Origin of the sequence: Acinetobacter sp. YH12023, assembly GCF_013420135.1 — a bacterium.
Taxonomy (GTDB): Bacteria; Pseudomonadota; Gammaproteobacteria; order Pseudomonadales; family Moraxellaceae; genus Acinetobacter; species Acinetobacter amyesii.
On record NZ_VOYU01000006.1, the window covers coordinates 1 to 115343 of the forward strand.

The 115343-nt window shown below is 40.1% G+C and carries 81 protein-coding genes, 6 tRNA genes, 1 other RNA gene and 2 pseudogenes (1 of these 90 running past the window's edge); 39 read left to right on the plus strand and 51 right to left on the minus strand.

Annotation, left to right across the window (positions count from 1 at the left end):
* Positions 1 to 750: 750 nt before the first annotated feature.
* The 10 genes and pseudogenes from FTT92_RS08025 to FTT92_RS08070 form a co-directional block, all read right to left on the minus strand.
* A pseudogene (locus FTT92_RS08025) lies at positions 751 to 945 on the minus strand (YqaJ-like viral recombinase); the annotation flags it as partial.
* A 43-nt stretch (positions 946 to 988) separates the two neighbouring features.
* A complete protein-coding gene (locus tag FTT92_RS08030; protein WP_180171822.1) occupies positions 989 to 1492 on the minus strand; it encodes a hypothetical protein in 504 nt (167 codons plus the stop codon).
* Positions 1493 to 1495: 3 nt separating this feature from the next.
* Positions 1496 to 7645, minus strand: coding sequence for a DUF637 domain-containing protein (locus FTT92_RS08035; protein ID WP_180171823.1), 6150 nt, complete (start codon positions 7643 to 7645; stop codon positions 1496 to 1498).
* A 45-nt stretch (positions 7646 to 7690) separates the two neighbouring features.
* Complete coding sequence (locus FTT92_RS08040; protein ID WP_180171824.1) at positions 7691 to 9448, minus strand: ShlB/FhaC/HecB family hemolysin secretion/activation protein; 1758 nt, start codon at positions 9446 to 9448, stop codon at positions 7691 to 7693.
* 154 nt (positions 9449 to 9602) lie between these two features.
* Complete coding sequence (locus tag FTT92_RS08045; RefSeq protein WP_180171825.1) at positions 9603 to 10544, minus strand: hydrolase or metal-binding protein; 942 nt, start codon at positions 10542 to 10544, stop codon at positions 9603 to 9605.
* 112 nt (positions 10545 to 10656) lie between these two features.
* Positions 10657 to 11701 (minus strand): annotated as a pseudogene (locus FTT92_RS08050) (YqaJ viral recombinase family protein).
* Positions 11702 to 11853: 152 nt separating this feature from the next.
* Positions 11854 to 12900 (minus strand): DUF932 domain-containing protein, encoded by a 1047-nt coding sequence (locus FTT92_RS08055; RefSeq protein ID WP_180171826.1) that lies wholly within the window; start codon positions 12898 to 12900, stop codon positions 11854 to 11856.
* 79 nt (positions 12901 to 12979) lie between these two features.
* On the minus strand, positions 12980 to 13327 hold the full coding sequence (locus tag FTT92_RS08060; RefSeq protein ID WP_180171827.1) for a hypothetical protein: 348 nt from the start codon (positions 13325 to 13327) through the stop codon (positions 12980 to 12982).
* Positions 13328 to 13424: 97 nt separating this feature from the next.
* Positions 13425 to 13793, minus strand: a complete 369-nt coding sequence (locus tag FTT92_RS08065; protein ID WP_180171828.1) for a hypothetical protein — start codon at positions 13791 to 13793, stop codon at positions 13425 to 13427.
* A gap of 145 nt (positions 13794 to 13938) precedes the next feature.
* Positions 13939 to 15090, minus strand: coding sequence for a hypothetical protein (locus tag FTT92_RS08070; RefSeq protein WP_180171829.1), 1152 nt, complete (start codon positions 15088 to 15090; stop codon positions 13939 to 13941).
* 975 nt (positions 15091 to 16065) lie between these two features.
* Between FTT92_RS08070 and FTT92_RS08075 the strand changes: the two genes are divergently transcribed.
* The 4 genes from FTT92_RS08075 to FTT92_RS08090 all read left to right on the plus strand — a co-directional run bounded on the left by FTT92_RS08075 (position 16066) and on the right by FTT92_RS08090 (position 20213).
* Positions 16066 to 17139, plus strand: coding sequence for a hypothetical protein (locus tag FTT92_RS08075; protein ID WP_180171830.1), 1074 nt, complete (start codon positions 16066 to 16068; stop codon positions 17137 to 17139).
* A 172-nt stretch (positions 17140 to 17311) separates the two neighbouring features.
* Positions 17312 to 17545: an AlpA family transcriptional regulator gene (locus FTT92_RS08080; protein ID WP_180171831.1), complete on the plus strand. Its 234-nt coding sequence runs from the start codon at positions 17312 to 17314 to the stop codon at positions 17543 to 17545.
* Between the two features lie 418 nt (positions 17546 to 17963).
* Positions 17964 to 19139 (plus strand): inovirus-type Gp2 protein, encoded by a 1176-nt coding sequence (locus FTT92_RS08085; RefSeq protein ID WP_180171832.1) that lies wholly within the window; start codon positions 17964 to 17966, stop codon positions 19137 to 19139.
* Positions 19140 to 19154: 15 nt separating this feature from the next.
* Positions 19155 to 20213, plus strand: coding sequence for a hypothetical protein (locus FTT92_RS08090; RefSeq protein ID WP_218951568.1), 1059 nt, complete (start codon positions 19155 to 19157; stop codon positions 20211 to 20213).
* 265 nt (positions 20214 to 20478) lie between these two features.
* On the opposite strand, the gene FTT92_RS08095 is transcribed toward FTT92_RS08090, so the two are convergent.
* The 6 genes from FTT92_RS08095 to lldP form a co-directional block, all read right to left on the minus strand.
* Positions 20479 to 20568 (minus strand) — tRNA-Ser (locus tag FTT92_RS08095).
* Between the two features lie 87 nt (positions 20569 to 20655).
* Positions 20656 to 22692 (minus strand): NADPH-dependent 2,4-dienoyl-CoA reductase, encoded by a 2037-nt coding sequence (locus tag FTT92_RS08100; protein ID WP_078192908.1) that lies wholly within the window; start codon positions 22690 to 22692, stop codon positions 20656 to 20658.
* Between the two features lie 181 nt (positions 22693 to 22873).
* Complete coding sequence (gene dld / locus FTT92_RS08105) at positions 22874 to 24565, minus strand: D-lactate dehydrogenase (RefSeq protein WP_180171899.1); 1692 nt, start codon at positions 24563 to 24565, stop codon at positions 22874 to 22876.
* Positions 24566 to 24883: 318 nt separating this feature from the next.
* Entirely contained in the window at positions 24884 to 26038 is a 1155-nt protein-coding gene (lldD, locus tag FTT92_RS08110; protein ID WP_078192909.1) for an FMN-dependent L-lactate dehydrogenase LldD, read from the minus strand.
* A 2-nt stretch (positions 26039 to 26040) separates the two neighbouring features.
* Positions 26041 to 26784, minus strand: a complete 744-nt coding sequence (gene lldR, locus FTT92_RS08115; protein ID WP_078189144.1) for a transcriptional regulator LldR — start codon at positions 26782 to 26784, stop codon at positions 26041 to 26043.
* A 32-nt stretch (positions 26785 to 26816) separates the two neighbouring features.
* Positions 26817 to 28484 carry an L-lactate permease gene (lldP, locus tag FTT92_RS08120; RefSeq protein WP_180171833.1) on the minus strand — a complete coding sequence of 556 codons (1668 nt, stop codon included), beginning with the start codon at positions 28482 to 28484 and terminating at the stop codon, positions 26817 to 26819.
* Between the two features lie 620 nt (positions 28485 to 29104).
* On the opposite strand from lldP, the gene argG reads away from it, so the two are divergent.
* Complete coding sequence (gene argG / locus FTT92_RS08125) at positions 29105 to 30448, plus strand: argininosuccinate synthase (RefSeq protein WP_078192912.1); 1344 nt, start codon at positions 29105 to 29107, stop codon at positions 30446 to 30448.
* Positions 30449 to 30530: 82 nt separating this feature from the next.
* Here argG and FTT92_RS08130 read toward each other — a convergent pair whose 3' ends face one another.
* Positions 30531 to 31787, minus strand: a complete 1257-nt coding sequence (locus tag FTT92_RS08130) for a diguanylate cyclase (RefSeq protein ID WP_180055963.1) — start codon at positions 31785 to 31787, stop codon at positions 30531 to 30533.
* A 151-nt stretch (positions 31788 to 31938) separates the two neighbouring features.
* On the opposite strand from FTT92_RS08130, the gene pyrC reads away from it, so the two are divergent.
* From pyrC to FTT92_RS08160, 6 genes are all read left to right on the plus strand, one after another.
* The gene (pyrC, locus tag FTT92_RS08135; protein ID WP_111885770.1) at positions 31939 to 32973 is read left to right on the plus strand and encodes a dihydroorotase; all 1035 of its coding nucleotides are present in this window, start codon (positions 31939 to 31941) and stop codon (positions 32971 to 32973) included.
* On the plus strand, positions 32958 to 33617 hold the full coding sequence (rnt, locus tag FTT92_RS08140; protein WP_078192915.1) for a ribonuclease T: 660 nt from the start codon (positions 32958 to 32960) through the stop codon (positions 33615 to 33617). Before pyrC ends, rnt begins: the two co-directional genes overlap by 16 nt.
* A 20-nt stretch (positions 33618 to 33637) precedes the next feature.
* Positions 33638 to 33713, plus strand: a tRNA-Glu gene (locus FTT92_RS08145).
* Between the two features lie 201 nt (positions 33714 to 33914).
* Positions 33915 to 36434 carry a TonB-dependent siderophore receptor gene (locus FTT92_RS08150; RefSeq protein WP_180171834.1) on the plus strand — a complete coding sequence of 840 codons (2520 nt, stop codon included), beginning with the start codon at positions 33915 to 33917 and terminating at the stop codon, positions 36432 to 36434.
* Positions 36435 to 36838: 404 nt separating this feature from the next.
* Positions 36839 to 36991: a hypothetical protein gene (locus tag FTT92_RS08155; protein WP_180036011.1), complete on the plus strand. Its 153-nt coding sequence runs from the start codon at positions 36839 to 36841 to the stop codon at positions 36989 to 36991.
* A 128-nt stretch (positions 36992 to 37119) separates the two neighbouring features.
* Positions 37120 to 38547, plus strand: a complete 1428-nt coding sequence (locus FTT92_RS08160; protein WP_180171835.1) for an amino acid permease — start codon at positions 37120 to 37122, stop codon at positions 38545 to 38547.
* Between the two features lie 156 nt (positions 38548 to 38703).
* Here the strand turns inward: FTT92_RS08160 and FTT92_RS08165 are convergent, their stop codons facing one another.
* Positions 38704 to 39396 (minus strand): hypothetical protein, encoded by a 693-nt coding sequence (locus FTT92_RS08165; protein WP_180171836.1) that lies wholly within the window; start codon positions 39394 to 39396, stop codon positions 38704 to 38706.
* A gap of 106 nt (positions 39397 to 39502) precedes the next feature.
* On the opposite strand from FTT92_RS08165, the gene FTT92_RS08170 reads away from it, so the two are divergent.
* The 6 genes from FTT92_RS08170 to FTT92_RS08195 all read left to right on the plus strand — a co-directional run bounded on the left by FTT92_RS08170 (position 39503) and on the right by FTT92_RS08195 (position 42577).
* Positions 39503 to 39578 (plus strand) — tRNA-Glu (locus FTT92_RS08170).
* Positions 39579 to 39701: 123 nt separating this feature from the next.
* Positions 39702 to 41120 carry an amino acid permease gene (locus tag FTT92_RS08175; protein WP_180171837.1) on the plus strand — a complete coding sequence of 473 codons (1419 nt, stop codon included), beginning with the start codon at positions 39702 to 39704 and terminating at the stop codon, positions 41118 to 41120.
* A 109-nt stretch (positions 41121 to 41229) separates the two neighbouring features.
* Entirely contained in the window at positions 41230 to 42135 is a 906-nt protein-coding gene (locus tag FTT92_RS08180) for an alpha/beta fold hydrolase (RefSeq protein WP_180171838.1), read from the plus strand.
* A 132-nt stretch (positions 42136 to 42267) separates the two neighbouring features.
* Positions 42268 to 42343: transfer RNA gene (locus FTT92_RS08185), tRNA-Glu, on the plus strand.
* Between the two features lie 25 nt (positions 42344 to 42368).
* Positions 42369 to 42444, plus strand: a tRNA-Glu gene (locus tag FTT92_RS08190).
* A 57-nt stretch (positions 42445 to 42501) separates the two neighbouring features.
* Positions 42502 to 42577 (plus strand) — tRNA-Glu (locus tag FTT92_RS08195).
* Positions 42578 to 42643: 66 nt separating this feature from the next.
* On the opposite strand, the gene FTT92_RS08200 is transcribed toward FTT92_RS08195, so the two are convergent.
* The 7 genes from FTT92_RS08200 to FTT92_RS08230 all read right to left on the minus strand — a co-directional run bounded on the left by FTT92_RS08200 (position 42644) and on the right by FTT92_RS08230 (position 53570).
* Positions 42644 to 43243 carry a YiiX family permuted papain-like enzyme gene (locus FTT92_RS08200; RefSeq protein ID WP_180171839.1) on the minus strand — a complete coding sequence of 200 codons (600 nt, stop codon included), beginning with the start codon at positions 43241 to 43243 and terminating at the stop codon, positions 42644 to 42646.
* 88 nt (positions 43244 to 43331) lie between these two features.
* The gene (locus FTT92_RS08205; RefSeq protein ID WP_180171840.1) at positions 43332 to 44576 is read right to left on the minus strand and encodes an NADH:flavin oxidoreductase/NADH oxidase family protein; all 1245 of its coding nucleotides are present in this window, start codon (positions 44574 to 44576) and stop codon (positions 43332 to 43334) included.
* Between the two features lie 112 nt (positions 44577 to 44688).
* The gene (locus FTT92_RS08210) at positions 44689 to 46290 is read right to left on the minus strand and encodes an ABC transporter ATP-binding protein (RefSeq protein WP_180171900.1); all 1602 of its coding nucleotides are present in this window, start codon (positions 46288 to 46290) and stop codon (positions 44689 to 44691) included.
* Positions 46265 to 47278 (minus strand): ABC transporter permease, encoded by a 1014-nt coding sequence (locus FTT92_RS08215; protein ID WP_180171841.1) that lies wholly within the window; start codon positions 47276 to 47278, stop codon positions 46265 to 46267. The genes FTT92_RS08210 and FTT92_RS08215 overlap by 26 nt, the downstream gene beginning before the upstream one ends.
* The gene (locus FTT92_RS08220; RefSeq protein ID WP_180171842.1) at positions 47278 to 48345 is read right to left on the minus strand and encodes a microcin C ABC transporter permease YejB; all 1068 of its coding nucleotides are present in this window, start codon (positions 48343 to 48345) and stop codon (positions 47278 to 47280) included. The genes FTT92_RS08215 and FTT92_RS08220 overlap by 1 nt, the downstream gene beginning before the upstream one ends.
* Before the next feature lie 33 nt (positions 48346 to 48378).
* Positions 48379 to 50217, minus strand: coding sequence for an extracellular solute-binding protein (locus FTT92_RS08225; protein WP_180171843.1), 1839 nt, complete (start codon positions 50215 to 50217; stop codon positions 48379 to 48381).
* 26 nt (positions 50218 to 50243) lie between these two features.
* Entirely contained in the window at positions 50244 to 53570 is a 3327-nt protein-coding gene (locus FTT92_RS08230) for a LysM peptidoglycan-binding domain-containing protein (RefSeq protein WP_180171844.1), read from the minus strand.
* A 206-nt stretch (positions 53571 to 53776) separates the two neighbouring features.
* Between FTT92_RS08230 and dnaQ the strand changes: the two genes are divergently transcribed.
* From dnaQ to nudC, 3 genes are all read left to right on the plus strand, one after another.
* Positions 53777 to 55180, plus strand: coding sequence for a DNA polymerase III subunit epsilon (dnaQ, locus tag FTT92_RS08235; protein WP_180171845.1), 1404 nt, complete (start codon positions 53777 to 53779; stop codon positions 55178 to 55180).
* A gap of 128 nt (positions 55181 to 55308) precedes the next feature.
* Positions 55309 to 56955 (plus strand): chemotaxis protein, encoded by a 1647-nt coding sequence (locus FTT92_RS08240; protein WP_078192930.1) that lies wholly within the window; start codon positions 55309 to 55311, stop codon positions 56953 to 56955.
* Complete coding sequence (nudC, locus tag FTT92_RS08245; protein ID WP_180011997.1) at positions 56955 to 57728, plus strand: NAD(+) diphosphatase; 774 nt, start codon at positions 56955 to 56957, stop codon at positions 57726 to 57728. Before FTT92_RS08240 ends, nudC begins: the two co-directional genes overlap by 1 nt.
* An 85-nt stretch (positions 57729 to 57813) precedes the next feature.
* Here nudC and FTT92_RS08250 read toward each other — a convergent pair whose 3' ends face one another.
* From FTT92_RS08250 to FTT92_RS08265, 4 genes are read right to left on the minus strand one after another with little or no spacing between them, the layout of a single operon-like run.
* Complete coding sequence (locus FTT92_RS08250) at positions 57814 to 58686, minus strand: alpha/beta hydrolase (protein ID WP_180171846.1); 873 nt, start codon at positions 58684 to 58686, stop codon at positions 57814 to 57816.
* A 25-nt stretch (positions 58687 to 58711) separates the two neighbouring features.
* Positions 58712 to 59410, minus strand: coding sequence for a BON domain-containing protein (locus FTT92_RS08255; RefSeq protein WP_078192932.1), 699 nt, complete (start codon positions 59408 to 59410; stop codon positions 58712 to 58714).
* Between the two features lie 60 nt (positions 59411 to 59470).
* Positions 59471 to 59878 (minus strand): YraN family protein, encoded by a 408-nt coding sequence (locus FTT92_RS08260; RefSeq protein WP_180171901.1) that lies wholly within the window; start codon positions 59876 to 59878, stop codon positions 59471 to 59473.
* Between the two features lie 46 nt (positions 59879 to 59924).
* On the minus strand, positions 59925 to 60869 hold the full coding sequence (locus FTT92_RS08265) for a penicillin-binding protein activator (RefSeq protein ID WP_180171847.1): 945 nt from the start codon (positions 60867 to 60869) through the stop codon (positions 59925 to 59927).
* Between the two features lie 10 nt (positions 60870 to 60879).
* Here FTT92_RS08265 and rsmI point away from each other — a divergent pair, with 10 nt between their 5' ends.
* Together rsmI and FTT92_RS08275 are read left to right on the plus strand one after the other, a co-directional pair.
* The gene (gene rsmI / locus FTT92_RS08270; protein ID WP_078189168.1) at positions 60880 to 61722 is read left to right on the plus strand and encodes a 16S rRNA (cytidine(1402)-2'-O)-methyltransferase; all 843 of its coding nucleotides are present in this window, start codon (positions 60880 to 60882) and stop codon (positions 61720 to 61722) included.
* Between the two features lie 104 nt (positions 61723 to 61826).
* Positions 61827 to 62249 carry a hypothetical protein gene (locus FTT92_RS08275; RefSeq protein WP_257231642.1) on the plus strand — a complete coding sequence of 141 codons (423 nt, stop codon included), beginning with the start codon at positions 61827 to 61829 and terminating at the stop codon, positions 62247 to 62249.
* A gap of 133 nt (positions 62250 to 62382) precedes the next feature.
* On the opposite strand, the gene FTT92_RS08280 is transcribed toward FTT92_RS08275, so the two are convergent.
* The 6 genes from FTT92_RS08280 to FTT92_RS08305 all read right to left on the minus strand — a co-directional run bounded on the left by FTT92_RS08280 (position 62383) and on the right by FTT92_RS08305 (position 69777).
* Entirely contained in the window at positions 62383 to 62631 is a 249-nt protein-coding gene (locus FTT92_RS08280; RefSeq protein WP_078189169.1) for a hypothetical protein, read from the minus strand.
* Positions 62632 to 62805: 174 nt separating this feature from the next.
* Positions 62806 to 64050, minus strand: a complete 1245-nt coding sequence (locus FTT92_RS08285; RefSeq protein ID WP_180171848.1) for an FAD-dependent monooxygenase — start codon at positions 64048 to 64050, stop codon at positions 62806 to 62808.
* The gene (gene ubiH, locus FTT92_RS08290) at positions 64047 to 65255 is read right to left on the minus strand and encodes a 2-octaprenyl-6-methoxyphenyl hydroxylase (RefSeq protein ID WP_180171849.1); all 1209 of its coding nucleotides are present in this window, start codon (positions 65253 to 65255) and stop codon (positions 64047 to 64049) included. Before ubiH ends, FTT92_RS08285 begins: the two co-directional genes overlap by 4 nt.
* 1073 nt (positions 65256 to 66328) lie before the next feature.
* Positions 66329 to 67504: a tetratricopeptide repeat protein gene (locus FTT92_RS08295; protein ID WP_180115365.1), complete on the minus strand. Its 1176-nt coding sequence runs from the start codon at positions 67502 to 67504 to the stop codon at positions 66329 to 66331.
* 189 nt (positions 67505 to 67693) lie between these two features.
* Complete coding sequence (gene pepP, locus FTT92_RS08300; protein ID WP_180171850.1) at positions 67694 to 69028, minus strand: Xaa-Pro aminopeptidase; 1335 nt, start codon at positions 69026 to 69028, stop codon at positions 67694 to 67696.
* A gap of 131 nt (positions 69029 to 69159) precedes the next feature.
* Positions 69160 to 69777 (minus strand): UPF0149 family protein, encoded by a 618-nt coding sequence (locus tag FTT92_RS08305; protein WP_111885849.1) that lies wholly within the window; start codon positions 69775 to 69777, stop codon positions 69160 to 69162.
* Between the two features lie 64 nt (positions 69778 to 69841).
* On the opposite strand from FTT92_RS08305, the gene FTT92_RS08310 reads away from it, so the two are divergent.
* The 3 genes from FTT92_RS08310 to ssrS all read left to right on the plus strand — a co-directional run bounded on the left by FTT92_RS08310 (position 69842) and on the right by ssrS (position 70965).
* Entirely contained in the window at positions 69842 to 70393 is a 552-nt protein-coding gene (locus tag FTT92_RS08310) for a hypothetical protein (RefSeq protein WP_078192940.1), read from the plus strand.
* A gap of 2 nt (positions 70394 to 70395) precedes the next feature.
* A complete protein-coding gene (locus tag FTT92_RS08315) occupies positions 70396 to 70683 on the plus strand; it encodes a cell division protein ZapA (RefSeq protein WP_168378082.1) in 288 nt (95 codons plus the stop codon).
* Between the two features lie 99 nt (positions 70684 to 70782).
* Positions 70783 to 70965, plus strand: a non-coding RNA gene (gene ssrS, locus FTT92_RS08320) — 6S RNA.
* 153 nt (positions 70966 to 71118) lie between these two features.
* Here ssrS and FTT92_RS08325 read toward each other — a convergent pair.
* From FTT92_RS08325 to FTT92_RS08335, 3 genes are all read right to left on the minus strand, one after another.
* On the minus strand, positions 71119 to 71583 hold the full coding sequence (locus FTT92_RS08325; RefSeq protein WP_180171851.1) for a hypothetical protein: 465 nt from the start codon (positions 71581 to 71583) through the stop codon (positions 71119 to 71121).
* Between the two features lie 85 nt (positions 71584 to 71668).
* Complete coding sequence (locus FTT92_RS08330) at positions 71669 to 72868, minus strand: YncE family protein (protein ID WP_257231649.1); 1200 nt, start codon at positions 72866 to 72868, stop codon at positions 71669 to 71671.
* Between the two features lie 261 nt (positions 72869 to 73129).
* Complete coding sequence (locus FTT92_RS08335; RefSeq protein WP_180171853.1) at positions 73130 to 86557, minus strand: Ig-like domain-containing protein; 13428 nt, start codon at positions 86555 to 86557, stop codon at positions 73130 to 73132.
* A 156-nt stretch (positions 86558 to 86713) separates the two neighbouring features.
* On the opposite strand from FTT92_RS08335, the gene FTT92_RS16735 reads away from it, so the two are divergent.
* The 3 genes from FTT92_RS16735 to lon all read left to right on the plus strand — a co-directional run bounded on the left by FTT92_RS16735 (position 86714) and on the right by lon (position 90891).
* Positions 86714 to 87592 (plus strand): OmpA family protein, encoded by an 879-nt coding sequence (locus tag FTT92_RS16735; RefSeq protein ID WP_257231644.1) that lies wholly within the window; start codon positions 86714 to 86716, stop codon positions 87590 to 87592.
* A gap of 137 nt (positions 87593 to 87729) precedes the next feature.
* Complete coding sequence (locus FTT92_RS08345; RefSeq protein ID WP_180171854.1) at positions 87730 to 88317, plus strand: 5-formyltetrahydrofolate cyclo-ligase; 588 nt, start codon at positions 87730 to 87732, stop codon at positions 88315 to 88317.
* Between the two features lie 147 nt (positions 88318 to 88464).
* Positions 88465 to 90891 (plus strand): endopeptidase La, encoded by a 2427-nt coding sequence (lon, locus tag FTT92_RS08350; protein ID WP_180171855.1) that lies wholly within the window; start codon positions 88465 to 88467, stop codon positions 90889 to 90891.
* 416 nt (positions 90892 to 91307) lie between these two features.
* On the opposite strand, the gene FTT92_RS08355 is transcribed toward lon, so the two are convergent.
* On the minus strand, positions 91308 to 92219 hold the full coding sequence (locus FTT92_RS08355; protein ID WP_257231650.1) for a M20/M25/M40 family metallo-hydrolase: 912 nt from the start codon (positions 92217 to 92219) through the stop codon (positions 91308 to 91310).
* A 203-nt stretch (positions 92220 to 92422) separates the two neighbouring features.
* Here FTT92_RS08355 and rlmH point away from each other — a divergent pair, with 203 nt between their 5' ends.
* The 3 genes from rlmH to FTT92_RS08370 all read left to right on the plus strand — a co-directional run bounded on the left by rlmH (position 92423) and on the right by FTT92_RS08370 (position 94764).
* The gene (gene rlmH / locus FTT92_RS08360; protein ID WP_180171857.1) at positions 92423 to 92905 is read left to right on the plus strand and encodes a 23S rRNA (pseudouridine(1915)-N(3))-methyltransferase RlmH; all 483 of its coding nucleotides are present in this window, start codon (positions 92423 to 92425) and stop codon (positions 92903 to 92905) included.
* Positions 92906 to 93042: 137 nt separating this feature from the next.
* A complete protein-coding gene (locus FTT92_RS08365; protein ID WP_180171858.1) occupies positions 93043 to 93819 on the plus strand; it encodes a dioxygenase in 777 nt (258 codons plus the stop codon).
* 168 nt (positions 93820 to 93987) lie between these two features.
* Positions 93988 to 94764, plus strand: a complete 777-nt coding sequence (locus tag FTT92_RS08370) for an META and DUF4377 domain-containing protein (protein WP_180035383.1) — start codon at positions 93988 to 93990, stop codon at positions 94762 to 94764.
* 591 nt (positions 94765 to 95355) lie between these two features.
* On the opposite strand, the gene gdhA is transcribed toward FTT92_RS08370, so the two are convergent.
* On the minus strand, positions 95356 to 96702 hold the full coding sequence (gene gdhA, locus FTT92_RS08375; protein ID WP_227591817.1) for an NADP-specific glutamate dehydrogenase: 1347 nt from the start codon (positions 96700 to 96702) through the stop codon (positions 95356 to 95358).
* 330 nt (positions 96703 to 97032) lie between these two features.
* Between gdhA and FTT92_RS08380 the strand changes: the two genes are divergently transcribed.
* Both FTT92_RS08380 and nth read left to right on the plus strand, forming a co-directional pair.
* Complete coding sequence (locus tag FTT92_RS08380; protein ID WP_180171859.1) at positions 97033 to 97827, plus strand: RnfABCDGE type electron transport complex subunit B; 795 nt, start codon at positions 97033 to 97035, stop codon at positions 97825 to 97827.
* 2 nt (positions 97828 to 97829) lie between these two features.
* Entirely contained in the window at positions 97830 to 98519 is a 690-nt protein-coding gene (gene nth / locus FTT92_RS08385) for an endonuclease III (protein ID WP_180121734.1), read from the plus strand.
* A 56-nt stretch (positions 98520 to 98575) separates the two neighbouring features.
* On the opposite strand, the gene FTT92_RS08390 is transcribed toward nth, so the two are convergent.
* From FTT92_RS08390 to FTT92_RS08405, 4 genes are all read right to left on the minus strand, one after another.
* Positions 98576 to 98773 carry a hypothetical protein gene (locus tag FTT92_RS08390; protein WP_180003963.1) on the minus strand — a complete coding sequence of 66 codons (198 nt, stop codon included), beginning with the start codon at positions 98771 to 98773 and terminating at the stop codon, positions 98576 to 98578.
* A gap of 86 nt (positions 98774 to 98859) precedes the next feature.
* Positions 98860 to 99519 carry an adenylate kinase gene (adk, locus tag FTT92_RS08395; RefSeq protein ID WP_078189866.1) on the minus strand — a complete coding sequence of 220 codons (660 nt, stop codon included), beginning with the start codon at positions 99517 to 99519 and terminating at the stop codon, positions 98860 to 98862.
* Positions 99520 to 99603: 84 nt separating this feature from the next.
* Positions 99604 to 100920: a hypothetical protein gene (locus FTT92_RS08400; RefSeq protein WP_218948322.1), complete on the minus strand. Its 1317-nt coding sequence runs from the start codon at positions 100918 to 100920 to the stop codon at positions 99604 to 99606.
* A gap of 64 nt (positions 100921 to 100984) precedes the next feature.
* Positions 100985 to 101503, minus strand: a complete 519-nt coding sequence (locus FTT92_RS08405) for a hypothetical protein (RefSeq protein ID WP_078192958.1) — start codon at positions 101501 to 101503, stop codon at positions 100985 to 100987.
* A gap of 234 nt (positions 101504 to 101737) precedes the next feature.
* On the opposite strand from FTT92_RS08405, the gene mrdA reads away from it, so the two are divergent.
* Complete coding sequence (gene mrdA / locus FTT92_RS08410) at positions 101738 to 103780, plus strand: penicillin-binding protein 2 (protein ID WP_180171860.1); 2043 nt, start codon at positions 101738 to 101740, stop codon at positions 103778 to 103780.
* 3 nt (positions 103781 to 103783) lie between these two features.
* On the plus strand, positions 103784 to 104335 hold the full coding sequence (gene rsmD, locus FTT92_RS08415; protein ID WP_078189870.1) for a 16S rRNA (guanine(966)-N(2))-methyltransferase RsmD: 552 nt from the start codon (positions 103784 to 103786) through the stop codon (positions 104333 to 104335).
* Positions 104336 to 104391: 56 nt separating this feature from the next.
* Here the strand turns inward: rsmD and FTT92_RS08420 are convergent, their stop codons facing one another.
* Entirely contained in the window at positions 104392 to 104856 is a 465-nt protein-coding gene (locus FTT92_RS08420) for a hypothetical protein (protein WP_180171861.1), read from the minus strand.
* 199 nt (positions 104857 to 105055) lie between these two features.
* Here FTT92_RS08420 and FTT92_RS08425 point away from each other — a divergent pair, with 199 nt between their 5' ends.
* Positions 105056 to 105793, plus strand: coding sequence for a sulfite exporter TauE/SafE family protein (locus tag FTT92_RS08425; RefSeq protein ID WP_180171862.1), 738 nt, complete (start codon positions 105056 to 105058; stop codon positions 105791 to 105793).
* A gap of 190 nt (positions 105794 to 105983) precedes the next feature.
* The gene (locus tag FTT92_RS08430) at positions 105984 to 106313 is read left to right on the plus strand and encodes a hypothetical protein (RefSeq protein ID WP_180024138.1); all 330 of its coding nucleotides are present in this window, start codon (positions 105984 to 105986) and stop codon (positions 106311 to 106313) included.
* A gap of 81 nt (positions 106314 to 106394) precedes the next feature.
* On the opposite strand, the gene FTT92_RS08435 is transcribed toward FTT92_RS08430, so the two are convergent.
* Positions 106395 to 106973 carry a 1-acyl-sn-glycerol-3-phosphate acyltransferase gene (locus FTT92_RS08435; RefSeq protein WP_171262613.1) on the minus strand — a complete coding sequence of 193 codons (579 nt, stop codon included), beginning with the start codon at positions 106971 to 106973 and terminating at the stop codon, positions 106395 to 106397.
* 281 nt (positions 106974 to 107254) lie between these two features.
* On the opposite strand from FTT92_RS08435, the gene FTT92_RS08440 reads away from it, so the two are divergent.
* A complete protein-coding gene (locus tag FTT92_RS08440; protein ID WP_180171863.1) occupies positions 107255 to 107737 on the plus strand; it encodes a copper resistance protein NlpE in 483 nt (160 codons plus the stop codon).
* A gap of 79 nt (positions 107738 to 107816) precedes the next feature.
* On the opposite strand, the gene groL is transcribed toward FTT92_RS08440, so the two are convergent.
* The 4 genes from groL to FTT92_RS08460 all read right to left on the minus strand — a co-directional run bounded on the left by groL (position 107817) and on the right by FTT92_RS08460 (position 111703).
* Complete coding sequence (groL, locus tag FTT92_RS08445; protein ID WP_078192965.1) at positions 107817 to 109451, minus strand: chaperonin GroEL; 1635 nt, start codon at positions 109449 to 109451, stop codon at positions 107817 to 107819.
* Positions 109452 to 109524: 73 nt separating this feature from the next.
* On the minus strand, positions 109525 to 109815 hold the full coding sequence (groES, locus tag FTT92_RS08450) for a co-chaperone GroES (protein ID WP_078192966.1): 291 nt from the start codon (positions 109813 to 109815) through the stop codon (positions 109525 to 109527).
* A 183-nt stretch (positions 109816 to 109998) separates the two neighbouring features.
* Positions 109999 to 110784, minus strand: a complete 786-nt coding sequence (locus tag FTT92_RS08455; RefSeq protein ID WP_180121720.1) for a metallophosphoesterase — start codon at positions 110782 to 110784, stop codon at positions 109999 to 110001.
* Positions 110765 to 111703, minus strand: a complete 939-nt coding sequence (locus FTT92_RS08460) for a diacylglycerol kinase family protein (RefSeq protein ID WP_180171864.1) — start codon at positions 111701 to 111703, stop codon at positions 110765 to 110767. The genes FTT92_RS08455 and FTT92_RS08460 overlap by 20 nt, the downstream gene beginning before the upstream one ends.
* A gap of 413 nt (positions 111704 to 112116) precedes the next feature.
* On the opposite strand from FTT92_RS08460, the gene FTT92_RS08465 reads away from it, so the two are divergent.
* Complete coding sequence (locus FTT92_RS08465; protein WP_180171865.1) at positions 112117 to 113949, plus strand: phosphoenolpyruvate carboxykinase (GTP); 1833 nt, start codon at positions 112117 to 112119, stop codon at positions 113947 to 113949.
* A gap of 80 nt (positions 113950 to 114029) precedes the next feature.
* Here FTT92_RS08465 and glpD read toward each other — a convergent pair whose 3' ends face one another.
* A protein-coding gene (glpD, locus tag FTT92_RS08470) for a glycerol-3-phosphate dehydrogenase (protein ID WP_180171866.1) crosses the window boundary here: on the minus strand, positions 114030 to 115343 show its 3' portion. 204 nt of this gene lie beyond the right edge of the window; 1314 of the gene's 1518 nt are visible here — the last part of the coding sequence; its start codon lies beyond the right edge, outside the window — the gene reads right to left on this strand; its stop codon occupies positions 114030 to 114032.

A 115343-nucleotide genomic window follows, 5' to 3' on the forward strand; every position in this document is an offset into this window, starting at 1 on the left:
TTATAATCAGCGAAGAATTCAAAAAGGCTTGGATTTTAAGACACCAAATCAAATGGCAGAAGACTTTTATCGGTTAGCTGCCTAGAATCTCCCAAGTGAAAGTCTCCTGCTAATTCAGCACACATCATGTTGACCTTTTCCTTTTAGATCATCCAGAACTTCGCAAAGTGCTCCCTTATATCGTTGTCTAGGGCCGTGCTTAAAGGCCATTGAGGGTCCACCATCAATCAATATATTGAAAGTGCTCAAGGGTCCCTCATGACTAACTAATATACAGTCCCCATGATTAGCTTTGAGGATACGAACAATAACACCCATAATACTCTCTGATAAACATTCTGCGCCATCGGCTAATTTTAGTTTACCGATAAAATTATCATCTAAACTTGATGTTCACTTTTATTAGATAGCAATACCAAGCTCATAGTTTCTTATTGTAATTAAGCAGCTTTCAACTTAATAACAAGATACTTCTTTCACAGAACAACATGTTAGTTGGCAGAGCTTTCACTAAGGTCCATTTAAGAAACTTATAAATCTCACCTTAATCCATATGTATAATCGTTACTCATTATTTATCTAATTTATATAAAAAAAATTCCAAAAGCAAACCCCTTCATTACTAAACCTTTGATCATGATATTTCTCTTTTTATCAATGAGGTCGGCATAAAAAATCCCATGCTGTTTGGCATGAGATCGTTATGGCCTTTAATTGATTTGCTTGCGTATCTCGAAGAATGAATTTATCTCATTCATCAGCTGGGTAAATATTGAAGCGTCTTGAACCAGATTTACTTTGCGGGAATTGGTTCAGATATTCAGGGTACTGTTTTAGTAGTGCTTTGCTATCTAAGCTGATTGAGTCTTTGGCCTTTTTCCACGTGACTGAACCAGCTTTAAAGATCGCACGCTCAGCCCCCTGCATCTTGGCCTGCAGCTGATGATTTGAGCAGACCAAAACAGCCATTATATTAGTCTTGATTAACTTAAACTGCCTGATATACCTTTATAGCCATTGGCTCAATAAAATCCTCTATTTTTTCAATATCATATATTTCACTACCTTCTCTTATTACGTGAAACCTAAACACACATCCTAAACCAAATTCATTATCAGTATCAAAAGAAATTAATGAAATACAATTTATCTCTGGAAAAGATTGCCCCCAAAGAATATTAAATTTTTCTAAAAAAATAAATGCAGAATTTACAATATCAACACTTTCAAAAACATAATCATCAATATGTATTTTATTTATGAAATTTTCAAATCCTGATTTATCTATGAAGGTCTCCAGAAATTTATCTATATTAGAATTCACATCTTCACAAGACGAAAATTGTTCACTAAATGTTCTATTAAAGACTATTATTCCCCGATCCAATTTTTTAAATCCTTCATTTAGTATAATTTGCAACTCATCAGGTAAACAAAAATCTTTCTGAAATACACCATTCATTAAATTTTTCATTGCATTATTAGTAAACATTTATCAAACCTCACCTAAATATTTCTTAGCTTTATCAATTCCAGCCTTAAAAGATGCATTATTAAGTAAGGCTTGTATAGACTTTGGAGCTTCTTGTGTTTTATCAAATCCTATATAAAACTTATTAGTTTTAGGGTCGAATAAATATTTTTTATTATCAATATCCTGATAATGAATCTGACCAGCTCGTTTACCTGGTGCAGGATTTTCAACATCAATACGGGCCTTAGTTCCAGTCATCTTCCACACAGTTTTACTATCCAAGCGGATACCCTTCGCACCAAGCATTTCACTGCTTTCAGCTCTAGTCGGGGCATTTTTCGCAATAACTTTTTGATCTACTTTTAATACTTCAACATTTTTACCAGCTTTAAGATCAATTCCAATTGCTAAATCTAAAATAGCTAATGACTTCTCAAATGCTGTTGTATCAGGATCAATTAATGTTTTTATACTATCTGCACCATTTTGAATTTCACCTTTCACAACATCCTTTAGTAATTCAGGCAAATCTTCAGCTGTTATTTTCTTACCAGCATCCAGTTCTTTTTTAATTACCTTCCCTACTTTCCATGCAATTTTTCCAGCTGAACTTAATGGTTTTAAAGCATTATTTTCAACAGCAATATCCGCACTATTCGCAGCTGTATTAACATCATAGCCTGCAAAAGCCGCTGTAGTCCCAGCAATAAGCTTAGTCGTATTTTTAATTCGAATTCTTTCGTCTTCAGTCAGGTCTAATGCAGTTTTCCCTGCTGGAATCATTAGTTCAGCTACGATTTCACCAACACCAGCACCAATTGCTCCGGCCTCACAGCTAGCCTTAGTCGCTGCCGATACCGCACACCCAACGGCAGCATGCGCAATTTTATGAATTGTATATTCAAAAACTTTTGCATCTACTTTATACAAATGTTCCCCGATCTGACTAGCCAACTCTCCTTGCACAACTCCCGCCAATCCTGCTAACAATGCAACCTTAAGATTGTCTTCTAAGTCACCACCTTTGATTGCAGTTTGAACTAAAGTTGAACCAACAGCAGTGGTAAAATTATTTATTAATCTGCTTGAAAATGCCGTACTATCTAAATCTACGTTCAACGCAGGGCTTACTTGACTGAGTAAACCTGCTGTCACAACACTTGTCGCTAAATTTTTAACGGCATCCTTACTCCCTAAATCTTTTAGGGTAGCTCGAATATCACCACCATTATTTACCAGCCCAATACTTGCTTGTGTTGCAAGAGATGTTACTGCTGCATTTGCCATCGTGCCTAATACAGATGGAACAATTGCACCTGCTGCAGTAGTTGTTACACCAGCAGCTCCGATCATACTAGCGCCAAGTCCGACTGTTGTTCCGCTAGCGGCAGCCCCCCCAGCAGCTCCAGCTGCAGCTGCCGTACCAGTTCCCATTGTTGCTATCGTAACAATAATCACTAGGAGTGCAGCTCCAGCACCAGTTAAGCCTTGTGACTTATAATCCCAATCTTTCTGTGCAAGAATAACCGTATTCCAGTCTACATCCTTTCTATTGACCAACTCTTTTAAGTACGCATTACCAGGTTGATTGGCTAATTTTAAAATTTCATCACGTATAACGACTTTATTTTGATCTTTTTCTGATATTGGGATTTGAACACTCAACCCACCTGCCGCTTTAAAGGTTGGTAAAACAGGTCCATTAAATTGTGGAAGCTGGGCAGTTTCAGTAATTGAACCTTTATCCTGCATAGATTGCCAAACAACTGAATTTTTCTCTTTTTTGAGTAATTCGGTAATAGTAGTTTTTGCAGCAATCAATTCTAGCTTTCCACCAGCCTCAATAGTTGCACCCTTTAAATATTCAAATTCTGTCCCTTCTAGCCGAGTATCAAAACCTGATTTAGTTCCAATATAATCTGCCTTTAATGTCGCTGGTAAATCCGAAACTTGTGTTCTCGTCGAATTTGTTTTTGAATTGTTATATTTTATTCCGGAAAATGAAGATGTTTTTTTGATATCTACATCACTAGTTGAGGATTCTTCCACAGTATAAAAGTTAAGATCCCCCCCTGCTTTAATAGAAATATTTCCACCATTTGCAGTAAACTTACCGGAATAGATATCTATACTGATATCTGGGTTCTGATCTTTACTTTCAATAGTAATATTTTTACCGTAAAAATCTACAGATGCTGCTTCAACATCATTATTTTCTGTTACTGTAGTTATAGTCTTTTTCTTTAATCCACCCCAAGACTTTTTCTTTTGAATCTTAGTTGTCTTGTCATAACTTTGTTCTATTGCGGAATCAAAGAGAATATTTTTATTTGATTCAATTGTAATATCACCATTAGATACAATTCCTGTTGCTTGCATAACTAAATTATCATTTTCTGTAATGCCAACAGTTTTAATATTTACTCCTTTATCACCATTAATTTTTGTAGGGTTAACTAAAGTCCTCATGCTATATTTATTAGCATCCTCACTACCAATATCATAAAAGTTTGTATGACCATCAATAATCATACTAGCAGCCATAGTTTTAGGGGTACTTGATGTTTCAGAGTTTGATGTTAAAGTATATAACCCATCTAAGGCACCGCGTGATTCCAAGTTAATTAAACCTGATTTTGCAATTAGATCACTTCCACTAATTGATAGCCCATTATTTGAAGTTATATTTAGATTACCTAATTCACTTACAATACCTGCTCCCGTATGTTCATAGCCATTTAGATTTAGATTAAAAAAATCAATGTCCTTTTGTTTTTCATCTATTAGAATTTGAAATGGCTTTTTAGCGTTTAAAGTAAAAGTATATTTATATTTATTTACAAGTTTATTAAACCACGTCTTAGTCGTCGTAAATGTATTACTAGTATTATACTTTTTATTAATTGCATCTACTTTTTCATTTATTTTCTTAACTGCTTTATCTTTTTCACTAGTACTCATTAAACCTAGTGAAGATTCAAAAATAAAAATTGAGAGCAGCCTTAATTCTTCCGTATAAGCAGGATTATCTTCATTCGAAACAACCTCTAATTCACCCTTTTCTATTTCTAATTGATTTACAATTTTTTCATTATTTTTATTTAAAAAAGTATTTTTCACACCATCAATTAATATATCACTACTACCAGAAATAATATTGATATCATTTTTTGCATTTAGCTGTGAGCCTTGCAGTTCTATTTTTGAACCTTCCAAGTTAATCCCACCACCTATTGTATTTAACTTAACTACTTGCTCAGAACCATTACCTTGCGTACCACCATATCCTGCAAGCTTTAAAACGCCATTTTTTGCAATCAGCTCAATATCCCCAACTGCAGATAAAGTCATAATTTTAGGGTCAATGGTTAAACCTGTTGTACCCGAAGTCTGAATACTTAAATCACCATTTAAACTATTGAGCTTGGCATCATTTTTAAGTAAATCGCTACCTATCGCATTAAAAACAAGTCCCGGCTTAACAAAAAGATTTGTTGTTTCAAGTAATACTGCGCCACCTGTCAGTGTTGCATTCTGCATCACTTGGTTGCCTGTAGCCGTCAAAGAAAGTATACCGTCAGCATTTAAAGATGTTTTTGCTCCTGTAGCCCATCTCGTTCCTGTTGGTGTATAGTCTGCATTTAAATACAGAGTTCTTTTTGAATTAATAGCTAAATGTCGATCAGAATTTGCCGTTACATTCTTAAGGCTTAATATATCCTTAGCATAAATCTCAGTATTGCCTTTCGATTGAAGAGTTGTATTCTTAACCTTCAGCATGCCTGTTTCACTGTTTAAATGCAGCTGATCAACTGTCGACTCTATGGCCGTATTTTGAATATCAAGATTACCTTTCTTCGTACTTATTGATACCGATTTTGCTTCAATCTGATTCGTCAGAAGCGTATCTCGCGCAGTATCTCCACTAACGACTACGTCTGTATTTGAGCTTATTACTACCCCATTTTGTCCCAGTATCTGCAAATCACCTCTGGCTGAAATGAGATCAGTCGAGTTCACATTAATACTGCCTTTCTCTACACTTGCAATGATAATTCCCTGATCTGCATTGATCACAGTTTTATCAGTAATCTGTTCATCTCGGTCTGCGTGAGGTGCTGAAACAATAGTTTGGCTTGAATTTAAATTTACATTTTCATTCGCGATGATTGAAGTACGACCTTGGGAAGAGTTGGCTTTCAGACTGTCTGCTTCGATACTTCCCTGCAAGGAAGCAAGATTTACATCCTTAGTTGCTGTTAAATTAGCTCCTCTTGCAAGGGTCATCGCTTTTTCAGTTGTTAAATCAATGCCCTGATCTGATTTGATTGCACTATTGAGGGTTAAAGTATCTGATTGTGTAACAATGCCATTTGCAGCATGGATTGCTGTGCCTGAGAGTTCTAAACCTTGTTTTGCTTCAAGCTGAACTTTTCCGGAAATTTTAGCTAAGGGCTTCGCTTGATTATCCCAAGTCAAATTATTTCCACTATAGACATTAATATTCTTTAAACGTGTCGCATCATTAACAAGGTTAAAACTTAGATTTTTAAGGCTAACATCACCTGTACCGTATACATTTAAGTCTTTACCCGCATAGAGTGATCCTCCCTCCACGTAGAGCACTTGAGCGTCTTCTGCAGCTGACTGGATATTGATGGAACCCGTCGTCGCCTGTAATGTGTTTCCAATTAGTTTTAAATTTTTATTACCTGATAAATTCAAATCTTGTGCAGCAATCAGTCTTGCAGTGCTATTACTAATCAAATTTTCATTGGCATTAATTGTGGCTGAACCGCGATTACTGCGTAACTCTGAATTCGCCGCCAGATTGATTCCTTTGGCATCTATATATAAATCACCTGCTGTACTTAAATTATTGATCTTAGTCCCTGTAGCAAGATTAATATTTTCTTTAGCACTAACAATTAAAGCTGCAGAGTTTTTCGTCGTTGCATCATAATTAACCGTTATATCCTTCGCAGTGAGATTTAAATCATTAGCTGAATCAACACTGATCAATCCATAGCTGTTGATCGAACCGCTCACTGCTATGTCTGCCGCGGTTCCCGCTCCTGTCGTTGCAACACTGACTAAACCGTTCTTTTTATCTGTGGTTGAGATTGTTCCACTATGGACAATTTTACCTGTGTTAGTCACCACTATATTATTTACAGCTTGAAGTATGCCAGCGTTAGAAACACCTAAACCCTTTTCATTCCCCATCAAGTAAATATTATTGGCATACATCCCACCCAAACTTTTAATATCCACGGCTAATACAGGTACTGCAGCTGTTGAAGTTTTACTCTCTATGCTTTCAAGGTTTGATGAGATGGCATTTGCACCGGTGATTACATTGATATCTTGATTGGCGTGTAACTGTGCATTTAACTCTAATGCACGTGCATAAATATCCACATAATCCGCATTATTGTTGTTACCGCCCAAACCTAGATTTGAACCTGCATTTGCACTAACTGTTACTGTGCCTTGGTCTACTACAAATTGTTGCAGACTTCCATCTGCGTTCAGCTGTGGTTTTCCAGTGGTAAAAATGGCTTTGTTGGCATTAATAAAACCACCACCTTTGATGTTAATACCCGCTGGGTTGGCAATAACCACATCTGCACGTTGACCGGCAACTTCTAGATTTCCTTCAAAACGCGTAGCAGCTGTTGAATTTATTTCGTTTAAGATAAGCCTTGCTTCACCAGTAGCTAAGAATGGATTCGCCCCCACACTCCCCACAATCACAGAACCTGCACCAGTACGACTATTATTTAATACCACTCCATTATTGAGTACATCCATTTGTTTATACTTATTGTGGGATACGCCATTCACTGGTGTTTGAATGTTTACCACAGGTACATTTTGCCCTTGGTTGTTTAACCCCACTCCAATCACTGGCCGGTTTGCAGCACTGGCAGATGTATCTGCTTGAATTTGTGCATAAACTGGAGCCAAAGGCATCCATAAACTGATGCTCGCAACAAGACTTTTAACCACCCAATGTTGATGTAAAGCTGTATTATCTTGAACCTCGATGGAAGTGCTTATTTTTGCACTTTCTCCAGCCGCTTTAGTTTGACTTTTACTGTTTTCACCCACAGCAATAAACATGTTACGGGATTTGCTAAAAATAATGCGATAAAGATTTTTGTTCATTAAAAGGACTTCTTTTTTAAATTAAGTTTTTAAAAGTTAAATTTTTTAGTAGGAATAACTGAGGCTAAAGCCTGTACTTATTTCTCTTTTCATATTGTTCGGTGCAACCAAACCATGTCCGGCAAAAGCATCTAGATAAAGGCCATGATAGTAAGTACGGATGCCCGCAACTCCACCTGCTAGGTAACGTTGACCTGCAATGCTGTGTTCCCCACCAACCCAACCTTGATCGACACCCACATAGAGCTGATTATTAAAGGGAAGGTTGACATTGATTTCTTGCTGTAAAAAATGACCATTGTCTCCAGACAACATAATTTCCCCATCAAAACCTCGAACACTATAGCGACCTCCAATATAAAACCTATCCTGTGGAACCAAGACTTTTGGGGCATACTGCCCTTTCCAATTAATACGGTATTGGGCCGCTTGATTGAGTAAAACAAAGGGATAATTGATGCGTAAATCAGCACTCCACAAAGGTGCTCGTGAGTAACCTTCTACTGGAAGTGGATTGCCATAGATATCGGTAATTTTTTCTTCTGGGGCTGCAAGTGCATTAAAAGCACCTATACCTCGACGATAATCAAGCGCTGCATCAAACAAAGTATTTCCAACATAATGCTTATGTTGAATACCAACATGCCATCCTGCAGTTCGTCTGCGCTGTACCCCAATTTCAATATCTTCGATATAGTTACGGTTTTGCTTTTGATAGACTTTGCCGTACACAGAGGTTTTATATTGCGTTCCTCTTAATAGCATTTTTGACAAGGTGACATTGGCCTGTTGACTTTCACCACTGTATAAAATCGGCTTCTCGTAGCCCGCAACATACTGATCGTATTCATACCAGTTATAAGCGGCACTCAAGTCAAAGGTCTGGAATGGTAATTGGTAGCTGGCAAAATAACTTTTATTACGATCTTGATGAATATTATCTAATGAATGGCTAAAATTCAGATTTAAACTGTCATTTAATCTTAAGGGGTTATTCAGTGACACGCCTATATTGCCTATATATCGTCCAGTGCTTTTATTCCCTGAATCATCCACAGACAAGCTTAGATTCGCTTTTTTATAAGGTTGTGTCGTCACCACAATATTACTCTGACCAGCTGTCGAGCTTTCCCCATTCGCTTCTATTTGTATATCAACATCTAGTCCAGAAACTTTTTTTAAGTTTTCTAAAGCTTGGTCTAGATCACGAATATTCAGAATGTCGCCATCTTTGAATGGAAATGCAGTATTCAATTGTATTTGAGAAATTTGTGGACCTTGATGAATAATCTGCGAAATGCGTCCAGGTACAACTTGAAAGCTTAAAATACCTTCTGTCATATCCTGTTCAGGCACCACAATTTGAGTCGTCACAAAACCTTTTTTAATCAACTCATTCTGAGCAAATCTGACTATATTCTGTAGACTTTGCGTGCCGATACATTGCCCAACGATTGCACTACTTTTTTTATTCAGGGTCTTCATCAAAAAACTAAAAGCATCCAACACTTTTACACCTGAATCACCAGTACTAATTTCTATTTTCTGGATATTAAAACATGGTTCTTCCTTAATAATGATCAGTTGATTGCTAAGTAGGTTTCGTTCGGTAGGCTGAATAATAGTTTGAGTATCCAAATATTGCTTTAAATCAGCTAAACGCTGATCTTGCCGAATCAACTCAGGTAAAGATAAATCTTGCGGATATACTGATTGAACATTAGAGGTGTCGACTCCCCCATTAGCAAAAGCATTACTCACAGCACTTAGACAACATATGGCTAAATATTTTATTTGACTCATTTTTGTTAATTTTTACTATGTTCTCAAAAAACTTACAAAAAATACATAATAAATACACAATTATCAATAGCTTTCTCAATCAAAAAATCACATGCATTTACATAAAAGAAAAAGCATAAATGCTTAACAAAGGCATCCTCAGATGCCTTTAATCTTAATTCACCACCCTCACACTCCCCTGCAACCCTTTCTGTATATCTTGCACAAAATCCTCACATTGATTCGGCTTAGGCTTTGCCTTAGTTTTCGGCGTTGTTACAAGCTGGAAATGTTCAGTGTCAGTATCTTGATTTTCATTCGTATAAAACTCCCCCATCAAATCCAAACCTTCCCCCACATTCACTTCAAACTGCGCATTAGCAAAGCCTTGTCTTGCAACTTGATCTAAAGCTTCCTGATTAAAACCACTATTCTGACTTTGCTGATCAATATCTTTTGCTATGTGAATGGCTTGCTGAAGATTAATCCCATCTCGTAGGGTTAAATCTACGTAGTACACAGGAGTACGATAACTCTGTATTGTTGATTTTCCTCTTAAGGTCAGTTGTAACGGTAAACACGACAATAGCCCACAGGATGCTGCATGGTAGTAACTCAGTCGTGCGGCCAAAGTTCGAATACTGTTAAAGCCTGTGGTTCTAAAGATGAATGTGCCCAGTTCATCCGATTCATCTAAATTGACATGCAGTCGACCATAAGGCTTACAGTGCCCACCTTGAGCCATTGAACATAAAGCGGGCGATGGACATGGGTGCTGCTCTACACCTTGACTAGTCAACCGCTGACAGGTTTCACCATTACCCACACAAACGGGTCGTCCGGTTTGACGGTCAAATAAGCTGTACTCTGCTCGTAGATTCAGTTCAGGATCATTAAAGATCATACGGACTGGTATGGTTCTGAGTTTTTGATTTTGCGCTTTAGCTCGAAGTTGTTCATCTAAAGGATGTTTGATCCAACCACTATCTTTATGGATTTGACTGGTAATGGTGAATTGATCATCCTTTTCAGGCAGACGCTTGCCGTTCTTTTCGACCATTCGGCCAATGCTGATTCGCCCTAAAATAGGCGGTGTGATTGCTAAACCTTTAATCATGGTATTTCTCTTTTGAACAATGAAATCGGCATAAAAAATCCCATGCTGTTTGGCATGGGATCGTTATGGCCTTAAATTGATTTGCTTGCGTATCTCGAAGAATGAATTCATCTCATTCATCATCTGGGTAAATATTGAAGCGTCTTGAACCAGATTTACTTTGCAGGAATTGGTTCAGATATTCAGGGTACTGTTTTAGTAGTGCTTTGCTATCTAAGCTGATTGAGTCTTTGGCCTTTTTCCACGTGACTGAACCTGCTTTGAAGGTTGCGCGCTCAGCCTCCTGCATCTTGGCCTGCAGCTGGTGTTTCAGCAGATCGAATTGCTCTTGGTGCTTTTCAATTTGATTGCGTGCTTGAATCAGCTGCTCAAACTGTTGGTTGGCTTGATCATCTAACGAGAGATCGGTCGTACTTAGCGGTACATGCTCTGGATACAGTAATTGCAAAGCTTTAGCGGCCGATTCACTAGCATCTGCATCAGGCGGTGTATCCTTTTCCACGCACTCCCAGAAGTAACGCTCTGCATTCACGATATGCTGAATCACCGATTCTGAACGGGTCACTTTAAATATTCGGGTTTCATGTCCGCAAATCAGTACACAGATATGTGCTGCCTTCTTCCCCGTCACAGCCAGTTGATGCTGGACCTGACACAGTACATATAGAGGCACACCATCCCGCCAAAGCTTAGCGCCATATTCCCCTGCGGTTTTACATTCTAGAACCTGCACATCTGCGTCACCCACTACTGAATAATCTAAGTTGGCTAACATGAAATACTTGTCTGGGTCAGGATGCTGCAGCACAGCATTAACCCGGCGGACTTTATAGTTGGTATGCATGCTGTAATACTCAGCGACCAAGGGTTCCAAACGCTTGCCCCAATACAGTGGTGCATGGCCCTCACTTTCATCTTCAATCGATTTGCTTGATCCGTCCAGTCTTGATCATCCAGAGTTCCAGCATCGACATATAAGGGTTGAGCCCACAGGCTGCTGCGCAGTCACTGCTGCCGATGCCTTGCCTTCGCACTTCCAGCCATTCGGCCTGAGTCATATTTTTAGTCGCCATAAAACGTTTTGCGGTAAAATTTTTAGGAGCACGGAATACTTTAGGCTGTACATATGCTGCAGGTAGATTTGATAAATGATTCATTGTTAATTCCTCTAATTTAAATTTTGGGCATAAAAAAGCCGTGCCCGAAGACACGGCTTTAAGAGCTTGGTATTTGATTCATAAGTGAAGAAAAATATTTGGCCTTGTTCTGTAATATTTAGGCTAATTTATAAAAAAGAGAACTATTGAACTTAAGCAAGCATACGCAGCGCTTGTTCGAGTCCACGTTGCTTCAACCCAGCACCTGCGCCAAACCATGCTGAATCGAGTCGGTGATCTTGACTCATAGCCCGGCGTTCATGATCGGCAAATTCTGTAATACTGCATAGCAAACCATAAGCGGTATCTTTAGCTGAACTGAGTTCTGCCCCACGGCCATGACCATTAAACATGGTCATGACTTTCGACATGGCACGTCCATTCGGCTCAGTCTTGTTTTCAGCTTTAGGGGCTGAATTAGCTTGGGTAGCGACATTGCGGTAGAACTGAATAATACCTTCGTCCTGCTCATTCGGACTCAAGCTGCTATTGTTAAACACGGCATCAAAATAAGCTGCTGCTTCGCTTTGAGTGACTTTACGCTGACTGAGCTGTTTCATTTCATACATATGTTCATCCCATGCCTGGACAGAAATTCCCAACTGCTGTTTAATCTTTTGGGCATCAAAGCGAGTGCTGTGCGGAACTTTGACCACACCTGCACTGCTGTTCTGTCCTTTGAGAGCAATCGCTAAGGTGTTATTGCACACCACACGGATTGAAGTGAACTGTGCAGTTGTCGCTAGTGTTCCATCACAGCCCGTAGCCAATAAGATATAGCCATTACTGACATCTTTACCTTTGAGTGCTGCTGTCTGCCCGGTTTTAGCCAAAGCCCAGAATTTTTTTCCGCCTTTCAATACACCCGCCGTTTCCAGCTCAAAACCTGATTGTTCAGTGAGATCTCGGTAGAACTCTAACACCTCTGCAGGCTGGACTTCCTGATAGCGCTGACTGACCACGGATAAAGGTGCATGGGTATCCGAGCGGTAAAGTACGCGCTGTTCCTCGAAAGGCATGATGATGCTTTGACCGCGTTCATTTTGTGCCATATAGCTGACGTTTGATGATTCAATACGCCAATCCATACCTGCCTGTTTCGCCCAGACTTCAATCGGCTGATTTTGCGACAGTTGATTGCCAAGACCATGCCAAGGGGTTTCGCCGACATAAGCCATTTTTTCAATTAAATGTGCCATATACTTATTTCCTTTTAATTTTTACTGACTATTCAAATTAGGGGGATTAAAAACAACTACCGTCTAAATTCCATCAAATCTAGTTAAAGTAGTGTCCGCACTCCAAACAATGGTGATGTACTTGCGGCTGAGATTCATCTTTCATCAGGGTTTCGGAATGCTGCTCATGGATGTGTTTCAAGATGCAGGCTGCACAGCCAACTGCCCCACCGATTAAAGCCCCAAATACATAAATCATCGTACGCTGCCCCTTAATCAGCCGAGCGCTAGATGCGCCCATCGCTGCATAATTCACAAAGTTCTGAATCAGATTTTGTATAGGCGGCTTTAAAGACCTTGGCTGCTGAAATTCAATGGATGTAGAAAGTTGAGGGCCGACCCTTTCAATTTGGTCACCGCCACATGCAGGACAAATAATTAAATTCATCTTTATTTCCTTAAAGTTTAGACATAAAAAAAGCCGAGTCCTTCATGGACTCGGCTTTTTGATTCGTTGATTTTGCTGTCTTAACCAATGAGATCGGCTAGTTAAAGCTATAACTTACAGTTCCTTCAGTGGTTTCAATATCCACCTGTACCACATTGGCAAAGCTGCATTTAGTGATTCTTAATCTAGCAAGTTGCCCCATCTGAAAATGCAATGGAAAGTTAAATCTTCGATCATGACCGATAAAGCTGCACTGTCCTTTATTGACTATGACATTCGTCACCTCTATCGGTTCAGCTGTATTAGAACGAATGGAAATCACTGGAGTACTCCACGAGTACAAACCCGCTTCATTTAACTCTACTGAAAACATATCAGGATCAAGACTTGAACTGCAGCCTTGTAAAGTCAGTACAGATATAAATGCCAATACAGCAAAGCTCAGATTTTTAAATAAATTATTCATTATAAATTTTTCCTAAATCGTGTATTCAAATGTAGACATATACTTTCCTCAATAGGCATTGAGAAGAGAAAGCCATTACATTTCGGTAATATGTATTTGAAATTTCTTTATTTTTAAAAAGCACTAAAATACAAATTTTTCATTTTCACCCATGACCCAAATACTGAAGCTCATCAGGTTCTTTAGGAATTTCTGGCTTAACGTATTTTTGTAATAATGATTCTGGAGATAAATAGTTTTCTAGACCAAACTTAAATTTCCATATCGGTGATGTCAGCACGTCTTTAAAAGGTAGTGTGTCAATTTCCTCAACAGCATCATTGTTTTTCCAGAATACATTGACCGCACTTTTTTGCTTAAATGTATTCGGCTTAATGATTGGTGAGAGATATAATCTAGAGGTATAGTTCTGCTGATCAGGATTGCCATAACGTACTAAATAAAAAAATATCCCATCCAAATTCAAGGTGTTATTTTGGCGTGTAAATACATAACCGATGTTAAGTTGGCCAAAGTTTTCTGCGAGAGTCTTTGCTAAATCAGGCGGAACCTTGATGATTAGTTCTGATTTAACCACAGAGGAAACATATCGGCTTTTCTGTTTAAAGTTAATTGTCATTAACTCTTTATCAGCATCATATTGGTAAGCGCTTTCGCTTCCGATTGAAGTAATATCAGGAGCAATATAATTCAACACCCTTTCCAATAATTCAGCATCATAGTCGATTGCATTATTTAGTGAATTTTGCTGAGCTTGTTTAACTCGTTCCTCATAATGCTGTGTTTTTTCAAATTCCTGTTTGGGTTTAACCTTTGGTACTTGTAAGGCGCGTATATAGTTTATGGCGAGATTGTTAGCATATTTGAAATATTCATCATTACTCAAATCGACTAACATATTGTTGTCTAAGTTATGCCCCGGCATTCCAATAACAATAAGCTGACTCTTATCTAAATGTAATTGTTTCTTGACAAATTCATGATTGTCGGGGAAGAATAAATCATTCTCAAGCTTGCTCGGTTCTTTGTAATGGAGCACATTCATTTTTTCAGGGTAAAAGTAAATCAAATTACTTCGCAGTACATCACTGTCTATTTTCTCCCAACTTTGATCAGGACTGATTTGAGCTTTCGGCACAATCACGACTGATGTTTCAGTTACACTCTGCAAAGCATCTTTGCTTTCTGTGGTTTGCTCTTCTACAGCGGGATCACTTTCAGGCTGATCTTTACTAGAGCAGGCGCCCAGTCCCATCAGTAAAATACATAAAGACAGACACTTTAATTTTGTTGTCATCTTGCATCATTCTCTTTTATTGTCCATAAGTTCCTCTCAGAAATCGTAAAGCTAGACTTATGGCGGTTTGATGTTCTTCTTGGAGTACTGCCTTTTCTTCTGATGTGACTGTTCCGTAGAATGAGTTGATCTACAGATCAGCGATAAAATGATTCAGATATACAGGCCAATAAAGGAACAAATGCCTTCATTGAGCGTTCCCCAATTGCTAAATTTTTATAATGCGGTTCTATCTTGCGAAGACAACGCCACAGAGAGTACTGGGGTAAAAAAGAGAATGAGGATTTAAGAATGTAGTACGCATGGCGGACTCCTTTGGGTATAAAGAAGTTTCACCACATTACTGTCAAATAATGGTGGCGAAACGAAAGAGGGTTGACAGACTGATACCCAAAAAGATCAGCACATCCGAAGATGTCCCCCTCCCGTTCCGCCGCAGAGGGGGCACGTAGGGATGCCCACAAAAAAGAGAGACTTTTTCGTGTGCTTTGGGTAAACGGTCTGTCAAAACCGACTGACCATGTGGGCCAGCAGGTCAAGGATAATCGGCAATTTTTTGAGTGTCAATGTTCAATAAAAAATGATATCGCTCAACCATGATAAGTAATAAAAACTGTACGCCTTTTATTTTTAAAACGATTAACATTCAATCAATACACTTTAAACAACAATAAATACAGATCAAAAATCAAATTACTCAGACTGAAAACCTTGTAAAAAAACAGGTCCCTTAAAAGGGTGCTACTAACCCCATAACAGATTTATATCCCTCATTTTATCAGCTAAATTTGTACATTATTTATGACCGATAGCTTTTACAAGATTTATGATAATATTTGCTCTTGTTTTAAAAATGATCTTTTTCGTTCCACTTCTAAAAAGGAACCCATTGAGTCTAAAATAATTGCAGTAAAATTAGGCTCATATTTACGCTAAAAATCAATGATATCAAATTCATATTCAAGAGATGTATAAATGTCAGATCAGTCGTTAATTGATAATCAAATTAGACTCATGAAAGTACTTGAGGATTTTGTTTTAAAGAATATTAAATATCTAGGTGTGGGTGACCAAACAGCATTACATGAGCGTTTAAAATTTTGTGGTGTTGATTTAGGTCCAAATCGACAAGAATACAGTTATGTGCTTACAGAGTTTGATAAACAAAGCATTTATGCTTTCCATACTGCAGGACACTACAAAGAAACTGAACAACAAAAAAAATATCGCACAAATGCTATACAAAGGATTTATCTTGCTGAAGATGAAAATGATACTGTCGAAATACCCTTGATTGATCGTTTACCTCGCTTCTACGACGATATTTTGACAGAGATAAAACAGTTTTTTAATTATGTGGAAGCAGAAGAATGTATCAGCTTAAAGCAAGTAGAGAAATTACGTAAAAAGGCTTTTCATACGTATGCCTTACATAATGATTGTAAAAGCTTAGAAGTTGTTCCTACCGAGATTTATAAAATTTTTGAAAAAATTCACAATGGACATCAACAACAAAAATCAACTGAACTCATTAAAGTAAGTTTTCTTAAATATGCTGAAAAAATACTACTCGACAAAAATGAAGTTTCAAAAATTAGTTCTATCATTAAAGACGTCATTATTAGTGACTTAACTAATGGCTCCATCTCTTCTGTAAAAGAAGCAATCATGCAGCAACATATATTAGAAACAGAAAGATTAAATCTTCAAGCCGCTCGTTTGAACCTCAAAAAAGACTGTCTCCTAATGTCTACTGACGCTGATGATCAAACAAAACCAGTTTATATATTCAATAGTATTGATCGCACATTTTTAAAAGACTCAAATCGAAGGTTAAAAAAAAGCGCTTCACTCCATCGAAGAAAATTCGAAGCATTGCAAGGCACTAGAAAAAGTATCACAGAGGATATCATTAGAAAAAAATATTCAGGAAATAGTGAAATTTGGCTAAAACAACATCAGGTTGGTAATCAATCGTTATATCACCGGATTAAAGAGATTGTTCAAAAGAATAAACAGCGCTCTCATCTTAAAGATAACAATTCATAATTTTTTAAAGCTGATCCAATCTTCATGATTAGATCAGCTCTTTGAACTGTTAAATATAAACTTTTCCTCAATTTCGCCATGAAATCCTAAATGTCCGTGCAAATCGGGTATTTTGGTGAGTTTTCTTTTTTTATTGTAGAAATCATCCAATCACTACCAAATAGGACAAATGATGGTTTCTGTATCACCTCAATTTAAGATGATCTCTCGTATAGATTTAGAAGAATTAACTGGTTTATCCAGATCTACCATTTATGATCGTCTTAATCCCAAGTCCAAACGCTTTGACCCAGACTTCCCAAAACCAGTGAAGTTTGGTCATTTAACCCGTTGGCAACTTATTGAGGTTCAAGCATGGATTCAGTCCAAAATTGATACCCGCGACCTACTTCGAAAGACGGCTTAACTGTGTACATCTAATTCATTTAGACATTCACGTAAACACAAGATGAATTTGTGCATAGGTAGTCTATTTGCCTTGAATTGCAATATAGGTATTAAATCATTTAAGTCTATCTACAATATATTCTTATTAGATATACTTAATATTTATTAGTAAGTTACATCATATATTCTATATTTATGATCTGACCTCGTTACCTTCCAGAGGTCAATATCAAATTAAATCTCATCAATAGTGAACCTGACTGCCTAGAGCAAGTCAGATCACGAGTTAATTACTCACTGATGGTCGGATATATTGATTTAACCTTGTTCACTACTAATCCCTAAACATGCCATTCACTCAGCATAGACGCTTCTTAATTTAGCGTCGATGGACAACTATTGCCCAAATTCTTGGAAATTAATTTTTTGAGAAATTTATGGAAGCACTTAAATTACTTGACCACTCAGCAGGCACCTTCACATTTGAAGAACAGCTTGCCCTAATGAACTCTGATTCTAGTTCTGCACTTATCGCAGGAGAAGATTGCATCGCTCACACTCTTCTTCGACACAATACTGATTATGAAGTAGAAATTTGTTCAAATATTTTGAATGTGATTGCTAAATGTGAAAAAGCTCAATTACCTATCGCAAAAATAACCAAAACGCATGTATTCCGTTCGACTCAACATTATCGGGTTGAGTTCGCTGCTGGCTGGGACAGTTTGGTAAAGAAGATTTTCCCAGCATTCTATTATCAACTCTCTGATCAATATTTCTATGGTGAAGAAATAAAAGCATGGATATCTGTACGTACTCAATTTTCAGAAAAGGATCTTGAGTTTCTTACACAACTATTTTCACTCGACCCTACTAATCAGGATAGTTTAAATAAATACACAGATTTGTTTAATCTGTTCATTGAACGTCTAATTCAACATATGCAGAGTTCATCTTTCCGCAAAAAAATCAGAGACCGCGATACAATCAAAAAAAATAATAAGAAAGCCTGTATTGAGCTTCTGAATCACTTAATTGCTAAGTTTGCAAAAGTATTAGTTATTAGAATGGATTTCGCATCTAAACGAGATTTAGCTACCATTCTAAAGCAAGCCTCTTCAATGACTACCCCTTACTCACGCCATGATTTAAGTGCGCTTAAAAATTTCATGACTAAGTTTAAAAACAATTGGCGTAACAATACCTTATTAAACGATATCGAAGGCTATATCTTCCAATATGAGTATTCTCAAGCAACAGGGTTCCATATTCATGCATATTTCTTTTTCGATGGTAGCAAGCATCAAGAAGATATCAGTATTGCTCAATACATTTCTGACTATTGGAAAAAAATAACCAATAATCAAGGAAGCTGCTTTATCTGCAATATGAAGAAAGATCAGTACAGATACTGTGGTATCGGCATGATTCATTATTCAGATCTTGAAAAACAATCTTTCTTAATTAAAACCTTCGATTACATCTGTAAAGCAGATCAATTTTTCATTTTTTCAGAACTTAAAAATTTTAAGCGATTTCAGCGTAGTCAGTTGCCCACCCCAAAGGCGAAGTCTGGACGCGCTCGCATCTTAAATTCAACGCAATCAAACTAATCTAAGGAATCAATTATGTCGTTTAATGCTATGGAAAAAATGGAAGCAACTAACCAATTAAACTTTATTACCAGTCTATATCCTAACCAAGGATATACACCGATTTCATTGTTTAATTATTTAGAACTTATCCAAAAAATTAAAAGAGGGAATCGATTCAGGATATTTACCAATAATTTGACTGCATTTCCACATCCAAACATTCCAAATCTATATAAGACTAATTTAGGGAATACTGTCTTCAACCATATTTTCGATAATATACGAAATCCTTATACACTTGGGCAGTTTCAAAATGTATGGATTCATCCCGAAATAGTGTTACTCAGCAAACTGATGCTGAAACATAATTTAGATCAATTCAATATAGATGCTTATCAGCAAATAGAACACGCATGTGAAACTTGTTTTGCTGATTTCAAAGTCCATATTCAAACTAGAGCTTTCATGTCACAACTTCAATCATGGAACACTCGTTACCGCTCTTGTAGTAATCGCTACGATCGTTTTTTTGAGTTTATCTATGGCGAGTCCAGTAAATTTGAACTGCATTCATTAATTGTACAACGTAAACGTCCTAATGGTTTGGAGCCCGCTTTTGGTGATCCTGACTTTCGTAGTATGACTGCTTACGAAATTGTTAAAGAAAAATGTAATGAAATTATTCAAGATATCTGGAAAAAGAGAAGTAAAAACAATGTCTTAGGCATTATCTCCCGTAAGGAAACAGATATAGCTCAAACATTCTCAATACGGCTTATTTTCATTGTGAAAAAAGAATATTCTGATCTTGTGCAATTCAAAGATACAGATCTGTACGAAATGCTTGAACCACATTTTATTGAACTTAACAACGATCGTATTGCTTTAGGTAATATCGGTACAATCAATTCTGGAATTGCACCCCTATTTCAAGGGCAAGAACAGAACTATTATGACTTAAAACAGATTCATGTTGGCAACCGTTTAAATGCACTAAAAGCTCAACTCGTGATTCCAAGTTATTTGTTTAGAATTGGTGATGATTCATGCAGTTTAAATATTGAACGAGGTCAAACCCAATATAATCGCTAGTTAACACCTTTTAAAACAGCATGACTTTGATCATGCTGTTTTATTTTCATAGCATTAAATAAATAAAATTAGCCGAATCATTTGTGATCTAGAGCATCAACAATTCAGTTTTAAATGCACTTCTAATTTTTTATAGGCTTCCTATCCGGTTCAAGATCCGCCATTTATGTTCAATTGAAGCCAAAATTTTATGTGGGTTATAATGTGGGACAAAAGCACAGGTAAGAAAAAAGCCCTTGAAAATACAAGGGCTTAATTCAAAATTTGGCGGAAGCGGTGAGATTCGAACTCACGGAGGACTCGCGCCCTCGTCGGTTTTCAAGACCGGTGCATTAAACCGCTCTGCCACGCTTCCATGTGCGCCATAATACGGAGGTTTTATTCATCTGACAAGTAAAAATTACAACTAAACCTTTCAAATGAATATTGTTTCGCCAAATCCTTAAAGTTTAGCCGCAAGCTCCGCACCTTCACGTATTGCGCGTTTTGCATCTAACTCTGCTGCTAGTTTTGCGCCACCAATAATATGGTAATTGGCAAGGGTTTTCTCACCCTGTTCTGGCATCAAATGCTTCACCGATTCCTGACCTGCACAAACGACGATTGTATCTACACGTAATAATTGATCATGCCCTGCATGTTCAACCCAAAGACCTTCATCAGTAATGGCTTTGTATTGAACACCACGCAGCATACGAACCGCATTTTTCTTTAATTGTGCACGATGTACCCAGCCTGATGTTTTACCTAACCCAGCACCAATTGCAGTTGTTTTACGTTGTAATAAGTAGATTTCACGAACAGGAGGTTCGAGCTCAGCAGCCTGCATACCACCTTCTGTTATGTAGTTTGGATTTGGATCAACACCCCACTCCCGCTGCCAATCCGCTAAAGGCATTGGTTGTGGCTGATGTGGTGGTTTGAGTAAAAATTCAGATACATCAAAGCCAATGCCGCCTGCACCAATCACAGCAACTTTATTGCCCACAGCTGCGCCTTTCAGCACTTCTGCATAAGACAAGACATTCGGTGCATCACTACCTTCAATTTTTAAGCTGCGAGGAACCACACCTGTTGCAATAACAACTTCCTCAAACCCTTCACGTTCAAGCTGTTCACGGTTTACACGCGTATTTAAACGCAAATCCACACCCGTTTTTTCGATTTGAACTTTAAAGTATCGAATCGTTTCATGAAATTCTTCTTTGCCAGGAATGACTTTTGCCAAATTAAATTGACCACCCACCTCTGCACCAGCTTCAAATAATGTCACCGCATGGCCTCGGCTTGCCGCAACCGTAGCTGCAGACATGCCTGCCACGCCACCACCGACGACTGCAATACGCTTCGGTTTTTTGGTCTTTAAATAAACCAATTCAGTTTCATATGCCGCTCGTGGGTTGACCAAACACGTCGCACGCTGATTTTTAAAAGTATGATCTAAGCAGGCTTGGTTACAGGCAATACAGGTATTAATTTCATCGACACGGTTGGTCGCCGTTTTATTTACCCAAAATGGATCTGCCAAGAATGGACGCGCCATTTGCACCATATCTGCCTTGCCTGAAGCTAAAATTTCTTCAGCTGTATCTGGCATATTGATACGGTTGGACGCAATGACAGGGATCGCAACATGTTTTTTGACTTCAGCGGTATAGTCCACAAACGCTGCGCGAGGCACTGAGGTCACAATTGTCGGAATACGTGCTTCATGCCAGCCAATCCCCGTGTTCAGCAACGTCACACCTGCTGCTTCCAATGCTTTAGCAACAGTAATGACTTCTGCCATGGTGTTCCCATCATGAACCAAATCGAGCAATGACAAACGGAAGCAGATAATAAATTTCTCACCCACTTCAGCACGTATCGATTTCACAATATCAACTGCAAGGCGCATACGATTTTCAATTTCACCGCCCCAACGGTCTGTCCGTTGGTTGACATGACGGCTTAAAAACTGATTCAGCAAGTAGCCTTCTGAACCCATGATTTCAACACCATCATAGCCGGCCTTATGTGCAAGGCTTGCCGTTTTGACATAATCATCAATGGTTGAAAGAATTTGTTTGTCCGTTAATTGACGTGGTTTAAAAGGTGAAATCGGAGATTTAATCGGACTTGCTGACACTGCAAAAGGCTGATAGCCATAACGCCCAGCATGCAAGATTTGCATTAAAATTTTGGCACCATGCTTATGTACTGCATGGGTTACCAAGCGATGCGGAGCAATATCACCTAACGTATTCATGGTACCGCCAGCGGGTAACAGCCAACCTTGACGGTTTGGCGAAATACCGCCTGTAATAATCAGGCCAACACCACCTTTCGCACGCTCACCAAAATAAGCTGCAAGCTTAGGATAATTATAAAAACGATCTTCCAGCCCACTATGCATGGACCCCATCACGACACGGTTTTTAATCGTGGTAAAACCCAAATGTAAAGGCTTTAAAATATTTGCATAGCTAGTCGTTGTCATGCTGAATCCTTATTTTGGCTTTGCAACTTGTTGCATAACACTTTAGCGGTTTTTTTATATTTTGGGATGACAATTTAGAAAATATTCTTCGCCTTTATGGTCAATACCTCCGGATATATCAATTCTCGAACCATAAAAAAGCCGTGAACTTTCACATCACGGCATGTTGTTTTTAAAAGCATTATTTCCAATGTTTCAGCTTGCTGGTTTGTCCAATCCCCACATTAAAGCTATTAGTCGGATCCAGCTTTTGATAATGATTTTTCAGCGCAGGCTTCGCCACATACAAATGCCCAACATTGTGTTCTGCAGGATATTCAGCGCCACGGTCATCGAGTAAATGCCACATTGCATGTTCCATTGCCAAAGGGTCTACACCTTTTTTCACAATATAATCTTGATGAAAAACATGACAGAGAAAATGTCCATAATAGAGTTTATGGATAATTTGCTCATCCATGGCTTTCGGTAAAGTTTCCACCCATTCTCGATCATTGCGACGTAATGCAATATCCAGTGCAACAATGTCTTCCACTTCTGAACGATGCGTATCACGATAACGAATGGCAGCTCCTGCCACCGCAAAACGATGTAAAAATGCCTTACGACCTTCTTCATCCGTACATTTAAAATAATTGCCTGAGGTTTTATCTAAAAAATACGTTTTCAAATACGCATCAACTTGATCAACATCCTGATTTTCAATACGAATCATCAAATGATGTTCATATAAATCACGAAATTCATTCATACGTTTTGGCAAATGATTCGGCAAAAATTTAGTCACCAGCTGCAAGACTTTATCCGACAAACCTCGCAAGCCCAGTTTTTCTAAATAGCCATCGACTTTATCTTTCATGGCAAAAGCAGCAGGAACTTTTGCGGTGCCGAATTTTTCAATAAATACAAAAGAATCTTTGCCATATTCAGCCCCAATATCGTATGCCATGCGATGAATGTACTCACCCGCAATCGGGAGGCGTGCAAGATCTTTTAATAGAAAACGACGAATTTCTGTTAAATCATCTTGTGAATTGGTCCCTACATAAAACACCTGACTAGGAATTTTTTCAAAGGTATCTAAACGTACTGCAAAGACGCAGACCTTACCTGCTGAACCTGATGCTTCAAATAGTCGACTCGGATCTGCATTAAAACGTGCAGGTGTATTTTCATCGACTTGTTTAACATCATGTGAGTAGCGTTGATCTGATGCACAGCAACTTGAATTATTCACAATATCATTGATTTGATAATTTTTATTTTCCAGCGCTGTGAGGATTTCTTCAGGCGTATTGCCAAGATTGACACCTAGATGATTGACCAACTCTAACTCACCTGACTCATTCACTTGTGCATACAATGCAAGCTCTGTATAGGCAGGACCGCGGCGTACCAAAGCACCCCCTGAGTTATTGCATACGCCGCCCAAAACCGATGCCCCAATACAAGAAGAACCAATCACCGAATGAGGTTCACGATTAAATGGCAGCAAATCTTTTTCAAGCTTGTCTAATGTCGCCCCCGGTAGGCAAATCACTTGCTTGCCTTCATTAATCACTTGGATGCCAACCAAACGACGTGTACTTATCAGCACCACAGGACGGTCATAGTCATCACCAAAAGGCGTTGAACCACCTGTCAAACCAGTATTGGCGGCTTGCATAATCACAATACAATTTGCATCCACAGCAGCTTGCAACACATGCCATTGCTCAAGTAAAGAGCCCGGTGTAACCACAGCCAATACTTTTCCTGCACCGTAACGGCGACCTTGGCGGTATAAACGTGTGTCTTTATCTTCAGTTAAAACGTGTTGCTTACCGACGATGTTGATGAGGTTTTGAATGGTTTGTAATGATTGAGTTTGCATGCTCGTAGAATTTTCCATTTTCATTATTTTCTCTCCTCGCTAAAGAGGAATTGTATTGTTATACAATGAAAAAATATTGATTTAAATAATTTAAACAACGTAGGTTTATTTGCACATATCAAAAGTTTTTAGTCATTGTTATTAAAATCTATAATGAATATCCCTTCTCCCTTTGGGATGAGTAGCAATGCTACACAAGAGGGTTAGGAGAATTAATCAATAAATACCTCTCCCTAACCCTCTCCTACAAGGAGAGGGAACTTTCATTGTTAATTTTTTTGATGACGAATAACTTTCCCAAGAGATCTATTCAAAAAATCACCCAGCCAACTCTTTCTCTAACTTCACCAAACAATCAGATGTAATATCCGCAATGGTTTTTGCACCTGTTAAGGTCATCGCAACACGCATTTCTTTATCAATCAATTCTAGAAGATTGGAAACACCCTCACCACCTGCTGCACCGAGTGCATAAACAAATGCGCGACCGAGCATACAGGTATCTGCACCCAAAGCCAGCATACGCACCACATCTAAACCATTTCGAATACCTGAGTCAGCAAGAATTTTAATATCGCCTTTTACTGCATCTGCAATTGGCGGCAATGCACGCGCTGATGATAAAACCCCATCGAGCTGACGGCCACCATGGTTTGACACCACAATGCCATCTGCACCAAAACGCACTGCATCTTTGGCATCTTCAGGGTCAAGTATGCCTTTAATGACCATCGGGCCATCCCAAAATTCACGAATCCACTCAAGGTCTTTCCATGAAATTGATGGGTCAAAGTTATTGCCCAACCAGCCGATATAATCTTCCAAACCTGTTGGTTTGCCCAAGTATTTAGAAATATTCCCTAAGTCATGCGGACGACCTAATAAACCCACATTCCACGCCCAGTGTGGGTGGAAACACGACTGCATATAACGGCGCATGGCAGCATTTGGGCCGCTCATCCCCGAGTGTGCATCACGGTAACGTGCGCCCGGAACAGGCATATCCACGGTAAACACCAGAGTTGAACAGCCTGCTGCTTTGGCACGTTCTAAGGCATTTTTCATAAAGCCACGGTCACGTAGTACATACAACTGAAACCACATGGGACGCTGAATCGCTGGCGCCACTTCTTCAATTGGACAAACTGAAACGGTAGACAGCGTAAATGGAATGCCCTTTTTATCTGCGGCAACGGCTGCTTGAACTTCACCACGACGTGCATACATCCCGGTTAAACCCACAGGTGATAAAGCTACAGGCATCGATAAGGTTTCATTAAACAGTTGGGTTTCTAGACTCAGCTGTGACATGTCATTCAGCACACGTTGACGCAACGCTATTTTTGATAAATCTTCTACATTACGCTTTAAGGTATATTCGGCATACGCCCCGCCATCGATGTAATGAAATAAAAATGGCGGTAAACGACGACGTGCCGCTTCACGGTAGTCATTGGCAGAAGAAATAATCATGCTTATATCCTGTTTAATCGACTGGCACGCTGACGTCGAGCTTCTTCTTCATCAATCATACGCACCTGTTGTACTACAAACTCAATGTGTCCACAGACTGCTTTACGTGCAGCTTCAGGATCACGGCGTTCAATTGCATTCATGACTTGAAAGTGCTGATCATGCAATTGATCAAATCGGTGTGCTTCGCTATAAACTTTTCGACGACCTAAAACGACATTAAATTGCAACAGATCAAATAGACCACGCATCATCTGAATCAACACTAAATTATGTGATGCTTCAGCAATTGCTAAATGAAATTTGGCATCTGCACGCGCTGCTTCATCGTCATTGCCTAAAGCCTGAAAATGATTGATCTGATCATAATAATGTCGGATATGTGCCAAGTCCTCTGCTGTAGCACGTTGTGCCGCATACCATGCGGTACCACCTTCCAAAATAATGCGCGCCTCTTGCACATCAAACCGGTAGGCAGGGTCTTCACTAATCAAACTGCTAATGGGCTGCACAATTTGATAACTCGACCATGTCGCTGGTAATTGCTTTAAAAAAGTCCCCGCACCGACTTTACTGACCAACACGCCCATGCTGGTCAATTGAGAAATCGCTTCGCGTAAAGAGGTGCGTGAGACGCCAAGTTGTTCACACAGTTTCCGTTCTGCAGGCAGACGATCTCCAACTTGCATATTGCTTTCTTCAATCAATACGCGAAGACTTTGAACAGTTTTATCAGAGACTTTCATCTGCTTTCCTTAACGTTGTTACACAATGCGTGTTATGGAATCATCCAAGGGAACACATAAGCTTGTAGGGTGATTAAAATCCCCATCATGATTGTGAACGTTATACTGTGTTTTACGGTAAAACGGAATAAATCCGACTCTTTACCTACCAATCCAACTGCCGCACATGCAATTGCAATTGACTGCGGAGAAATCATTTTTCCAGTCACACCACCACTGGTATTGGCAGCAACGAGTAATACTTCTGGCACACCAATTTGCTGTGCAGTAGTTGCCTGTAATGCAGCAAATAGTGCATTGGCTGACGTATCTGAACCCGTTAGAAATACACCAAGCCATCCTAAAAATGGCGAGAAGAAAGTAAAGGCTTGACCTGTATGCGCAAGTGCTAATGCCAATGTTGCTGACATCCCTGAATAGTTGGCGATAAATGCAAAAGCCAAGACCATCCCAATTGAATAAATTGGAATTTTTAATTCATTAATGGTTTCACCAAAGGTCACAATCGCGTCTTTCGGCTTCATTTTTAAGAAAATAATGGTAATGATCGCAGCGATAACAATTGCTGTACCTGTTGCCGAAAACCAATCAAATTTATAGATAGCATCGTAGTCCTTCATTTCAGGTACGACTGGCGGCATCTTTTGAACCAATTGATGTAAAAATGGCACTTTGATCGAAATAACCATGTCATGCAGCGCGCCATCTTTGGTAAATAAATCCTTAAACGGTTTAATACTCCAGATCGTGACCATCACCGTTAAGATCGCAAATGGCGACCACGCTTTTGCAATTTGCCCCAAGCTATATTTTTTCTGTTTTTGTGCAGCAACATCTTCATTCATCGTCGCATCTTGATCTGCAAAGCGGAAAATATGTTTAGGCTGCCAATATTTAAATAAAATCGTTAATGACACTAAAGAGGCAATCGCCGCGGTAATATCGGGTAATTCAGGACCGACAAAGTTCGAGGTTAGGTACTGTGCAATCGCAAAGCTACTCGCGCCAACAACAACTGCAGGCCAAGTTTCCTTCACACCGCGCCAGCCATCCATAATCGCCATAATCCAAAACAGTACAATCGGCACCATAAATGGCAGCTGTCGACCAACCATCTGACTGATTTCCATCGTATCAACACCAGACACTTGTCCAGCAACGATAATTGGAATACCCATCGCACCAAAAGCCACTGGCGCAGTATTGACGATCAGACAAAGACCTGCCGCATATAAAGGCTTAAAGCCTAAACCTACCAATAGTGCTGCGGTAATCGCCACAGGGGCACCAAAGCCCGCCGCACCTTCGAGGAAAGTACCGAAAGCAAAGCCAACTAACAGCATCTGTAATCGTTGATCTTCAGTAATGGAAAGAATCGAAGAACGGATGATGTCAAACTGCCCTGTTTTGACTGAAATTTTATACAGGAACACCGCACCAATAATGATCCATGCAATCGGCCATAAACCATAGAAGAAACCGTAGACCATCGAAGCCAATGCCATAAGCGCAGGCATGTCATAGGCAAATAAAGACACCAAAAGTGCCAGTACAACGGTGATCGTACCTGCCACACTGCCTTTTAAACGAAATACAGCAAGCGCCAAGAAAAAAAAGATAATCGGAATGAGCGCAATTAAACTTGATATCCATATATTCCCCATTGGGTCATATATTTGCTGCCATTGAAGCATTGTCATCTCCTTGAAATGCTTACTAAGATTTAATTATTGAGCAATATCAGCATGTGGTCTTTTTGTATTGGTATGACCAATATAAAAATCAAAGACATAAAAACTCATACTATTTTGCTGAAATACTCCGCAATTTTTAAATATTTCAACTCAATCATTCAAGCTTTTCTTGTTTTTGGTATGACCAATATAAAATACAAAAACATTATTTGTCCGTTTAAAAACATCTATATAAACTTTTAAATAATTGTTTTGTAGTTATTATTTATGAATAGATTTTATAAAATATACTTTAGTCTAATAACCAAGCTTTGTTTGACCTCAGTCTCATTTCAATGGGAAGTATAAAAACCAAATCAACACCATATTGGTATGACCATTTATTAAAATCAAATAGATTTCTTTATATTTGCAACCTATTTCTTTCAGAAAATGCATTTTTCGCCCGCAAAAACTGGATGAAGTATTCACCAATAGATTTCAACGATCATTTTTTTCCAACTCATCGCTTGTATCTCATGATTTTTTAGAAAAACCGTGCAGAAAAGTGCTACAATCGCACACATATATGTATTCTTTCAGGCCACCCATTCTCGGTGCCTATATTTATATCGTTAGGATTAACAATGACTGATAATGCAACTATCTTGCAGAATGTCCCAGTTGGCAAAAAAGTTGGTATTGCCTTCTCTGGTGGTCTAGATACTTCAGCTGCGCTTTTGTGGATGAAACAAAAAGGTGCAGAACCTTATGCTTACACAGCAAACTTAGGTCAACCTGATGAAGACGACTACGATGCGATTCCAAAAAAAGCGGAAGCGTATGGCGCAGTTAAAGCTCGCTTAGTTGATTGTCGTTTACAACTTGCATTAGAAGGTATTGCGGCTATTCAATGTGGCGCTTTCCATATTTCAACTGGTGGTATGCCTTATTTCAACACGACTCCTCTTGGTCGTGCAGTTACAGGTACGATGCTTGTAACCGCAATGAAAGAAGATGACGTAAACATCTGGGGTGACGGTTCGACTTATAAAGGTAACGACATTGAACGTTTCTACCGTTATGGTCTATTGACTAACCCAGCACTTAAAATTTACAAACCGTGGTTAGACCAAACCTTTATTGACGAATTAGGTGGCCGTGCAGAAATGTCACAGTTCCTAATCGACAACGGTTTTGACTACAAAATGTCAAAAGAGAAAGCGTACTCAACTGACTCAAACATGTTAGGTGCGACTCACGAAGCAAAAGATCTTGAATACCTTAATGCGGGTATCAAAATCGTAGACCCAATCATGGGCGTTGCGTTCTGGAAAGATGACGTAGAAGTAAAAGCTGAAGAAGTTTCTGTAACTTTCGAAGAAGGCTTCCCTGTTGCATTAAATGGCAAACGTATCGAAAACCCAGTTGAGTTCATTCTTGAAGCCAACCGTATCGGTGGTCGTCATGGTCTAGGTATGTCTGACCAAATCGAAAACCGTATCATTGAAGCAAAATCTCGTGGTATCTACGAAGCTCCGGGTATGGCACTTCTTCATATTGCTTATGAACGTTTAGTGACTGGTATTCATAACGAAGACACCATCGAACAATACCGTATTAACGGTCTGCGTTTAGGTCGTCTTCTTTACCAAGGTCGTTGGTTCGATTCTCAATCATTAATGCTTCGTGAAACTGCGCAGCGTTGGGTTGCTAAAGCAATCACTGGTACGGTGACTTTAGAACTTCGTCGTGGTAATGACTACACTATTCTAAACACTGAATCTCCTAACCTCACTTATGAAGCTGAGCGTTTAACTATGGAGAAAGGTGACTCTATGTTTAGCCCTGCTGACCGTATCGGTCAATTGACTATGCGTAACTTGGATATCACAGATACTCGCGCTAAATTAGGTATCTACACAAACTCTGGCTTACTTGCAGTAGGTACAGGTTCTGCAGTGCCTCAATTAAAAGACAAAAACAAATAAGATTTGTTGAGTCATAAAAAACCGCGCATTTTGCGCGGTTTTTTATTGCCGATTTCAGAGAAGTTCTCAATTTTATTAAACATTAAGCCACATGTGCTGAACGAATCGACTGATAGTAAATTTGATTCCGGCCTAATTGTTTCGCACGATACAACGCCTGATCGGCAATATTTAACAGTTCATCCTTCGTCATATTTTCAGCACGATATACCGTAATACCCAAACTAATAGTGACGTGATTTGAAACCTGTGATTTGGCATGTGGAATTTCTAAACGATCGATTGCTTTATAAATATTTGACGCTACCGCATAAGCACCATGCGCATCGGTTTCAGGCAATAAAACCACAAATTCTTCACCACCATATCGCGCTACAAAATCCATATGTCGAATGGCATTTTTAATGGTTTTGGCAATGGTTGAAATTACATCATCGCCTTTTTGATGACCGTAGAAATCGTTATAGTTTTTAAAATGATCGACATCGATAAATAGCACAGCAAGCGAGGTGTTATTACGTCGAGATTGCTCATAAAATGTATCAAGCATTTCATCAAAAGTACGTCGGTTTGAAATCTTGGTTAATTCATCATGCTGACTTAAATGTAAAAGCTCTGTGGTATGAATACGATGGATTTTTTCACTAATATCCGCGCGCAGCATATTCAAAAATATCATCCGTTCACGCGCACAGAGCATCTTACTGATTGCAAAACCCAATACACAGCTTCCAATCAGTACACGCCCCAACACCATCACATCAAATTTCACTTCTAATGAAAAAAGCATCAACATGGTGACCACAGCAGCCAACAATCCAGACATCAACATTTGGACTGGTTTAACCCCCGTCAAAATATAGCTCAAGATGTAAATCATACAAAGGATCATCATGGCCTGATGTTTAAGTGCTTCGGTATACACGGTCATGGTGAGCCAAGACATTGAAATAACTGCCCAAAACACTACAAACATACTAGCATGTGAAAAATAAGGCTTCAGACGGTCGTAACGAGCAAAGGCATATAAAGTCAGAAGACACAGCGCACCATTGAGCTGACCAAGCAAACAACGAATAAAATCATGCACAAAATGCTGTTGATTAATTATCCAGTAATCTCCGGGAATGATCAGCATCGTGAGCACAAAGTAGATCAACACTCCCATCCAAAAAAAATGACGTATGTTGGTTTGCGCACGATCGAGGCTTAAAGTCCAAAATTGAGTTTCCAGTTTTTTAGGAAACATTTCCCCTACACGACGAGTTTGCCGTGTAATCAGTTCCTCTATTTTTTCTTTATCGTATTGCAACTTTGCAAGGTTATACTTGTATTCCATTTCCAAGCATTTATCTAATTCTTTTAGTCATTTAAAAATACCACAGTTTTATTCTTTATTTATATCTGTTCAGTCATTTGTACAGAAATCTCGTTACCATTTTCACATTATTTGCATTATCATTTGTTTTATTTCCAAGCTTGGAATCGCTGTGAATACGATTACTCTTCTTCAGCCAGATGATTGGCATGCACATTTACGTGACGGTCTAGCCCTAAAGCGTACAGTTCCTGATTTAGCACAACAATTCTCTCGCGCGATTTGTATGCCAAACACCGTACCACCGGTAAAAACTGTTGAAGAAGCAAATGCATACCGTGAACGTATCATGGCACATGTTCCTGAAGGCGTTCACTTTGACCCGCGCATGGTGCTCTATTTCACAGACAACACACCTGCAAGTGAAGTTAAAAAAATTAAAGAATCTGAGCATGTTAATGCCATTAAGCTCTATCCAGCAGGTGCAACCACGAACTCAGACAGTGGTGTCAGCGACATTAGTAAAGTCTATGGTGTGATTGAGCAACTCGAAGAGCACCAAGTGCCATTACTGTTACATGGTGAAGTGACACATAACCATGTCGATATTTTTGACCGTGAAAAACGTTTCCTTGATGAAGTACTTTCTCCACTGTTAAAACAGTTCCCTAAATTAAAATTGGTGCTAGAACACATCACCACCAGTGAAGCTGCGCATTTTGTATTAGAACAAGACCGTAATGTCGCTGCGACAATCACACCGCAACATTTATTGTTTAACCGTAATGATATGTTGGTGGGTGGTATTAAACCGCATTTCTATTGCCTACCGATATTAAAACGTCAAACCCATCAGCAAACTTTGCTTGAAGTCGCGACCAGTGCGAACCCTAAATTTTTCTTAGGTACAGACAGTGCGCCGCACTCAAAAAATGCTAAAGAAAATGCATGTGGCTGTGCAGGATGTTATAGTGCACCAACAGCAATTGAGCTATACGCTCAAGCATTTGATCAAGTCGGTAAAATCGACCGTTTAGAAGGTTTTGCAAGCCACTTTGGTGCAGACTTCTACGGACTCCCTCGAAATACCAATACCATTACTTTGGTAAAAGAAGATCAAGTGATCCCTGAAAGTTTAGACTACTTGGATGGCGAAAAAATTATTCCGTTGTATGCGGGTAAGACCATCCAATGGAGAAAAGTGTGACAGATGAAACTCGACCAGTCATTGGTCAACGTTTCCGTGGATTCCTACCTGTTGTTGTCGATGTCGAAACAGCAGGTTTTAATTCACAGACCGATGCCTTACTGGAAATTGCAGCTATTCCTATTGTGTATGATGCAGAAGGTAATTTTGTACCGGGTGAAGCCCACCATGCACATATCAATCCGTTTGAAGGTGCCAACCTTGACCGTCGCTCACTGGATTTTATTGGTGTAGATCCATTTAATCCGATGCGTATGGCCATGGCTGAAGATGAGAAATCAGCATTAAAACGTATTTTTAAGTCAGTGAATGAAGTACGTCGCCAACAGAACTGCACACACGCGGTTTTAGTTGGTCATAATGCCCATTTTGACTTAGGTTTTGTACAGGCAGCGATTGCACGTACAGGGACAAAAAATCAAAATCCTTTCCATAGTTTTTCCGTATTCGATACAGTGACTTTGAGCGCTGTAATGTTTGGACAAACTGTGCTGGCAAAATCATGTATTCAGGCAGGTATTGAGTTTGATGGCAAAGAAGCACACTCTGCACTTTACGATACTCAGAAGACCGCTGAACTGTTCTGTTATATTTTGAACAAACTCGGCCCTCACCTACTTGACACTATGATGGCGGATCAATAAGATACCGCCATCTTCTAAACGTCCCTATCGTCTAGAGGCCTAGGACATCGCCCTTTCACGGCGGTAACCGGGGTTCGAATCCCCGTAGGGACGCCAATTCTTATTCAGACTTTCTCCAAGCTGATTATTCAAGTCTATTGAATACACATCACCATCTCTTCTGATTATTCAAAATTTTCATTGAATTCGCTGTGTATTAAAAAATCACTTATTGAAAATAATTCTCATTTCTATTGATTATTTTTATAAAGTTAATGATAATCGCTATCGTTTTTATCTGCATAATTGTTGACAGCCATGCGCTTTGCATATTCTCCCCTCAATCTCGCAATTTTGACTGCTTTAGCATCACAAGCTTATGCCAATGAAATTGATTCAACTCAAGTTATTCAAAGCAATAACCTCAAAATGACGCCGATTGAAGTTGAAGTCAAAGCCAAGCAAGAAGTAGGTAAAACCGTCTACACCAAAGAAGATTTAGAAAAAACGCCGAATAGCTCGAAAAATATCACAGACTTTTTAAAAGTTAATCCAAATGTGCAGTTTAGCCAAAGCCAAAATGCTTCTGGATCTCAAGCAGAACTTAAACCAGCAGAAATTTCAATTAATGGAGCGCAGACATTTCAAAACAACTTTATCATCAATGGGGTCTCTAATAATCTACTCATAAACCCAACAGATTCCGACTCAAATACCATGCACAGTTTTGGAACTGGGTCACAGGCTATGGCTGTCAACACAGATCTACTATGTTCGCTTGAAGTCTTAGATAGCAATGTTTCTGCCGCTTATGGTCAATTTACAGGTGGCGTAATAAGCGCAAAAACATGCGCACCAAATACTGAAATTGGAAAAATACATGGTTCAATCACCTACGATTACACCGAAAGTGATTGGGCTCGATACAATATTATTAGCCAAAAAGAACAAGATTTATTTGAAGAACCGAGTGAAGCCAATCAAAAAGAATATACAAAACAAGGCCTAAGCACAAATATCTACGGAAAGCTTTCAGAACAATGGGGCTTTAATAGTTATGCATCAAAAAGAACCTCGGTTATACCTGTTTTAAGTGGTTTCGATAACCCTAAAAAAATTGATCAGGAACGAAATAACATTAATCTTGGAACAACTTTGTTCTACTCACCTTCAGAAACAACTAAAGCTAAATTTGGCTTCGATTATGGGATCTTAGATAGTCTAAATTATGCAGATAGTCGCCGAAATTCAGAAAGTACACTTAAAACCGAGACCGTAACCTTATTTTCTGAACTCGAACACCGGTTTGGCCCAGCAACACTCACTCATAAACTCAATTTCCAGAACTCTGATAGTAGCCGCCAATCGGATAAAAATTACGGCTTGATCTGGCATTTTGCCGAAGGCAGTAAAGATTGGACAGACTCAAAAACTGTTTCAGAAGGGACTATGCTAGGACAATTAGAGCAAAATCAGACTGCCTTAAGTTATGATGCCCAAGCTGCTTTCGATTTATTTAAAATAGGACAAACACAACACAATATACTGGCTGGCCTTGGTTACAGCCATGCAGAAGTTGATTGGAAACGTGCTTCAGATGTTTTGATCACTAATAGTAACTCAACAAATCTTAAAAATTTAGGCGATTACACTTGTTTTGCAGATGACTACCTATGTGATTCCAACTCTACTATACAGGGATGGACTGGACAATATTTTGCATCAGCATCAATTTATAAAGCTGGTGAATTCTCTGCACAACAAGACCGTTTCAATGCATTTATTGAAGACAATATTCAGTGGTCAGATTACGTTTCAACACGTTTTGGCATTCGTGCAGACTATGATTCTTTAAGCTCTAATTTTAATATTGCCCCGCGTAGTTCAATATCGTACAAACCTTTTAAAGATGACAGACTGCAAGTTTTAGCTGGATGGAACCGATACTATGGACAACAGACATTAGGCACAGAACTGAATGATGCAATTGGGGAGTTATTGTATAAGGCAACACGTTCAAACCCTGAAACTGATTGGGTTGAATCTATGACGAGTTCTTCAACATCTACACGCCGCTCAGAACTTAAGACACCTTTTAGTGATGAAATAGTTTTCGGGATTAATAGCCAGATTAAGAACTGGGATTTAGGTCTAAAATGGGTCAATCGTAAGTATCAAGATGAAATATCCCGTAACCGTACGGATATTCCTCAAGACGGCTTCAATTTTTCTTATGAATATGCCAATGATGGACATGGTGAGGCAGACATCTATTCTCTGACACTAAAAAACCAAGAGCCTTTCAACATTGCAGGTACGCAACATTTATTTGCATTAGGTTTTGACTATAGTGAAATATTCCGTAGTTATATTGACTATACTTCTGAATATAAAGATGCCGACCAAGAACGCTTGATTTCTTATGACGGTAAAATTATAAAATGGGCTGACCGACCTGCGACAAATTTTAATCAACCTTGGACTGCACGAATTAGTTGGGATATTACTTTTGATTCAGCTCCAATAAAAGTTTCGAATTTCTTTAGTTACAAAGATAGTTATGACGATATAATTTCTAATGGAAAAATCGACTATAACGATTCAAAAATTGACTCTTATGTTGCTTCAGAAATCAAACCAAAGTTTACTTGGGATATGCGTACAACGTATGACATTAATTTAGGTAAAGATTTAAAAGCCATTTTGGGTTTAACCATTAACAATGTAACGAATCGCGTAAATACATATGTAACTGGCGCATCAAGTACTTCTAGTACACCTCGCGTTATGACTGAAATTGGGCGACAATTCATTGCTGATGTCACTTTTAAGTTTTAATTATCCATATCAAGAGCGCTAAAAGCGCTCTTGTTTTTTATGAATCATATAATGAAAAAAATAATCCCACTCTTTGGCCTGTGCAAAGTATATCTCGGTATCTTCATCTACATTTTTAGACCAGAAGCCTGCCTACCTACAAATCATTCAAATACTGTTGAGTAGGATCAAGCATACAAATCAAACAACATCGAATTAACCCAAAAAATTTTAAAACTGGGTGTCGAGCCAAATGCTTCAACCATCACAATCATGCAACAACGGAACTTTAAACAACACTACCCCGACATTTACCAAGTCATACTGTCCAATCTAGAACAGAAAAACCACAAACTTTAATTAATTACAGCCTGACTGGTTTTGTTTATACTTCAGTTTGATCTATTTTGATGTAAGAATACCCTATGTTTAAAAAGTTGCTCTTGGTTTTAGCCATCTTATTTCCATCTGCACTCTATCTGTATATTGTGAGCCGCGATGACACCAAAGCCCCTGTAGCTGAACAAACTCAAGTACCTGCAACTTCTGAAGCTGAGTATCAAACTCCTGACCATTAATCCAATGGTCAGTGCTAAAGATTTAAATTTTAGATCAGTATTATCACATTATAAGAAAAATTCGATTTATCAATCATTTCACTGCATTCAATCATAAAATATACCTTTCGTTTAATTTTCTTTTCACTATGCAATCTCCCTCTGAACCTTCGCAACACTCGTCTGCTGAAGGTAAAAGTCCATCGCTTAAACGTGCGATGACGACTCGACACCTTGTGATGCTCTCACTTGGTGGTGCAATTGGTACTGGTTTGTTTATGGGTTCAGGTGAAGTTATTTCACAAGCTGGGCCTTTGGGCGCTGTACTTGCCTACATTATTGGCGGTCTAATCGCCTACATGGTTATGCTCTGTTTGGGTGAGCTTGCCGTACATTTACCTGTTTCTGGCTCTTTTGGTGCTTTTGCGACAAATTATATTGGCCCGGGTACCGGTTATATGGTGTCTTGGATGTACTGGTTGGGCTGGTCTGCCACCTTAGGTACAGAATTTACTGCGGCGGCTATTTTGATGCAGGAATGGTTTCCACAAACCTCTATTTGGTTATGGACACTGATCTTTGCTGCTGGTGTACTGATTTCTAATCTAAGTTCTACACGCGCATTCGCAGAGTCAGAATTTTGGTTATCCATGGTGAAAGTTGCAACAGTGTTGATTTTCATCATCCTTGGTTTTGCCTGCATCTTTGGTTTCGTGCCTTTCCAAGGCTATGAATCAGCTCCAATGTTCCACAATCTGACTGAACATGGTTGGCTGCCAAATGGTTTGTTCCCACTGTTTGCAACGCTATTGATCGTGAACTTTGCCTTTAATGGTACGGAGATGATTGGTATCGCTGCAGGTGAAACTGAAAACCCTGAAAAGAATGTGCCTAAAGCCATTCATGCTGCGGTATGGCGCTTAATCATTTTCTTTGTCGGCACTATTATCGTTATCAGTTCACTGTTGACCTATACCGATGCAGGTTTAAATGTCGGTGGACATGGCGGCTTAAGTAGCAGTCCATTCGTTTCCGTATTTAACCTGATGGGCATTCCCTATGCAGAAGACTTAATTCGTTTCGTCATTATTACGGCTTTACTGTCTACAGCTAACTCTGGTTTATATGCTGCATCACGTATGATGTGGGCGCTGTCCGCACAAAAACAATTACCACGTGTTTTCGGCAAATTAAGCAAAACTGGTGTGCCTTATATTGCTGTATTGGTCACTATGATCGGTGGTTTACCGGGTCTATTGTCAGAACAATTTGGGGCAGATGTCATCTTCAAGAACTTGATGGGGGTTGCTGCCTTCACCATGGTGATCGTGTGGATGAGTATTTGCTGGAGTCAATTTAACTTCCGTCGCCAATGGCTGAAACAAGGTCATAGCGTTTCAGAGCTTAAATTCCGTACACCATGGTTCCCGCTGGTTCCAATTCTTGGCTTTGTCTGCTGTACCGCAACAGGTTTAAGTATGGCTGCAGATCCTGAAATGCTTTCTGGCTTTATTGGCTGTCTGATCTTTATGGCAGCGTGTTATGCAGGTTATTATTGGTTATATCACGATAAATAAAATAGTTAAGGTGGCTCATTAGCCACCTTTTTTTATGAAACTATTTCTCTTCCCTATGAGAGAAAAATTAGGGTTCCCATATAAATTCAAAAATGATTTGTGGGAGCAGTTTAATCCACAAAAACCACTGTACAAATTATAATTTAAGGAAATAGTTCAACTGCTTTTCGTCAATGAGTTTTTATCCTCGCTCAACACCAAGATATAATCCCATACTTTCAACTCTAATGAGTCCTTTTCGGATTTTGCCCCTTTAGAAACATTAGCTAAAAGACACGCAGCTACTATTGCTAGAAATATTTGGATAGATACTCTCAAACTTGTATTAGATATTAATTCAACAAAAGTAAAGTTAAAAACTATTAATGAAAGTGGCAAAAGCACCCGACTTGAATTCATCTGTTTTTTAAATTCAGGAAAATCACGATTAATAACCAATAAATCTTGTTTGTCTTTACTCCACAACATTGGCTCAAAACATACATCCAATTTTTTTTCTAATTTTTCAAGTTCTACATCATCACTAGACAACTGATATCTTCGAACCTTTAAGATTAAATATAATTTAAAAAAGCTCTGGATATCTAAAAAATAATGAGAATCATTTAAAGATTTGAGGTGATTATACGTAATTCTACTTTCCCCATCTAAATCCCTAAATAAAAGTTCATCAATAATTCTTTCAAACTCTGATTTACTAATATACGAAGAAAAATTATTTGTATAAACTTCAAACCAATGCAAATAATTCAATAAAACTATATAGAATCTTTCATGGACTTTGCCCACATTAAATTGATTGATTTCAAATAAAATTCGAGAAATAAACTCATTAAAATTATTTTTCATTAAAAAAATTCTGTTTTTGTTTCATTTATATACATTTAGAATATAACAATGAAACTCTATTTTGACAAATATAGATGGGCTATGTACTATACACCCACCTCAAAACGTCCCTATCGTCTAGAGGCCTAGGACATCGCCCTTTCACGGCGGTAACCGGGGTTCGAATCCCCGTAGGGACGCCAATTCTTCTGTCAGCTCTGACAAACTTAAAGTTTATTTATCTATAATTTATATTAATTGATTGCATCATCATTGCATTCTTCTCTACAATTACTCGCTTCATTATTTGATTCTCCTTTTTCTCTATGCAGTCATCACATTCTCCGAATGATGCTTCGCATCAGGGCAATTCTGCGCCGTTAAAACGCGCTATGAGTACTCGACATCTGGTGATGATTTCGCTTGGCGGCGCAATCGGTACTGGTTTATTTCTTGGTTCGGGTGAAGTCATTGCACAAACGGGGCCTGTAGGTGCCATTATTTCGTATTTTTTAGGTGGTATTATCGCCTATATGGTGATGCTTTGCTTAGGCGAGCTCGCTGTACATATGCCAGAATCTGGTTCATTTGGCGCTTATGCTAAACGCTATATCGGACCGGGTACGGGTTATACCATCACTTGGCTGTATTGGCTGACATGGTCCGTAACGCTAGGAACTGAATTTACTGCTGCTGCACTTTTAATGCAGGAATGGTTCCCAGACAGTTCTATGTGGATGTGGACTTTAATCTTTGGTGCTTTTGTATTCTGCCTGAATATGATTTCAACCAAATGGTTTGCTGAATCTGAATTTTGGCTAGCCTTAGTCAAAGTCATTACCGTTGTAGCCTTTATTATTTTAGGTCTATTGGCCATTTTTGGTGTTTTAGGCTATCAAGGCTATGAAGCTGCACCACTGTTTAGCAACCTCACTGCACAAGGTTGGTTCCCTGAAGGCTTGTTCCCAATCTTCGCTACAATGTTGATTGTGAACTTTGCATTCTCAGGTACTGAACTGATTGGTGTTGCTGCGGGTGAAACCAAAGATCCAGCGAAAAATGTACCTAAAGCCATTAACACGGCGATTTTCCGCTTGTTGATTTTCTTTGTAGGTACCATTGTTGTTATTACTGCATTATTGCCCCATCAAGAAGCTGGCTTATCTGCCGAAGGTGTAAGTAGTTCACCTTTCGTAACAGTATTCCAGCACATTGGTATTCCTTATGCAGAAGACATCATCCGCTTTGTGATTATCACAGCCCTACTTTCTGCTGCTAACTCTGGTTTATTTGCTGCATCTCGAATGATGTGGTCATTGTCCTATAGTAAGCAATTACCTGCAGTGTTCTCTAAAGTGAACTCGCGCGGTATTCCTTATGTTGCCGTGATTGTGACCATGATCGGTGGTATGCCGGGCTTACTGTCTGAACAATTCGCTCCAGAAACCATCTTCAAAAACTTGTTAGGTGTCGCGGCATTTACCATGGTGGTGGTATGGATGAGTATTTGTTTAAGCCAATTCAACTTCCGCCGTCAGTGGTATAAAGAAGGTAAAACTGCAAAAGATTTAGCTTTTGCTGCACCACTCTTCCCAATTGTGCCGATACTCGGTTTTGTATTCTGTCTTATTACCTGTATTAGTATGGTATTTGACCCAGAAATGTTAACTGGCTTTATCTGCTGTATGATCTTCATTGTGGCGTGTTATATCAGCTACTACACCTTGTATCACAACAAAAATTGATCTGCGTTGTCATGCCAAACACGATAAAAGAGTAACTTCGGTTGCTCTTTTTTTATGGCTATATTTTAATAAAAGTAGAATAAAAACTGGTCCGTCGATGAGGTGCAATATGCAGATCATCTTTATCCATGGCATGAATCAACAGCAACAAACTGCACGTTCGCTCGAACAGCATTGGCTTGCACTGTTGTCTCAAGGCTTAAAGCAAAGCCATCAAGAGACTTTTTTATCGTATATACAGCACCATATGCGCATGCCTTTTTATGGAGACTTACTCACGCGTTATCATTTGCAGAATATGCTTCAAGCCAGCACCTTGACACCTCAAACGTGGCCACATTTTCCGTTTATCCATCGCACTGAACTCCCAGAAAAATCACCAAAAGTACTTGAGCATCATGCCGCACAAAACAATCTACCTAACATCACCCTCAATGATGCTATTGGATTAAGTCAATCATTCAAATCGATCACCGCACTCGGCAAAGATCTTGCCCTACGCGATTTTGCAGTTTTAATGAATTATTTCCCAAAATTACATGCCACACTTTTGCATAAATTTTTGGTCGAAACTTATCTCTATTTATCCAATCCACACTTTATTCAGGCAGTTCACACTCGGCTGCATGAGCAATTACATCAAAAGAAACCTACCCTATTGATTGCACATTCATTAGGTAGCGTGATTGCGTATCATTTTTTACTGTTACATCCTGAACTCAACATACAACGCTTTATCACCTTGGGCTCACCTTTGGCTTTTCGTGTCATCCAAGCCCACTTACCTCAGCCTTTACAGCGACCTGATGCAATTTCAGGCGATTGGTTAAACTTTTATTCACATGATGATTTTCTCAGCGCTTTTCCGCTGAGTCAGGCACCATTTGATTTTCAACCCGCCATTATTAACCAGCAAATTCAGACATCGATTGAACACCCACACGATATTGCAGGATATTTAACACATCCAGAAGTTATTGCTACAATCTTACAAGTGTTGAAAAAATCGACATAAATAATGTATTTTTCAAACATTTTTAGCAAATTGTTTTAATTTTATGCACTCAACATCAAAAACTGAATTTATTTATAGAAAAGCGTTTGACACCCCCCGATTTTCACCCTAATATACGCCCACCTCTGAAACGTCCCTATCGTCTAGAGGCCTAGGACATCGCCCTTTCACGGCGGTAACCGGGGTTCGAATCCCCGTAGGGACGCCAATTTTTCAGAAGTACATTTTATTAAGTCCCTATCGTCTAGAGGCCTAGGACATCGCCCTTTCACGGCGGTAACCGGGGTTCGAATCCCCGTAGGGACGCCATATTTAGTCTAAAAACTTAGACTGAAATGAACGGTTTTAAAATTTGCTTTCTGTACTGTCCCTATCGTCTAGAGGCCTAGGACATCGCCCTTTCACGGCGGTAACCGGGGTTCGAATCCCCGTAGGGACGCCATATTCGAGTCGGTTTCAACCACTCATTGAGAAGCCCAAGCATTTCGAATTGGGCTTTTTTATTGCCTTAATTTCTAAATATTTCTTTTAAAAGTTTTGAATCATAAATGGCCTTAGGGGCAATCACCTGCTCATTTAGCGGAATATTTTGACCATAGCGCTGCCGCATTAGACGCTGCACTTCATTTTGTTTTAAATCAAATTGTTTAAGTTGTTGTAACGGCGAAAGTTCGATTCCTAAAGCATGCTGATAAGCTTTCCAAACAATTTCAGAACAGTAAATTGCACGGTCATCCCATTCAAAATAAATATCATAGGGTTTGCCCAAGTACTTTTCTGCATTTTGCACCAGCTTCGTTTTCTGCCGCACATTTAAGGGTTGTTTGAACCTTTTCACCACATAGTGAGCATTTTCCCCACGCGCGATCCATTGATTTAAAGTGGTGTATTGCACAGGTTGAATGGCTTCAAGCACCCACGTTTGGTTATTTTTATTTACGATCATGCCCATGTGACTATAGGGCGAATGTGTGGCCTTTTGAATGCTTAAACTTTGCTGTGACTTTGAGATATGAAAAATAATATCTCCCGTCTGAAATGTAGACTGAGCATAGAGGGCAGGACTGAGCCCCGAAAGAATGACCGTTAATATTAAAATTTTAGACATTTTTATTGTAAGCAATATTGATATGAATGAAGGCAACCATAACATGAATATATGTCGGTTGCCCTGATTCTAAAAATTCAATGATTAATTAAGCCGACTTACGTGAATTGACTTGCCCTTTAATGACCGCGGTTAAATTGCCTTTGAGATATTTAAAAAACACTTTTAAGGGTGAAAGTTTAGGATTTGGCTGTTTGCCTTCACCAATCGATTTAAACTGAGCGGCATACCAAATAATTTCCATAATCGCCATTTTATCAATCATCGGTATGCCAGTTTTAATTTTGTCTACGCCGTAACGAACATCCTGCCCCGTCAATAAACGATCAGCCAAATCGACTTCAACTGCGAATGGACGTGCAATACCAATAAAATCACAAGCTCCACTGTCTAGTGCAGCATTCATGCCTTGCACGGTTCTAAACCCGCCGGTAACCATTAACGCGCATTTCACTTCTTTACGGATATTGTCCGCAAAATCGAGGAAATAAGCTTCACGAGCAATGGTACTGGCTTTACGTTTTTCTTCTTTAGCGCCCGCCATCGCTGGCGCTTCATAGGAACCGCCCGAGATTTCAATCATATCAATCCCTGCGGAATCGATTGCCTTAAAGACCTCAATCACATCTTTTTCGCTAATTCCGCCACGTTGGAAATCAGCAGAGTTGAGTTTGACCGAAATAATAAAATCATCTGTCGTCGCTGCACGAACTGCCTTATAGATTTCAAGCAAAAAACGCATGCGGTTTTCATTTGAACCACCCCACTGATCTTGACGTTTATTGGTCAGTGGCGACAAGAACTGACTAATTAAATAACCATGCGCACCATGCAATTGCACGCCTTCGAAGCCTGCCTTTTCACAAATGTGTGCGGCACGTGCAAAACGCTGAATGATATCTAAAATTTCATCTTCACGAAGTTCGCGCGGTGTTCCAAACGTTGTAGCTAACATTGGACTAAATGGCACAGCAGATGGTGCAACCGTTTCTTTATTTAAACCTTTAGGACATTGGCGGCCCGGATGTGAAAGTTGAACCAATTGCACCATGCCGTGCTTCTTGCCTAGCTCAGCCCACTGTGTTAATTGTGCTAAATCTCGCTCAGTTTCAGCGACAACAACCCCCGGCTCATTTTTAGCACGAAAATCCACCATGACATTACCCGTAATGGCACAGCCTAAACCACCCTTCGCCCAAGCTTCATATAATCCAAAATGTAAGTGATTGGGTTGGCCTGCGGTATTGGCCAATGCTTCACTCATTGCACCTTTAATGATGCGATTTTTAAATGTGGTATTACGAATTTTAAAGCTTTCAGCTAAATGGCTCATGACAATGTCCAAAATGAAATAATAAGTCCTGAGTATTTACTCTAATTATTATTTTCTAAAGGTCAAGGATATTTTGACAATGACACTTGTCAAAATATCCATAAGTTTGATTTTAGTATTGGCTGGCTTCAATTAATTTACGGGTATACTCCGTTTGTGGTCGCGCAAATAAATCTGCGGTGTCTTGAAATTCCATGACTTTGGCATGTCGTAGTACCAAAACTTTTTGACAGAGGGCTTTGACCACGTGTAAATCGTGACTGATAAATATATAACTCATATTAAATTCTTGCTGCAAACGCCGTAGTAGCTTCACGATAGCTTTTTGTGTCGTCCGATCAAGTGCCGATGTAGGTTCATCGAGTATCAGCAATTTAGGGCGTAAAACCAATGCACGTGCCAAGGCAACTCGCTGTCGTTGCCCACCGGACAACTCATGCGGATAACGCTGCTTAAACGAGCTGGCTAATTCGACTTTCTGCAATGCTTCATCTATACGCTGTGCAATTTCATTTGCAGATAAATGCTGTAAGGCCAGACCTTCCCCAATGGTTTGCTCTACATTGAGCCGTGGATTTAAACTACTGAATGGATCTTGAAAGACGATTTGAAATTCACGACGTAAAGGTCTGAGCTGTTTTTCTGAAAGTTGATTGATGGCGTGTTGATTTAAAATAATTTCGCCATCACTTTCTATGAGCCGAGCAATAGCCAATGCTAGGGAGCTTTTCCCTGAACCACTCTCTCCAACAATACCGATCGACTCACCTTCAGCTACTGTTAAATCCAAAGCTTCTACCGCAATGACATAATCTTTGATGCGGTTCAATAAGCCTTTTTTAACTGGGAATTTCACTCCTAACTGGCGTAATTCTAAAAGTTTTTGAGTTTGCGAAACCTGTATTGCTTTACCAAAATCATGGTCTAATAAATTTTGGGTATACGCCTGCTTCGGTTGCTCAAAAATTTCCTGAACATTACCTTGCTCCACCACTTGACCACGATTCATCACAATCACATGTTCGGCATAGCGCTTGACCAAATTCAGGTCATGGCTAATTAATATCATCGCCATATTACGCTGCTGTTGTAGCGACTTTAATAAATTTAAGATTTGCGCTTGCAAAGTGACATCTAAAGCCGTAGTTGGCTCATCAGCGATTAAAATATCAGGATCTAAGGCCAATGCCATGGCAATCATGACACGTTGACGCTGCCCGCCTGATAACTCATGTGGATAGCGTCTTAATTTATCTTCAGCATCAGGAATACCCACATCATTTAATAATTCTATAACCCGCTGCCGAGTTTTTGCCTTCGACCATCCCTGTAACAACAGCGACTCACCAACAATCTTTTCCACCCGATGTAAGGGATTTAAGGCCGTCATCGGCTCTTGAAAAATCATGGCAATTTTCTGTCCACGAATGTTTCGGTGCTGCTCAGGACACAGTCTAAGAATATTCTGTCCATTCAGGCTGACGCTGCCTGTGACCTGCAGATCACTTGGCAACAAACCGAGTATAGCTAGGCTGCTAATCGATTTACCAGAACCGCTTTCACCAACAATGGCTATCGTTTCACCTGCATGCAAATTAAATTTCAGGTCTTCAACCAAGACCTGTGCTGCATGGGAAATATGTAAATGTTCCACTTCTAACACGATGGGAGGTACATTAACTTGATGATTATTGACGTCTAGGATCGAATGCATCACGTGTCGCCTCCCCAATGTAAATCAATAAAGACAGCACAATCGCTAAGGTAAAAAACCCCGATAAAGCAAGCCATGGTGCATTCAGATTGTTTTTCCCTTGAAGCAATAACTCACCTAATGACGCGGCATCAGGCGGTAAGCCATACCCTAAGAAATCTAAGGCTGTCAGTGCTGTAATATTTGCCGTAAGCATGAAAGGTAGCTGTGAAAGACTGGAACTCATCGCATTTGGTAAGATATGCCGAAAAATAATGGTGCTATCTGTAACACCAAGACTCCGTGCTGCACGTACATAGTCAAAATTACGCGCCCGCAAAAACTCCGCACGAACCAAGCCAACTAAAGTGGGCCAGCCAAACAACAGCATAATGACAAAGAGCCAATACACACTCGGCGTAAACATGCTGACCAAAATCATCACCATGAATAGCATCGGGAGTCCACCCCAGACTTCCAAAATTCGTTGTCCAATGAGGTCTATCCATCCACCATAATAGCCCTGTATCGCCCCAACGATGATGCCCAATACTGCTGAAGCAAAAGTTAATGCAAAACCAAACAGGAGCGACACACGTAATCCATATAAAATACGCGCCAGCACATCACGACCTTGGTCATCGGTACCGAGCCAATTTTGTGCAGTCGGTGCAGATGGCACAGGCACAGCCAACTCTAAATTCGGTGTTTGATAGGAAAATTTAATCAGTGGCCATACAGCCCATCCTTTATCATCAATCAGTTGCTGTACCACAGGATCTTTATAATCTGCCTCAGTTTCAAAAACGCCACCGAAAGCAGTTTCTGGATAACTTTTTAATACGGGAACGTATAAAGAATCATCGTATTTGACCAAGAGCGGTTTATCATTGGCAATAAACTCGACAGCTAATGACAACATAAAAATCAAGGCAAAGCTGATAAAGCATGTAAAGCCTAATTTATTTTCTTTAAAACGTTGAAAACGCGCTTGAATGATCGGAGACATTATTTTGCCCCTTGTGAATCAAAATTAATTCGTGGATCAATCATTTGATACATGACATCACTGATTAATCTTAAGATCAGCCCCATCAAGGTAAAAATAAACAAGGTGCCAAAAATGACTGGATAATCGCGCTGTACGATGGCTTCAAACCCCAACAATCCCAGACCATCTAAATTGAAAATAATTTCAATAAATAGATTTCCCACAAAGAAGATGCCGATCAAGGCTTCTGGCAGACCAGCAATGACAATGAGCATTGCATTACGAAATACATGCCCATACAGCACACGTGATTCGGTCAAACCTTTAGAACGAGCAGCAAGAACATATTGCTTATTTAATTCTTCCATAAAAGAGTATTTGGTCAGATAAGTTAAGCCAGCGAAACCACCAATTACCATAGCAAACAAAGGCAACACCATATGCCAAAAATAATCTGCAATTTTGCCAAATACACTTAACTCAGCAAAATTCTCTGAAACTAAACCTTGTAGAGGAAACCACTGAAAATATGAACCACCTGCAAAAAAGACAATAAGTAAAATGGCAAAGGCAAAAGCAGGAATGGCGTAACCTATAGCCAATAAAATAGACGTGCTTTTATCAAATAGCAGACCATGTTGACGGGCTTTTTTAATGCTTAAAGGAATAGACACCAGATAGATCAGCAAGGTACTCCATAAGCCAAGGGATAAGGATACAGGCAGCTTTTCCCAAAGCAGCTGAGTCACAGACTTATCTTTAAAAAAACTGGTACCAAAATCTAGCGTTACATAGCCCTTTAACATGAGCCAAAAACGTTCGAATAATGGTTTATCGAAACCATATTGTGCCTCGATTTTTGCCACCATTTCTTCACTTAAGCCTTTGGCACCTTGATATTTGATGCTAGACGTTGCCGTTTCGCCACCGCTCCTTGTCCCAATACCCTGAAAAGCTTCGGCTTGCTGAATTGCTTGCTCAACTGGCCCACCCGGAGCAAGCTGAATTACCACAAAGTTAATCAATAAAATGAAAAACAATGTTGGAATAATCAGGAGCAATCTTTTTAAAATATATGTGCCCATGTTGCTTTCACATTCCTAGTCATTCAGGTGTATTTATTGCTGCCGTAGATATTGTGTTATTTGCTTGGCTTTAGCTGCATCACTCCACCAATAGTCAATCCCTACAGAAAGTTTAGGTTTGACATAAGGTTGCTTATACATATGCCAATAGGCAAACCAGTTTTCACTTTGCCCAAACATTGGAATTTGATAATAACCCGCTCTAAGCAGGCGGTCTAAAACACGCGTACAAATAATCAATTCCTCCCGATTTGGAGCATTGATCACCTGTTGAATGAGCTGATCTATTACAGGATTTTTAATCCCTGCGTAATTATAATTACCCACTTGGTCAGCTGCTTGACTGCCCCAAAGTTGAGCTTGCTCACCCGCTGGAGTGAGCGATTGAGGCATTTCATCCACGATCATATCAAAGTCAATATTTCGCATACGCTCGGTGTATTGCGGTCCATCGACTTGTCGTAATAACACCTGAATACCTAAACGTTTCAAATTTCGTATAAATGGCATTAAGGTTCGCTGCAAATCTTGTTGCTGAATCAAAAGTTCAAATTTCACAGGCCGAGATTTTGCATCCACCAATCTGCCGTCTTGATAACGATAACCCGCATTCAATAACAGTTGGCGTGCATGCAGCAGATTTTTTCGATTAAATCCACTGCCATCAGAAACGGGATATTGCCAATTGGATAAGACCCCCTGTCTTTGAATAGGATCAAGTTGCGATAACATCGGTTTTAAAATATCCAACTCTTGGATAGAGGGTTTCCCCTTCGCTTCTAGCACACTATTACTAAAATAACTCTGCAAACGCTGATACTGCCCATAAAATAATGCTTTATTTTGCCATTCAAAATCATAAGCATAGGTTAAAGCTTGTCGAAAGCGAATATCACTAAATGGCGCACGACGAGTATTAAATACGAGACTTTTTGTGGGAATCGGTCGTTCATGTTTAAAGCGATATTTGACAATTTTACCGTCTTTAAAAGCAGGAAAATTGTAAGCCCCCACCCAATTACGTGCGGTCTTTTCCTCATATAACGTAAATTGGCCTGCTTTAAAGCCTTCAAAGGCTATGTCTGGGCTGCGATAATATACATATTTCAGATGGTTAAAATTATATCGACCACGATTAACAGCTAAGTTCTGCCCCCAATACTCAGGATTGCGCTTGTAGCGAATACTCCTACCTGCATCGATCGTCTCAATCGTATAAGGGCCTGAGCCTAATATGGGATGCAATGTAATTTGAGTAAAATCTTTTTTTTCCCAATCTCGTTTGGAATAAATCGGCATTTGCGCCAAAATCATGGGCATATCAGTGTTGTGTCCAGATTTAAAATTCATCCTTACCTGATATTTAGATAAAACATCTGTTTTGTCTAAATCCGCTAAATACATTTGCAAACCTGGATTTGACTTGGTCTTAAAAGTATCAAAACTAAATTTAACGTCTTCAGCAGTGAGTTCAGAACCATCACTAAACCGTGCTTTTGGGTTTAAATGAAAAATAACAAAATTAGTTTTTTTCGGGTCAAATGTCACCTTTTCGGCAAGCAATGGATACATCACACCCGGTTCATCTAAAGATGAACTCATCAAGCTATCAAAAAGATAATTGATACCTTCAACAGAACGCCCTTTTCCATTCATGCTGTTTAAATTATCAAAACTCCCAATACTCGAGGTCGTGATATATCCCCCTTTATTGGCAAGAGGATTGGCATAGGGCATTGCCTGTAATTGATGATATTGAGGGCTACTATGTATGGCAAGAAAAGGCGTGGTCTGCAACGCAGCCCACGCCCCTGTTGAAAGTATGCTCAAAGTCACACCAAACACGTAACGCGAAGTTGAAGCAGAATACATTCAACTTAACTCCTTAATGTTTGGACTCAGTTTGGTACTTTAATGACTTCACCAATACGTAACTGAGCAGACGGTTGTATATCATTCATTTCAGCAAGTTTTGATGTATCAAGTCCATAACGGCTTGCTAAACCAATCAATGTATCGCCGCGTTTAATACGGTATTCACTGATAGTTTTAGGGACTTGTAAATTTTGACCGACACGCAGTCCTGCACGGGGGTTCAAGTTATTTAATTCAGCCAATGCTGCCACAGTTAAACCTGTCCGACTAGCAATCGAATTTAAAGACTCGCCTGATTTCACAGTATACCTTTCAGTATTTGTTGGTTTCACATTGCTCGTAGAGGATTTAGCTTCCGTTTTTTTGGTTTCAGTTGCTTTACTAGCTACATCAGCAGGTAGTTCACCATCTACTTTTAAACGCTGCCCTACACGAATCGCACTATTGGTATTTAGGCCATTTAATTCAGCTAAATAACGTAATTGAAGATGATATTTCTTCGCAATCACACCCAATGTTTCACCTGATTTCACCACATGAATATCGGTCGCATCAACGGAATTCGTTCGTGTATTGGTTTTGCTTTCAATTTTGGTCGCCTCAGCTTTGGTTTCTACTTTAACCGGTGCGACATCACCTGTTAATTTTAATTTCTGCCCAACGCGTAGACCAGAACTACGCTCTATACCATTTAAATTTGCGACATAGTCCATGCCTAAATCATAGCGACTAGCAATGCCTGTCAGTGTATCGCCAGACTGCACCACATATGTATCAGGAACAGTTGAACTTGCAGGAACTTTAATGCTTTGCCCAGCCATCAGCCCACTATTTACCGACATATCATTTAGACTCGCCAATTCTGACAAACTGATTTTTGACCGCGTCGCAATACTATAAAGCGTATCACCACGCTGCACTTTATAGCTTTCAACTTTATACGCAGGATCAACTTTGACATTTTCAATGCGATTCACGACTTTGCTTTCGAGCTTCTCAACTTCTGCTACAGCTTGTAATGGCACATTAATTTTTTGCCCCACCATCAAGCTACTGCCAGCCGTTAAACCAGTTGTTAAATCTGCCAACTCTTGATTTGACAGCGCATAACGATCTGCAATGAGTTTTAGATATTCACCACGTTTTACCGTGTAGGATTTGGTTTGAACTTTTGCAGATTTTTCGACAACTTGAGCTGCTTTCTTGTCAGCTTCCAATTTTGCTTTAGATGCTGGCGGTTCTTTTAAGGATAATTTCTGCCCAACATATAAACCACTCGTGGTGGTTAAACCATTGTAGTCGGCGAGTTGCTTCGTACTTAAACCAAATTGACTCGCAACAGCTGTAAGACTGTCATTTGCTTTCACCACATAGCTATCTGCGATAGGCTTAGCTTTCGATTCTTCATTATTTTGCACAATCGGTTTCGCATCATATAAATAGATGGTCGTACCGACATACAAGGTCGAATCTGGCGAAATTTGGTTCCAAGCTGCAATATCACGCCAATTCACGCCATTTTTCATCGCGATCAACGCTAATGTGTCGCCCGCCAAAACTGTATAAGTACTGCGTTTACCTTTAGGTGGTACAACTACAATTTCAGAATCTGTACGAATGACATTTTTACCTTGGTTGCGTTTGGCTTCTTCGGAATCTGCACCTGTATTTTCAGCCACGCTTTTCGGGTAAGAGAACCCTTTCGTCAGTTCTTTACCTTGTTGGTCTGCAATTGACTGACTGGTCTGAATCGCAGTCAACTTAATCTTGCCATCATAAGGATCGACAATTTCAGTGCCTTTCGGCGCAATAGCTTTAATTTCCTGAACGACTTCTTCTTGTTCTGCTTTAGTCGCTACTGGTTTTAATACCTCATCTATTGTTTTGGTCTCACCTTCAGCTTTAATAGCCGCCATGATTTGCTCACGCTCATTTGCGCTGAGTGGTGGCTCGACAGACACGGCTTTCACAGGAGTCGAAGGTGTTACAGCGACTGGTATACGCGGCGCACTTGGAATATCACTATTCGATGCAAAAGCAGCCAAAGCAGATGATCCTATTGGCGTTTTGCCTTTCGTTCCTGATGGAACACTCGGCGTTACCGTTGCAGCGACTACAGGTGGTTTGGCAGAAGCTGTCACTGTCGGCTGAGTTTTGAGCGTAGGTGGCGTCACTTTTGCAGGCTGAATAGTTTTACTATTTAATTCCGGCGGAGTAACACGTGACGGTGTTATTTCAACATTACTTTTTGGTAAGTTATAAGTTGAATTACTTGCCCAATAACCTGATGAACCACCTGATTGTAATTTCTTCAAACGTGCATCGACTGATGGACTCACATCCGCAGGAATTAAAATCCGCATTGGACTACTGCTGTCAATCACATCGCCACGATGCCCGGGATTTAGTGCATAGAGTTCTGCACGGCTTAAACCGGTAATAGATGCAATTTCATTTAAATTTGCAGGCCCTACAGCCACTTCACGAAAGTGTGGACGGTTGGCAATTGGCGGTAAACTTACGCCATAAGCACTTGGATTTTTAATAATTTGAGCAACAGCCAAGAAACGTGGGACATAGTTCATGGTTTCTTGGGGCAGTTTTAGTGACCAATAATCCGTTGGCAAACCTGCCGCACGGTTACGGTTAATCGCCTGTTGAATGCGGCCCGGCCCTGCATTATATGCAGCCAAAGCCAATTCCCACGAACCGAACTGGTTATGTAGCGCACCTAAAAACTCATAAGCTGCACGCGTTGATTCCACTACGTCACGACGACCATCATACATTGAGGTTTGTTTTAAGCCGTAAATACGTCCAGTACTTGGAATAAATTGCCATAAGCCTGCTGCGGCTGCACTTGAGGTTGCTGCTGGGTCATAAGAACTTTCAATCACTGGTAATAACGCCAACTCCGTCGGCAAACCACGACGTTCTGCTTCTTTAACCGTGTGATATAAATAACGGGACGCACGCGCACTTAAACGATCAATATATGGTTGACGTGAAATAAACCAACCACGCTGCGCTTCAATTCGCGTATCCCAGTGGTTCAAATCCATTTTGAAACCCACAGTCATACGCTTCCAGACATCACCATGCTTCAGTACTAAAAGGCGATCGCCTTCTACGGCACGCATGTCTGTTGCAGAAAGTAAATCTTCGAGTGAATCTAAACTATTGGCATCGAGAAAGTTTGAGCCAACTTGTTTACTTGCTGAGTTCTGCTTAGTCGTTTGCGATGAAGAACAGCCCGTCAGACCAAGAGCTGCGAGCGCAGAACCCAAGACTGTAAATTTAAAAATTTGTGGTAACGTAGGCTGCCAGACAGTCGCAGTTGATTTATACATAAAAAAATCCAGACAACTCATATAAAATTTATTTTTTAGATATGCCATTGTAGTGAAGCAGAACACAGACACAAGGCGTTAATTTAACGCTATTTCAGTATAAATGTTACAAGAAATTAAAAAAATCGCCAGAAATGGATTTCTCTCTGTCATTTGCGTTATACAATATACGGTTCTGAATGCTCGTTTTTCTCCGGATTTGATTTATGTCTCAAACAATCACGCTTTATGTTGATGGTGCATGTAAAGGCAACCCTGGCTTAGGGGGTTGGGGGGCCTATATCATCCGTGAAACTGGAGAAGAAAAACTCTGCGGCGGCGAAGCTGAAACCACCAATAACCGTATGGAATTGACTGCTGCAATTGAAGGCATTCAACACTGTCCGTCCGATGCAAAACTGATTATTTGGACAGACTCCAACTATGTCAAACAAGGCATTACCGAGTGGATACATGGTTGGAAAAAGAAAAACTGGAAAGATGTTAAAAATCCTGATCTGTGGAAATTACTGGATGCAACTTGTCAGGGTCGGGAAATTGAATGGAACTGGATTAAAGGGCATGCAGGCCATCCAGGAAATGAAATGGCCGATCAATTGGCCAATCTAGGCGCAGAAAAAACCCTCGAACAGATCAAACTAGCGGCATCAACTACAGCTGAAGCACCTAAAAAAAAAGCTGAACCTGACTGGCTATTAAATGATCCGTTTGGACTTGAATTTGCTGATAGCGAGGATGTAGCAGAAGAAATCTCAGCCGAGTCAGCTATTGACGCAGAGCAGATTGATGACATTACGATAGAACAACAAGCAACTGACACTGCTTCAACGTTGAATGAAGCTGCCCCTATCCAGTCTAAGCAAGCTGCTGAAATCCATCCAATGATTGTCATTACACCAGCAACTGTCGATGTATCTGGCCCACGACAATTAATTTTGGATACGGAAACCACAGGTTTCTATTTCCAAGATGGCGACCGTATTATTGAAGTCGGTGCAGTGGAAATGATTAACCGCAAACTGACCGGTAGCTCAATTCATATTTATATCAACCCGCAAAAACCTGTCGGTGAATCTGAAAATATTCACGGAATCAGTGATGACTTTCTAAAAGACAAACCACTGTATGCTGAAATTGCTGATGTCTTATTTGACTATCTAAAAGGCGCAGAAATCATTGCGCATAACGCAACCTTCGATATGAACTTCCTTGATATGGAGTTCAAACGTGCTGGTTTTGTGGCCTTATCTGAAGTTTGCAAAGTTACCGATACCTTGGCTATGGCCAAAGCCAAGCATCCAGGCCAGAAAAACTCACTCGATGCATTAGTGCGTCGTTACGAAATTCCACAACGTGACCGTACTTTCCATGGTGCCTTACTCGATGCGGAAATCCTGTCTGACGTATACCTAGCAATGACGGGCGGTCAGGTTTCCTTTGATATCGATGCACTGACCCACTCGCAAAATGAAGATGGTTCGCAAACCCGCGCCGCTGTTGAAATAGAATTACCTGTGATTTTACCTTCAGCAGATGAACTTGAAGCCCATGAGACATGGGTCAAACAATTTGAAGAAAAACATGGTACACCTTGCCTTTTTGCGAAATAAAATCTAAATTTCGTGTTACTTTTTGTATATAAACAATTCTTACATACGCTATAGTAAAACCATAAACATGGACCGCCTTAAGGGGCGGTTAATAAACAAGATAAAACATCTAGGAAAGGTGCAGATACATGTCTTACCAAACCTCTATCCATTTTGATCCAACGGCTTTGCTGATAATAAAAAATGAGGTTGATAACTCAATCAAGTTAGTCGAATCAGCAGTCAGCACCTTAGTTGAAGATCAAACTTTACCTTTCGGGATTGATGATGCACTGATTCAATTTGAACAATGTGCTCAAGTACTAGCTTTAGTTGATATGCCAAGTTTGGCAAAAATCGCTCAATATTCAGCAGAGTTAATGCGCAAGATCATGGGGAATCCTGCGCAAATTAACACTCAAGATGTCATCGCACTGAGCGAAGGCACGACCATGCTGAAACGCTACATCGAATTTATCTGCCTACGTGAAGTTAAAATTCCACAATTCCTGCTGGACAGTCTTAATCGTCTAGAACTATCTTTAGGTAAACCTCTAACGTCGGAAGGCCAACACATTGAGTCCCTACTCGATTGTATTACTCCTGACTTTGACCTACCTCAAGCTCCTGCACTTGAAAAATCAAAATACGTTCACCGTCTGTATAAGTTGGCGTTGAATAAATTGATTAAACAAGAAGAAACTGAGCTGGATCTGCAAGCGATTAAATTGGTCGGTGCGTATTTAGCAGGTCTTTCAGACAAACATCCAAGCAAACAATACTGGAACTTAGTTTTTGTTGCGTTTAATCAAATTGATCAAATCTTAATTACTGATGCTCGCTTACGTACCTTGGTAAGCATTGAACGCAATATGGCTCAATATTTTGCAGGAACTGAGCGCTTTAAAGCATCCATTTCTGATTTAGCCAATGTCTTAAGTCTAAACATTAGCCAAGAAGATGACATTTCTCATCATATTCGTGGCAAATTAAATATCGGTGAAGACCTTCTTACCGACACCCAATTACAAGTTTTCAGTCGTCATTTATATGGTCCTGACTTCGACACCATGCATACCATTGGTGAATTGGTTACGACTGAAATGACGCAAATTCGTAATGATATTGAATTTAACTATCAAAATATGACGCCTGAAAAAACCCAAGAACTTCAAGCGAAATTGAACGAATTGGCAAATATTTTCAAAGTTTTGAACTTAAATGAAGCGTATAACGACCTGTCGCGTCAAGCTGCGTCATTAGGTAATGCTGAGATTTTACAAGATGAAAGCTTTGCCCAGCAGTTGATGAACAATATCTTGTCTGCCATGAACTCGATCGGTGTGCTTGAGCGTCATCACACTTCTAGCCGCTTACAACTTCGTGTGAATAATATGAATATTTCACTCGACCGTTTAGATGAAGCACACGCTGCTCTGTTAAATGAGACCAAGGTTTTAATTGATGCTGCTAGCCAATCTTTGGTTCAGTATTTACAAAACCAAGATCTGACACAACTTGAAGCGACTGCAACTCAATTCCGTGAAATTGGTGGTGCAATGTTGTTCCTCAATGCAGATGCGGCTCAAAATGCACTGAACTCAACAGCTCAATTCATTTTGAAACGAGTTGAATCTTCAACAGCGATTGAAGCAAACGAAGTGAATCAAGCATTAGATTCATTGGCAAGCGCAGATATGTTGATTGACAATTTAAAGAACAAACAACCTGTTTTACAGGGCATGTTTAAGGTAGCATTGGACAGTAGCGAAAAACTGAAATCAGCAGCAGCCTAATGTCTAAATTATCACTTGCGTATATCTTCAAACAACAGCAATTGCTGGTCGATGAAAACTTTCAACTTCCCGAAGTTGAACAACTCGCAAGTGATTTAAATATTGGCACGGGTGATCAAGTGATTGCCCGTGATCTACTTGAAAATGAGCCAATTCCTGAAGGCTTACAGCTCATCCCTATTCGTCAGCTTTTACAACTTTGGAATGTTCAGCAATTTGAACAAGCCAGCCGTGCTATTCAACTCTTAGAATGGCGCCGTAATCATAAATTTTGTAGCCACTGCGGTACTGCAACTCAAGTCCATGCCACAGAATATGCCATGGTTTGTCCCGCTTGCGGTTATCACCAATACCCTCGTGTCAATCCTTGTGTCATTACCGTCATTACCCGTGGTGAAGATGAAATTTTATTGGCAAAAAATGCAAAAAATGTCCGTGCCATGTATGGACTGATCGCAGGTTTTGTTGAAGTCGGTGAAACTCTAGAAGAAGCAGTTCGTCGTGAAACTGAAGAAGAAGTTGGGCTGAAGGTCAAAAATATTCAATATTTGGCAAGCCAACCTTGGCCTTTCCCAAGTAATTTAATGATCGCCTTTAAAGCAGAATATGCTTCAGGTGAGCTTCAATTACAAGAAGAAGAAATAAGTGATGCGGCTTTCTTTAAATTTGATGCATTACCTGAAATTCCGTTCAAAGGAAGTATCGCCCATTCGATGATTATGCATGTCATCCATGGGTCTGCTGTTGCAGATGACACCGAAGCATGGTTATAAGTAGCTATTTTTAGTAAATAAATCATGCAATAAAAAAACCGCCATACTTGGCGGTTTTTTATTCTCAATCATTTAACCACAGACATTAAGGTGGACTAATTTCATCGAGTACACGCATGATTTCAGCTTTGGTTTTAAAGAAGCGACTAAATAAACTCGAAACTGAACCAATCATCGTGATGTGCCCAACGCGTGGAATTTGAATCAACTGACTGTGGTTGCCTGAGGCTTTTAATCGACGATCAAAATCTTCACTATTGCTATGGCCAACGATATTGTCTTTATCCGCAGTGAATAGATAATGCTTCACTTGATTGTGCTCAACAAAATAATACGGCATCACTTGTTGATACGGTACATTTTGATCAAAGGCATCTGCACAAATCGGATCACCTTTATAATCAAAATGATATGGCCCTGCCAATCCCACAATTGCACGAATATTCTCTTTCACTTGTAGCTGATAAGGCGTCGGATGATACAGTGCAGACATGACATTAAATGCCCCTGCCGAATGTCCCATTAACACCACATTTTCCACTTCAATCTGCAACTTATGCTGAGACTGCGTCAAATAGTTTAATGCAAGGCTAAGATCATCAATTGAAGCCGGAAAAATATATTCAGGTGCGAGATGGTAATTAATGACAGCAACATCGAAGCCTTCTTTGGCAAAAGCTTCACCAATGAATCCATAGTCCTTTTTGTCACCATGCATCCACGCTCCACCATGTACAAACACGATGAGTGGACGTTGCTGACGAGGTGCTGACGTGCGATACAAATCTAGGCGATGTCGCGCTTTAAGACCATAAGGGATATTGTTTTGAACATGATATCCTTGTTTGGGTGTCAGTCGATTTAAGGCATAACTGCCAAAATCATATAACCGAAAATCTCGGTATAAGGATTTAGCCAACTCCAGTTTTTGCTGGAGTTGCAGAGACCATTGATTCATATATTACAACATCAATTCCAACAAGTTATTGAGCATTTGGATCGACAGCATCCGGATCTATCGCAACAGGCGTTTGTACTTCAGGTTGCACATTGCCTACAGCAGGTGTGGTGTAACTTGAGTTAATTGAACGTGCCTGTGGATTTGGGTTCTGATCAATATTATCGATTAAAGTGACAATTCGCGTTACATTACCCACTTGTTGCAAGATTTGATTTAAGTCTGTGATTTCCGCACTGTTTAAACGGCCCATCACATAAAGAACAGCATCTTCAGTATGAATGTGTACTTTGCTGTCAGATACCACAGGCGCTTTCATAATCAAACCACGGGTATTCGCAGTAACCGCAGTATCTTGCATGATGGTGCTATAGCTGATCTGATTACCCACTGTAATATAGTTATGTACAGTTTTGACATCACTCATTGAACGGACATTTTCTTCTGCCAATTCTTTTAAATGATTATCTGGCACTTGCCCAGTCAATAAGACATTGCCATGAAAACTTTCAATATTGACACGTGACTGTTTAAACCGAGTATCTAGTTTATATAAATTAATTTTTGCTGTTCGAACAATGGAAGAGTCAATAAAAACTTGTCCCAATGAGCGTGCGCCGCTTTCAGTTCCTACAGGTGCTGATCCTGTTCCATTCGAAATAAAACTCGCACAGCCAGATAAACTTGCGACACAAAGCATCGTTATTGCAATACGCTTAACCACTCAGCACGACTCCTCAAATTTCCACACGTATTTTTCTATGCGTTTACACAGTTTGTTTTATCAGAGATTAATCAACTCTTGATCAAAAGTAAAAGCATTTTCAATCCATTGCTGATGATACGGGTATTTAGAAAAGTCTTGCTGTAGTGTTTTTGCAAAGTGCTGATAAAAATCAAAACAAATTGCATCAAAGCGACAATAATAATTTTGAAAATGTGACTGTTCATTTAAAAAATGCAACGCAGTCTTCATCATCTTACGTTGTTTGTGAATAGAAATACTTTCAACGGCTTGGGCATAGCGGGTATTCGAACGGGCTTTAACTTCAATAAACACCAATTCTTGACCACGTGCAACGATCAAATCAATTTCACCATAACGACTATGATAATTCTGTTGCACCTGTACATAGCCTTGCTGCTTAACCAAACGCAGCGCTTGCCGTTCTGCCCACTGCCCCAGATTCATCTGTCCCAAATTCATCTGCTCTAAGTTTAGCTGCATCGTTTCATCCCTAAAGTGAGATCGCCACGATGCCTTTTTTACTTCGCTCATAGCAGTGAGGAACACGCTGAATATTATTTTGACTAATTTTGATTAGCCCTGTTCGCCCCTGAAACTCAATGCTTTTTAATTTCGGTTCTTGCAAATATTGTTTTGCGATATGCCATGTGTCTCCGCCAAAAGCTAAAAGACGTTGATATGGCATATCTACTGGATTTTCCTCATAAGCTCGGATCAGGTCAGGCCAACGTGCATCATGTAAGGCAGGTGCATCACAAAATTTCAGTCCTATAGGAATGGGCTTTGTGGCTTCAATCGCATTGGCGACGCTATATAGTTTTGCTTTAGGTAGTTTTTTTTGACTGTTTAACCATTCATTATTGCCTAACAACAGCACCCCTTGATTTTTGTCCAGCTTCGTTGGGAGTTGTTCAACCACTTGAATCGGCACTGAACTTTGGCTGATTAAGGACATGAGCAATAATTCATGTTCTGCCTCAGTTGCAGGCTGACGTAACACTATCACTTGCGCTAATTTGTCTTTTTCGAAGACTTTTTGGAGTGCTAGGGCATCATCCCGTTTCGATAAACTGTACTGCCAGACGTTTGGAATTTGGCTTGTCGTTTCATTTAAAGCCAACACGCGGACTTTAGGCTTTGCTTTTACAAGTGCTTCAACATCTTGACGTGCTAAAGGGCCAATCACCAATTGAGTTTTTTTATTTACCTGTTGCTTCAATATCGCAGCAATTTGCTTTTGATTTGAATCCACAAACTTAATGGGTACTTTGTAGTCTGACGATTGATATGCGCTATTGAAACCTTGCTTAATACTGGATGCGGCTCGCGCCATAGGGCCAGATTCAGGTAGAATGACCAAGACGTCTGCCTGTGCAGCTGTAAACAGACTGCTTAAAAGGCAAAGACCCAAAATTTTGTTCTTATTATCCAACATGGAGAAACCTATGAGTGCTCAGTTATTTGTTGTTGCAACTCCAATCGGGCACTTAGATGATATTAGTTATCGTGCAATTGAGGTATTGAAGTCGGTTAAAATTATTGCCGCCGAGGATACACGAACTTCCGCACAATTACTTAAACATTTTAGTATCAATACGCCTTTAACTGCATGCCACGACCATAACGAAAGCAACAAAATTGACCAGCTGATTGAACGCCTAGAAAAGGGTGAAAATATGGCGTTGATTAGTGATGCAGGCACACCATTGATCAGTGACCCCGGCTTTAAACTGGTTCGTGCTGCACAAGAAAAAAATATTCGTGTCATTCCTGTGCCGGGTGCCTGTGCTGCCATTGCAGCTCTCAGTGCTGTCGGCCTACCCAGTGACCGTTTTAGTTTCGAAGGCTTTTTACCTTCTAAACAGTCACAACGTCTTTTAGCACTCGAAAAACTGAAAGACGAAACTCAAACCATGATTATTTATGAAGCGCCGCACCGTATTGTGGATTGCCTAAAAGATATGTCGAATGTCTTTGGTGCCGATCGTCCTGTAGGCTTTGCACGTGAAATTACCAAAACATTTGAAACCATTAAAAAAATGTCTTTGGGTGAGTTGGTTCATTTTGTCGAATCTGATCACAATCAGCAAAAAGGCGAAATCGTTTTGGTAATTGGTGGTGCGACCGAAGAAAAAGACCTAGAGCAAGAAAAGTTAGACAAATTGCTGACGCGTTTACTTCAAGATTTGTCCGTTAAAGCTGCCTCTCAGTTGGCTGCAGATTTAACTGGGATTAAAAAGAAAGTGGCCTATCAACGTGCTTTAGAATTAACCCAAGCGAACGATTAAGCTTAATTTTTTTTATTTTTAATTTGAACCGCTTATGGGACCTACGGGTTCCATAAGCTATCCCATACAATAATTTAAATAGAATGAAAAAAGTTGCTTATAACATGTCCATAAATCTGTCTGTCAAAAAAACGCTGATGTTCATTCTCTTTAATCTGGTTTGGCTCACCGCCCTTGCACATATTATTTATACTGGCATTCAACCCTATCCGCACTATATTAGTGGCGAGCAAATGACGGCCGATCATAGCGTGATTGCGATGGTCTGTGGATATTGTTCCCTCTATTTTGTAGTCGGTAATTTACTGAAACTGAGCCAATTTTGGGATAGGCATCGCTATTGGGCTTATGTCGTTTTGAGTGCGGTATTACTTTTTCAATCTTTTGTCGCTGCTGTGGCGGCCATGCATGCACCACCGTATATTGGTGCATTTATTATTAATTGTATGTTTTTGCTTTTACTGCATTTTGTGTTCTATCCTATTTTCGCGATCAGTCGTAAATATATGAAGCCAAAGACGGCTTGAAGCGACTTCACATCTTATTAACGACTTAACTTCTTGAGCAAACATGCTACAGAGTTAAAAAATGAATGACGTTCATCATCGCACAAGCGAATGAAGCAAAAAAAAACACCACATGACGTGGTGTTTTTTCATTTTAATCTTTTGCCGATTCGTCTGGAGGGACTTCGGTAATACGACCACCACGCGCTAAGAACGCAGCAACTTCATCTTCAAGCGCCTGACGTTGTTTTAGTTTTGCAGTCACTGTTAATGTTTCAGCTTCAGAGGTGTCACCATCAGAGGCAGAATCAGCTGCGTCACCTGCACCTTTTTCAGCTGCTTGTGCTTCATCTTCATCAACTACTGAATCTTCTGGATCATCATAATCGTTCATATCAGTCATTGTGTTCTCCCCGCGAATGACTTCTGTTTGCCAGTGAATGTCTGGTTTTAAATTAACAGAAATTTAGCAATCTCTGAGCATTTCGACTAGTACCCACAACCAAAAAATCGTATCTTTTTTAATCAAAATCGTAACCTTGTTTATACGACTGTCTAAAAAATATCAGACTTTGACCTAAGCTGCGTAGATTGTATCTTTTAAAATACTCAGACCATTGGCTTGAGCCATAAACGCATCTTTTAGAACAGTCTGATTTTCCACTTGTTTTAAACCAAAGTTTCTCGCCCACACCACAGGAGAAAAAGTGGTAGTTTCTAACCAACCAATTGCGGACATACTATGCATCATGGCATCGTTTTGCCCTTTACGACGGTGTTCATAGCGTTTCAAACTTTGTTCATGTGCCCACACACCTCGTTTTTTATCGGTTAAAAGCACATCACAAAGCACTGCTGCATCTAAACAGCCAATATTCACGCCTTGTCCTGCAAGTGGATGAATCACATGGGCAGCATCTCCAATCAGCGCTAGACCATCATGAACATATTGCTGTGCAGCTCGTGCCTTCAATGGAAATTTAGCACGTGGGGTTGCTTCTAAGACTTCGCCGAGCATGTGATGGCTTTCTCGAGTGAGCAACGCAGTAAATTCAACATCGGATAAAGCCACATATTCATCGGCATAATCATCTGGTAAGGTCCACACAATCGATTGCCAATAACCGCTTTCTTCTTTTTTCAGACTCGCCATCGGCAAAAATGCTAAAGGGCCAGTTTCTAAGAAAATTTGACGTGCTAAATGCTGATGCGGTTGGGCGGTTTTAATTGCACAGCTCACACCGGCTTGCTTATAGTCCAATACATCTAGATCGATGAAAGCTTGCTCACGGACAAATGAGTTTGCACCATCTGCACCAATCACCAGTTTTGTTTTGAGCTGGGTACCATCTGCGAGGTGAATGATCCACACACCAACGCCGCGCTCAACGCGACTGACCTTAACTTGGGTTCGATAGTCTTCGAGTTGTTCTAGCATTTTTTCTTGAATGGCTAAATTCAATACGCTTGGTTCAACCATTGAACCTAAAGCTTGCTCAACTGATGGTGTTTGCTCTGCAACATGACCAAAATTGATTTCTCCATAGCCATTTTTATTCCACACCTGCATGCCTGTATACGGCTGCTGACGGGCAAGCTTTTCCCAAACGCCCACAGTCTTGAGTAAATGAATAGTGGCTTGACTAAGTGCCAAAACCCGAGGATTCGCAATACTTTTGGTTTTTTCTGCATCCAAAATAGGTGCCGCATCCAATACCGTAGCCTGCACACCGCCTTGCGCCAACAGCAATGCCGTTAAGCCACCGACCAAGCCGCCGCCGACAATCACGGCATCCAGTACATTTGTTTGATTTAAACTCATGCTTTTAGCCCCATTGCATAATTCGCGACCAAAGGCTTAATCCCCGGAATGGTGTCAAAGGCAACTAATCCAGTATTGCGAATCAATTTTAAAAATGGGTTCTGGTTGCTAAAACCACGTACAACTGAATCACAGAATTTAATCACCCGCTGCTGATCGGTCAGGCGCGATTTTTCATAATCCAGCAGCATAGCTGCATCACCCAAATCGGCATTTTTTTCAACTTGCTCTGTTAAATAACGACGCAGTACATAGGCATCGCGCATACATAAGTTAAAGCCCTGACCTGCCACTGGATGAATGGTATGGGCAGCATTTCCCATGAGCACTACACGACCTACAGCTTGTTTCTCTGCAAGTACTTGCGACAATGGGAAGCTGAAACGTTTACCAGTTTTTTGGAATTTACCTGCACGGTCGCCATAGGTTTCTTGTAAAGCATCTAAGAAGTGCTGATCATTTTCATCACCCATCCACTCGCCTTCAGTTCCTTTAGGAACAGGCCAAACCACTGAGCGACGGTATTCACCTGGAAGTGGCAGCAGCGCTAGCGGACCAAGCGAACTAAAACGCTCGAAACCAACATGACCATGCGGTTTAGAGGTTTGTACTGTAGTGACAATCGCCACTTGGTTATAATCATGCACCGATGCGCCAATACCTAAGGCTTTACGGCAGAATGAATCACGGCCATCGGCGGCAATCACAATTTTAGATTGTAGTTTGAGCTGTTCTTCAGCACGCTTTGCTTCAATATAGGCATGGTCTGCATCTTGCGTCAGTGAAGTCACTTGCACACCATCAATTAATTCTATCAGCGGTTCTTTTTTGACTTCTGCGAGCAACACACGACCTAACCATGCATTTTCAATCACCTGCCCAAAGCTTTCGACTTTTTCTTGTTCTGCTTTGAGTCTTGCCTTACCAAAACTACCTTGCTCTGTAATATTCACTTCTAAAATAGGTGTGGCGTGTTCCTGCAAAGCATCCCAGAGGCCTAGTTCTTGATAAATTTGCACCGTACGGCGTGACAAGGCGCTGTTTCGTGCATCAAAACTCGAGTGATAAGGCTCAAGGTTTGCATCATCATAATTGGGGTATTTAATGGCTTCTAAAAGTTTTACGCCAATTTTGTCTTTGGCCAACATGAGTGCCAGACTTAAACCGACCATACCACCACCAACTATGATGACTTCTTGCTGCATGCTTGTTTCCTTTTTTATCAAGTATTCGAATTTAGGACATTCACTCGAAATACATATAATCTGTAATGAATTTTATCTTACATCAAGGGCATGATTTTTTATAATGAAATACAAATTAGTTGCAGGTATTTGCACTGATTAAATACAAAATTAATCATCCCTTACCGTAAATATTGATCTTTAAAAAAGAGAAAATCACAATAAAAATGGCTGAGTCCATCAGTATGAGCCATCATTTGCGTAAATCAGCGTCATTTGAACATGTCATGTTTTGATGCATTCAAAAGGACGATATCAAGCTAACTACCTGATGATCAGCCTTTAGCCATTGTTCAATTAGTTGAATAAGTGATTGCAGCTGCAAAACCCAATTATGTTAAACCATTCGGTTTAATGAGCTTTTCATTACACAACATTTTCTGGATATATTCCGCAGCAGAATATCCAGAATATGTAATTTTTGTTGTGTTATTGGCGCCTTATCCTAAAGTTGATGCACGTACCAAGCTTTAATTTGAGTTAGGTACAGAGCAACTCTAAAGCGATGTCGAGCACTATTATTCAAACAGGTTTTAGCGCCAACTTTACCTTGGCATGGTGTGAAAATACTATGGCGCAAACCTTAGAAAATACGCTGCAAACCAATAATTGAGAAAGATTTACCCACCAAGCTGAGTTGTAGATTCATACCGATGTGATTGAGACAGCGAAAAACAAACAAACAAACATTAGTGAATGGCTGTAATTATGAGTATATGCCCCCGAGTGTATTGGTCAAATATGCTATAGATCTGATTTCACATGCTGAACCGGCAACCGGACATTTGGCCGTATATGAAAACCGGAAGAGTTTTTAAAATTAGCGACAGAATTTTTACAAAAGTCTTAATCGCAAAGTGAAGCTAAAAAGCCGATCAATAGATCGGCTTTTTTTATATTTATTTAATATTTTCCATGATTTGGTCAAAATATTGCGCTCATGTATTCAATTTATTTTCATTGCTATAGATAAAGATATAGAACACAAAAGACAGAAACGATCTCCTTAATACGGAATAATTTAAATGAATGGCTTAAGCATTAAAATGCTGGATTAATTTCTGCAATCGAATTTCTGCATCTTGATTAAAAGCATTCGCCGCTTGGTGATACCAGCGTTTCGCCATCTTTAAATCTTGAGCTGCGCCATTGCCTAGCTCATACATTAAGCCAATTTTATAGGGAGCAATTGCACAGCCTTGTTTTGCCGATTGCTTGTACAAGCTCATTGCTACATTATAATCTTGATCAAGAATTTCGCCCTTTTCATATATTTCAGCAAGAGTCGTTCTTGCGTTTATATTTCCCTTTTCCACTGACTGATTCAGTAGATCTAAAGCGATATGAATATCTGTTTTAAATGGCTTTTTGAACAACAGCACGGCTAACTTCAGCATCGCTGCATCATCACCCTGATCAGCCGCTTTTTGATACCATCCTTGTGCTGTAACATCATTTTTTTCGACGCCGCATCCCGTTTCATACATTTCACCCAATTTAATTTGGGCTGCAATATCCCCTCTTGAGGCTAAACTCAAATAATCATCATAAGTACGCTGATTGTTATACTTAAACTTTATTTTCTTTACTGGATTATAATCACTATCAAAGATTTCAAAACCGACATAGTTTTTAAAGAGTTCAATCAATAACTGCCGAACCAATTGAGTATGATAAATTAAATGATCCTTTTCGCTAAAATAATAATACTGATAATAGCTTTCCAAATCTTGATTGATTTCTTCTTTTAAACTGTTTAAATCAGTCGTCCATTTTTTTTGAACTTTGCCATTTTCAACATATTCGTATAAATACCTTGTTGAAAAGTTTAACCATTCCTTTTCAAAATCTTGTCTTTCTCCATCCATGTAAAGTTCCTCTTCTTCCGCTTGAATGACACATCTGATTTCTACACCCTCTTTATAAAGCGCATAGCTATAGCTTGAATTTGTGTCTGCAAAATCAAAGAAGATCATCCATTTCATCGGCAACTGACTGCTTAGCAAACTGCTCCATTTTTCAGGTTCAGTAAAAGCAAAATGTGCTAATCCGGCACTATTGATACAAACAATATGATCCGTCAGCCACTCTATATCTAATGCAGATTTTGAGTTTTCTTCAAAATAAACCAGCCAATCATTTACCAGTCTTTCAATATCCTGTTGATTGCCATTAAAGGGAATAACCACCCCAGCTTTTCTAACGCCCATAATTATGATTAAAATAAAAAATTTATACGATTAATTTAAAAAGACTTATATCTAATTTTTGTAAAAACTTAACATAATAAAATCAACTACATTGCTAATTAACCTTGTCTATATGACTAGTATTTATAAGACTGCTTGTAGATAAAAAAAGCCGGTCATCTGACCGGCTTTTTTTATTACTATATTAACTTAAGCGGCTTTCGCTTTCGCCATCAGCGCTTCAATGTCTTCTACAGATTTCACCACTGCAGCCGTCAATACACGTGGACCATTTTGAGTCGCTACAACATCATCCTCAATACGGATACCAATACCACGCCATTTTACATCCACTGTTTCATCATCTGGCGCAATATAAAGACCAGGCTCAACAGTAACTACCATACCCTCTTCATAGGCACGCCATTCACCGTCTTGCTTGTATGAACCGACGTCATGCACATCCATACCAAGCCAATGACCCGTACCATGCATATAGAATTGGCGGTAACTTTCTTTTGCGATGATTTCGTCAATATCTCCTTGCATAATGCCAAGATCCAATAAACCTTGAACTAAAATACGCACTGCAACGTTATGTGGTTCTTTATAAGAGTTGCCGATACGCACCGCATCAATCGCCGCAATTTGCGCATCGAGTACGATATTATAAAGTGCTTTTTGTTCAGGGCTGAATTTACCGTTGACTGGGAAAGTACGGGTAATGTCTGAGGCATACAGCTGATATTCACATGCTGCATCAATCAGTACCAAATCACCATCTTTGAGTTCTTTGTCATTTTCCACATAGTGCAAAATACAGCCATTTTCACCACCGCCGACAATGCTGTTATAGGAAGGCACACAGCCATTTTTACCAAAGACATAATTCAGTTCTGCTTCTAGTGCATATTCCATCATGCCCGGTTTAACCGTTTGCATGGCACGAGTATGCGCTTCTGCTGAAATATCCGAAGCAATTTGCATCAATTCAAGTTCGTCTTCAGATTTGTGCAGACGCATTTCATCAATAATACGATCAAGCTGAATCACTTGTGCAGGCGCACTTGCACCCTTACGTGATTCACCACTTGCTGCCGAAATCCACTGCGCCACACGAGCATCAAAATCTGGTTGCTGCCCAATACGGTAAAATAATTTATCTTTATTTTGTAATTTTTCTAAAATTTCTTCATCAAGCAAATCAATTGCATAAGCTTCATCGGCTTCATAATCATCTACTGCCCCATCTACACCCGCACGGTAGCCATTCCAAATTTCCATTTCACGGTCACGTTCACGGCAGAACAAACTATAGCTATAACCTTCTTCTTCGCTATCAAAGGTTTCAATCACTGCAACCGCTTCAGGTTCAGCAAAACCTGTTAAATAAAAGAAACTACTATCAGCTCGAAATTTATAATCTGCGTCGCGATTACGCATGGCTTCTTTGCTCGTGGCAATAATTGCAATACTACGTAGTCCCATTTCACCCGCAAGGATGTCTCGACGTTCTTGAAAATCCGCTTGAGTTAATTTCTTCATTTAAATACTTTTTATACCTGCTGGCTGATATTGTTTAAATTTTGATTCAATTGAATATGAATCTCTCAATCTATGTGAGGCATGTATAAAAACACGTAATACCTCACATAGATATAAGCAAAATTAATGCCTTAGCTCGGACGATGTGGGGTGAACATTTCAACCACATTACCCACTTGAGCCGATGAATTTTTAGCGCTCAGTTGTAGCAACGGTGTTTCTGAAACATCAACTTTGGTACGTCCCATAGACAGGCTCACTGGGATTAAACGAACAAATTCGTATAATTCCTGATAGCTTTCTTCACCTTCTTCATCATCATCTGAATCTTCAAATTCTACTGAAGCGACATCCTGTAAATGCTCAATCAATTCTTGTTCATTGGTGCGCAGATGACCTGCCGCCAAACCAAAACCAAGAACAACACCTGCACACCAGTCTGCCAAGGCTTGCACACGTTCACCAAGTAAGTGATCATCATCTGGTAATAAAGGAAGATAGTCGAGTTCATCATCTGAAAGTGAATGAGCTACATCTTCTGCTTCTTCAGTCAACAATGCCACCGCATCTTCGTCTAATTCAGCCACATCAAGCGTTGCTAAAATTTGTTGCCACTCTTCACGACTCGGAGGTTGTGACACACAAACTATACCAGTGAGTAGACCATGTAACTCACTTGGGCTTGAAATTTCTTCAATTTTAGAAAAATTCTGGGACCAATCTGACCAACCTGAAATATCGTCTTGCATTCGCTTATCCAATCTCTATACTTCGTATATATTACCTTTGTTTGCAAGACTGTGCGACTACGTTATGTTAGAAGAATTACAGCGTCTCCAAGCGCATATTAGCGTTTTAAAAAAGCGACTGGCGCAATTTGAAAGCGAAAATAATGCCCTACAAGATGAGAAAAACTCGTCTGATGAGCACCATCATGCTCAAATTGTACATAAGAACGGTATTATCACCTCCAAACAAGAAGAAATTGATACGCTGAATGAGCAATTAACTGATTCACGTGCTCAACTTCAACAGCTGAATACTGATGCAACTGCTTTGGCTGACCGATATAGCCGTCTTGAAAAAAGCTGTACTGATCTAAAAAATCGTTTTCAAGAAATTTTGGCAGAACGTAATGAGCTACGTATCGTTAAAGAAAAGATGCAAAATGAACAGCGTCATGCTCAACAAGAAATTCAAGGTTTGCAGCAAGAACGTGAACGTTTATTGCAAAAAAATGAACATGCCAAAGCAAAAGTTGAAGCGATTATTCAACGTTTAGCTATTTTAGGTACAGCTCAAGATCAACATGCGCAAGAAATTCAACAATTGGCACATCCGACTGAAAGTAATGAGGAAGTTTGATCATGAGTGAACAAATTGCAGTTGATTTAAAAGTTCTAGGTCATAGTTTCCGTTTAGCAACTACTTCTGACCAACAAGCCGATTTAGAACGCGCAGCACAATTACTGAATGACAAATACGATGAATTCCGTCGTAAAGCGCCACGTATGGAACCGAGTAAACTGATCATTATGGTCGCACTTGAATTAATGCAAGAAGTCCTGTCAATGAATAAGAGTTTGCAAGAATATGCAAACTGCGAACTTTTGTTGCAAAATATTTTGGAACAAGTTGAAGAATTGACTGATTAATCGGTGGTTTAGTGATTATACTTTGCCCGATTGCTTCATTTTAAACACTTCGTCAGTGTTTGGTGATTTGCCAATAACGCTGAATTCGTTATACTGAGCACATCTCTGAGGTGTTCGCCAGCTAGGTCTAATCCCCTGCCGATACTTAAACTTATGGATGTGTTCTGTATATTCTGAGCGTATGCCCTCCTCGAGTGGGAAACCCAGCGAGTGTACGTCGCGTCCACCTTGAACTCATCGGGTTCAGGGTCACGACATTTGCAGCGGCATCTTCGGAGTGTTTATTTTCCAAATCCTTATTTAAATTATAAGCATTTGATTTAAAAAATTTTTTTTAATTTACTATTCTATTTCCGCGCCACTCTACTTTTGCTCTCCCCCTTAATTATTTCATTTAAGTTTGGTTAGTTTAAAAGTTTATTTATTCAAGTTAATTCATTTTTTGAGTTGTTCCAGTTTAGCTAGCTGTCTATCCAAAGCTCTGTCCATTTCAGGAAGAATTTGTCGTAAATATTGAATTGATGAAATGGCTTCATCCAATTTCACGACGCCTTTTTTAACCAAGTTATATTGTTGCTCGAGTAGAGCGAGTACTTGATTTTGATTCGGCTGCTGTCCCTGACTCATCAGCGTGTTTATTTGCTGAAATTGTTGATATACCTGTTCACGTTGCTGTAATAGCTCAGAGTGCGTTTCACTGTCGAGTATTGATTGTTTGGAATTAGAACTTGAATGCTGCAATACATTTTCTATAGTTCGCTCTGAACGTGTTTCAGACACTTTTTGTTGATCTAACGGTAGCTGTTCATGAACCTCCTGCTGCTTTGGTTTTAATAACTGAATCATCAACAATAAAATCAAGCCAACCACTAACCCAATAACAATCCATTTCTTATACATGATTCAATCTCTAAATGTTCTACTATTAAAAAATTCAGAGCCGATTTGACTCTGATTTTTCCATTTTCTTTTGATTTAAACTGTTTTACTGACTGCCCCATCCTGCTGGTGCATAACCAAAACGAACACGCTGTGGATGATTGCCAACTGGAACTGTGATGACTTTTTCACCTGTTGCAAAATCAATCACGGTTACTGCATCTGTGGCACTTTCAGAAATGACACAACGCTTACCATCTGGACTTTGCGTTGCCCAATACGGTTTGCCTGCAGCAATCAATTTCGCCGCGGTCAAAGTTTTACGATCGACGATGGTGGCATAATCATCCATCGTTCCTGCAACACATAGTTTTTCACCATCTCCACTGATCGAAAGCCCATGATGACGTGAGTCATTTACCCATTTCGTGCGATCAGAGGGAATAGTTGTACTTCCCGGAAGCTGTGCAATGCGTGTGACTTTGCCTTGATTGAGATCATATTCGACCAAGCCATTAAAAAATGAGACTTGTGCATAGATTTTGGATTCGTCTTTGCTAAACACAATTGGACGCACAGCGTTTGATAGGTCTTTACGACCAAAGGCATCCAATGCAGGACGAAAATCAATTTTCTTCAAGACTTTAAAATTATTAGCATCGGCAATGGTGATATAGCGTTTGCCTTTGGTAAAGTCTTGCCAAGATGCATCCATGGCTGTTTCGACATTACCAATGGCTGAATTTAAGATTTTAGTACCGTTGGCAAAATAGATATTTTCATGTGGTTTATCGCCCGTCGCAAAACGTCCTAGTTCTTTGCCCGTGTTGATATCGAGTACTTGTACGACATTCCCTGAAGATGCTGAAACAGCAACTTGTTGCCCATCGGGTGAAACCGCCATATGGTCTGCGCGAAATCCTTCAACGGGTGTGCGCCAATTGATTTTTCCTGTTGCTATGTTAATCGAGACGACATCTGCATAACTTGGGCGTGATGCAACTACCGATTTGCCATCTGGTGTGGAATACATGTCATCGACCAATTGATCATTTCCCTCTCCTGCTGTATTACGAATATAGCTATAGGCGATCAACTTTACTGGATTGAGGTAAATCTCAGTCAGCCGTTCTTTTTTGTCGGGCACCATATTGATGACACCAACTTTTTGATAGTTTTTTGCAGGATTGATGACTGTAACCGTACCATCCCAGTTATTACCCACAAAAAAAACTTGCTGGCTATTGGGTGGAACGGGTGCAGTGGTTGTCGCTGCGAAAGTAAGTGGTGACACCGCAACCGTCATACAAAGAAGTGTCCTGATCCAGAGATTCTTTTTCATTTTTATTGTCCATTAATTTGTTTTTATGCATAGCTTTTGAGCTACGTCATCAGATAAGTGTCGCTTTTTAAGCGCAAAGAAAGCTTATTCAATATACAAGTGTAGATATAGCGTATTTGTTTTAATTCCGATGAGTTGTTGATTAAAACCACGTCTTCAATCTGCGTTCACTTTTTGGAAAGCAAAAAAAAGCACCCGAAGGTGCTTTTTTAGTTCATCAAATTATTAGTAAATAATTTGATTATTGTTGATTAGGTCATCTAGTTCGACTTTGCTCGTTTGATTGAGCAAGACTACAAGATCTTGTGATTCATATTCCGTACCTGATGTGCCATCACGGTCAATTGAAATCACAGCTGAATCAGTTTCTTCGTCATATGCTACTGTTACAAACTCTGCGAGATTCGCTTCAGTTGCATCGTCAGAAAGTAATGAAGATATATCGATTTGGTCAGCAATAGAAAAATCATTTACTGTTGTTAATGTATTACCGCCCAAATTGTCGTCTGCGAGAAGGTCGAAAACAATATCATCACCAAGAAGTAAACTTTCACTTTCTAATGAGAACATCGCAAACGATGCTGTCGCAGTCACTGTTTCCTGAATAGGAAGCACATTGTTACTGTTTCCTAACTCTGTTTCGAGCTGGGTTGTAAGTACATTTACATCTTGAATTGAGGTTTCAGGGACTGTAACTTTCACTACAAAATCTTCAACTTGACTACTTGAAGTGCCTTGATAAGTATAATACCCATCTAAATCTTTGCTTACTGATATACCATTTACCGAAACTTTGGCATCAACTAAAGCATCAAGAGCAGCAGATTTAAATTTCACACCATTTACATTCACATTTTCCTCTGCATCATTTAAAACTTCTGCATGTAAAGTAAATTGTAAAACTTTCTCTGGAGCGTCTGCTTCCGGAGCTACTACACCAAGTTGATCCTGTCCATTTTGATTTTTCTCACCTGTCTTAGCAATTTGAGTTCCATCCGTAAATAGTACACCTTCCAACATATTAATTTGGAAACCACTTACATTTTGGACACCCGTAATACTTAAGTTAAAACCATCAATATAGTTGGTTGTATCAGAGTTGTTTAAAATCATTGAATTGACAGGATATTTTTCACCTGAATACGCTTCATCAAATACAATCCAATCACTCGGAGTACCTTTTTGACCTCCAAAGTCTTTAGGGAAACTATTTGAGAAATTAAGCCCAAGCTCATTCTGAGTCAGAACTTTGTTAATTTTCTCCCAATTGATAATAATAATTTCAGAAACGTTAATTTCACTTTTCAAATTAGTAAAGATTCTTAGCGCATCGTTAATTTTATTGAAATCATTACCATACTGTGGATCATTGATAATAGCTTGCATCTGTGCAGCAATATCTACAATTTTCGCACCCGCAACAAGATCATTAGAAACATAATTACCTTGGGCATCTTTATAAATCGTACCTAGGTTTGGAACTTTAATCACTGAACTTGATGAACCACCACTTGTTCCACCTGATGTTGAAGTTGATACCGAAATTTCACTTGTTAATGTTGCTTTTAACTCAATGAGTTCAGCATTGCCAGTTACAGGAGTTGTAACCTTACCATCAGTAACTTGAAGACTTATCGAAGGTAGTGCAGCACCTGAATTTAACTGATCCGCACCTTTCTGAGTTAAGGTTACAGATTGATCAGCCACTGATAATTGATAGAAACCGTCGGCACTAACTGTCGAGCCATTAGCAAATGTCACAGTCAGACTATCATTATCTGCATCCGATGCAGCATAAGCAGCAATTTTTTGACCGGCAACAGCTGCACCAACAGTGACTACTTCTGGTTCAATTTCAATTTCAGGTGCTACGTTTGTTACAGAAGCAGGATATAAAATTACACCGAACTCTAGTTCTGAACTTGCAGTTGAACCATTCGATTTTTCAGTTGCAATAGATTCAAGCTTCACATTCAACTTCAAAGAATTACCTGTAACAACCAAACTTGGTGGTGCAATCGCCACTAAGCTTGAACCTTCGATACTCATGCCATCAGCGACAAAACTTAAATTGCCATTTGTATCCGCAGTTCCAAGTAATACTCGAGTTCCGTCCTCTGTAATAGCATAAATTTTCATACCTTCAACCAAACCAGAGAAATTCAGTGTTAAGCTTTCAGAACTATCGAGATCATTCAAACTAGTATTAAGTAGACCAAGAGAAATATCCTGTCCAACTTCACCACTTAGGTTGAAATATGGTCTATGGAAACCATTTTGATCTTTATCGGTACTACTTCCTTGAATCAAGTCAGATACTTGCCATTCCACAGAAGGATTAGTCTGTTGATAAAAATTATTCAGATCTGATACAGCAGCATCAAGACTAGGATAATAACTTATCTTATCACCATGTGACTGATCGATTAATTGGAAATCATAGTTACCCTGACCTGCTTGGTTATGCATGTAGAAATCAAAGGTATAGAACCCTGACTCTTTAGCGGTAAAGCTAAGGTCTACCGATTGGCTCAAGCCTCCCCAACTCACAAATACAGGATCTTGGTTTCCAATAATCAACATACCACTATCATCTGCTTTACCTTTATAGCTATAAGTATGCCCAGCTTCCAAATACACATAACCTGTAATTGCAACGCCTTCATAGGTTGCTACACTTGAATCAACCAAACTTGTAGTTTCACTAGTGCTTGCAGGTGGAAGAGTTGTATTTTTCGAACTGGTTAAGTATTCAAAAACCGTTCTCAAGGTATCTGCTGGCATGCCATTACCATTACCTTGCAATAAATTATAAGATTTTCCATCAACAGTAACAGTTTTAAGATTATTCCAAGTTTGAATATTTAAATTAACAGCCGTTGGGCTCCAATCTAATAAATCTAATGTTAAAGAAGGCTTATCTGCAACTGCATCAACAACAATTTCCAATTCACCTGAAGTCACATGTTTACCATCAGAAACATTAAATTCTAGGCCTGCATATACTCCGGCGTCAGTTGCTGAAGCTTCGTTAGCATCTGGTGCAAATACAACTTGTCCGGCATTAATATCAGCATAAGATAGTGTTTGACCCGCGATGATTGGTGTTTTATTCCCAGCAGCATCTACGATTGTCAATACACCGTCTTTTGGCAGATTTGTTACCGTAATAACAAGCTGATCATTTGCTGTATTTGCATCTGAAATACCAAAATGCGCCCATGTTAATGTCACACTTTGATCTTCTGTCGTAACCACTTGGGTTGTTTCAACTTCAGGAGCGATATTGTCCACTGAGACAGTTTTATCTACTTCCTCACCCGGATTACCTGATTTATCTTCATAGCTTTCTGTTGGGACAGTTACTGTAATGTCACCATCAACACCCAGAGGAACTTCACCAGTCACCACATATGAGCCATCTGGTTGTTTCACAGCAGGTGTAAATGGTACTTCGATTGGACCATTTGGACCTTCAACAACAATTTTGTCTTTTTCAATCGTGTCAGGGTCCACATCATCCGGATAAATCACAGTGATCTTACCGTCTGGTGTAATCGTCACTTCTGCTTTTGGTGGAATGGTATCGACAGGTGTTTCTGTCGTTGTAACGTCATCACCCGGATTGCCTGATTTATCTTCATAGCTATCTGTAGGGACAGTTACTGTAATTTCACCATCAACACCCGGAGGTACTTCGCCAATCACGATATAAGAGCCGTCAGGTTGTTCCACTGGCGGGTTAAAAGTCACAGGTATTTCGATTGTTTTATTCGGGTCCGTTGGATCTGAAATAGTTACTGTTATTGACTCTCCCACAATCGTATTTGGATCAACATCATCAGGATAAGTCACCGCGATCTTACCGTCCGGAGTAATCGTCACTTCTGCTACAGGCGGAACAGTATCTACATCAGCAGATTCTTGATCTAAAGTACCTTTGTTACCTACATCATCTTGATAACTACCTGCTGGAACAGTCACCACGATACCAGTTTCAATACCTTCTGGAACACGACCCACCAATACAAGCGGATCATCTTGACTTGGGACAAATTCAACAACGATAGGATTACCAGACTTGTCTGTTACTGTGATTTTTCCAGTTTGTATGGTACTTGGATCCGTATCATCTTCAAATGTTAAAGTAATCTGACCATTTGGTGTGATATCGATATCAACATTAGGTGCAATGGTATCTACTGGTTCAGTGACATCAACCTGAGCGCCCGGATTTCCCGTTTCATCGGTATAACTACCAGTCGGAATGCTAACCGTAATATCAGTATCATTTCCGTTCGGTACTTTACCTGTAAAGGTCTTGCCATCTGTCGATGGTGTTAATTCAACCACAACTGGATCGCCATCTTTATCAGTGAAAGTGATCGTCGATATATCAATCGAGTCTGGCTTGGTATCGTCAGGGTATTGAATAACAATGTCACCATTCGGTTGAATTATCACAATTGCAGTCGGTACGTCGGTATCGACTTTACCCTTACCTGAATTTGGTTCACCTGAGTTACCGGATTCATCTTCATAAGATGTACCCGGAACGATCACAGTTACTGTGCCATCAACACCCGGAGGAACTTCACCCGTTACCACATATGAGCCATCTGGTTGTTTCACTGGTGGCGTAAATGGTACTTCGATTGGACCATTTGGACCTTCTACCACGATCTTATCTTCTGTAATCGTCGATGGATCTACATCATCTGGATAAGTCACAGTGATCTTACCATCTGGTGTAACGGTCACTTCGGCTTTAGGTGGAATGGTATCGACAGGAACCGTCGTATCAACCTCTTCACCTGGATTACCTAAGGTATCTTCATAACTGTCTGTTGGAACTGTAACAGTCACATTACCATCTGTACCTTCAGGAACTTCACCTGTCACCACATATGAACCATCAGGTTGTTTCACTGGTGGAGTAAATGGTACTTCGATTGGACCATTTGGACCTTCAACAACAATTTTACCTTCTTCAATGCTGTCAGGATTAACATCATCTGGATAAGTCACTGTGATCTTACCATTTGGTGTAATGCTGATTTCAACTTCAGGAGATTGTGTGTCTACTGTTGCAGAACTACTTCCTTTACCACCTTTATTGCCAACTTCATCTGCATAAGAACCCGCAGGCACAGTTACCGTAACTTTGCTATCAATACCATCTGGCACTTGTCCAACAAGTGTTAAACCATTTTCGCTCGGTATAAATGTCACAGGGACTTTATTGCCATTTCCGTCAACAATCACAATTTTTGAGGTATCGATGGTCGATGGTACAACATCGTTTTCATATTTCAGTGTGATTTGACCTTCTGGCGTAATTACCACTTCAACTTTTGGTGCAATCGTATCCACTGGGTCGGTTTTTACTGACGTCGTATTGTCGTTACCAGTAGTGTCCTTGAAGCTGTTTTCAGGCACAGTCACTGTGATTTTTTCATCAATCGCAGTTGGGACTTTACCTGTGTAAGTCAAGCCATCCTCAGATGGAACAAAATCAACCACAATGGTATTGCCATTGCTATCTTTCACCACAATGTCAGTTGGATCGATAGTTGTTTTATCCGCATCTGGTGAATATGTAACGATAATTTCACCATTCGGTTCAATCGTCACTTCAGCCACTGGAGATTCAGTATCAATGGTTCCTTGTTTTTCAACAGGCTCGCCTGAATTTCCTGTGGTGTCTTCATAAGAACCCGCAGGGACTTTCACGATGATGTCACCATCCGTACCTTCTGGTACTTCACCATTCACCACATATGAGCCATCTGGTTGTTTCACAGCAGGTGTAAATGGTACTTCGATTGGACCATTTGGACCTTCAACTACGATCTTATCTTCAGTAATTGTCGATGGATCGACATCATCTGGATAAGTCACAGTGATTTTACCGTCAGGTGTAATCGTCACTTCAGCTGTTGGTGTATCTGTATCCACATTACCCGGTTGAGCAACAGGCTCGCCTGAGTTACCTGTAGTGTCTTCATAAGAACCCGCAGGGACTTTCACCACGATTTCGCCATCTGTACCTTCAGGCACTTCACCTGTTACTACATATGAGCCATCTGGTTGTTTCACTGGCGGAGTAAATGGCACTTCGATTGGACCATTTGGACCTTCAACCACGATCGACTCTTCTGTAATTGTCGATGGATCAACATCATCAGGATAAGTGACAGTGATCTTACCGTCTGGAGTAATGGTTACGGTTGCTGTTGGTGTGTCGGTATCAATCGTACCCGGTTGTTCAACTGGCTCACCTGAGTTACCCGTAGTATCTTCATAAGAACCCGCAGGTACTTTCACTACGATCTCGCCATCAACGCCTTCAGGTACTTTCGCAGTGTAGGTACCATCTGGTTGTTTTTCGAAAGTCACATCAGAAATTGGGCCTTTAGGACCTTCTACAACAATACCTGTCGTATCAATCGTGTCAGGATTAGTATCTTCTGGATAAGTCAGTGTGATCTTACCGTTTTCATCGATTTGAACATCAACAACTGGAGATTCGGTATCTACCGTAGCTGATTGTTTTACAGGTTCGCCTGAGTTGCCCGTAGTGTCTTCATAAGAACCCGCAGGCACTTTCACGACGATGTCGCCATCGATGCCTTCAGGCACTTTCGCTGTAAATGTACCATCAGGTTGTTCTTCAAAGGTTACACCCGGAATCACTTCACCATCTGGACCTTCCACAATAATACCTGTGGTATCAATGCTGTCTGGTTTTGTGTCATCTGGATAAGTAATAGTGATCTTACCATCTGGTGTCACAGTCACTTCTGCTACAGGCGGAGCTGTATCCACTGTAACTGTTTCAGAACCTTCTTCACCTGGGTTACCTGCTTTATCTGAATAAGATGCTTCAGGCACTTTTACTGTAATCGAGGTATCTACGCCTGTAGGCACTTGACCGGTATAAGTCAAACGATCTTCAGATGGCGTGAAATCAATCACTACTGGTTTGCCGTCTAGACCTGTAATCACAAAGTCTTTTGGATCAATCGTTGCAGGATCAACATCTGGTGCAAATGTTACTTTGATCTCACCTTTTGGAGTGATGTCAATTTGAACTGTTGGTGCATCATTGTCTAAACCTGGGTTACGAATTGCATCTTCTGAAGTCACTGTATCTGTTTTTGCAGTTGCAGTGATTGAGTTTTCAGGTTTGATTTCAGTTGCAGGAACTTTCAGTGTCCACTGACCTGTAGGCGTAATATCCGCAGGATCAACAGTATATTCAGTGCCATTAACATCGACAGTAATAGCCGCATTCGGGTTCGAAATTGTACCGGTGATAATGAAGTTACCATCTTCATCAGTCAATTCAGCCATTTCTTCTTCATTAATGACATCATCACCCGCAATCACATCGATCGAAATCAATGGTAAAGATACGGTGTCTTGCGTTGGGTTGCCATCTTGGTCTGTTGTAGACGCAGATAAGTCATCACCATCTTTTAATGGAAGTTCAGTCGTCGTAGTCCATGTACCATCTAGACCTGCTTTTACTGGTGGTAATTCTGTACCATCAGGCAAAGTCACAACCACATCATGACCCGGCTCAGTTTTACCTGTAATCACGGTCACGTGCGTGCCATCTTCCGCAGTATTTGGTGTAACGCTGTCAATATTGACAGTAATTAAACGATCACTGTCACCCGAACCTTTATTGCCAGCTTCATCTGTATAACTTTCAGGAAGGACTTCAACAGTTACTGTTTGACCCGGTTCAACTTTGAGTTCAACTGACCATTTTCCAGTCACTGCGTCAAATGTTGGCTGACCCACAACTTGACCACCTGTTACTTTCAAATCAGCAGAGCTAAAGCTTTCAGGATCAATGTTCTCGCTGAATTCGAAAGTTGCTGTTGCTTTGCTATCAGTCGCTTGAGCAATAATATCGACAGTCACTGTTGGCGCAATGGTATCTACATCTACAGTTTCTTTATTAGTCTCACCTGGGTTACCCACCAAGTCAGTGTATGAACCTGTTGGAACTTCAACTGTAATTTGCTCATCCACACCTGAAGGGATTTTACCTGTATAAGTCAAGCCATCTTCAGAAGGTGTTAGCGTCACCTCAACAGGTTTACCGTCTTTATCAGTGATAATAATGGTTTCAGGATCAATCGATTTCGGATCAACATCATCTTCAAATTTCACCACGATATCGCCTGTAGTCGTTAAGGTGATTTCAACAGTTGGCGCGATGGTATCGACAGGATATTTACCTGTACTTGGTGTACCTGGGTTTCCTGTCAAATCTTCATAAGAGCCTGCTGGTACATCGACAGTCACTTTACCATCGATGCCTTCTGGCACTTTAGCGGTATAGGTTAAGCCGTCTGGTGATGGCGTTAACTCAACAGTGATCTCTTTCCCTGTAGGATCTTTCACCACAATCGCATCTGGTTTGATGGTTTTCGGAGCTGTATCTTCAGGATAAGTCACCGTGATATTGCCTTGCGGATCAACCGTTACAGTCACTTCAGGTACATCAGTATCTACCAATTTGCTGTCGATATCATATTCACCGTCATTACCTGTTTTATCTTGGTAACTGCCTTCAGGCACGATGACAGTCACTTTTGAATCTACATTTGGTGGAATTTGACCTGTAAGGGTTAAACCATCTGGAGAAACTGTAAATTCAACAACAATTGGATTGCCATTTTCATCAGTAATTACAAGGTCTTTTGGATCAACTGTCTTAGGATCTACATCGTCTTCATATTGAATAACAATCGAACCTTGTGGTGTTAAAGTGATTTCAACACTTGGACGGTCAGTATCGACATTGCCTTGAGTTTCACCCACTTTACCCGGATTGCCAGTCAAGTCTTCATACGAACCTTCTGGTACGACAACAGTTACTTTACCATCAATCCCTTCTGGTACTTTGCCCGTGATGGTAATTGTACCGTCTGTATTCGTTACTGGGGTACCAAAGTCAACAACTAGGTTATTGCCATTCGGATCTTTAACAGTAATTTTGTCAGTAGTAATCGTTGATGGATCAGTATCATCTGGGTAAGTCAGGATAATGTCACCATTTGGTGTTACCGTCACGTCAACTTCTGGACGATCAGTATCCACTTCACCTTCACCTGTTGAAGGTTGACCTGGGTTACCTGTTACATCTTCATAAGAGTTTTCTGGTACTTCAACTGTTACTTTACCGTCTATACCTTCAGGGACTTTACCTGTGATAGTAACTGTACCGTCTGTATTCGTTACTGGCGTACCAAAGTCAACCACGAGGTCATTGCCATTTGGATCTTTAACCGTAATTTTGTCAGTTGTAATCGTTGATGGATCGGTGTCATCTGGGTAAGTCAGAACGATGTCGCCTTCAGGTGTTACAGTCACGTCAACTTTTGGACGATCAGTATCAACATCACCTTCACCTGTTGAAGGTTGACCTGGGTTACCTGTTATATCTTCATATGAACCTTCAGGCACTTCAACGGTCACTTTACCATCTATACCTTCAGGGACTTTACCAGTGTATGTTAAGCCATTATCAGAAGGCGTTAATGTTACAGTGATCTCGTTTCCATCTGGATCTTTAACGATGATTTTGTCAGTCGTAATCGTAGAAGGATCTGTATCATCTGGATAAGTCAGAATGATATCGCCTTCTGGAGTCACTGTTATGTCTACCAATGGGCGATCGGTATCTACGTCACCTTTGCCTTCGCCTACTTTACCTGGGTTACCTGTAAGGTCTTCATAAGAATTTTCAGGAATTTCAACAGTGACTGTGCCATCCACACCATCTGGAACTTGACCTGTATAGGTTAAGCCCCCTTCCGACGGAGTTAAAGTCACAGTGATTTCATTACCTTCAGGGTCTTTCACCACAATCTTATCTGTTGTAATCGACGTTGGATCGGTATCTGTAGGATATTCAACAATGATTTGACCTTCAGGCGTTACCGTTACTTCAACTTGTGGACGGTCTGTATCTACATCACCTTGGCCTTCGCCTGCTTTACCCGGATTACCAGTAATGTCTTCATACGAGTTTTGAGGAACTTCAACTGTTACTTTATCCTCAATACCTTCTGGCACTTTACCCGTTACCGTGATTGAACCGTCTGGTTGAGTTTCAGGTGTACCAAACTCAACGACGATGTCATTGCCATTTGGATCTTTTACCGTAATTGTGTCGGTAGTTATCGATGATGGATCAGTATCATCTGGATAAGTTAAAACAATGTCACCATTTGGTGTCACGGTTACTTCAACTTGTGGGCGATCTGTATCTACAAAACCTTCACCGACACCGACTTTACCTGGGTTGCCTGTAAGGTCTTCATAAGAACCTTCAGGCACTTCTACAGTCACATTACCGTCGATGCCTTCAGGCACTTTACCTGTATACGTTAAGCCATTATCAGATGGTGTTAACGTTACAGTGATGTCATTACCTGATGGGTCTTTAACGATAATGTCTTGAGGATCAATAGTCGTTGGATCGGTATCTTCAGGATAAGTCACGACGATTTGACCTTCAGGTGTCACCGTTACTTCAACTTGTGGACGATCTGTATCCACATCTCCTTCGCCTGTTCCAGCTTTACCCGGATTACCTGTTAAGTCTTCATATGAATTTGTAGGAACTGAAACCGTTACCTTACCGTCAATACCTTCTGGCACTTGACCAGTGTACGTTAAGCCATCTGCAGATGGTGTTAACTCAACAGTGATCACATTGCCTGATGGATCTTTAACAACGATGTCTTTTGGATCAATAGTCTTCGGATCAACATCATCTTCATAAGTCACCACAATTTCACCTTGCGGTGTAATGGTTACATTTACTGTAGGTGAAGTTGTATCAACAGATTCACTTGCAGAACCTTTAGTACCATTGTTACCACTGAAATCTTGATAACTGTCTTTTGGTACAAGTACAGTCACTTTGCCATCCACTGGGCTTGTGATTTTACCTGTAACGGTTAAGCCATCTTCAGACACTGTGTATTCCACAGTCACTTTCTTACCGAACTGATCAACCACTGTATAATCTGCAACATCAACCGTTGAAGGATTAACATCAGATTCGTACTTGATGGTAATCAAACCTTGTTCTGTCATTTCAACAGTCACAGAAGGTGCTTGATTATCTAAACCAGGTTGACGTTCAGCTGTATTTGACGTTGCTGTATCTGTGGTTGCTTGTGCAGTCACGGTGTTGCTTTCTTTCACATCTGCAACTGGAACACGGATGCTCCATTGGCCTTGTGGAGTCACAGTCACTTGTGAACCGCTATAAGGCGTACCATTAAAGTTCACAACCAAATCTGCTGCTGGATTACTGATCGTACCTGTCACTGTAATAAAGTTTTGACCGTCTACAGTTTCAGTTAAATCAGCCAATTCTGTTTCATTGATGACATCATCACCCGCAATTACATCGATGTAAACGAATGGCAATTCAACTTCATCACCAGTGCTGACGACATCACCGTTTTTATCTTCATAAGTGGTTGTCGCAGAAACTTCGTTACCATCTTTCAAAATACCCGGAACGGTTAATTCCCACAGACCATCTGGACCTGATTGTACTATCAATGGTGTATCTTGACCCGGAACGAGCACACTCACTTCGCTATTGGGTTCAGTCTTACCTGTAATAACAGTAATATCATCGCCATTCGAATCTGTATTTGGCGTTACACCGGTAATTTTAAGTGTAATCAATTGATCTTGATCACCCTTACCTGTGTTGCCCGCAACGTCGCTATAACTGTCATCTTTCACTTCAACAGATACGGTTACACCTGGCTCAGTTTTAAGTTCAACAGTCCACGTAAATTCATCGACTTGGGTAATAGTGCCAACAACCTTGCCACCTGTAACAATCAAATCATTCGTAGAAAAAGTTGCAGGATCAATTTTTTCTGTAAAGGTAAATGTAGCCGTTGCTGAAGTATGGTTCGTAGATGAAGAGGTCACTGTTACAGCAACTTCAGGCGCAATCGTATCTACAGTCGTTGTGTCCTGACCTTCAACACCTGGGTTACCTGTTACGTCTTCATATGAACCTTCAGGTACAGTCACGGTAATCGTACCGTCTACACCTGCTGGAACTTTACCAGTTACAGTGATTGAACCGTCTGGTTGAGTCACTGGTGTACCAAAGTCAACCACGATGTCTTTACCCGTAGGGTCTTTAACCGTGATTTTATCAGTGGTGATTGAAGACGGATCAGTGTCATCTGGGTAAGTCAGTACGATGTCACCATTTGGTGTCACGGTCACTTCTACTTGTGGACGGTCAGTATCAACTGTACCTGTACCCGTACCCGGTTGTCCTGGGTTACCCGTAGTATCTTCGTATGAACCTTCAGGCACAGTCACAGTTACAGTGCTGTCCGTACCTTCAGGTACTTTACCAGTTACAGTGATTGAACCGTCTGGCTGAGTTTCAGGTGTACCAAAGTCAACCACGATGTCTTTACCTGTTTGGTCTTTAACCGTGATTTTGTCAGTCGTAATCGTTGATGGATCTGTGTCATCAGGGTAAGTCAGTACGATGTCACCATTCGGTGTCACAGTCACTTCAACTTGTGGACGCTCAGTATCTACTGTACCCGTACCTGTACCCGGTTGACCTGGGTTACCCGTTGTATCTTCATACGAACCTTCTGGCACAGTGACAGTAATTGTGCTGTCCGTACCTTCTGGCACTTTACCCGTTACCGTGATTGAACCGTCTGGTTGAGTTTCAGGTGTACCAAACTCAACCACGATGTCTTTGCCATTTGGATCTTTAACAGTAATTTGGTCAGGCGTAATTGTGGATGGATCGGTGTCATCAGGGTAAGTCAGTACGATGTCACCATTTGGTGTCACAGTTACTTCAACTTGTGGACGCTCAGTATCTACTGTACCCGTACCTGTACCCGGTTGACCTGGGTTACCCGTTGTATCTTCATACGAACCTTCTGGCACAGTGACAGTAATTGTGCTGTCCGTACCTTCTGGCACTTTACCCGTTACCGTGATTGAACCGTCTGGTTGAGTTTCAGGTGTACCAAACTCAACCACGATGTCTTTGCCATTTGGATCTTTAACCGTAATTTGGTCAGGCGTAATTGTGGATGGATCGGTATTCTTCGGGTAGGTCAGAACAATCGTACCATCAGGCGTAATGCTGACTTCAACTTGTGGGCGTTCTACCGGTGGTTTTGATGAATTGCTACCACCTGAACCACCAGCCAAACCAATCCCGCCAGCAACTAAACCACCACCCACTAACCATGGTACTAGCCCACCAAAATTAGAAGATACTGGTGGTAATAAAACTTCTAAACCTGCAATTTCTTTAAAGCTCGCAACACCATTCGTAAAATCGAACCATAAGAATGCACACTCATCATCTTCAAAAACTAAATCAGAAACTAAACCGTCTTCATATTGTGCAAAAAAATTCTCAATGGTAATTACTTCACCATTTTTCAATTTAATTATTAATGTATTACCGTCTTGTAAAAATTCTTGAACATCTTCTCTATGTAATTTGGTTTGGATTATTGATGCATCTTCCAAAACAATACGGCTAGCAGACAAGCTGACCTTATTCAGAGTAATTTTGTCAACTATAACCAATTCTTTCATATTAATTCGCCATTATTAATTTAGTAACATCTAGTAACAAGTCTAACAAAGTGTTATTTTTTCCTCAATAAAGCTCTTTCAATATATTTCTTTAAATAATGTTTTTAATATTATTTAGACGATTGTTTATCCTTATTGCATTAATCGGAATTCATTATGTATAAGACTTTCACTACCATTGCGTTAAGCGCATCACTTGTCGCATGTTCAACTTTTCCTGGCGTAAATAAATATGCAAAACCAGATAATTTGTTGTTTCAAATCAATACTATTGATGCATACAAAATACATGTTCAACGTGATGAAAAATTATGCGCAGATGATCAAGCTAAGAACCCAAAATGTGCAACTAAGCTCTATATAGATGACTTTAAAGCCGGTGATTTTTATATTAATAATTCTACTGATTTTTATTTAAAAGAAGGTAAATACCAATTTAAGGTGAAAAATTGTACAAATCATTGTGAAAATTATTCAGTTAGCTATTGTGTAAACGAAAAGTCACTTTTGAATAATTTATTACTTACAGTTGATAATAACGGCAAACCTATTATATTAAATAATGATGGTACTACAATTAATAATTGCCCGATTAGAGAAAATGCTCTAAATAATGTAATAAAACCAATTGAACCGAGTTTAAATAATATAAACTTAGCTGCCGATTCTTTATTTAAATTTAATGGTGGTAAATTAACCGATTTACTTCCTGCAGGTAAATCAAGCTTGAATGAACTAGCAACTAAAATTAATAATCAATATGCACGTATTGATATGATTAAGCTTACCGGCCATACCGACCGTTTAGGCAGTGAACAATATAATCAGCAACTTGCATTGCAACGTGCACAGACTGTCAAAAATTACTTAATGAACCAAGGGATTGCTGCTGATAAATTAAGTTTCGCTTCAGCAGGTGAAACTCAGCCTGTAACCAATGGTTGTTTTGATGTGCAAGATCGAAATGCCTTAAAAGCTTGCTTACAAGCAGATCGTCGTGTTGACGTCCAAATTCTTGGTATTAAAAAGCCTTAAATAAGTCCGCGTTCCTTAAGCCGACTAGTGTTTTAAGGAACGCTTTATATAAAAAAGATAAAATCTATTTCTTCGGACTTTTAAGCTTGAACGCGTTAAAATGCCTTTGAGAATTTTGTGCTACTTTGAAATGAATCATGACTTTGAGCACCACCAGCCTTCGTAAACAACTCCGTAAGCAGCGTCGTAACCTAAACCTATGGGAGCAACGACAAGCTGAACAACAAGTCCTACAGCGTTTAATCAGACTCAGTTATTTTAAGCGCAGTCAGCATATAGGCGTTTATTTACATGCATTTGGTGAAATTCACACTCAAAAGATCATCCACTACTGTTTTTCGCATCAAAAACACGTGTATTTACCCATGATTTGCAACATGAATCAGCAACTGGTTTGGGTTGAAATCTCACGTCATCAATACATTAATAAACGTTTTTCTCATCACCCACTTGGTATGAAAGAACCCATGGCAAGCCGTGGGAAGCATGTTTCTCATCTTGACCTTTTAATTATGCCCTTGCTCGCTTGCGACAAGTACGGCACACGTATTGGTATGGGGGGGGGCTTCTACGATAAAACATTAGCAACAGCCCACTCTACCCCCTACCGTTTAGGACTTGGTCATGATTTTCAACTCATTCAAGACTCTTTGGTCCGAGAGGCATGGGATCAACCGCTAGATGGCTTTATTAGCCCATCTCAAACTTTAAGCTTCAAACGTTAATTTGATATTCTTGACACTGAGTTACACTTATAAATCACATATTTAGTCATTTTTTATACATTTTAATTGGCATGACCCTTGTAATTTAAAAAATACACATCACTATAAAAAACATGGCAACACCGTTGTCACTCATTAGGAGTGCCCATGTCTGAGATTATTATGAATGAAGAAAGCTTGGAAACTACAATTCCGAGCGTATTACCGCTCTTAGCGCTACGAGATGTGGTTGTATATCCTCACATGCAAATTGCACTGTTTGTGGGTCGTGAAAAGTCGATCAATGCAGTCAATGTCGCACGTGACAGTGACAATCTTGTATTCGTAGTTGCACAAAAAGATTCGCTTACAGAAGAAATTGATCACGACAATTTATATCAATACGGTACTGTCGCGAAGATTGTGCAAGTTGTGAATCATGAGAATGATGAAAACTGTATAAAAGTACTGATTGAAGGCTTATATCGTGCCAAGTTAGAAAAAATTATCGATACCGATAATTACCTGACTGCTGAGCATTCATTAAGCCCAATGACGGTTTCTGTTGACTCAGAAACTCAGAATAACCGTGTCGAAGAATTGCGCACCTTATTTGCTCAATATGCAGAAGCAAAATTGCGTAACGCACGTGAATTGATTGCAGCAGCCAATAAAATTGATGATTTGCTACAATTATTATTCTTCGTAGCAACACGCGTGCCTTTGAATATTGATGTAAAGCAAAAATTCTTAGAGCATGATGAATTTGAAGCACATTTAGCTGAGCTCATGACGTATTTATTACAACAGTCAGAAGAGCAGCAAATTGAGCAAACCTTACATGATTCTGTGAAACGCCAAATGGAAAAGAATCAGCGTGAATACTTCTTAAATGAAAAAATGAAGGTCATTCAACGCGAACTTTCTGACATGAATGGCGGTGCTGAAGACGACGTTGCAGAAATTGAAAAACGTCTAGCTGAAGCCGATTTACCTGAACATGTACGCAAGAAAGCTGAAAATGAGTTCCGTAAGCTAAAAGCAATGCAACCTGCTTCGAGCGAAGCTGCTGTCGTGCGTAACTATCTAGAAGTTATTTTAGATACGCCTTGGAACAAAGCTAGCAAAGTCAGTATTAACCTTGCGAAAGCTCAAGATATTCTTGATGCCGATCACTATGGTTTAGACGACGTGAAAGACCGCATTGTGGAATACCTTGCTGTTCAATCACGTGTAAAAAAACTTCGTGGCCCAATCCTGTGCTTAGTTGGTCCTCCAGGTGTAGGTAAAACTTCACTCGGTGAATCTGTTGCCAAAGCAACTGGCCGTGAATTTGTCCGTATGGCGCTTGGCGGCGTGCGTGATGAAGCTGAAATCCGTGGTCACCGTCGTACATATATCGGTGCGATGCCGGGTAAAATTGTGCAATCTTTGTCTAAGGTTGGCGTAAAGAACCCTCTGTTCTTACTCGATGAAATTGACAAAATGGCGCAAGACTACCGTGGAGACCCTGCTTCAGCATTGCTTGAAGTCCTAGATCCATCACAAAACAGCAAGTTCAATGATCACTACTTAGATCTTGATCTAGACCTTTCTGAAGTGATGTTCATCTGTACTGCAAACAGCATGAATATTCCAGAAGCTTTGCTTGACCGTATGGAAGTGATTCGTCTACCGGGTTACACCGAAGATGAAAAAGTGAATATTGCTGAACGTTACCTTGTTCCAAAAGCCATCAAGAACAATGGTCTACGTGCAAAAGAATTAACCGTTCACGAAGAAGCCATTCGCGATATCGTACAACGTTATACACGTGAAGCCGGTGTGCGTAGCTTAGAACGTGAAGTATCGAAAATTGCACGTAAAGTGGTAAAAGAAGCAGTGAGCAAGAAAGCGAAAAATCTTCAAATTGAAGTGAATTCGAAAAATCTTCCTGACTACTTAGGTCCACACAAATTCGACTTCGGTATGGCCGAAGAAGAAGCTGAAGTGGGTCGTGTAAATGGCTTGGCATGGACATCTGTTGGTGGTGAACTGCTAACGATTGAAGTTGCAGCAGTAAAAGGTAAAGGCAAGTTCATTACCACCGGTTCTCTTGGCGATGTCATGAAAGAATCTATCACAGCAGCGATGACCGTTGTACGTACCCGTGCAGATGAACTAGGTATTGAAGCGATCCGCTTTGAAGAAACTGATGTACACGTGCATTTACCAGAAGGTGCAACACCAAAAGATGGTCCATCTGCTGGTTTGGCCCTAACTACCGCACTTGTTTCAGCGTTTACAGGCATTGCGATTCGTCCAGATATTGCGATGACCGGTGAAACCAGTCTTGGTGGCCGTGCAATGCGCATTGGTGGTTTAAAAGAGAAACTTCTCGCTGCTCACCGTGGTGGCATCAAGCTTGTCTTTATCCCACAAGATAACGTTCGTGACTTGACTGAGATTCCAGACAATGTCAAAGAAGGTCTAGAAATTAAACCAGTGAAATCGATTGATGAGATTTTACCTCTAGCCTTGGTTGATATGCCTAAACCTCTTGCAAAGACACCGATTGTCAAAGCAACTGAAGGTGGCAAAGCTGCTCGTCACTAAGCGCTAGCAACTCGCAATAAAAGAAAAAAACCCTGTTTCGACAGGGCTTTTTTATATCCATTATTTCATACTAAATATTCGAAACTTTTCATTCAAATTCTTCACAACCACTAGATTCAAGACAACAGCTACAACTATGGATTGGATAACTATTTCAAATTCGACATCAAGATCAAGAATAGCCAATTAGAAAGTCTTACAAAATTTGAATGCTATTACTTGAAATATCGCCCTCTATCCCACATATATAGTAGAGAGATATACGCGCTGTATGTTTCTTTATTGGTTCCAATCACGTCTAAAAGCGTGATGATCATTGGAACAAGATGGTCATCTACATCTCCAGGTAGATGACCTTTTATCGCAGTCCACAGGCTTTCGGGGCTGCGTTTTTTATGTCATGTTTTTAAAGACATTCATCTCAAATTTAAAATGGTTTTCACTAAACCATCGATCACTTGAGCCATTTTGTCTAAGTTTAATTTATCCAGGGTATCTTGCTCGGTGTGATAGTGCTTATTACGATAAAATGCCGTATCGGTGATCATCATCGCCGGCATATCAAATTGCCAATAATTCATATGATCTGAAAAATCCACACCCTGAATAAATGAAGGTGAAATCAAACGTTCACATTGCAACTGCTTCAAAGACTCCATCGCCGTACAATACGATGAGGTTAAGTCACGAGACTGAATGTTCCCCACCGATGCTATAAAATTCGTGTGCGATGGATAAATCCATTTCAGTCCAACTGGATATTCTTGGGTAACTTTCGGATCAAAATAACCAATCATTTCCAGAATATACACACCTGAAATTTTATCCTTTTCCTTTGCTACCGATTTTGCATGGATAAAACTGCCCATCGACTCTGTTCTAAAATATGGCGGTTCTTCGAGGGTATAAAATACAAACTCAATATTTTGTTTTAAACGCGCTTTTTCAGCCGAAAGAATCCGAGCAGCTTCGAGTACACCTGCAACGCCAGAAGCATTATCATCAGCGCCATGCTGCTCCTCAAATACATCATAATGCGCGCCAATGATCACTCGGTTGCTATGCCCTGCATTTAAGGGACAGACCACATTACGGTATGGTTGGCTGTTTACGGTATAGGTTTGAAAACGACAATTCACACCAAATAAACGCATCTGCTCACGAATCCAAGCAGACACGCGGTTTAACTCTTGAATGTTCTTATAGTTACGATATTCAGCTTCACTACCAATAATTTGCTCTAAATAGACTTTTAAATTATCCGGTTCAGCGGTTCTAATATTGTTGGCATACGCCGCAAATGAACACAATGCAAAAATTGAAAGCATTGCTGCCTGCTTGAGCAAAAATAACGTACCGTCATGCCATGTTTTTTTCATTGTTATTATTCCAATTTTCATCTTCGATCTAATCTGTTTATGCTGCGTATTTAAACAGCAAGCAGAACACGATTTCAATTGCAAATTGTGTCTGAACATACAAAGCGCAAGCGAACCGTTATAATGCTCTTTTGTATACTTTCAGGCGCTGTATGAAAATTCGTATTCTGACAATCGGTCAAAAAATGCCAGCATGGGTGCTGACGGGTTTTGAAGATTATTTCAAACGTATTCAGCCATTTGTTCAAACGCAAATCATTGAACTGCCTATGGCCAAACGTGGTAAGAACGATTCAGAAGCCGACATTTTAAAATACCGTCAAATTGAAGGTGACAGCATTTTAAATGCCATAAAATCGAATGAAGTGCTGATCGCCTTAGAAGTCGGTGGTCGTGAGTTTAGTACCGAAAAACTAGCTGAAACCATGAAAGGTTGGATGCTTGAAGGCAATGATGTGGTTTTAGCCATTGGTGGGCCAGATGGACATTCTGAGGCGGTACGTAAAGCTGCAGCGTGGCATTGGTCTTTGTCTAAACTGACTTTGCCACATCCAATGGTTCGTGTCATGCTCATCGAACAGCTATACCGTGCAATGAGTATTAACCATAATCATCCTTACCATCGTGCGGGTTAATCCGAACCGACATCCAGCATATACAGCAGTTACAGCGTTGCAACAATGAAACAAACCGTTGAAATTATCCGAATTGTTACGCTGAATAATTTAGTGCATGATCATCATATTCCTTTAAACAACCAACGGTGACCGCGATGAATTTACAAACACTTCCAGGTTTATTTATTTCCCATGGCTCACCTATGCTTGCCATCAATCCTGAGCAAGTCGGTCCTGCGTTGGAACGTTTAAGCCTGAATCTTCCAAAACCGGAAGCCATTATTATCATGTCCGCGCATTGGGAAAGTAACGCACTAGAAGTAAGTACCAGTGCCCGTCCTGAAACTTGGCATGACTTCCGTGGCTTCCCTGCGGAACTTTATGATATTCGCTATCCAGCACCGGGTAACCCAGAGCTCGCTGAAGAAATTCTTCATTTGCTTGCCAATGCAGGATTATCTGCACATGCCAACAGCACTCGTCCACGCGATCATGGCGTTTGGATGCCGTTATTGCATATGTATCCTGATGCCGACATTCCTGTGATTGAAATATCGCTGCCGATGACTATGTCTGCGCAAGAGATCTATAAAATTGGACAAACGCTTGCCCCTTTACGTGACAAGCAAATCCTGTTGATTGGATCGGGCAGTATTACTCATAACTTACGTGAATTGGCTTGGGATGGATGTGCAGCAACCGTGCCTGAATGGGCGTCTACATTCCGTAATTTTGTGGTCAATAAGCTCACTCATCAAGATTTTGATGCAGTTCTCGATTGGCAAAATATTCCGTTTGTACAACGCAACCATCCGACCATTGAACATTTTGCACCCATCTTCTTTGCGATGGGTGCAGGCCCCCGCTTCTCTATTGTTCACAGTAGCTTTAGCATGGGTTCACTGGGTATGGATATTTATCGTTTTGATTAAACATGAATAAAACGAGGTAAATTGACTTATTCATAATTCATATTAATAAGTTAACAAATTATTATTTATGGATACATTTTGCTACTTATTTGAGCTGAATGTATTCATATTTTTTTAAAATGAATGGGTTATGCTACAGGGTGAAATTCACTTAGAACAGTTAGCGTAATGAAATTAAAATATTTAGCGATCGCCCTCTTCCCTTTAGCCCTTGCAGCATGTCAATCAAGCGATATCCAAAAAGCTGGAGATTTAGCCGTGAGCGTATTACAACAACAAAATGCTGATAAAACTTTAGCTTCATATCAATGGAGCACCACCACTGAAAATGCACCAAAACCTTTGGTTTTAAATTTTCTAGAAAATGGCACTTTGGGTATTTCAACCAGCTGTAATAGCATGTCAACCCAATGGAAAGTGGAACACAATACACTTGTAACAGGCAACATTGCATCTACCATGATGGCGTGTCCTGATAATGCGATGAAACAAGAAGGACTTGCATCTTCACTCTTTAGTGACCGTAAAGCACCTTTTGTTTTAAATACTACAGATCCACAAAATCCAACGTTAACCATTATCTCTGCAACAGGTGAGAAACTGGTGTTCACTGGAAAATTAACACCTGAAACCCAATATAACTCACAAGGCGAAACGATTTTCCTAGAAGTCAGCCCTGAAACCAAACAATGTACAGGCGTTGCTCCACAAACTTGTTTGCAAGTGCGTGAAGTGAAGTACGATGAAAAAGGCCTAAAAACACAAGTTGATAAAGACTGGACCTTATTTTACGATCAAATTGAAGGCTTTAAGCACACTCCTGCAGAACGCCAAATTATTCGCGTAAAACGTTTTGAACGTAAAAACCCTGCTGCTGACCAATCAAAATATGCCTATATTTTTGATATGTCAGTCGAACGTGAAGCCGTAAAAGGTACCTTGTAAGTTACAGCCTATAAAAACCGAGGTCATCGCCTCGGTTTTTTATATCTACACAACCGCAAACGCTGATCAGCCGTGCAAAGTTTTCAAATCACGATGTACTGTTCAGCCAATGCTTTAGCGATGTAAATTTAAAGCTACTACAAAAGCAAAATGCCCTGCCTGAATTCATCCTGACGAATCGCAATCAACAGACCTATATTTTTAAAGGCATACAGCGAATTACCTATTGACGCGATTTTGAAGCAGAACAATTAACTCAAAAGACGTGGGTTCTCGTAGAGAATACCGCTCTCCCGCCCAAATAACTTACACATTCAACAATGGCCTGATGACATTTTTTAGTGGCTGTAATCACATTGGCCGCAATTATGATGTAGGAAGTACAATGAAGTTCTGCCCACAATTACATCAGAAATAGCTTCATATTAAACGTTTGCTCAGCCAACCCTTAAATTTTCATTTCAATGTTATGGATAGCGAAATCCAACTTACCCTGATGAACACTAATTAACAATCCAATATATTCCAAACCATTCAGCCATAAAAAAACCGAGGCTTGAGCCTCGGTTTTCAGTTCAACTTACGGAGAACTTAGTAAACGCCTTGAGCAAGCATTGCGTCAGCAACTTTTACGAAGCCTGCAATGTTCGCACCGTTTACATAGTTCACAGTACCATCTTCTTCAGTACCGTATTTCACGCAGTTGCGGTGAATTTCTTTCATGATCGCGTGTAGACGCTCGTCAACTTCTTCGAAAGTCCAACCCAAACGAATTGCGTTTTGAGACATTTCAAGACCAGAAGTTGCAACACCACCTGCATTTGAAGCTTTACCTGGTGCATAAAGAATTTTCGCTTCAACGAATTTCTCAACTGCAGCCAAAGTAGATGGCATGTTTGCGCCTTCAGCAACACAGATTACGCCATTAGCAAGAAGAGCTTCAGCATCAGCTTCATCTAATTCATTTTGAGTTGCACATGGCAGCGCGATATCACATTTGATTGACCAAGGGCGTTGACCTTCTAAATATTCAAAACCGTGCTTAGATGCAAATTCAGAAATACGGCCACGCTTAACGTTTTTCAATTCCATTACTTCAGCAAGAAGTTCAGTTGTGAAACCGTCTTTTACGTATACAGTACCTGCTGAGTCTGAAAGTGAAACCACTTTCGCACCCAAGTACATTGCTTTTTCAGCAGCGTATTGTGCAACGTTACCAGAACCCGAAATCGTTACAACTTTATCTTTAAAGCTGTCGCCACGAGTTTTTAGCATTTCCTCAGCGAAATACACAGTACCGTAACCAGTTGCTTCAGGACGTGCAAGTGAACCACCGAAAGTTAAACCTTTACCAGTGAACACACATGCTGTGTCGTTGCTTAATTTTTTCATCATACCAGCCATGTAGCCCACTTCACGGCCACCTACACCGATGTCACCCGCTGGGATGTCAGTGTTAGAACCAAGATGACGGTATAACTCGATCATTAATGCTTGACAGAAACGCATAATTTCGCCTTCAGATTTACCTTTAGGGTCAAAATCTGAACCACCTTTACCACCACCCATAGGAAGTGTAGTTAAGGCATTTTTGAAAGTTTGTTCAAAACCTAAGAATTTAAGAATTGAAAGGTTCACTGATGGGTGGAAACGCATACCACCTTTGAATGGCCCAATTGCTGAGTTGTATTGAACACGGAAAGCACGGTTAACTTGAGTTTGACCTTTGTCATCTACCCATGAAACACGGAACTGAATTGCACGCTCAGGCTCAACAAGACGTTCTAGCAAACCGTAGTCAGCATATTGTGGGTTCTTTTCGATGAATGGCCAAAGGCTCGTCATCACTTCTTCAACAGCTTGAAGAAATTCAGGTTGATGTTCATCACGTGTTTTAACGTAGTCTAGGAAGTCGTTAAGGCTGTTATATTTCAACACTTAATCCTCAGCAGATGTATGGATCAAAATTGATCACAATTTTGATCAAAGATATATTTTGGCGCAAAATATTAAATATCTTTTGTAACTAATCAGCAATAGTTTTTTTAAAAAATCTTTAAATTCTTTAAAGAACAGCGATTTAAATTGATTAATCAGATATTTTAGTTATAAATATTATTACTTTTAGGAATATTTTAATGAATTATTTTGCTCATTTATGATGCATCTATAGACCCATTTTTGCGCACAGCAATTCATACTGAAACATGCTAGAATTCAACGTCCTCTTTGGTTTTTCACTGCCTTCATTTGTACTCGCGACTACCCATGACTTCTGAAATTTCCCTCATCCAACAAATTGATGCCCTATTGCCACAAACTCAATGTGGACTTTGTGGACACCGAGACGGCTGCTTACCCTATGCCAAAGCCATCAGTGAAGGAGAAGAAGCCAATAAATGTATACCCGGTGGTCAACCTGTGGCAGATTCACTAGCAGCGTTATTAAATCGTCCCCACTTAACAGCAGAAGCCAGCGTTTGGCCAATCCAAAGTGATGGACGCCCGCAACGGGTTAAAGCTGTGATTCGTGAGGATGAATGTATTGGTTGTACCAAATGTATTAGTGCCTGCCCTGTTGATGCCATTATTGGCTCAGGCAAATTGATGCATACGGTCTTGACGGATTTATGTACGGGCTGCGAACTCTGCATCCCACCGTGTCCAGTGGATTGTATCGACCTTATCGAAGAGCTTGATCAAGTGCCATCTGAACCTGTTCGAATCGCAGAACAGAATGATTTACGTCGCCGCTACTATGCACATATTCAACGTGAGGAAAAGCGCAGAATTCATCGTAAAGGCCCAGTCGTACGTGCTGAAATTGACACGGAACTTTTTGCCCAATTTTCGACCCAGACAGACTCAGTACCGGTCATTGAAGTCGTGGAAAAACCTGCTACGCCAGTCGTTCAACTCGATGCAAAAACCACCATTGAACTTGCAAAAATTCGAACACAAATCAAAAAGTTAGAAAAACAACTGAGTGTTCGAGACGATGCAAAAAAACGTGAATTACTCCATACGCTAACGTTACAACTAACACAACTGCAAGGGGCTTAATCATGGCTGTTAAAAACATGACTAAGAAGCAAATTCAAACTTTTTTTGAACGCTTACGTGAGCAACGCCCCAACCCGAAAACTGAACTCAATTATAGTAGTCCATTTGAACTTTTAGTGGCTGTTACCCTATCTGCTCAGGCCACAGATGTCAGTGTCAACAAAGCCACAGATAAACTTTTTCCAGTAGCAAATACTCCTAAAGCTATTTATGCGTTAGGTGTTGACGGACTGAAGGAATATATCAAGACCATTGGCCTGTATAACTCAAAAGCGGAAAATGTCATTAAAGCCTGCAAGATTCTCATTGAGAAGCATAACAGTATCGTTCCGAATAATCGTGCAGATTTGGAAGCCTTACCCGGTGTCGGTCGTAAAACTGCAAATGTGGTGCTGAATACTGCTTTTGGTCAACCAACCATGGCCGTTGATACGCATATTTTTCGTTTAGGTAATCGTACAGGATTGGCTGTCGGCAAAAATGTTTTGGAAGTCGAACACCGACTCGTCAAAGTCATCCCCAAAGAGTTTATTGTTGATTCACATCATTGGTTGATTCTGCATGGGCGTTATACCTGTATTGCCCGCAAACCCAAATGTAATGAATGCATCGTGTCTGATGTATGTAATTGGCCCGACCGTTTTGACTTTGGCGCATTAAGACCGATTAAAACCACCCAAATTGAAGATTAATCTCTTCAATTTCGGGGTAGATGGAATTTGTAAGAATCAATTGATCGAGTTGATGCTTAATTTTTATCTTGTTCTTTTTGTTTTTTATCAAGCTCTTGCTGCAGCTTTGGATGTAAGCGATATTGCTTCGGGCTCAGTTTAGCTTGCTCTGCTTCTTCCACTTGCACCTTACGCAACATTTTAAAGCTGACAAATAATAAGCCCAATAACACCGCTACAGCGATGATGACCATTATAACCAAAGCAAATTTCATAACAGATTCGCCCTAAAAGCCACATAAAAAAAGAGTCCCACTATGCAGTAGGACTCTTTGATTGTCAAAAATTCAAAAAAGCTGAATTATTTAGACTGATCTAAAATCGCGAACAAATCAGTTTGAACTTGATCGATTGGACGAAGACCATTTAATTTGTCATAAGTTGGTGCGTTTTCTCCAGAAGCTGCACGACCTTGGTAGAAACCAACCAATTGCTCAGTTTCAGCGTGGTAAGAACCTAAACGCTTACGAATTGTTGCTTCTTGGTCATCCGGACGTTGAACAAGGTCTTCACCAGTTTCGTCATCTTTACCTTCCACTTTTGGTGGGTTGTAAACGGTGTGATATACACGACCAGATGCTGGGTGTTGACGACGACCAGATAAACGTTGAACGATTTCTTCGTCAGGTACATCGATTTCAATTACGTGATCGATGCTGATCCCTTCGTTTTCAAGCGCTTCAGCTTGTGGAATCGTACGCGGGAAACCGTCGAAAATGCAGCCGTTGACACAGTCAGGTTGAGCAATGCGTTCTTTTACAAGACCAATAATAAGCTCATCAGATACAAGGCCGCCATTGTCCATGACGCTTTTAGCTTGTAGACCTAATTCAGTACCTTCACGAATCGCAGCACGGAGCATATCACCGGTTGAAATTTGTGGGATATCGTAGCGCTTACAGATCAACTGAGCTTGTGTACCTTTACCTGCTCCAGGTGGTCCGAGTAATATAATGCGCATAAAAAAACATCCTCATTTTAAACATTGTATATGACGCTATGTAGTGATCTGAACCGAAGATTCAGATCATCTTCCAGCATCTAATTATAAGAAAGCCACAAACAAATGTATTGTACCCGCGATAAAACCGGTTACACCACCCAAGACAATTAAAATCCATTCGTCTTCCTGAAATGCAGGACGTAATAGATTTTGAAATTCTTTCGGTGTTAGCTCACGAATACGGTCTCTAAACATTTGAAAGATTTTCTGTGCACGGCTCGCATTAAACGCAGGGTCGCATACAGGCACCATCGTAATTTCAATTGAGCGATCGATCAAGTCTGTCTTGAGTTTTGCGTACTCTTTTGGACCTAAAGACAACTGTAATGAGGTACGAACCAGTGGAGATTCCATAATTTCATTAATATGACGTTTCACAATGCGACGGGTCTTATCTTTCTTCCCGCCATACATCATTTCGGTCATGATAGATTTTAACGTAATTAGGTCTTCTGTGACTACACTTGCGAATACATCCGAAACTTCTTCTTGGCGTTTCATAAACGCCCCTTGAACATTGTACGTTCCAATACGTGGAATCACAGGTTTAATCCAAGGGAATTTACGATCTTTAGTTAATTCAAATAATTGCAAATACTTAACAGGGTGCGGCTCAATGGGATTAAATACCATCCAGATGGCAATCCAGTTGGTCAAAAAGCCCCAGATTGCTGCCCAAAATGGAACCGTCCAATGCCAAGGCACCACAAACCAAACGATCATCTGGAAGATACCAAAGAACATCCCAATCAAGGCACTGATATGCCAAATAAAGTTGATTTCTTTTTGGCCAACTTTAAGGAACATCCGCACCATCAAGAGACGATCCGCTTCCATTTGACTCACCACCATTTCACGCATGTCAACAAGTGACTCTACGTTCATGGTCAGTTCGGTCACGAGTTCTTTTAAGGTATTTGGCAGCTGTTTATGTGCTTGCGCATAAATACGGCGTTTAATGGAATACGGTAAGTTTTCCCAAAGCACCGCATTTCGGTCTAGCATGACTTCATCAATCAAATGTTCAAGTTCAAAGCCAACTTGTTCACCAATGATGCGCGCCATATCCTCAGGATCCATTGCATCCAAAAACTCGCGCAAGGAACCCAATTTAGACAATGTATTATCCGTAATAATGCCAGAAATACGTCCAGCTTTTCTTGGCACAATCCCCTGCCATCCCACGGGTAATGGACCTAAATGGAATCCCCAGAAATTAATCGGGTAAAACACCATTTTCAGTGCCATCCAAACGTGTGCCCAGGTAACGAATGCGGTAACGGGGATAATACTCAGCACAGCCCAAAAATCGGGACGTTGCAAAAAGGTTTGCCACAATTCGTTAACGTACTCAAGCATGCATAACTTCCATATTTAATTTTATTCAGTGAGTGCGGTTATAAAATAAAGTTGATTATTTTCACTACAAACCAAAACTTAAAGTATATGAGATTTGTAGTCTCGGTTCGGTTTCCACAATCACATTACCTGATTTGTCTTCTAATTTTTCACCCGCACCCAAGCCTACACTAAACGTACTAATACGCTCGGCACTCAACATCACATAAGCAAGATCGATACCACCACCTAAACGCGCTTCATCTTCACCATCTACTTTCTTGGAGTCGATGTGGCCCGCATAAGCTCCGATATAATAACCATTTTTATCTTTGCCAGTGAAATGAACGGGGTAACGAAAGCCGACTTGCCCACCAGGTGTTTTATCATCGTTCAAGAAAACACCAGCTTTTGCATAGGCAATGCCATATGGGTTTACCCACTCACCATTCACGTGAATAATTTTTTGAGTAAAACCTGCTCCAACATTCCATGGTTGATAACCCTTACCTGTTAACTTTGCCTCAGGTAAAAATGAATTGTCATTGGCATGTGCGATGCTTCCGAGCATCATAAATGCAAGCAATGGATATAATTTATTCATTGTTTTCACAAACTTCCTTAGTATTATTTTTTGGAATATTCCTTTTTTATACGTTTCGACTTTAGCAGAATAATATGAACTGTTATACACAAAGCCCCATATTTTTCATGTCTGCAAAGTCAAAATATAGACTGCAATCACAGCAGAGTCTTTTTTATTTATCAAAAAAATGTCAGTTGCGCTAGAATATGCCTCTTCCGTTATTTTAGCTCTCAGTCTTTAAGTCGATCGCGTATGAAGCAGCATTATCCTTTAAAAAATGTCCAGCAAGAAAAGCGGATTTATCGTAATCGCGTGGTGATTTCGATAGGGATTGTCTCCTTCTTTATGCTGTTGCTTGTGGCACGATATGCATATTTGCAAATCAAAAGTTATGAGACCTTTTCGACTGCTGCCGATCAAAACCGAATTCGATTGCAACCGCTTGCACCTTCTCGTGGTTATATCTATGACCGTAATGGTGTGTTATTAGCGGATAATTATCCGGTTTTCTCAGCAACCATGAGCCGTGCGGATGTTGAAGACATTGATGATACGGTAGAGCGCCTAACGCCTCTGTTAGAACTGACTGATGAAGACATCGAACGTTTCAAAAGTCGAATTAAAACCTCTAAAAAGACTGAACGCGTTTCGATTAAACTTAATTTAAATGAAAATGATATCGCCCGTTTTAGTGAGGTGAAATATCAATTCCCAGGTGTCAATATAGAGACCCAAATGACTCGCTACTATCCACATGGCGAACTGTTTGCCCATGTGATTGGTTATGTAGGTCGTATTAATGACAAAGAACTAAAATCGATTGATAAAGATTTATACGCTGGCTCAAACCTGATCGGTAAAATTGGCGTTGAAAAATCATACGAAGAACTTTTACACGGTATGCCGGGAAATGAGTCGGTTGAAGCCGATGCCTTTGGTAATGTGTTACGACATCTAGGTCGTAAAGATCCGATTCGTGGTAATGACTTATATTTATCCCTAGATTATGGACTGCAAATGGTCGCTTCAGAGCAGCTTGCAGATCGACGTGGTGCAATTGTGGCGATTGACCCACGTACTGGGGAAATTCTTGCTCTTGTGTCCAGTCCTAGTTTTAACCCCAATTTATTTGTTACTGGCATTAGCAGCAAAGATTATTCTGAACTACGTGATAGCCTCGATCAGCCATTATATAACCGTGCTGTGCAAGGGGCTTATCCACCGGGTTCAACGATTAAGCCAATGTTTGGTCTAGGTGGTATTCATTATGGTCTAGTGGATTGGAGTACAGCCATTTCAGATCCGGGCTATTTCACGCTTCCGGGTGACAGCCATCGTTTCCGTGACCACAAAAAAACTGGTCATGGCTCAGTTAATTTACACAAAGCTCAAGTCATTTCCTGCGATACCTACTTCTATGTCTTGTCCTATCGTATGGGCATTGAAAAAATGAATACTTGGATGCGTCAGTTTGGTTTCGGTGAAAAAACCGGTGTAGATTTACCAAGTGAAAGTACAGGGCTATATCCAAATCCTGAATGGAAGCTCCGCACACGGAAGTCCAACTGGCTTAAAGGTGAAACCATTTCTGTCAGTATTGGTCAAGGTGCATTTACAGCAACACCATTACAACTGGCGATGGCAACTGCCATTACCGCTAATCAAGGCTCTCATGTTACACCTCACGTTTTGCGTGAAAGTAAAGGCGCTAAAGTCCACAAAGTACATAACGCCCCGAATGGTCACATTCAATTTAATGGTAAGCCAGATGATTGGATCAAAATGCGTGATGCCATGATTGATGTGGTTCAAACAGGGACCGGTCGTGGTATTCGTACCCCAATGTATCAAATCGCAGGTAAAACAGGCACCGCACAAGTTAAAAGTATTGCCCAAGGTAAACGCTATAACGAATCTTTATTGACAGAGCGTCAGCTTGACCATGGTTTATTTGTTGGTTTTGCCCCTGCGGAAAAACCTGAAATTGCGATTGCCGTCGTTTGGGAAAATGGTCGTCACGGTGGTTCTGCTGCTCAAATTGCTAAACCAATGTTTGACTACTGGTTATTAACACGTAAAAAGAATCCAATTCGTCCTGCAGGCCATCAAATTAGCGGTGGTCTCATGACTGCAGGTCTAAAACCGAGTGAGTTACCAAGCGGCTCTAATATTTTATCTGCCGATCCAAATGCGAGCCCAACAGCTCAGCAGAACAACAGTGCAACTCAACAATCGAATACTGCAAATACCCCACCTCGTGCTGCCAGTGCAGCACATGCAACCGATGAGGAATAATTCATGAAAAATCAATTAAGAATCATTGGGGGTGAATGGAAACGCCGTCAACTGCCTTTTGCCAGTATTGATGGTTTACGCCCTACACCTGACCGTGTGCGCGAGACATTATTTAACTGGCTCATGTGGGATGTTCAAAATGCCAAAGTTCTCGACCTTTGTACAGGTTCAGGTGCTTTGTCATTTGAAGCACTCTCACGTGGTGCAGCAGAAGCTGTTTTAATTGAACCTGATCGCACCCAAGCGAAGTTTCTCATGGACAATTTAGAACTTTTAAGAGTTAGCAAACAACGTGTGCAACTCAAAAACATGACGGCACAACAAGCCATTCCTAACTTGAAAGACCAATTTGATCTGATTTTCTTAGATCCCCCTTATAGTCTTGATTTATGGCAGGAACTTGCTGAATTGGTCGATCCGTGCATTGCAGACAATGGTTTAATATATATCGAAGCTGATCGTGATCTTGCTCAGTTAAAACTGCCGAGCACTTGGCAGCAAATCAAACAAACCAAAGCTGGGACGGTGCGTGCAGGCTTATATAAAAAGGCTTAATGCAAATACACACAAAAAAGGACGCCAATGCGTCCTTTTTTATTACTTGAAAATCATTAAACCTGTGGTCGAAGTGGACGCTGGCTGTTAAATCCACCTGTGGTTTTAACTTTATCCACGTGCGTCACTTTTGGACGTTGTTGCTGTGGTTTTTGCTGCTGGGGCTTGCTTGTATTGGGTTTAGCCGAAGTCTGAGGCTTTGAGCTTGGACGCTGCACATTTGACGGATGCTGAGATGAAGGATTCTGTACATTCGGGTTATGCGCATTTGGTTTATATATATTGTCTGGACGGTTATTCGAATTCGATCGTGGTGAGTTTGGTCGATGTTGCGGGCTATTCACTCGACCATATGAGCGGTCATAACGTTGACTTGAGTCATAGCGCTGTCCGTATGTACCACCATGTTGACCTGAATAACCATATTTATTCGAATGGTATCGGCCATCATCAAATGGCGCCACGACACACCCTGTAAATGTAATTGCAACCACAGATAGCAAAGCAACTTGTTTAAGCATGTGTAGCACTCCTCTTTGATGAAGGGCATTTTCACTTATCGAAATGAATTCAATCGGAAGTCTGTGTACATCTGCTGTATTTAAACATTCATGTTTTATTCATGGTTTGAGGTCCAATTTTTCCACATTTGCTCAGACAGCCACATTTATAACGAAAAATTAACTACAATATCGCCACGTATTTCAAAGCTGTAATTTAATGACTTGGCTGATTTTTATTCTTGGTGCCATCTTTGCGGGATTCGTACAAGGATTAACAGGGTTTGCATTCGCCCTTATCGCAATGTCATTTTGGGTTTGGATACTCCCCCCTCAAATAGCCGCACCCTTGGTGGTCTGCGCTTCAGTTTATAGCCACTTCATTTCATTATCATCAGAACGTAAAAGCATTCCGATCAATAAAAAAATCATTTATCCCTATTTAATTGCAGGAATTTTAGGTGTACCGCTCGGTACCTATTTATTAGACAGCATTAATCCAGATACATTTAAATTGGTTTTGGGCGCTTTTTTAATGTTTTGGTGCCCAATTTTATTTTTTAATCCGAAATTTTCATTCATCCAAAAATCAGGGAAATGGACGGATTCTAGTATTGGATATATTGCTGGAATCTTGGGTGGCCTTGGAGGCTTTTGTGGTGCATTACCCTCTGCATGGCTCATGCTGAAAAATACACCCAAAGCAGAACAACGCTATATTTTGCGACATTTCAATTTAGCCATTCAGCTCGTCACACTCATTAGCTATCTGCTACAAGGGATCATCCATCGTGAACATCTGCCCTATTTAGCCGTGCTTTTGGTGATTATGGCTTTTCCAGTGATTTTTGGTGCCAAACTTTTTTATCGCATTTCAGAACGCCAATTTAAACATATTGTATTAGGTCTTCTATTCTCTTCAGGCTGCTTCTTGGTGACGATGAGTATCTTAACCTGATGACTCCAAACCTAAAGATATTTGTCCAAATTGTTCTAACAAAAAGCCTTTTCAGTTAGACATTCACATCTTGTAACAATGACACAGTTCACATTTAAATAAAAATTAGCCAAATGGTAAAAAAGTGATTAATTTTTTTGTCGAAAATTAATAGAATATTGCACCTCATAATTTTGCTTAAAATAAAACCATGAAAAAGTTCATCCTGCTTGCAGGTGTGACTCTGCTTAGCGGCTGTATGTTTGGCACGTCCAGCGAAATTAAAAAAGCTGAAAAACTACTCTCCCATTTTCAATGCAATAATATTGAAAGTTCACATATGACTCATAGCTCGATTACAACTTTCCATGAAGAAAAACTAGCATCAAGCAAACAAAAAGTCGTGTCTTATATCGATAGCTATAAGCAAGGCGAAAAGTTATTTCGTATTCCGCTCATCGATGTGGTTGACCAGCAATACATTATTTATAAGGCGGCATGTCAAAATCTGGGCGGTATTCATCCCGACTTTAATGATTAAAATCAACATAAAAATCTAAACAGAAGAATCTAAACATAAAAAAGGACAGCCGATGCCGTCCTTTTTTATTGGTTTGTTGGATTAGTGATAGCGTGTATCGACACTGAATTTTTCAGGAAATTTGGCATGAATTTGCGCGTAAAAATCCATGATTTCAGCCATATCTTTTTCATAATCGCCTGTAGGATAAACAATTTTACCCACACCCGTTTTTTTCTGCGCATAGTCCATATAGGCTAAAGCAATCGGCACACCCGCTTGCATAGCAACATGATAAAAACCGGTTTTCCACTTCTCTTGTTTGGCGCGTGTCCCTTCAGGGGTTACCAACATGACTAATTTGGGATGATGCTTAAATAAGTCAGCCATGAGCTCAACCATACTTTGACGTGCTTCACCATCTTGTTTTGGACGACGATTAATACCTATTCCGCCCATAGCACGTACAAAAGGCCCAAACGGGAATTTCATATAACTGTCTTTAATCGTGATACGAACATTTACCCCTAAAGCTTTCAGGGCAAGGCGTGCATAAAGTGCATCCCAATTACTGGTATGTGGCGCTGCAATCATGACACATTGGTCGATATTTAAATCCCAATGGTTATCAATTTGCCACCCCATTAAGTTCAGACTTTTTTCCGCTGTTTTTTCAAACACAATTTGCACCGACAGTTTTTTCTATGCCGCAGAGTTTAACAACGCAAAATAATTATAAAAGCCTATATTGTTCAGTTATTCACCAATTAATATATAAATGTCCTTTAGCGTTCACTTTTAGGTAAATCACCAATATTTCACTATTTACGAATTTTTAAAAATCAAATGTCTGTTTTGATGTATTAACCAAACACACAATTGTTAACAAGAATAGGCTATTTTTCTTGAGCAATAAAAGCCACGCTTAGCATTATATTGGGTACGTACGGTGTATAAATCTCATGAAAAAACTAATCCTCGCTCTCTGTATGGTCAGTGCAACCTTAACTGCATGTTCAAAGACTAGCAATGATTCTGAAACTGCGACACCACCAGATAATAACGTCATTGCCAATACGGACGCTGCCTCAGTAAGCCCGATTGCCACAGGTGATAACACCGAAAAAGCACTTGATTGGGGGGGGAAATATAAAGGAATTCTGCCTTGCCATGATTGCAAAGGGATTGAAACCGAACTTGAACTCAAACTTGATAAGAGCTATGAACTCAGCCAAGAGTTTTTAGGTAAACCTGCGAACACTAAAAATAAAGTGAAAGGCAGTTTTAAGTTCTTGCCAGATCAACCTGGAATGATTCAACTTGATGCTGAGGGTGACAATCGAATTTATTTTGTAGGTGAAAACTTTATTGAGCTTCGTGGTGATAAAGGTGAAAAACTAGAAATGCCTGAAGTAAATCTTAAACTCACCAAAAAGCTTGATTAGTGTTTTACTCTAAGTAGGATTGTTATAAAAAAACCCCCGCAAGTAGCGGGGATTTTTTAGATCGGATGATCAGTATGAATTACATCATACCGCCCATGCCACCCATACCACCCATATCAGGCATAGCAGGTTTATCTTCTGGGATTTCAGTAATCATACATTCAGTTGTAAGCATTAAGCCCGCAACAGATGCAGCATGCTCAAGCGCAGAACGTGTTACTTTCGCAGGGTCGAGAATACCCATTTCTAACATATCGCCATACTCTGAAGTCGCAGCGTTATAACCGAAGTTACCTTCACCGTTTTTCACAGCATTGATTACAACTGATGGCTCATCACCAGAGTTTGCAACGATTTGACGAAGCGGTGCTTCAATTGCACGACGTAAAATGTTGATACCAACATTTTGGTCATCGTTAGCACCAGACACACCTTCAAGTGCTTTTGCAGCACGTACAAGTGCAACACCACCACCTGCTACAACACCTTCTTCAACTGCAGCACGAGTTGCATGAAGTGCATCGTCAACGCGATCTTTCTTCTCTTTCATTTCAACTTCAGTTGCAGCGCCGATTTTGATTACAGCAACACCGCCTGCCAATTTAGCAACGCGTTCTTGAAGTTTTTCTTTGTCGTATTCTGAAGTTGATTCTTCAATTTGAGCACGAATTTGAGTTACACGTTCAGCAATTTGCTCTGCAACACCTGCACCATCAACAATTACTGTATTTTCTTTAGAAACAGTAACTTTATGCGCTGTACCTAAGTGCTCAAGTGTAGTTTGGTCTAAAGACATACCAACCTCTTCAGAAACTACAGTCGCGCCAGTTAAAATCGCGATGTCTTGAAGCATCGCTTTACGACGATCACCAAAACCAGGTGCTTTAACAGCACAAACTTTGATAATGCCACGCATGTTGTTTACAACAAGAGTTGCAAGTGCTTCACCTTCAACATCTTCAGCAATGATAAGAAGCGGTTTACCTGTTTTAGCAACAGCTTCAAGTACAGCAATTAATTCGCGGATGTTGCTGATTTTTTTATCAACAAGAAGAATGTATGGGTTTTCAAGTTCAGCTGTTAGTGTATCTTGTTTGTTTGCAAAGTACGGGCTGATGTAACCACGGTCAAACTGCATACCCTCTACAACATCTAGAGAATCTTCAAAGCCTGAACCCTCTTCAACTGTAATTACACCCTCTTTACCGACTTTTTCCATTGCTTGAGCAATAAGTTTACCAACAGTGGTGTCAGAGTTCGCAGAAATAGAACCTACTTGTTCAATCGCTTTAGAGTCAGATGCAGGTTTTGCAGTCGCTTTAATTTCAGCCACTACGGCTTTAACCGCGATGTCGATACCGCGTTTAAGATCCATTGGGTTCATACCCGCAGTTACTGATTTAATCCCTTCATTAAGGATTGCTTGTGCAAGAACAGTTGCAGTTGTTGTACCGTCACCCGCGATGTCGTTGGTTTTTGAAGACACTTCACGAACTAGCTGAGCGCCCATGTTTTCAAACTTGTCTTTTAACGTGATTTCTTTAGCAACAGAAACACCATCTTTAGTGATGTGCGGCGCACCGAAAGAACGGTCGATGACAACGTTACGGCCTTTAGGACCTAAAGTCACTTTTACAGCATCTGCAAGTACATTTACACCCGCGATCATTTTTGAACGCGCTGAATCACCAAATTTTACGTCTTTAGCTGACATGTCTAACTCCGAATCTTTTTAAAATTTTTAACAATTTATGATGAGTAAAAGGGTCTAAATGCGTGTACGAAACTTAAGCTTCAAGTACCGCTAAGATGTCAGACTCTTTCATAATAAGAAGCTCTTCGCCTGCTACTTTTACTTTTGTACCGGCATAAGTGCCAAACAATACGTTGTCACCAACTTTAACGTCTAATGCACGTACGCCATTGTCAGTTACTTTGCCATTACCTACAGCGATTACTTCGCCTTGAGCAGGTTGTTCAGCTGCTGAAGTACTTAAAATAAGACCACCAGCAGTTTTAGTTTCCTTTTCAACACGGCGAATCACAACGTTGTCATGCAAAGGACGAATATTGCTCATAGTTAACTCCAGACTAAGTCTATTTACTAGATAAAAGACGATGACATTTTGATTTCCGTAAGCCATCGACAAAAAATAATTTAGATGACACTTTTGTGGGGATGGAAAAAAACCCTTCAAGGGCAAAATTTAATTTTTTTCATTTTTTTGTATTTTTTTTCTTCAAAATTTAAATTTAAAGGATTAAAGCTCATCCAAAATATGAGTACTAAGATTTTCTTCGAATATTTTCAACTTTGAATGATAAAAATAATGCTGCACATTCATCTGCTCATCAATGACATTAAAACTGTTGGCAAGGTTATCGTGTAGGCGATATGACGTTGCAGTTCCAGCATGAATATCCCAAACTGGATGCGCAGCACCTAAAGCATAAATCTGATTGAGGTCATAGCTGGCTGGAACATGTAAATGTCCATGCAATAAACCATTTAAACCGTGTTGACTCCACTGTTCGAGTGCCAAACGCCCTTGAACAGGACAATCTTTCACACCATGCGGGTCATTGGGCGGCGTATAAAAAGGTTGATGCGCTATGATTAATTTCACTTTATTGGGCGGCGCATGTTTAAGTAAATCATCAACATAATGTATTTGCTCGAGCGATACATGCCCTCGCGTATGGTAACGACGACGAATACTATTGATCCCAATTAAATAAAAATGCTCGGTTTCCAGTACATTTTCCATGGCACCAAAAAAAAGTTGATAACGTGCAAAAGGGCTAAAAACACGGTTCCATAAATGATATAGCGGAATATCATGATTCCCCGGCACAACGATATATGGCAAATTTAAGCTTTCTAAAAATTGCTTACATGCATAAAACTGACGATAACGCGCACGTTGGGTCAAGTCTCCACTGGCAACCACGGCCTCGATACGCTGTTCACGACAAAATTGCTGAATAGCGCGCATACACTCTGGCTTTTCAGTGCCGAAATGCAGATCAGACAGATGCAGTATCATGTGGCACCCGTATCTTTAAGGCTTGTTTTTGCACTCGAATTTTAAGCGGCGGTTTCATTTCTACAATCTCACCATCCACAGCAACGGTCATTTTTTTTCGTTGGGTATGTATTGTGACTTCATCAGCGGCAAAACTATACACATCTGGTGCATTGTCGATATTGCCACGGATCAATTGCCATAAAATTTTAAATAACGTTTTCTTATCACTTTTTGCGACAACCACACCTGCAACTTTACCTGCCTCTGCATCTTTAGCGATTTGCAAGTTTAAATCGGCCAATTGCAATTGATTATTGCCAAAAAAGATCAAGGGCGTTTTGACTGGATAAATATGATGATCCACTTCTACTTCCAATTTCAGCTCTTTACGATCTCGAATCAGCACATCCAAACCTGAGGTATAAGCATGCAATGGGAAACGCCCAAACTTTTGATTATAAAATTCTCTTTTTTGTATAAATAAAGGATACAAGCCCAAACTGGCATTGTTTAAATAGATATGTTCATTGATTTGCGCCACGTGCACCTGTCGATTATTGCCTGTCGCAATCACCTGTGCCGCTTGAATTAAATCAAGAGGAATATTAAGGACGCGCGCCACATAGTTAAATGTGCCTAAAGGTAAGATCCCCATAGGAATATCGGTATGCATTAACTGATGTGCAACAGCATTTAAGGTTCCATCACCACCTGCTGCAACGACAACACCAAAATTATCAGGGTCTTGATGGCGCGCAAACACCTTGCTCATTAAAGTATCAAAACTCGCTTCCTGCCCAAGCTCAAATGACTGTATTTCGAAATTATGATCGGATAATATCCGCACAAGTTCCTCGTAGACTTCATCTTTATTTGCAGCATGAAATCCTGATTTTTTATTATAGATAATAGATAAAGGCTTGGCTTGTTTAATCACTTTTTATACATCTTGGCCGCTTAGTATTGTATTTTGTCGAATTTAACAGCAAATAATAGCGCCTTTATGTAAAAATCGAATTACCACCATTTATTTAATCAATAATAATTCTCAAATATCAATTACATGCAACTTTTTGTTTTTATTAAAAATAACTATATAAAATATTATCCATCACGTTAATAAATAAAGTGAAAATTCACCACTTAATATGTTAAGTTATTGTATTTTATCTATATTTAATATAAATAGCATTAACTACCAAAAAAAATCTACCACTTCTTTAGTCTTATTTTTTTTATGATTTTATGCTTTAATACAGCCACTTTTTTTTCATCTTTTATCTGCATGATGTATCCCATGATGCAGATTATACTTTGTACGGTTAGTACATTTTTGAGATAGGCCTCACCATGACCCAAGTGAACGCACCAGAATTCGTTCGTCACCCTAAGCTCATTGCTTGGGTGGAAGAAATTGCCAAATTAACCAAACCAGCAAAAATCGAATGGTGTGACGGTAGCGCAGAAGAATATCAACGTTATATCGACTTGATGATCGCTAACGGCACTATGCAAGAACTTAACCAAGAAAAACATCCTGGTTCTTACCTTGCTAATTCTGATCCTTCTGACGTTGCTCGTGTTGAAGGTCGTACTTACATCTGTTCTGAAAAACAAGAAGATGCAGGCGCAACAAACAACTGGGAAGCTCCAGCTGAAATGCGTGCTCGTCTGAATGGTTTATTTGACGGTTCAATGAAAGGCCGTACTTTGTACGTAGTTCCTTTCTCTATGGGTCCTTTAGGTTCTCATATTGCTCACATCGGTATCGAACTTACTGATTCTCCTTACGTTGCTGTAAGCATGTCTAAAATGGCTCGTATGGGTAAAGCTGTTTATGACGTACTTGGTACTGACGGTGACTTCATTCCTTGCGTACACACTGTTGGTGCTCCGCTTGAAGAAGGTCAAAAAGACGTTGCTTGGCCTTGCAACCCTGAAAAATACATCGTTCATTATCCAGAAACTCGTGAAATCTGGTCTTACGGTTCTGGTTACGGCGGTAACGCATTGTTGGGTAAAAAATGCCTAGCTTTACGTATTGCATCTTCTATGGGTCGTCAACAAGGCTGGTTAGCTGAACATATGCTCATCCTTGGCGTGACTAACCCACAAGGCGAAAAACACTACATCGCAGCTGCATTCCCTTCTGCTTGTGGTAAAACAAACTTCGCGATGTTGATTCCACCAGCGGGTTACGAAGGTTGGAAAATTGAAACTGTAGGTGACGATATTGCTTGGATCAAACCTGGTGAAGATGGTCGTTTATATGCAATCAACCCTGAAGCTGGTTTCTTCGGTGTAGCACCTGGTACAAACACCAAGACTAACCCGAACTGTATGGCGACTCTTCATAAAGACGTAATCTATACTAACGTTGCTGTAACTGACGAAGGTGAAGTATGGTGGGAAGGTCTTACTAAAGAAGCGCCTGCTAACCTGACTAACTGGAAAGGTCAACCACACACCGGCGAAGAAAAAGCAGCTCATCCAAATGCTCGTTTCACTGTTTCAGCTGGTCAATGTCCTTCTATTGATGCTGACTGGGAAAATCCAGCAGGTGTTCCAATTTCTGCGTTCATCTTCGGTGGTCGTCGTGCAGACACAGTGCCTCTAATTTCAGAAGCATTTGACTGGGTTGACGGTGTTTACAAAGCTGCAACTATGGGCTCTGAAACAACTGCTGCTGCTGTTGGTCAACAAGGTATCGTTCGTCGTGACCCATTCGCAATGCTTCCATTTGCGGGTTACAACATGGCTGACTACTTCTCTCACTGGTTAGAACTTGGTGAACAAGTTGCTGCTAAAGCTAAAGCTGCTGGCAACAAACTTCCTGGTATCTACAACGTGAACTGGTTCCGTCGTGATGCTGAAGGTAACTTTGTATGGCCTGGTTTCGGTCAAAACATGCGTGTTCTTGAATGGATCATTGACCGTTGTGAAGGTCGTGCAGACGCTGTTGAAACACCTATCGGCCTTGTTCCAACATACGAACAATTGAACTGGACTGGTTCAGACTTCACTAAAGAGCAATTCGAGCTTGTAACTTCTCAAGATAAAGATCAATGGATCAAAGAACTTGAAAGCCACACTGAATTGTTCAATAAACTTGGTGATCGCTTACCAAAAGCACTTAAAGTACGTCAAGACGAACTTTTAGAAGCTGTAAAAAAATCTGCTTAATCGGCCTTTAATTTCCCTCCTTGAAAAGAGAGATTAAGAAAGATTTAAAAGACCGCCTTGCGCGGTCTTTTTTATATCAACTAAGCCACATCTTGAGCTTTTTGTTTTATTCGTATTGCCATTAAGTACTCATCCAAAACATCAACTTCAGATGCACTGAATTGCAAATATAACTTTGTGCGTCTTTGCAAAATATCTTCAGAGCTTCTCGCCCACTCATGCTCAACCAAATAATCTACTTCTTGAGCATACAAGCCATACCCGAAGTTTTGCCCAAGCTCATCAATTGAAGTTAAATGATTCAGCAAAATCCAGACACGTGTTCCATAAGCATGCGCCCAACGACTTGCTAGACTGCTTGAAACACCTTTAACATTTTGTTGGATTTCAGCTATCAACTGCTCGATTGATTCTAAATTTTCCGCACCAGGTAATGCTGTATCAGCAGTCCAAGGCTTGGATCGATGATGAAAAACAGTTTTAAGTTGATCTAGCGCCGCTTCTGCGAGTTTTCGATAGGTGGTGAGCTTGCCACCAAAAATTGATAGCAATGCTGCATCTTCTACATCTGTCAGTGCCAAAGTGTAATCTCGCGTGACTGCTGCTGGATTATCTGATTCATCATCACACAGCGGACGCACACCTGAATAGGTTGAAATGATGTCCGTTTGCGTCAATTGAGTTTTAAAGTGATCATTTGACACATCAAGCAAGTAATCGATTTCTTCTTGGCTTATCTTTACTCGATTTGGGTCTGCATGATATTCACGATCTGTCGTGCCGATCAGAGTAAATTGTTCTAAATATGGGATCGCAAAAACAATGCGATGATCATCATTTTGCATAATAAAAGCTTTATCACCATCAAAGAGCTTTGGAACAATGATATGGCTACCTTGTATCAGCCGTATACCATAAGGTGACTCTTGCTTTAACCCCTGTTTTATAAAGTCAGCAACCCAAGGACCTGCCGCATTCACCAATACTTTAGCCTGCACATTTTGCAAACCCTTAGCATTTTTTAAACACACTCGCCAAATGCCACCTTTACTATATGCATTTAAACATTCTGTTCGAGTCAGAATCTGTGCACCATGTTCTCGTGCTTGTATCGCATTAAGTACAACCAAGCGTGCATCATCCACAGCGCAGTCGGAATATTCAAACCCTCGAGTAAATCTGGGTGCTAAAGGACTAACTTCCACATCAAATTCAATACCATTGGAGCCAGCAAGCTGTTCTCGCTTACCCAAATAATCATAAAAGAATAATCCAGTACGAATCAGCCAAGCCGGACGTAAATGCGGTTCATGTGGCATGATAAAACGCATCGGTCGAATAATATGAGGAGCTTTTTTAAGGAGAACTTCGCGTTCTGCCAGTGCTTCACGTAC

Excerpts from the sequence above, each read along its gene's own strand:
- FTT92_RS08030 (WP_180171822.1), bottom strand. The coding sequence starts at position 1,492 with ATGTTTACTAATAATGCAATGAAAAATTTAATGAATGGTGTATTTCAG.
- FTT92_RS08035 (WP_180171823.1), bottom strand. The coding sequence starts at position 7,645 with ATGAACAAAAATCTTTATCGCATTATTTTTAGCAAATCCCGTAACATG.
- FTT92_RS08040 (WP_180171824.1), bottom strand. The coding sequence starts at position 9,448 with ATGAGTCAAATAAAATATTTAGCCATATGTTGTCTAAGTGCTGTGAGT.
- FTT92_RS08045 (WP_180171825.1), bottom strand. The coding sequence starts at position 10,544 with ATGATTAAAGGTTTAGCAATCACACCGCCTATTTTAGGGCGAATCAGC.
- FTT92_RS08055 (WP_180171826.1), bottom strand. The coding sequence starts at position 12,900 with ATGGCACATTTAATTGAAAAAATGGCTTATGTCGGCGAAACCCCTTGG.
- FTT92_RS08060 (WP_180171827.1), bottom strand. The coding sequence starts at position 13,327 with ATGAATTTAATTATTTGTCCTGCATGTGGCGGTGACCAAATTGAAAGG.
- FTT92_RS08065 (WP_180171828.1), bottom strand. The coding sequence starts at position 13,793 with ATGAATAATTTATTTAAAAATCTGAGCTTTGCTGTATTGGCATTTATA.
- FTT92_RS08070 (WP_180171829.1), bottom strand. The coding sequence starts at position 15,090 with ATGACAACAAAATTAAAGTGTCTGTCTTTATGTATTTTACTGATGGGA.
- FTT92_RS08075 (WP_180171830.1), top strand. The coding sequence starts at position 16,066 with ATGTCAGATCAGTCGTTAATTGATAATCAAATTAGACTCATGAAAGTA.
- FTT92_RS08080 (WP_180171831.1), top strand. The coding sequence starts at position 17,312 with ATGGTTTCTGTATCACCTCAATTTAAGATGATCTCTCGTATAGATTTA.
- FTT92_RS08085 (WP_180171832.1), top strand. The coding sequence starts at position 17,964 with ATGGAAGCACTTAAATTACTTGACCACTCAGCAGGCACCTTCACATTT.
- FTT92_RS08090 (WP_218951568.1), top strand. The coding sequence starts at position 19,155 with ATGTCGTTTAATGCTATGGAAAAAATGGAAGCAACTAACCAATTAAAC.
- FTT92_RS08100 (WP_078192908.1), bottom strand. The coding sequence starts at position 22,692 with ATGACAACGACTAGCTATGCAAATATTTTAAAGCCTTTACATTTGGGT.
- dld (WP_180171899.1), bottom strand. The coding sequence starts at position 24,565 with ATGCAAACTCAATCATTACAAACCATTCAAAACCTCATCAACATCGTC.
- lldD (WP_078192909.1), bottom strand. The coding sequence starts at position 26,038 with ATGATTATTTCTTCTGCCAATGACTACCGTGAAGCGGCACGTCGTCGT.
- lldR (WP_078189144.1), bottom strand. The coding sequence starts at position 26,784 with ATGAAAGTCTCTGATAAAACTGTTCAAAGTCTTCGCGTATTGATTGAA.
- lldP (WP_180171833.1), bottom strand. The coding sequence starts at position 28,484 with ATGACAATGCTTCAATGGCAGCAAATATATGACCCAATGGGGAATATA.
- argG (WP_078192912.1), top strand. The coding sequence starts at position 29,105 with ATGACTGATAATGCAACTATCTTGCAGAATGTCCCAGTTGGCAAAAAA.
- FTT92_RS08130 (WP_180055963.1), bottom strand. The coding sequence starts at position 31,787 with ATGGAATACAAGTATAACCTTGCAAAGTTGCAATACGATAAAGAAAAA.
- rnt (WP_078192915.1), top strand. The coding sequence starts at position 32,958 with ATGGAGAAAAGTGTGACAGATGAAACTCGACCAGTCATTGGTCAACGT.
- FTT92_RS08150 (WP_180171834.1), top strand. The coding sequence starts at position 33,915 with ATGCGCTTTGCATATTCTCCCCTCAATCTCGCAATTTTGACTGCTTTA.
- FTT92_RS08155 (WP_180036011.1), top strand. The coding sequence starts at position 36,839 with ATGTTTAAAAAGTTGCTCTTGGTTTTAGCCATCTTATTTCCATCTGCA.
- FTT92_RS08160 (WP_180171835.1), top strand. The coding sequence starts at position 37,120 with ATGCAATCTCCCTCTGAACCTTCGCAACACTCGTCTGCTGAAGGTAAA.
- FTT92_RS08165 (WP_180171836.1), bottom strand. The coding sequence starts at position 39,396 with ATGAAAAATAATTTTAATGAGTTTATTTCTCGAATTTTATTTGAAATC.
- FTT92_RS08175 (WP_180171837.1), top strand. The coding sequence starts at position 39,702 with ATGCAGTCATCACATTCTCCGAATGATGCTTCGCATCAGGGCAATTCT.
- FTT92_RS08180 (WP_180171838.1), top strand. The coding sequence starts at position 41,230 with ATGCAGATCATCTTTATCCATGGCATGAATCAACAGCAACAAACTGCA.
- FTT92_RS08200 (WP_180171839.1), bottom strand. The coding sequence starts at position 43,243 with ATGTCTAAAATTTTAATATTAACGGTCATTCTTTCGGGGCTCAGTCCT.
- FTT92_RS08205 (WP_180171840.1), bottom strand. The coding sequence starts at position 44,576 with ATGAGCCATTTAGCTGAAAGCTTTAAAATTCGTAATACCACATTTAAA.
- FTT92_RS08210 (WP_180171900.1), bottom strand. The coding sequence starts at position 46,290 with ATGCATTCGATCCTAGACGTCAATAATCATCAAGTTAATGTACCTCCC.
- FTT92_RS08215 (WP_180171841.1), bottom strand. The coding sequence starts at position 47,278 with ATGTCTCCGATCATTCAAGCGCGTTTTCAACGTTTTAAAGAAAATAAA.
- FTT92_RS08220 (WP_180171842.1), bottom strand. The coding sequence starts at position 48,345 with ATGGGCACATATATTTTAAAAAGATTGCTCCTGATTATTCCAACATTG.
- FTT92_RS08225 (WP_180171843.1), bottom strand. The coding sequence starts at position 50,217 with ATGTATTCTGCTTCAACTTCGCGTTACGTGTTTGGTGTGACTTTGAGC.
- FTT92_RS08230 (WP_180171844.1), bottom strand. The coding sequence starts at position 53,570 with ATGTATAAATCAACTGCGACTGTCTGGCAGCCTACGTTACCACAAATT.
- dnaQ (WP_180171845.1), top strand. The coding sequence starts at position 53,777 with ATGTCTCAAACAATCACGCTTTATGTTGATGGTGCATGTAAAGGCAAC.
- FTT92_RS08240 (WP_078192930.1), top strand. The coding sequence starts at position 55,309 with ATGTCTTACCAAACCTCTATCCATTTTGATCCAACGGCTTTGCTGATA.
- nudC (WP_180011997.1), top strand. The coding sequence starts at position 56,955 with ATGTCTAAATTATCACTTGCGTATATCTTCAAACAACAGCAATTGCTG.
- FTT92_RS08250 (WP_180171846.1), bottom strand. The coding sequence starts at position 58,686 with ATGAATCAATGGTCTCTGCAACTCCAGCAAAAACTGGAGTTGGCTAAA.
- FTT92_RS08260 (WP_180171901.1), bottom strand. The coding sequence starts at position 59,878 with ATGAATCTGGGGCAGTGGGCAGAACGGCAAGCGCTGCGTTTGGTTAAG.
- FTT92_RS08265 (WP_180171847.1), bottom strand. The coding sequence starts at position 60,869 with ATGTTGGATAATAAGAACAAAATTTTGGGTCTTTGCCTTTTAAGCAGT.
- rsmI (WP_078189168.1), top strand. The coding sequence starts at position 60,880 with ATGAGTGCTCAGTTATTTGTTGTTGCAACTCCAATCGGGCACTTAGAT.
- FTT92_RS08275 (WP_257231642.1), top strand. The coding sequence starts at position 61,827 with ATGTCCATAAATCTGTCTGTCAAAAAAACGCTGATGTTCATTCTCTTT.
- FTT92_RS08280 (WP_078189169.1), bottom strand. The coding sequence starts at position 62,631 with ATGACTGATATGAACGATTATGATGATCCAGAAGATTCAGTAGTTGAT.
- FTT92_RS08285 (WP_180171848.1), bottom strand. The coding sequence starts at position 64,050 with ATGAGTTTAAATCAAACAAATGTACTGGATGCCGTGATTGTCGGCGGC.
- ubiH (WP_180171849.1), bottom strand. The coding sequence starts at position 65,255 with ATGCAGCAAGAAGTCATCATAGTTGGTGGTGGTATGGTCGGTTTAAGT.
- FTT92_RS08295 (WP_180115365.1), bottom strand. The coding sequence starts at position 67,504 with ATGGGCGTTAGAAAAGCTGGGGTGGTTATTCCCTTTAATGGCAATCAA.
- pepP (WP_180171850.1), bottom strand. The coding sequence starts at position 69,028 with ATGAAGAAATTAACTCAAGCGGATTTTCAAGAACGTCGAGACATCCTT.
- FTT92_RS08305 (WP_111885849.1), bottom strand. The coding sequence starts at position 69,777 with ATGCAAGACGATATTTCAGGTTGGTCAGATTGGTCCCAGAATTTTTCT.
- FTT92_RS08310 (WP_078192940.1), top strand. The coding sequence starts at position 69,842 with ATGTTAGAAGAATTACAGCGTCTCCAAGCGCATATTAGCGTTTTAAAA.
- FTT92_RS08315 (WP_168378082.1), top strand. The coding sequence starts at position 70,396 with ATGAGTGAACAAATTGCAGTTGATTTAAAAGTTCTAGGTCATAGTTTC.
- FTT92_RS08325 (WP_180171851.1), bottom strand. The coding sequence starts at position 71,583 with ATGTATAAGAAATGGATTGTTATTGGGTTAGTGGTTGGCTTGATTTTA.
- FTT92_RS08330 (WP_257231649.1), bottom strand. The coding sequence starts at position 72,868 with ATGACGGTTGCGGTGTCACCACTTACTTTCGCAGCGACAACCACTGCA.
- FTT92_RS08335 (WP_180171853.1), bottom strand. The coding sequence starts at position 86,557 with ATGAAAGAATTGGTTATAGTTGACAAAATTACTCTGAATAAGGTCAGC.
- FTT92_RS16735 (WP_257231644.1), top strand. The coding sequence starts at position 86,714 with ATGTATAAGACTTTCACTACCATTGCGTTAAGCGCATCACTTGTCGCA.
- FTT92_RS08345 (WP_180171854.1), top strand. The coding sequence starts at position 87,730 with ATGACTTTGAGCACCACCAGCCTTCGTAAACAACTCCGTAAGCAGCGT.
- lon (WP_180171855.1), top strand. The coding sequence starts at position 88,465 with ATGTCTGAGATTATTATGAATGAAGAAAGCTTGGAAACTACAATTCCG.
- FTT92_RS08355 (WP_257231650.1), bottom strand. The coding sequence starts at position 92,219 with ATGCTTTCAATTTTTGCATTGTGTTCATTTGCGGCGTATGCCAACAAT.
- rlmH (WP_180171857.1), top strand. The coding sequence starts at position 92,423 with ATGAAAATTCGTATTCTGACAATCGGTCAAAAAATGCCAGCATGGGTG.
- FTT92_RS08365 (WP_180171858.1), top strand. The coding sequence starts at position 93,043 with ATGAATTTACAAACACTTCCAGGTTTATTTATTTCCCATGGCTCACCT.
- FTT92_RS08370 (WP_180035383.1), top strand. The coding sequence starts at position 93,988 with ATGAAATTAAAATATTTAGCGATCGCCCTCTTCCCTTTAGCCCTTGCA.
- FTT92_RS08380 (WP_180171859.1), top strand. The coding sequence starts at position 97,033 with ATGACTTCTGAAATTTCCCTCATCCAACAAATTGATGCCCTATTGCCA.
- nth (WP_180121734.1), top strand. The coding sequence starts at position 97,830 with ATGGCTGTTAAAAACATGACTAAGAAGCAAATTCAAACTTTTTTTGAA.
- FTT92_RS08390 (WP_180003963.1), bottom strand. The coding sequence starts at position 98,773 with ATGAAATTTGCTTTGGTTATAATGGTCATCATCGCTGTAGCGGTGTTA.
- adk (WP_078189866.1), bottom strand. The coding sequence starts at position 99,519 with ATGCGCATTATATTACTCGGACCACCTGGAGCAGGTAAAGGTACACAA.
- FTT92_RS08400 (WP_218948322.1), bottom strand. The coding sequence starts at position 100,920 with ATGCTTGAGTACGTTAACGAATTGTGGCAAACCTTTTTGCAACGTCCC.
- FTT92_RS08405 (WP_078192958.1), bottom strand. The coding sequence starts at position 101,503 with ATGAATAAATTATATCCATTGCTTGCATTTATGATGCTCGGAAGCATC.
- mrdA (WP_180171860.1), top strand. The coding sequence starts at position 101,738 with ATGAAGCAGCATTATCCTTTAAAAAATGTCCAGCAAGAAAAGCGGATT.
- rsmD (WP_078189870.1), top strand. The coding sequence starts at position 103,784 with ATGAAAAATCAATTAAGAATCATTGGGGGTGAATGGAAACGCCGTCAA.
- FTT92_RS08420 (WP_180171861.1), bottom strand. The coding sequence starts at position 104,856 with ATGCTTAAACAAGTTGCTTTGCTATCTGTGGTTGCAATTACATTTACA.
- FTT92_RS08425 (WP_180171862.1), top strand. The coding sequence starts at position 105,056 with ATGACTTGGCTGATTTTTATTCTTGGTGCCATCTTTGCGGGATTCGTA.
- FTT92_RS08430 (WP_180024138.1), top strand. The coding sequence starts at position 105,984 with ATGAAAAAGTTCATCCTGCTTGCAGGTGTGACTCTGCTTAGCGGCTGT.
- FTT92_RS08440 (WP_180171863.1), top strand. The coding sequence starts at position 107,255 with ATGAAAAAACTAATCCTCGCTCTCTGTATGGTCAGTGCAACCTTAACT.
- groL (WP_078192965.1), bottom strand. The coding sequence starts at position 109,451 with ATGTCAGCTAAAGACGTAAAATTTGGTGATTCAGCGCGTTCAAAAATG.
- groES (WP_078192966.1), bottom strand. The coding sequence starts at position 109,815 with ATGAGCAATATTCGTCCTTTGCATGACAACGTTGTGATTCGCCGTGTT.
- FTT92_RS08455 (WP_180121720.1), bottom strand. The coding sequence starts at position 110,784 with ATGATACTGCATCTGTCTGATCTGCATTTCGGCACTGAAAAGCCAGAG.
- FTT92_RS08465 (WP_180171865.1), top strand. The coding sequence starts at position 112,117 with ATGACCCAAGTGAACGCACCAGAATTCGTTCGTCACCCTAAGCTCATT.